We start from the raw sequence: 114,240 nt of genomic DNA, 5'->3' as shown, positions 1-114,240 counted from the left end.
CGAGTGAAACGTTATATTCTTCCAGAAAAAAGAAAACGGCCCAAAAGTAGGACCGTTCGAATTTCAAAAAATCGGTACACCATTAAGTCAAAACATGCTTAACTGAATGGTGTTAGCTAGTTAGCGGCTCTTTTTGTATTTACTATTTAAAGTATAGATTAACCAGCGGTTTGCGCTGTTGGTTGCTGTTTGTTTAGTTGTAAGTAACTTAGTAGCCACATACCCAAACCACCTAAAAATAATGCAGCTGCTACGTAACCTGTTTGATTAGGTGCCGCACCTTGCGCTATTGCAATTCCGCCGACCCACGGGCCTATAGCATTTGCGGTGTTAAATGCGCACTGTACTAATGCACCAATCATAGCGTGACCTTCTGGAGCAACATCCATTAATAGCGTTTGAATAAGCGTTGCCAAACCCACACTACAGCCAATAAAAAAGATAACAGCATAAAGCATCCAAATATTATGGCTTGCTGTTACATAAGCAAAAGCAAATACAATGGTGCATACAAGCGCAAGGCCAGTGGTTTTAATTGCAGATTTATCGGCAGCTTTACCCAGTACATAGTTACCGAGTGTACAACCAATACCAAACATCACCATAGCAATAGAAATAGTATAAGGCGCTGTTTTTGTTACTACTAATATGGTATCGGCAATGTAGGTATAAATACAAAACACGCCGCCAAAGCCAATAATTACAATGCCCAAAATAGACCAAACCAGTTTGTTTTTAAGTACGCCAAACTCACTTAATAAGTTAGATGGTTTAGCATTATCAATATTTGGAACTACTTTATAAACAAAAATAAAAGCAATAAAAGCCAGTACTGCAGCACCAGCTAAACAGTATCGCCAGCTCAGGTTTTGACCAACAAGTGTTACAACTGGTACGCCAACAATGGTGGCCACCGTTAAGCCCATAAACACCTTTGACATAAAGCTAGCACGCTTACCTTCTGGAGCAATATCCGACGCTAACAATATAGCCGCACCAAAATAAGCACCGTGTGGTAAGCCACTTAAAAATCTAAATATTACCAGCTGCTCAAGCGACGTTGCCATCGCACTTAACCCGTTTGAGACAAACATTAAGCTTATAAATATGAGCAATGCTTTTCGCTTCCTCATATTGGCAGTAGTAAGCATTAAAATAGGCGCACCCACTACAACACCAATGGCGTAAGCACTAATTGCATAGCCACTTTGTGATGGCGTTGAGCCAAATGTTTCGCTAATTAGTGGCAGCATAGGCATCATCGAAAATTCAGATAATCCTAAAATAAATGTGCCAAGCGCTAATACGAGTAAAATAGCGGTTCTGTTAAGTTGACTAGATGCCGACGCCACATCTGATGTCATAGATGATCCCTTAAGGTTTAATTTTAAAAATGAAATTGCACAATAAATCCTGAATAGGAAATATCATGTGTATGCTTAAATTTTGGTGTGAGAGGGTAATCTGTGAGGGCGTTATTTTAAGTTAAAAAAAGTACAGAGTCATGCATAAATTAGTGGTTTTGTTAGGTTTTTAAAATGTTAATTAGAATAAAATACTACTTAGCATTTATAAAATAAAAAACTATTTGTAAAGCAAATACCTACAAGGTATTAAATATTAACCGAAAGGCTATTTAAAGCTTATATTTACAGTATAATTACATATTGGTATCACTTTAATTTGCTAATTTTAGGTCAACAACCCTAGTGCTAATTTACTCCTTAAGGTTTTTATATGTTTGGTATTTCTAAAAGAAACGCAAAAATTGAAGAAATGGAGCTTCAATTAATTCAAAAGCAGTCTGTTTTATCTGCAATTAATAAGCATGTTGCTTATATAGAATTTACACCTGAAGGAATAATATTAGACGCAAATCAATTGTTTTTAAAAACTATTGGTTACAGCAAAGAGCAAATAATTGGTAAGCATCATCGTATGTTTTGCGAAAGTGAGTATGCAAGCTCAAACGAATACGGCAAGTTTTGGCAAGAATTAAAGGCAGGTGACTCTAAAGCAGGATCGTTTCTAAGATATAAAGCAAATGGCGATAAACTCTGGCTTGAAGCAACTTATTTCCCGGTAGAAGAGCACGGTGTAGTTACTAAAGCTATTAAAATAGCCTCTGATATTACCGCAACTTACATACAACGAAAGGCGCAAGAAGCTATCGCTAGTGCACTTGATAAAGCATTAGCTACGATAGAGTTTACTCCTGAAGGAAATATTTTAAGCGCAAACCAAAACTTTTTAACAACAATCGGGTATAGCTTAAAAGATATTGTTGGCAAGCATCATAAAATGTTTTGTACTAAAGTGTTTTATGAGAAAAATCCGTACTTTTGGAGTGAATTAGCGCAGGGGCAGTTTAAGTCAGGAAAATTTAAACGTATTGCCGCCGATGGTTCAGAAATTTGGCTTGAGGCTACTTACAATCCAATATTAGATAGCAAAGGTAATGTAATTAAAATAATTAAGTTTGCATCAAATATTACCGATCGAATTAATAATAACAGTGCAGTAACAGAGGCTGCAGCAATAGCGTATGAATCGGCGGTAGCTACTGCGCAAACAGCTAAAAAAGGCTCTGAAATACTACAAAGCTCTGTTGCAAACTCCGATGCCATTGTAAGCCAAGTACTTAAATCGGTAGATTTAATTAAAAACCTTAATGAACAATCAGCTGTAATAGGTTCCATTGTTTCTACAATCAGCAGTATTGCTGATCAAACTAATTTACTGGCACTTAATGCTGCAATAGAAGCTGCACGCGCTGGAGAGTACGGCCGTGGTTTTGCTGTAGTAGCTGATGAAGTAAGGCAGCTCGCAGCCAGCACTAGTCGATCTACTAATGAAATAGCAAGTGTTGTTAAAAATAACCAAGAGCTTACTAACGATATATCCAGGCAAATAACATCTGTTTCAGATTCTTCAGAGCAAGGGCGAGAGCTTATTGCTAACGTGTCAGAGGTCATTAAAGAGATTGAGCGCGGAGCAGATATTGTTTCTCAAACAGTAGCTAAGTTAAATACTTAACGACTGTTTGCATCATTTTTACGTTTTAAGCTGCCAATTAAAGTGCTTAAACACACCTAGGGCGTGTTGATCTTTGTGGATTGAAATTTGTTCAATCTAGGGGCGATTTAATCGCGGCGCGAGGTTTGTAACCTAGTGGGCTAAGTAAAAACCGAGCAACAAAGAGTTAATCGTCCCTAGAAAGAACCCAAAGGGCAGCGCATGTTTGGTCTTTATGCTGCGTTATCGCCTATTTATGGGGAATAACCATACTACATAGGCTCCGCCTTGCCTAAAAACCAAACAGTCTGCTGCAAAATCAATCACGAAAGGTCAACACGCCCTAGCAACATTATAAATTGATAAAGTGCGACAATATGTCGCGCTTTTGCTTTTAGTGCTCATTATATAATTACGCCAATTATTACAGTGGCATAAATTAACAATGGTTTATAAAAGCAAAACTCAAAAAACATATTTACTTACCCCTGTCGCATTTTTTATTAGTGGTGTGCTATCTCCTTTCGCATTTGCCGACGATACCCCTTTAGAGGTGATAGAAGTTCACGGACATGCTCAAAATAAACATTTAGCACTTGGCTCGTCAGAATCGCTATTAAGTGATTTAGGTGTCGATTTTTCGGCGGCGGGCGGCGTATCTAACTTACCTGTTTTAAATGGTTTAATGGGCGATAGAGTAAAAGTGTTAATTGATGGCGCGGATGTAACTGCTGCATGTGCTAATCATATGAATCCGCCGCTGTCGTATATATCGGCTAATCAAATTACGTCTTACAATGTGGTTGCCGGCGTGTCGCCAGTAAGCGCGGGCGGCGATAATATTGCCGGTGTAATAAGCGTTAACTCTATTTCACCACAGTACAGCGATAGCAGTGAATTGGACTGGCACTCGGGTTATGTTTCGGCAAAATACAGCAGTGTTGATAACGGGCGTAAACTTGGCGTGGGCGCTCGTTTAGCAAGTGATACGTTTAGTTTTAACTATCAAGGCTCGTTTAACGATGCAGATAGTTATGAAGATGGTAATGGCGATGTAGTGCTTGATACGTTGTATCGTGCACAAAATCACAGTTTAACCGCAGCTATGCGCGATGATAAACAGCAATTAGTTATAAAGCTAACGCATCAAAAAATTCCGTATCAGGGGTTTGCAAATCAGTATATGGATATGACCGATAACACCAGCTACGGTGCGATTGCTCAATACAAACGCTCTTTTGAGAACAGCGAATTTGAAGGGCAGGTTAACTGGCACAGTGTAAAGCATGAAATGGGTTTTTTCAGTGAAGAAAAAACAGGCATGATGCCAATGAAAACCGATGCACAAGATATAAGTACACAACTTAAGTGGCGTATTGCACTTGATAAAAACAGCAGTATTTTACTCGGCCAAGAATATTTTAATTACAGCATTGATGATTGGTGGCCAGGTATCGAAGGCTCAACCATGATGGGGCCAGACGATTACGTAAATATAAATAACGGCAAACGAGAGCGCATAGCGGCATTTGCTGAATACGAGAGCCAAATAAATACAAAACTGTGGTTAAACGCAGGCGTACGTATTGAAAGTGTTAATACCCAAGTAGGAGAGGTTCAATCTTATAACGACGGTATGAGCATGATGGATATGGACGATATGAGTAGCATGACCAGTATGGAAAGTATGTTTATGAGCGATACGTCTACAGATAACACTATTGCTGCTGAGAATTTTAATGCCAGCGACAGAGATAAAACCGATACCATAGTTGACGCTAATTTATTAATTAACTACCAAATAACAAATTATGATGAGCTACAATTTGGCCTTGCCCGTAAAAACCGCGCCCCTAATTTATATGAGCGATACAGTTGGGGTGTAAGTACTATGGCAACCACCATGATTGGCTGGTACGGCGATGGTAACGGTTATATTGGTAACCCCGATTTAGATGTTGAAACAGCCCATACTATAAGCGCCACGTATATTAAATCGGCTAAAGATGATCGTTGGCGGTTAAGCACCAATGTTTGGTATACAGATGTGAACGATTATATTGATGCTGATAGTGTAAGAAGCTTCAATAGTTATGACTTGGACAATACAGCGCGTAACATTTTGCAGTTTACTAATGTCGATGCGATTTTGTATGGTGCAAAGGTAGACTTAACAGCCAACATTTATGAATCTAAGAATTTAGGCAATTGGCAGTTACACGCTAATGTTACTAATACCAGAGGCAAGCGAGACGATACTAACCAACCGCTTTACCAAATTAAGCCATTGCAAACTCAGCTAGATATTAGCCAGCAAATAGGTCGATTTGAAAATGTATTGTCTTGGCAGTGGGTAGATACAAAAAGCCGTGTAGACAATAATCGTTTTGAAAACCAGACAGGCAGTTATAGCTTGGTAAATTTAAGCTCTAAAGCAACATGGAACGCATTAACGCTAAACGCTGAAATAAGTAATGTGTTTGATGAATATTACCAGCTCCCACTTGGAGGTGTAAGTATTGCAGCGCTTAAACAAGATAGCAGCAACGGGTTTGAACAGCTTGCAGGGCAGGGGCGCTCGTTTAATATAAGTGCTAGCTATGCGTTTTAAATAACCTCATATTCAAATTTCAAATAAAGCGAAAGCCATAACCATGTTATGGCTTTTGCTTTTTTTTATGAAATATTAGTATGCTTAACACGTTCTATTAGGCACTGTTTTATTAATTTTATAACATTAGTTTTAGTAGAATGCAGAAAAAGCAATAACTTGTTCATCACCCAATGGTTAGGAAATACAGTGTTTAAACAATTTAAAAATAAAGTCATGGGTGCGCCAACAGCTATGGCCGGTTTAGCTTTGGGTATTGCCAGTATGGGGTGGACATGGGAAAACGTTTTTAATTTAAATAATTATGGACAATATCTGGGAGCGCTATTAGCTGGCGTATTAGTTCTACTTTTGGCTGCTAAATTTTTACTGCACCCCGATTTATTAAAAGCTGATTTAGCACACCCAGTTGCAGGAAGTGTGATCCCGACATTTGCAATGGCTAACCTGGTTATTTCAAAATCAGTGGGGCAATTTGACCCATTAGCTGGCGACATTATTTGGGTTTTAGCTTTTGTGCTGCACTTTACATTTTTGTTGAGCTTTTTATATCAGCGAGCAAAAAAGTTTAACTTTGAAGATATGGCGCCCAGCTGGTTTGTGCCACCGGTGGGTATTATTATTGCAGACATTACTTTTTCGGGTAATCCTACATTAGCGTGGTTAGCCTATAGTGCGTTGGTTATTGGCATATCAGCGTACAGTACTATACTGCCAATTATGTTTTATCGTTTTTTAATAGCATTAAAAAGTGATTACGAAATACAGCCAACACTTGCCATTTTAGCCGCACCTGCCAGTTTAACATTAGCGGGGTATTTTCATATAGCGGCCAATCCATCACTAACTATAGTGGGAGTATTATTTACATTAGCGATAATAAAAACACTGATTGTTTATGTGTTATTTATAAAGTTATTACGCAGGCCTTTTACGCCTAGCTACGCTGCTTTTACGTTTCCAATGGTTATTGGGTCAACAGCATTATTTAAAATGACAGATTGGATGCAAAGTATAGACCTCGCAATACCATACATAGATGCGGTTAATTACTTAGCTACGTTCGAACTTATAGTTGCCACAGCAGTAGTCGTTTATATAAGTGGTCGGTACTTTTGCCATTTTAAAATATCAAAGCAACAGGTAACGTAAAGTTACTCTTGAATTACCTGTGGCTCATTACCTTCTTGCTCAGCTAGCTTTTCGCGCTCAGCTTTTGACACATAACCAGGTTTGTTGCTTTTGTGTAGTTTAGCGTTAGTGCGTTTATCTTTCTTTTGAAATTTAGTGACGATTTTTTTACGACGATTCACAATTAAATGCCCTGTTAATTTTAAGTCGCGCATTATACAGTCATCCTCATAAAAGCTGCTATATAAATATTTACCTTAAGTAATCTGCGCGTTTGGCGTAAAGAGCTATAAGTAAGTAACTCATAGCGTTATAATTCCCCACTCTTAGTTATTAATTAAATGGGAATTGTTTTGAAAAAGTTAGCTTTAGCCAGTATTGCTTTATTTGCGTTTGGTGCTCATGCGCAGTTAAATAAAAATATTGATAGCGTTGCCGATTACGCAGTAGATACCTACCAAAATGCTCAAATACACACTCTTACCAATTTAGTTGCCTTTCCTACGGTTAATAAAGCGAATATAAAAACGCCACAAAACCAAGATTTTATTGGCTTTAAAGCCCTGTTAAAAATGAAAGCCGCAGAGCTTGGTTTTGACTACCAAGATTTAGGGTACACCGTATTAATTGGTATGGGCGAGCAAAGCGAAAAAGTAACGGTAGTAACGCATGGCGATGTGCAACCTGCAAATGCTAGCAAATGGAAACAAAGCCCGTTTATTATTGATACGTCTGAGCCTGGTAAATTAGTTGGTCGTGGTACAGAGGACGATAAAGGCGCAATAGCAACCGCGCTTTACGCCATGAAAGCAATTAAAGATAAAGGCATAACGCTTAATAATCGTATTGAGTTAATGATTTATCTGGCTGAGGAGTCTGATTGGGGCCCGCTTACTCAATTTATGAAAACGTATGAACAACCAAAATATGCAGTAACGATTGATGCATCATACCCTGTAGTGGTTGCCGAGAAAGGCTGGAGCTTAATTGCTCCTACCTTTAAAGCAACATCACCACAAACGGGTGTGTATGTAAAGGATGTAACTGGCGGTGCGTTTAGAAGCCAAATTCCAGAAGACGCCAGCTTAGTACTTCACAATGCAGACGCTGCACTTATTAATGCATTAAAAGCAAAAGCCAAAACATTAAATAAAGTTGAGTTTAACTTTAGTGAAAAAAGTAATGGTTTAGCAATAAGCGTTAAAGGTATGTCGGCGCATTCATCAGAGCCAGAGTCGGGTATAAATGCGATTGCCTATTTAGCTGAGTTATTTAAAGGCGTAGAGCTTGAAAATAACAGTGACGGCGAGCTAATCGACTTTGTGAATCAGTTAATTGGTTTAGATATTCATGGTAAACAGTTTGGCGAAATAGCTTACAAGCACGACTTTATGGGACCGATGACAGTGGCCCCAACCGTTGTTGAGCGCGATGGTAATGCGCTAACACTTGCTGTAAATGCACGTCGCCCTATGGGTAAAGACGAAGCGGTATTACAAAAGCAAATTGATGATGCACTCGCTAATTGGCAGGCTGCTAATAACGTAACCCTTGCTAATATAGAGACGATTATTGGCACACCGATGCTACTTGATGGCGCGCCACATGCGCAAAAGCTGCTTGATATTTTCAAGCATTTTACGGGCGACGAAAAAGCTGATTTTGTATCAATTGGTGGTGGCACTAATGCAAAGCTGTTTGATAACGCAGTGTCGTTTGGTCCTTCAATGCCAGGTAAACGCTACACGGGTCACTCAGAGCATGAATTTATGACCATTGAGCAACTAGAGCTAAATTTGCGCATGTACACAGCGATGATGATAGAGCTAGGTAATATGTAGTTTAAGCGTACTTAGATTCAATTAGGTTTAATAATAGGTGTTGAATACTAATCAGCACCTATTTCCTCAAAATTTACCTCAGGCAAGTTTTCAAAGCTTGGTTTGGCAAATAAATACCCTTGCATAAGCTCAACACCTGCGTTTTTAAGCCATATATACTCTTCTACGGTTTCAATCCCTTCAGCCAATGGGGTTATGTTTAAATCGCGAAACATATTTAAGCAATGAGTCACTATTAATTGACGCTTTTTATCGTTGTTTATATCGCGTATGAGGGCCATATCAAGCTTAATAATATCCGTTTGAAAGTCAGCCAGTAGATTTAAACCAGAATAACCTGCGCCAAAGTCGTCAGTCGCGGTTTTAAATCCAAGAGACTGATAGTAATCAACAACGCGTTTAATATGTGCGGTGTCTTCTATTTTTTCTACTTCGGTAAATTCAAACATAATATTTTGTATAGGGAAGTTATACTTTTTTGCAGCTTCTAGTGTGGTGCGTATACATCGCTCAGGTTTATAAATAGCATTAGGTAAAAAGTTAATGCTTAGCATTGATGTTATGCCCAGCTTTGCGGCTAATTGAATGGCTTTAATGCGACAAAGCTGATCAAACGCATAGCGGTTGTCTGCATTTACTTTTGAAATAATTGAATAAGCAGACTCGCCATTTAAACCCCTAACTAGTGCCTCATAGCCATAAATAAGGTTAGTTTTACAGTTTATAATGGGTTGAAAAGCCATTGAAAAATCAAATTCGAGTTCGTTAGTATCAGCGCAGTTGTTACATGTCACTTTTTCGAAATCTTTTGATTTTTCGCTCATTTAGCTCATCCTTTAATGTTTATTTGTTTAAGGTTAGTTGAAATTAGAGCCTAACACAAACAGATTAAAGTATTGGATTTTATGTATTGAAGCATGATAAATAACTATATTTTTAGGTGGGGAGTAATGACTAATGTCATGCTATTTAATGACATTTAGCAGCTGTGCACGATGCTTATTAAAACAATAATAGTGGCATACATTATTTGGAGAATAAAAATGAGCAGCACAATTACATTAGGCAAAAAAATTAAAACATATCTACTTATTTTAACTTTGCTCACCGTTATAAATTTACTGACTTCACCTAGTTATATGTGGGTAGTATGGCCTGCGCTTGGGATGGGAATTGGGCTAGTAGTAAATACTTTGAGTTGGAATAAACCTAAAAACACTTCTTCATAATAAGCAAGCCAAGTAATTACTTACTTGGCTTTTTTAGTAAGGGGCTATCTACATAGTTAAATCTACATAGTTAAATCTAAATAGTTAAAATGCTGATTGAAGTTCTGCATCCAGAGATATTTCGGTATTTAAGAGTTTTGATATAGGGCAGTTCTTTTTGGTTTGCTCACATAGAGCCTGAAACTGCTCGTTTTGAATATCATCAATACGCGCTTTTACCTCAAGGGCAATATGCGTTACCGAAAAACCGTCATCTACTTCGTCAAGACTTACAGTCGCTTTAGTATCAATTTTATCTGCGCTAAAGCCAGCATCACCTAATGCAAGTGAAAGCGCCATACTAAAACATGCACTGTGCGCTGCACCTACTAGTTCTTCAGGGTTTGAGCCTGCTTCATCTTCAAAGCGGGTATTAAAACCATAAGGTTGTTTATTAAGCGCGCCACTTTGTGTTGATATGCTACCTTTGCCTGTTTTAATGTCGCCAGACCATGTTGAGCTTGCCGTTTTTTTAATCGTCATCATCTTCTCCTTGCTTGAATGTAAGCTTTTCAGATTAGATAAGCGTTATTTACAAAAAAAGCTTAAATAAAGACTGAAAAAGCACTAATTACAGATGATGTTGCAAAATAGACGCCAGTTAATTGCGATTACTGTTTATTGCGCCTGCAGCGCTCTGAACAATAAATAACGTTATCCCAGTCGCGCAGCCATTTTTTACGCCACGCGAAAGGTTTATTACAAATAGGGCATATTTTTTTAGGCAAGTTTAGTTTTTTGTGCGCCATACTTCCTTAGCCTTACTGTTAGTGTAGTTTTTATTTTTCGCTTGGCTCGTTTTTGGTGTAATTGCTACGTGTTTTCTAAGAATTTTCCCTATGGCGCGTTTAACGTCAGCTCGCTCACGGTATTGCCATAAGCGCTCGCGTGCTTCTTTTGAAGCCGCAGTTAAATCAAGCATGGGTTCAGGGTAATCCTCCCCTAGTTTAAAGTCGTTAAATAGCGCTTCCATCGGAGTTTGCTCCCACGGCTGATGTAAGTATTCAATAGGGAGTTTTTCAAGCTCGGGGCACCACTTTTTAATAAAGGAGCCTGTTGGGTCTTGATCTTCCGACTGCTTAATTGGGTTGTAGTGCCTAATGGTGTTAATGCCTGTTACCGAGGCTTGCATTTGAATTTGCGGGTAGTGAATCCCTGGTTCAAAATCTAAAAAGTAATTAGCTAAAGGAAAACTCGCTTGCTGCCAGCTTATATTTAAATGATGCGTTACAAAGCTTACAAGCATGGCGCGCATTCTAAAGTTTATGTAGCCGGTGGCTTTTAAGCAGCGCATGCAAGCGTCAATAATGGGAACACCTGTTTGACCTTGTGCCCAACGCTCAATATCGGTTTTTACGTTTTTGTCATCACGATACGGAAATACATGATAACCCGAATTAAGGGCTAAAAACTCCATAGAGCATTCACTTTCAAACTTTTGTATAAAGTGGCAATGCCAATGCAAACGCGATACAAACGCTGCAAGCGGGCGCTTCCAACCTCTATTATCAGGGTGTTTTGAATGATATTCATCAATGGCCATTTGATACACTTGCCTAAGGCTAATGTTCCCCCATGCTAAATACGGCGAAAGTCGAGAGCAGTGTGTTTGGCTTAAACTTGGGCTTGATATTCCTTTTTGATAACCTTTGCCACGCTCAGCAAAAAAACTCTGCATTACAGTGCGTGCTTGCAAAGAACCGCCTTGCTGAAAGCTGTCGTGATTTTGCGTGTAGGTAGTTGGTAGCGCTGGTACTTGGTAGTTATTGAGGGTAATTGTTTTTATGTTTTTCCAATTAGGAACAGCAATAGGTGCTTGCATTGTTTGCTGCCAGCGTTCGTTCCAATTATCGCGATTTTTTTTGCCTCGAATAACCGCGCCTGTTTGTGATTCTTGCCAGTTTATGTGGTTATGCTGGCACCATGCTTTTATTGTTTTATCGCGCTCAAAGGTGTTACTTAAGCCAATTTCTTGATGGCTAAAAATGTCCACTATTTCAAACTGAGTTTTTAACGACTCAAGTAAATCACTCATAGCTAAATTAAAGATATAAACGCGTGCATTAAAACGCGCTAGCTGATTATTTAATTCAACTATTGATTGATATACAAATCGCCAATGCCTTTCATTGTAGTGTGCATCTTCGATCAATAATGGCTCAAAATTGTAAAGTAGTAGGGTAGGTAAACCATTACTAAATGCACTTTTTAGAGGTTGATGATCACTAAGACGTAAATCGCGCTTAAACCAGACTATGTTTATTTTTTCATGCATATTTTAAAAATGGCTGCTGCTTTAAAATGTTGTACGTAATAAACTTATTTTAAGATTTGCAGCGTAACTTTTAATAAAGGAAAAATATGTTTTTAGATTTAACCGAAAATACCAACCAAAATGTTTACTCTTACTTAGTAGGCGGTATAAGCCCTCGAGCTATCGCGTGGATAAGCACATTAAATAGTGAAGGTATAGCAAACATCGCCCCTTATTCATTTTTTACTGTTGCTAGCTGCAAGCCACCTGTTTTAAGTGTTACGCAAGTAAACCCTAACGATAAATCAAATAAAGACACCCTCAGTAACTTACTAGCAACTAAAGAGTGTGTGGTTAATATTGTAAGTGAAGAACTAGTTGAAAAAATGAATCAAAGTTGTGCAAATTATCCAAGCGATGTAAGTGAGTTTGATGCTGCAAATATCGCCCAAGCTCCAAGTCAATTAGTGAACGCGCCAAGTGTTGCCGATTCAAAAGTGCGGTTTGAATGTAAGTTACGAGAGGTTATTAGCATTTCCAATGAGCCTGGCGGCGGAAAAATGATGTTGTTGGATGTAGTCGGTATTTGTATAAACGATGGCGTAATGAGTAATGGCTATATCGACCCTGACTTATTAAACGCAGTGGGCAAAATGGGCGGCGATTACTTTAGTACAACCAAAGATAAGTTTTTGCTTAAAAGGCCGCAGTTGTAATCTTAATGGTGATTCTTCCTTAGTTTGTGCACATTGTTTACACTTTTACTTGTTAACTTTATTTTATTAAACGTTAAAGTAAAGGTTCAAGCATTGAAAACACTTCTTAAAATAAAAGCCGCTAATGTAACTAAGTTATTTGCATTAAGTTCACTTTGTATCGCTTTAAGCGCATGTAACAGCGATTCAACAAGCACAACGACTGAAGGCGAAACAGTCAGTAATACAGCTCCAGCAGTTGATGCCGGTATTGATCAAACCGTTAATGCGGGTGATACCGTTTATTTAAGTTCAACGGTTGAAGATGACGGTGAAGTATCGGTTAGTTGGTCACAAACATCAGGCACTACCGTTAGTTTATCTTCAAGTACAGCAACGTCTACAGAGTTTGTTGCACCTGAGGTGTTAACTGATGAAGCGCTCGTGTTTGAAATCAGTGCAGATGACGGTACTAACGATGTTGTTATAGATACAGTTATAGTTAATGTTATTGCTTCATCAGACTCAGATACTGGCACTATTGATAATAGTGCCAAACTTACCAGCTGGTTAATTAACAACGATACAACCTCTACTTATATACAAAACAATGGTGCAGTGGTTGAGGACGTGCAATCGGTTGAGGTTGTTACTGTTGCACAAGACGATGCCGATGTTGAATACATGTATGTGCAAACAACTGACATTCCTAAATATGACGTAACGCTTACACAAGACCAAGTAGATTCACTTAATAATCGTCCACGTGCAGCGACTGACTTTTATAACGGTGTAACTTCAGCAGAAGTTGGGCAAACAATTTCGTTTGGTGAAGATATTGGCTATAACAGCAGTACTGAAAATTGTGATGACACAGGCGGTGCCGGTTATTGGCCTCCAGGGCCAGGTTGCCCGACAGAACAAACAGTTGAGGCGTACTTTCCCATAACACCTAACGACTTATCGGATACCGAAACCTGCGAAACGGGTTTAGGTACAGTGGGCTTAATGGTTAATGGCACCAGTATATTTAACTGGGGCGATGGCATGAGTTACGGTAATAATATTTGGTATACATTAGCGCCCATTGCTGAGCAATACGATGTTGATGTATGTGGTGGTCACGCTGCTAACGGTGAATATCATCACCATTTTTACACGAGCTGTTTAGCTGATTTACTTGAAGATGATGGCGATGCACATTCACCTATTTATGGGTTTGCAGCTGATGGCTATCCGCTTTACGGTCCTTATGAAAGTAACGGTCAACTTGCATTAAGCGGCTGGGAAATGCGTGATTATGGCGCATCAGAAAGTGAAGGTGGCTGTGGCACTGAGGGTGAGCGAAGCTGTACCTTAGTAAATCAATACGATGTTAGCCAAGGTACGCAAATAAGTGATGCAGGTCCTGCTATTGGCGCAGAAGTAACGACGCTTTCTGGTAATACACTAAACGCTGATAACGGTTATTATTTTGAAGATTTTTATTATGCACAAAAAACAGTTACTGGTGCACAACTAGATGAGCATAACGGGCACGATACTAACGATGGCAAGGGTTATCATTACCATATAACACTAACGTTAGACAGCGATGGTAAATTACAGCCTTCTTTCCCTTATCAAATAGGGCCGCGCTTTAAAGGCCAATTAGCCGATAATTCAATTGGTCGCTGTGACACTGGCGAAACAATGGGTCCACCACCGGGAATGTAAGGAGTCACTATGCGTTATTTTAAATACGCACTGATCCTTACTACTGCTGCGCTATTGAGCTTTAAGCTTTTTGCGCAGCAGGAAATAATGGATCATAACCATATGCTTATCGCAGTGCCAAGCGATGCGCCAACTCCGGCATTAAGTCTTAAGTTATTAAAAGATAGTATGTCGGGTTACAACTTGATGTTGGATACGCTGCGTTATGATTTATCAGTACCCCCCGAGGGCGAGATGAACATGCAGCAAATGATGAGCGTTACTACAAACGATGACACGGGCTTTTTACAAGGTCACGCTCATTTATATATAAATGGGATTAAAATACAGCGAATTTACGGACATGCATTGCATTTACCAGCTAACTTATTTAAAAGTGCTATAAATACCGTATCGGTTACTTTAAATAATCATGGTCATATGTATTGGACCGCTCAGGGCAAGAAAATAGTTGCTACATTGTATGTTAACGATCAAACCAAAGAGTTTATAACATACCGATTTGAAAGCTTTCCTAGCAAGGTTGAAAACACACACTAATGAAAATTCATAATAAACTTTTTTTAATACTATTTAGTTTTACCTTTAGTGTTATTGCTGGGCTAGTGGTACTTATACAATGGAGTATTGGTCAAGGCGTGATTGATTTTGTTAATGCAAAAGAAATAAAAGCGCTTGAACCACTTGTTGTGCAACTATCTAAACAATACGAGAAAACACCGTCGTGGAAGCGTGTTGTTGGTGACGGTGAAAATTTTAGAGTACTTATTGAATCTCAATTAGAAAATAGCCAGTTTTTGCCTAGGGCACAAGAAGGTCCTGGTCCGCGTGGGCGAATGATGCGACGACCGCCGCCAGATCATATTCGTTTAGGGGATGGTCGCCGCCTACCACCTGAAAATATTGCTCACTATGCTTTGCTTGACGAAAATAAACAACTAGTAGTGGGTAGATACCTCAGCGACCTGAACTATATAACAACCGAAATTACAGTGGGCGATAAAATAGTGGGTTACTTAGCGGTTTCCAAAAGAGATAGCTTGGTTGATGGCTATGAGCTTGATTTTTTACAACAGCAAACTAACTATTTATGGTTTATTGCATTAGCTGCGGTACTGCTTACGTTACTTGTTACCTTTTTATTATCTCGCCACTTAGTTAGCCCTGTAAAGCAAATTGCAAATGGTATGCATCGCTTAACACAAGGGAATTACGAGACCAAACTTACGCTTGAGCGAAAAGACGAATTAGGCCAATTAAGCGAAGATTTTAATACGCTTGCATTTACACTCGCTAAAGACGAGCAAGTACGTAAACGCTGGCTTGCTAATATTTCTCATGAGCTTAGGACGCCAATGAGCATTTTACTCGGTGAACTTGAAGCTATGCTACTTGGCATACGCGAACCGAATACAAAAAATATAAGTTCGGCTAACGATGAAGCTTTGCATTTAAAACGCTTAATAGACGACTTACATATGCTCAACAGCGCAGAGTTAGGGGGAATGCACTACACTATGCAACCTACTGACATGGCGTTACTATTAAGCACTGTAGAGCAAAAGTATCAGGCTATACTTGAACAACATAATATAAAAATTTATCTACTAAATAGCGCTAAACATATAACTGTACAAGCAGATAAAACGCGCCTTTTACAGCTACTCGATAATATTTTAATGAACGCGGTACATTATGCTCAATGCACAACTATTTCATTAACGGCTAGTAATATAAGCATTAAAGGGCAAACCTACTTAGAGCTTATAATTGAAGATAATGGCGTAGGTGTAGATCAGTCGCATTTATCGCATTTGTTTGAGTATTTATATCGAGTAGATAGCTCGCGTAATCGTCAAGAGGGCGGTTCAGGCTTAGGTTTGTCTATTTGTCAGCATATAGTTAAAGGACACAAAGGTGAAATAGCCGCTGAAAAAGCCAGTTTAGGCGGCCTTGCTATTATTATTAGGCTACCAACTATTTAGCTTTAGTTGATTCACAAAAAATACGTAACTTGAACTTTGTTTGATATGGTATTTTTATCCTAATTTTGGATTACTAATAACAGAGAACTCTATGAGCGAACAAATACTGATTGTAGAAGATGAAGTAAAGCTAGCTAACTTAATGAGTGACTTTTTAAGTAGCCATCATTTTGTTACTCATCAAATACATCACGGAAATGAAGTATTACCTTGGCTTGAAATTAACAGGCCGAGCGTAATTTTGCTCGACATAATGCTACCAGGTCAAAGTGGTATTGAATTGTGTAAAGCAATCAGGCGCTTTTCAAATGTGCCTATTATTATGGTATCGGCAAAAGTAGAAGAAATAGATAGATTACTTGGGCTTGAATTAGGCGCAGATGATTATATTTGTAAGCCGTTTAGTTATGCTGAGCTGGTGGCGCGAGTTAAAGCTATTTTGAGGCGCCTCAATAGCGAAGAGCCAAAAGCAACGGTTATGCAACTTGATGAAAGCACCTACACTGTAAAATTTAAAACCAGTTGTATTGAGCTTACTAACTTTGAGTTTCAGTTATTTAAACCTTTGTTTAATAACCCTAACCGTATTTATTCGCGCGATAGCTTAATGGATACAATGTACGCCGATCAGCGTATTGTAAGCCACCGTACTATTGATAGCCATATTAAAAAGTTGCGTAAAAAACTAGATGAAGTGACACAAACTGAAAGTGTTATTCAGTCTGTTTATGGCGTTGGCTACCGATTTGTGTATCCGTAGTAAGGGGGCTTTAGTAAGCTATGACGATGATCTACTCATCGTCGTCAGCATTTTTAATTCGTTCTAAACGATCAAACTCTTCGTATTCTGCCGCCTGAATTTCATCAAGAATAGAATCTACATCAGCAAGTTCGTCGCTGTCTTCAAATTCACCAGTAAGCGTTGAATTAGGCGTTAAATTTGCCTCTTCAAATAATGCCCACATTTCTTTAGCGTATTGAGTTTTTAGTATGCTTGGCGCAAATTCGCCATAATAGCGACGGATGTTATTTACATCGCGTGCAAACATAGCTTGTGCACTGTTATTTGCAGAAGCGTTAACTGCTTGCGGTAAATCTATAATTACAGGGCCGTTATTATCTACAAGTACATTAAATTCAGATAAGTCACCGTGTATTATACCTGCGCAAAGCATAAGCTTAATGTAATGCATCATGAGTTTATGTTGCTCAATAGCTTGCTCTTCGCTAAAAACTACATGCCCAAGTTGAGGAGCTACATTACCGTCCTCGTCCGACACGAGTTCCATAAGCAGCACGCCATCAATACAAAAGTAAGTATCAGGAACACGTACACCTACGCCAGCTAAACGAGATAAAGCATCTACTTCAGCATTTTGCCAAATTTCTTCTTCTAATTGACGGCCATAGCTAGAACGTTTACCCATGGCACGCGCTTGGCGACCGCCACGTACTTTCCGGCCTTCTTGGTATTGTGCTGCTTTTTTAAAGCTACGCTTAACCGCATCTTTATAAACCTTTGCGCAGCGAATGTGTTCACCACAACGCACAATAAATACATCGGCTTCTTTACCGCTCATTAGTCGGCTTATAACTTCGTCAATAAGGCCATCATCAACAAGGGGTTGTAGGCGTTTAGGTATTTTCACAGATTGCCTGCTAAATAGGGTTGGTTATTAATCATTATTTATGAAAGTGCTCTGTATTTGTTTGTTTAATTGGCTCAAGCAGTATATCAGCTTTGAGAATTAAGGGCAGTAACGCAACTGCTTGAGAGTTATTAATTGTATTTTTTATTAGCTTATATATTGATTGCAAACCAATCAACCGGAACTTTTTTGAATCATCAGTTTTATTAAAAATAATTTATTACTTCCTTATTATTTGCACATTGTTTGCATTTTTAAAGGGTAATATTAATTTAATTCTTAAATACGAGGTTATTACTATGAAGCATTTTTCAACTCTTGCCACAGTGGCAATATTATCTATTGCTTTTTCAGCTAATGTAGCTGCTCGAGGCGGTGACAATCCTCCTGAAAAACCTGACTTTTCAAGTATTGATGCTGATGGTAATGGCGTAATTAGCTTTGAAGAATTTAATGCTAAAAAACCGCCACACGGCGATGCACAAACAATTTTTGATTCTATAGATGCTGATGGCAATGGCGAAATTAGTGAGCAAGAGCTAAGTGAACATAAACCACCTCGTCGTGAACGTTGAAAGGATACTAAAATGATTAACAATATCAGTAGTTCAGCAAGCTATATGCCACAGCAAAATAGCCAAGCTGCAAAACTAACAACAGAGCAAAGCGACTTTGTTAAAGAAACGCTTGCAGAGTTTGATGCAGAAAACTTAACTAGCGACGATGCGCAAAGTATTCAAGCTGCGTTTAAAGAGCAAGGTATTGCACCAACAAAAGAGCTTGCTGATTTAATGGGCGAACTTGAGTTTGATGCTAAAAGTATTGGTGATGCAGGACGTGTAGAAGGTCAAAGACCGCCGCCACCGCCACAAAACTCATTAGAATCAGTAGATACAGACGAAGTAGTGAGCTACTTAGATGAGCTATTAACTGAGTATTCAAGTCAGTTGTCTGATGAAGATAAAGAATCGATTCTTGCATCAGTGCAAGAGAAGTTTGGTTTAAGTGAAGGCGATTCACTGCTAAATGTAACTGCTTAGGTGTTATAGCTTAGAGTAAGCTGATTGTTACTCATAAGTCTTAAGTCCAAAGCCCAACGGTTAATTCTGTTGGGCTTTTTTTATTGGCTTAATTTAAACGTGTTTCTATTTTGCTGGTGCCATCTTCTTCGGTAAATTTAAATACAAAGTCTTTTTTACCATCTTGGTTTATATCAACTAATAGAATATCTTTATTATTTTTAGGTAGTGTTAATTTTAATTTTTTACGTTTTTTATTGAGGAGTGAATCTTGCTCTCCGTAATAAATATACAGTGTTTTTTTACTGTATTTGTAAACCGCGTCAATATAGCTGTCGCCGTTAATATCGCCAAAATAGAGCGCTGGGTCGGAGTCATCGCCGTTCATTCCCACTTCCATTTCTAAATCAAGTTCGATACTCGATTCATTGGCAAATGAACCATCAGGCTGCTGCTTATAAAGGTTCATCTCTACATCTACATCAGTACTGCCGCCGCCCAATGCCATAGAAGCGATAGTACCTAAGCCAATATCTAAATCCATTTTTTGTAAATCGATTAAGCCATCGTTATTAAAATCAGTTTTGAGCAATAATTCACTGGGGCCTTGTGTTTCAAATAAGGGAATGGGCGAATTACTAAAGCCTTTAGCACTTCCTAGGTACAAAGTATGTGCTATTTTTATATCTAACGAATCCATACCTTGCGTTGGCTTAAACTGTCTGGTTGTAAAATCTAGAAATCCGTCATTATTAATATCAATAATTTGCTTTATTTTGCGAGTCTCGCCATTACTTAACTCGCCTAATTCGATGTTAAAATCAATCGAGGTAAGCTTTTGAGCAAAGCCTTCTGAAGTACCAAGCAAAACATCGGCTCCAAAGTCATTTGAAAAAACCAAATCGTTTACGCCGTCGTGGTTAAAATCAATAACGACCGGTTTATTGTTAATATTAACTTCTAGCGAAAGCCCTTTTCTTGAAAAACTACCTTCGTACAAAGGGGTTTGCTTAAATTTGTTAGGTTTAAAGCTCCCATCTTTGCTTTGAATATATAAAGTGCTGCTTGCTAAATCAGGGATGAAAATATCGCTTAGGCCATCATTATTTGCATCGAAAACAAAGTCTATTTTTTCAAGTTTATCTATTTTTAATTGGTTTAGAACCGATTCATAATTAAACAGTAGTGTTGGTTCACCTGTTTGTGCTTTGTATACGCCATCACTCGTTAATATGAGCGCTTGTTTATCGGCTACATTAGCAAGTGTAGCCACATCAAACCCGATGGCACTTTTTGGTAAAGTAAGTTCGCTACTTAGTGATGTGAGTAAATTGATGGCTTCTAGTTGTTTTGATTCTTTATTATATGCAAATAAAATCTCTGAATCGGTTGATACTAATTCATCAGTTGTTTTTATTGTCATTGTTTGAGCTATAACGCTCATGGGGGTAAGTAAAGTGATGAGTGAATAGAAAAGTGGTTTTATCATGCAAATTCCTTTTTTATATTTAGTTATATAATCACGTTTTTATTATTCACTTATTAAAATAACGTAGCGCATAACTTGTTATGTTCAGTGCTGGCTATTGTGCTAATTAGCGTAAGTTTAAACGTAATATACTTATGTAAGTTGGATTATATTTAGCCTACGCTAATTACTATGTACTGGGTGTAAGTAATTGTAAGATTATGTTTAGTTAATTTGAAAGCCAGCACGCGAGCTTATAAATTGAAACTCTGCTGCTTTTTATTCGGGGAATTGTTAATACCAATCTGCTTATATATGGGGTCTATTTAACGTTAAGAAAATTACGCTAGAACTAGGCAAAAGTTTTTGTATCTAGTTGTTCTAAATTAAAAATTTTTAACGACGTTATAGTGCAATTTAATCCGTTAAATTGATCAAATATTTATGCAGGTTGGTATAATTACACAGCTTGTTTTGCCCATGCAGATAAGCGTCTACAAAATCTACTTCCATTGGTTTTGAAAAGTAATAACCCTGAAGGTGAGATACACCAATATCAGTGAGTGTATTTGCTTGCTCAATGGTTTCGACGCCTTCGGCAACAACCATAAAGTCTAAAGATGAGGCCATTTGTACAATTGCATGAATAATACTTAATCCTCTTTTATCCATATTCTGAATAAAGCTTCTATCTATTTTTACTATATCTACACCAATATCAAGCATGCTTGAGAGTGATGAGTAACCAGTACCAAAATCATCAATTGAAATACAAAAACCTTGTTTTTGTAGCGCTTTAACAGCTGTTAAAAATGTGAGTTTATCCTCGGCAAATACTGATTCAGTAATCTCTATATGTAGATTTTTAGGCTCTATTTGGTGGGTATTTACTATTTTTAATACCTTAGTTACAAAATCAGGATCTTGTAGTTGAATAACCGATACGTTCACGCTTATAGCAATTTGGGGTTGTAAATGGCTAAACTTTTTAGCTTGAATACAGGCTTGATCGATTACCCAAAGGCCCAGTTCGGTAATTAAACCGTATTGCTCAGCAATAGTAATAAACTCATCAGGAAAAATGTTTTCACCGTCTAGTTGCCAGCGTAAAAGTGATTCAAACGAGGTTACTTTTGATGTTTTGCTATCAACAATGGGTTGAAATACTAGCCTTAAACCGTTTTCTTCTAAGGCACTGGCTAAACGTTGGCTTAAAAGATATTCCCTTTCTTGTTTTAATTTGAGCGAATCGCTATAAATATTTATATTACCTTTAGCCATGCGTTTTTGGTGATACATTGCGGTATCAGCTGAGCGAATTAAGGTATTTAAATCATCTCCGTGCTCAGGATACATAGCAATTCCAATTGTGGCAGATACCCATTTTTGATATTTATATGTTTTACGTTCGGCGCCAATACTCTGAAGTACTTTATTAGCAAACTCGAAAAGCTCAGCTTTGGTTTGATACGTTGCTAAAATTAAAAACTCATCCCCGCCCCAGCGGCATTTATAAAGCTGTTGGTTGCATACATTGCTAATTCTCAGGGCTATTTCTTTTAATACTTTATCGCCTACTTTATGGCCTAGCGAATCGTTTATTTGTTTAAACCCATCTAAATCTACAAATAATAAAGCAAAGGGATCTTTAGGATTATCTGTGATTTGTTTGTTTGCATTTTTTAAAAATGCGGTCCGGTTTAATAAATTAGTGAGTGGGTCGGTATTGGACAAGCGATAGATCTCTTCAGTACGTTGCTCAACCTTGTTTTCCATTTCATTAAGCAGTTCTCTATTTTGGTTTTTGAGCTGAATTGCGCTATGTGTAAATGTGGCTGATTTGTATGATGAAGCAATCATAATAAATGCAAAAGTTAAGCCTAATAGCCCTAATATGTGCTGGTAATGATCGCTTGAAAGCATTAACAGAAAAGAGTAGGGAGCTAATAAAGTAAAGCTATATAAAACAGCAGTAAAACGGCTACCAGATAGTATGTTGGCAGAGCCACCAGCAAGCGCTGATAAAATAGCTATGGTAGTGGTAACTTCTATAGTAGATGATGTGCTATGAAACCAAAGAGCATAACCACACCAAGACATTGCTGTTAGTACGCAACCAATAGAAAAACGGCTTAGGTAAGAGCTTGTATTATAAGGTTTATTGGACTTTTGAGTTTTCAAGAAAAGCCCTACATCAATAGTGCGCAAAGTAAGCACACTCATTATTATGCCAAACCATACTATTTTATCGTGGTTGATATTCTCGTTACTTATATCAAAAGCAAATACTAAAGCAACGCTTACCAATACAGAAACGGCAATTCCGGCAACCGCATTCGAGTATAAAATTTTGAGCGCTTCTTTTCGCTCATCAGTACTTAAATTATTATATGGCACTAATTAATACCTTTTTCAAAAACAACACCTAGGAAATTAAGTAAACCATTTAGAAAATTACATCACTGGTAATACAAAGAGCTTAACGAACTTTTACACAACTAAATAAATATAGTCTATGAGTGAAATAAAAAAAGTTTAAAAAGTAAAAAGGCTCAAAATAAATATTTATTTTGAGCCTTAAAATTATTAAGCAGGTTAAAGTGTTAGCGACTTTAATTGCTGTTTTATAAAGTTAACCTTCGAAATCACTGTCGTTATGGCGCTCTGCCATTTGCTCTTCCTCGGGTCCCCATGTGCGATTTACACGACGGCCGCGCTTTACAGCAGGGCGATCAGCAACTTGTTTTGCCCAACGTAAAACATGAGTGTATGAGGCAACATCTAAAAACTCTGCAGCATCATATAAGTCACCTAAAACTAACGATCCGTACCACGGCCAAATTGCGATATCGGCAATTGAGTATTCATCGCCCGCCATGTATTCATTTTCGCTTAAATGGCGATTTAACACATCAAGCTGACGCTTTGTTTCCATGGTAAAACGGTCAATAGGGTATTGCATTTTACTTGGTGCGTAGCTATAAAAATGGCCAAATCCACCACCTAAGTATGGCGCTGAGCCCATTTGCCAAAATAACCAGTTACGACACTCTGTTTTAGCTTTTAAATCTTTAGGGATGAGCACATCAAATTTTTCAGCCAAATACTGTAAAATAGAACCTGATTCAAAGATGCGAGTAGGCGGTGTGGTTGAATGATCCATTAACGCTGGAATTTTTGAATTAGGATTAATATCTACAAAGTCAGATCCAAACTGATCGCCATCACCAATGTTTATTAAATATGCGTCGTAATCTGCGTCAGTGCAACCAAGCTGTAAAAGCTCTTCAAACATGATTGTAGCTTTTTGGCCATTAGGTGTAGCAAGAGAGTAAAGCTGAAATGCGTGCTCACCAATAGGTAGAGTTTTGTCATGAGTCGCGCCTGCAATTGGGCGGTTAATACTGGCAAATTTACCGCCACTTTCGCTTTCCCACGTCCATACTTTTGCTGGCGTGTATTCGTTTTGATCACTCATAAATAACCTCTGTTAGATAAAATACATATATAATAAATGTGGCCATTAAAAATTAATTAAAGGCAATGCTAAGCATTTAATTTACCGACCTTTTAATTTATCGGCTTTTGCTAATCTATAACCTAAAAAGAACCCGCTTAAAGCTCCAAATAAATGGCTTTCAAACGATACATGATAGCGCTGGGGTAAAACACCCCATATAAAACCGCTATAAAGTATAGCCACTACAACAGCAATTATAATTGATTTTAATGAGCGTCTGACTAAGCCGTAGCATAGAATAAAGCCCCATAAACCATATATAACACCGCTTAAACCAACATGTATGTTACTGCGCCCAAATGCCCAAACTAACAGTCCACCAACTAGAGCGGTAAAAATAAATACGTTATAAAAACGTTTTACGCTGTACTGACAAATTAGCCAACTTAACACCACAAATGGGATCATATTACTGGCAAAGTGCCACCAGCTACCATGTAAAAATGGCGCACATAATATACCAATTAACCCTTGAATACTGCGTGGATATATACCTAAACCATTTAGGTTTATACCAGGTAGGCTATTGATCACTTGTAGTACAAAGCAAATAGTAACAACACTAAAAATTGCAAAACGTGTGCTGGTTAGTAATGACTGTGTGGTTGGCTTGGTTGCCATATAATCGCCCTAATTGACTTTAAGAGTTGCCAGTATAGGAATTGTATTTACTAATGAAAAGCAATTAAAAAAGCACAGCGCAAAAACGCTGTGCTTTCTTACTAATTAATCCCAATTAACCTAACTTAGTTAATAGTTTTTTAGCTGCTAGTTCAGAGCTTGCTGGGTTTTGACCGGTAATAACTAAACCATCTACTAGTGCTAATACACCCCAATCGTCAGTTTTTTGATAGTCACCACCTTTTTTAATTAGCTCGTCTTCCACTAAAAATGGCACGATATCGGTAAGTTGTACTGCAGCTTCTTCAGAGTTAGTAAAGCCAGTTACTTTTTTACCGGCTACTAGCGCATTGCCATCGGCATCTTTAACATTCAAAAACGCTGCACTTGCATGACATACCGCTGCAACAGGTTTTTGCTCTTTTACAAAGCTTTCGATAAGTGAAATTGAATCGATGTTATCAACCAAATCCCATAATGGACCGTGACCGCCTGGATAAAATACCGCGTCAAAATCGCCAGATTTTACTTCGCTCAACACTTTAGTATTTGCCATTAGTGTTTGTGCTGCGCTATCTGCGTCGTAACGTTTAGTTGCATCTGTTTGAAAATCAGAAAGTGTACTTGTTGGGTCAATCGGTGGTTGACCGCCAGCTGGAGACGCTAATGTTACTTCAACACCTGCATCAACAAATGCATAATAAGGGGCTGCAAATTCTTCTACCCAAAAACCTGTTTTTTCGCCAGTGTTACCAAGTTCTGCGTGAGATGTAAGAACCATAAGTATTTTTTTAGACATAGAATATATTCCTTCTGATGATTTAAATTAGTAAGTCTTGCTTACCAATTACTATATGCACTAACAGCGGTTTAAACAACGATGATAAATTCAACTTTATTGGTTTAATAATTGATACAATAGAAAGGTTGAATTTAAAATATGCTACGGAGCGTTTATGAAGGTGTCGTTTGAGCAGTTAAAAAGTATGGTGGTATTTGCCCAAATAGTAGAGCAGGGCAGTTTAACTGCTGCCGCTAAACAGCTAGGACTTACGCGAGCCGTAGCCAGTTATCATTTAAAAAAGTTAGAAACTCAGCTTGAAGTTACTTTACTAAATCGCTCAACCCGTACCATGGCGCTGACTGAAGCGGGTATTGCTTACTATGAGCGTTGTAGAATAATTACCGAACAAGCTAATGCCGCTAATCAACAAATAGAAAATATAAAAAGTGAGCCGCAAGGGTTACTTAAGATTAGTTGCCCCGTAAATGTGGGAATGCAGCTAATTGTGCCCGCAATAAATACGTTTAAGCGCCAATACCCTAAAATTCAAATAGACTTACAACTTACTGACGATGTGGTTGATATTATTAAAAATGGGTTTGATTTTGCAATTAGAGGCGTGGCACTTAGCGACTCTAATTTACAAGCAACTAAACTTACAACAATGAGCACCTGTATTTGTGGTGCGCCGGATTACTTTACCCATTTTGGCAAACCTAAAACGCCTTTAGAATTAGCAGAGCATCAGTGGGTGGTTTATCAATTAGGAAGCAAAACGTTAACGCTTTCAAAAGATGGCAAAAAATACGATGTTACAATGCAAGGCGGTTTAAGCACCAATAATGCCGCTGCACGTACTGCATTTGTAGAAGCGGGGCATGGCATTGGGCGTATTCCGCTTTATGATGCATGGCCAAAGGTACAAGCTGGGCTGCTTGAAATTATATTAGATGATTATAAAAGTAAAGATATTGAGCTTTACGGGGTATTTCCCCCAGGGGCTGCGGGTTCTAAAAAGCTACGATTGTTTATTGATTACTTAAAAGCATATTTTGTAAAACAGCATACCGCCTTAGGTATGCTGAAAAGTTTTTAATAATATAATGCTTTTATAAAGTTCGATTAAATAATACCACCGCTTGCTGGTACATATTAATGGCAAGGGCTGCATCGTATCGCTCGCCTTCATCGCGCATAAAAGCATGTTGCGCGTTAACTTCTTGCCATTGGTAATTTATCCCCGTGGCAACAGCTTGTTGATAAATTTTAGTACGACTTTCTTGCGGTACGTGCGGGTCTTGTTTACCCCATATAAAGTGAATTTCGCCTTGTATATCAGCCATGCGCTCAAATGAGTTATTGCCAGTTTTTGCTGGTAATGTATTGCTGTGAATGTCAGTAGCGTATAAACAAAGTGCTGCTTTAACTTCAGGGTTTAGTGCTGCTCTATAAGCTAAATGCCCACCAATACATACGCCCATTGCGCCTACTGTACCTGTGCAATAGCTTTGTTGTTTTATAAAGTCGATCATGGCTTGCGTGTCGCTATCATGATGCTCAAGTGGCTTTGCCCACTTATCGGCATTGCCTTTATCTTTACCTGCATCATCGTAAGCAAGCACAGTACCTATAGGATTTAACTCGTGAAACACTTCAGGCACTAATACTACAAAGCCATGGCTTGCTAAAATAGCTGCGCTGCGTGCGATTGGGGCGGTTTGCTGAAAAATCTCAGAATAAAAAATAACAGCAGGAAATTGCCCTTGCACTTGGGGGCGGTAAACAGTGGTTCGCATTAAACCTGTAGGTGTTGGCAAGTCTGCATTATGTTGTTGAATTATCATAAAAGCGCTCAGTTAAACAAAAATATATAATTGATATGGTAACTGAGCGCGATAAAATAAACGACTTTTGTAGTCAGTATTTAAATACTTGCAGGCATTTTATTACAACTAGCGTAATAACTTACGGTAGCCGGCCAATCTGAAAATATAGCCATTACACCCACGTCCTTTGCGAGTACATCAACGACCGTCATCATATCGGCATCGTTATCTATCACATCAGCGATTGATTGATAATAATAGCCACCGCCTTCATTAAGCGGACCTGAGCGCTCTAGACTCCATGCAATAAGCTCTAATCCTGCCGTTTTAGCGTCAATTGCGTATTGCGATGGCACAATATTACTTTCGCTGTCTATTGTTAGCATCATCCAAATTGGAGGTGCTAAAATTTTAACGCCATCGGCAACAAGCTCATCCATACTCGGTTGCCATGTTTGCGGGTTGTTTGGATCAAATCCTGCTTCATTGTCGCGACCATCTAAGTATACGCTTTTATCTGCAAAATCAGGGTTGGTGTTAATCCAGTATTTTACGTCATTAAGATTAAACGATTGCGGATAAACTTTTGAGGCTGGCACACCCATTTGTGTGTATTCGTCTAGCATTTTTTGCGCATATTGCTCTTGGGTCATTCCATTAAATGGCATACTTACTTGCGGTGATTTAAGCTCTGGTGTCATTTTTACGCCCATCTCATTAAACAATGCAATACTTTGCTTATGAGTCATTAATGTCCCTTGGGTCGCATATAAGTCAGTGCGCCAATTGGGTGTACCATCCATGTAATCGGCAACGGTGGTTGCATTTGTGTTTGCACCATCCATTTTACCTTCAAGGGTTAAAAACTCCGCTAAGCTTATATCGCTGGTACAGCATTTAGCTGAAGCGGCAATACCATTAGCAGGGTCGGCTGGTGTAAATGGCACATTGCATTTAGCTGCAAGCTCAGGAATGGCTAAAATATTAGTTGTGGTGTGTAAGTCGCATTGAGAATGGCGACATACTAGTTCTTTATCGTTTGTAAATGTAACATCGCATTCAACAATACCTGCGCCCATTCTAGCTGCTGCAATGTAAGCTTCTTTAGTATGTTCAGGATATTGCATTGACGCACCGCGATGACCAATAGAAAAGTCGGTGCGGTAAAAGGGTCCTTCTTTGCATGACTCTAATTGTGTTTTTAAAGTGCTGTCGCTCATATCATTGACTAAATAATATGGACGAGTGCCTAGTTGAATATCTGGAGCGTTACCATTTGGTACTTCTACAATAACAGGCGTAGGAACTTCAACAATCTCAACTTCGGTGTTGGTAACAACCACTTCTTTTTCTACTATTTTTACATCGTCATCGCAGCCTGCAAGTGTGGCTAACAATATACAGCTTGTAAGTAAGGTAATACGCTTCATTATTTATCCTTAAAAAGTAAAATTTGTACTACCTTAATGATTATTAATGACAATTTAGCTACAAGCTTATTAATTTACTTTTTTATTAATAATTTGATTCACTATTAATGCACCTAACATTATAGCTGCTCCAATACTTAGCCTAACAATGTCAGCGTCTCTATTCCATATAAGGACATTAACTATAATACCAGCTGGGATTAGTAAGTTATTCATTACGGCTAAAGCTCCAACGTTGACGAGTGTTGCGCCTTTATTCCACATAAAGTAACCAAGGCCCGATGCAACAACTCCTAAATAAATCAGTATTCCCCACTGAGTAGAAGTGCTTGGTAATTTGTTTGAATTACCAAATAATGCATAACAAATTGTGGCAATAATAAGTGCGCCTATAAAAAACCATCCAAATACGGTTTTATCATCAAGCTGATTGTTCATCATTAAGCGTTTATAGGTCACTTGACCTACAGCAAAACTGATATTAGCACCTTGAACAAGCAATAATCCGATTATGAAGTTGTTATTTAGGTTTTCGAAACGAATGGTAATTGCACCGATTACGGCAATAAGCGCGACTATAAAAAAGCGTGGGTTAAACCGTTTATTCAATGCATCGTTTAATAAAGTGATGTAAATAGGGGTCATTACTGTAAATAGCAGTACTTCGGGTACGGTTAAAAATAAAAATGAGTGGTAATAAAAGCTGTACATAATACCAAGCTGTACAGCGCCAATCAGCATAAGCTTTAAGGCTAAAGGTTTAGGCGTTGTTTTAAGTTTTAAAAATGGTAAAAATACCAGAGTGGCTAGTGCTATGCGAATTAACACACTAAACCATGCATCAACTTGGCCGGCTAAATACACGCCAATTAAACTAAATGAAAATGCCCAAAGTAAAGTTACTGCAAATAAGTACCGCATAGCTGTCGTCTTTAAATAATTAATGGCAGCAGTTTATCTGTTATAAATTGATGTATAAACAATAAAAGCCCGCAAGCGGGCTTTTATAAAGTCTAAAATTAATGAACTACGTTACTAATTACTCAACTAAGTTATTAATTATTCAACCAAACCACGGCGCTTAAGTAATGCGTCGGTTGTTGGTTTTTGACCTCTAAACTCAATGTAGCTTTGCATTAAGTCGCGGCTGTTACCTTTTGATAGGATTTCTTTACGGAACTTATCACCATTTTTACGTGTTAAGCCGCCGTTATTTTCCATATGCGCAAATGCATCTGCTGCAAACACTTCAGTCCAAAGGTATGCGTAGTAACCCGCTGAATAACCACCTGCAAATGTGTGACTAAAGAAGTTTGATTTGTAACGCGGTGGAACAGGGTAGTAAGCAATGCCGTGTTTTTCTAACGCGTCTTGCTCAAATTTTTGAACGTCAGTAATCTTTTTATCAGAGCCAAATGAATGCCATTCCATATCAAGTAGTGCAGCGGCTAAATATTCAGTAGTGCCGTAACCTTGGTTGAATTTTTGCGATTCTAGTACTTTATCAAGTAAAGCTTGTGGAATTGGCTCACCTGTTTTGTAGTGCTTAGCGTAGTTAGCAAGTACTGTTGGTTCAATCATCCAGTCTTCGTTTGCTTGTGACGGAAATTCAACAAAGTCACGCGCCGTTGCAGTACCCGCTAGGCTTGGGTATTTAACATCTGAGAATAAGCCGTGCGCAGCATGACCAAACTCATGGAACATTGTAGACACTTCGTCAAATGTTAATAATGTAGGCTCGCCTGCAGCTGGCTTTGGAATATTTAACGCGTTGTAAATAACCGGTTTAGTACCTTTTAAGCCGCTTTGACTTACGTATGCACTCATCCATGCACCGCCACGTTTACCTTCACGTGCGTATGGGTCTAAGTAAAATAAACCAATAGCACTGCCATCAGCGTTAAATACTTCGTACGCTGTTACATCTTCATGATAAACAGGTAGGTCTTTACGTTCTTTAAACGTAATACCGTAAAGTTTGTTCATCGCGAAGAATAGACCGTCGTGAATAACCGATTGCATTTCAAAGTATGGTTTAACTAATGCTGGATCTAAGTTGTACTTTTCTGCACGTACTTTTTCAGCATAAAAAGTCCAATCCCACGGTTTAAGCTCAAAGCTCTCGCCTGAATCGTTAATCACTTTTTGAATTGCTGCAGCTTCAATTTTAGCTTTTTCAACTGCTTTTGGTGCTAGGTCATCAAGGATGCCGTAAACGTTTTCAGTTGTTTGTGCCATACGCGACGTCATTACATAAGAAGCCCAATCTTTGTAGCCTAAAAGCTCTGCTTTTTGAGCGCGTAGGTTGGTTTCTTTAATAATGATAGGGCCGTTAGTTTTTGCTGCACGGTTTGCAGAGGCTTTAAAAATACGCTCACGTAGGTCACGGTTTTCAAGGCTTGATAAAATTGGTTGTTGCGTTGTATTTACCAAAGTGATCATGTAGCCGTCTTTGCCCGCTTTTTTAGCCGAAGCTGCAAGGCCTGCAATTTCACCTTCAGAAAGACCCGCTAATTCACTTTTATCTGTAACTACAATAACGTCTTCTTTAAACGATTTTAAAATGTTTTGTGAAAACGCAGTAGATAGCTGAGCTAGCTCTGAGTTAATTTCACGCATTTTAGCTTTTTCAGCGTCGTTTAATTTAGCACCTGCTTTTACAAACTGCTTGTAGTAAAAATCAACTAGGCGTTTGTCTTCTGCGTTTAATTTATCTTGGTTGTCGTAAATTGTTTGTACACGTTTGAATAAAGCACCATTTAGGTAAATATCATCTGAGTGAGCAGATAATACAGGCGCCATTTTTTCATCAATACGCTGGTATTCAGCATCTGAAATTAAACCAGATAAGTTATAAAAAGCAGCCGATACGCGATTTAATAGCTCACCTGACAACTCCATTTTAACTAATGTGTTTTCAAATGTAGCAGGAGCAGGGTTGTTAGCAATCGCTTGTACTTGTGCTGTGTGCTGAGCGATACCTGCATCAAATGCAGCTTCGTAATCTTTTGTACCAAACTTATCAAATTCTGGTGCCATATATTGCAATGGGCTAGGCTTAAATAAAACATTGTTTGCGTTCATGTCTTGCACTTGTGCTGCGCCTTCTTTTGCCATGTTTTGTGTATCGTTAGATGAACAGGCAGATAATATTAAAGCACTAGCAATAGTAGTGGCGATCAGGGTTTTACGCATAATAACTCCATAGAAAGATTAGCCGGAATAGGCTTTGCGAGTCGAAAAACCTAGTTAACTTATCAAATTTTGGGGTTTATACAATAAAGTTTATCGGTATTAAGGGGGATTTTAACGCAAATTAGCTAATATTTAGCTTTAAGGGAGGTAAAAGTAGCTCTAAAAGTAAACACTTGAGCTACTTATATAGGTCTTAGATTCATAATTGCCTAGTTATATCCAAGTACAAATTTTCTCTCAGAGCCAAAACTGCTTGGTTGTTGTTGGCCAAACTCTTTGTTAATAGATGCCAGTGTTTGCTCTTGCTCTGCAAGAAGGCACAAAATTTTATTTCGATAATCTAGGCTGCTCTCAAATAAATGTAAGTCTACCTGTGGCTGCAAAGTTGCCAGCCTTTGATTTAAAGTTAGTTGTGACATAGTGATCTCCAATGCTTGTACACTATTTATATAGCACTCGGTGCAATAAAGAGTTAATAAATTGTTCATAAAAAGCATTTTGAACTTATTAACTTGGCGTTTTAGTTATATTATGACTGCTAAACTTACCCAACACTGAACCGCTTTTACTTTACAGTGATTTAAATTTAAAGCGCTCCTTTGCTTGTTTTGGAAAATAAATGACCTTAGAACACATAAACCAAATTCTTGCCTTTGTTGTATTTAGTTACAGCGATGTACACATTACCGTAGCAAAAATTATTCAAGTGCCTTTAATACTATTCGCTATTTGGTTTCTTGTTACGCGTATTGGCAAGCTAATAACAAAAACATTATTGGCAAAAAAGTTAAGCCAAGATGCCGTGCATTTATTTACGCGTATCTACTTTATTTTAAGTATCGCAATTTTAATTTTTACATCTTTAGAGGTATTAAGCATACCGCTGACTGCATTTGCTTTTGTGTCAGGTGCCATAGCTATTGGCGTAGGCTTTGGTGCGCAAAATATAATTAATAACTTCATTAGTGGCTGGATATTAATGTGGGAGAGACCAATACGTATTGGCGATTTTTTAGAAGTGGGCAATGCAAAAGGCGTGGTAGAGACGATTAATACACGCTCTACACGTATTCGCCGTAACGATGGGGTTCATATGCTTATCCCAAATAGTCAGTTATTGGAGAATACAGTAACAAATTGGACACTGATTGATGGTAATGCACGATCATCGGTAAGTGTAGGCGTTGCATACGGATCAGACGTGCTGCTGGTTAAAAAGTTAATTCAGCAAGTACTTGATGACCATGAGGCTATTTTGGCTAATCCAAAGTCGTCGGTGTTGTTTGATGACTTTGCAGATAGCTCACTGGTATTTAATGCTGTTTTTTGGGTGTGCGCCGAGTCAGAAACCATGCTTAGAAAAGTGCGCAGTGATATTCGATTTAGTATTTACGCTGTATTTGAAGAGCATGATGTTGTTATTGCTTTCCCGCAGCGTGATATTCATATCGACGGTGAAATTGCAATTAAGCGCCCATAATCCAAATACAGTCACTATTGGAAGTCGCTCGCGGGCGACTTTTTATAAAAAAGTAGGTGTTTCTATTTTAGGTTAACATGTAAAACAATCCCTTCTTCCTACTCCATTTTATTAAATTCAATAAAGGACATATGTCCGCATCACTGGGGTTTTGCATCTAAATAGTGGTAAAAACACGTGATTTTGTAGTTAAATGTTGCAAAAAAGTTTCTGATTATGTCTGTATTTATGCAGTAAAATTGTCACACAATGGTATAATCTTCATCGTTCGTTCAGCCTTATAACATCGTTTTTGTACTCTCGGTAATAAGGTCCGCGCGCATGACGCAAGTCGCGAAAAATTGAACGAGCCCGCAATGAATACATTGCGCAACACAAAAAACCGTTGAACAAGAGTGCACAAAAAAGGTTAAACCCAACATGAAAGCAATGAAAAGATCTACGTTAGCTACCCTAATCAATGCAACGTTGTTCTCTGCAGTAGCAGGTACTTCATTTTCTTCTTTAGCTGCTGAAGAAAAAACAGCTAAAAAAAGTAATCAACTAGAAGTTATTCAAGTAACAGCTCGTAAACGTGTAGAAAACGCTCAAGAAGTACCTGTAGCTGTCTCTGCACTTCAAGGTGATAACCTTGATGCGTATAGCTCAGCTGGTATGGACATTCGTTTTTTAAATGCGAAAATTCCAAGTTTATCTATTGAATCTTCATTTGGTCGTTCATTCCCACGCTTTTACGTTCGTGGTTTAGGTAATACCGATTTCGATTTGAATGCATCACAACCAGTATCGCTTGTTGTTGATGAAGTAGTTCAAGAAAATGCAATTTTAAAAGGCTTCCCAGTATTTGATGTTGAACGCGTAGAAGTATTACGTGGACCACAGGGAACTTTATTTGGGCGTAATACGCCAGCTGGACTTGTTAAGTTTGACACTGTTAAACCAAGCCAAGAATTTGATGGTTATGGCTCTGTTTCATACGGTAGCCGTGGCGCTGTAGACACAAGTGGTGCTGTAGGTGGTGCTTTAACTGACCGTTTATCTGCTCGTGTTTCATTATTATGGCAAGACAAAGACGATTACATTGATAACCAAGCTCCAGGCTTTGAAGCTAAAGACGAGCAAGGTGGTTACACTGAAAAAGCGGCACGCGTTCAGTTTTTATATGAAGGCGATGATTTTACTGCTTTATTAAACTATCACACACGTGACTTAGATGGCTCGCCAATTGCTTTTCGTGCAAACGTAATTAAAGCAGGTACTAATGAGCTAGTAGACAACTACGAAAGTGATGTTGTTTATCAAGATGCGGCATCTCGCTCTACTCAACAAGTAGAATCTGAAGGTGCAAGCTTAAAGCTTGAGTGGGAACTTAAAAACCACACAATCACTTCAATTTCTGCATGGGAAAGTGCTGAAATATATTCGCGTGCTGACATCGATGGTGGTTACGGCGCTTCATACACAGATGATATGGGGCCTGGTTTTATCCCTTTCTCTTCAGAAAGTGCTGATGGCATTCCAGATCACGACCAGTTGACGCAAGAACTACGCTTATCTAGTAACTTTGATGGCGATTTAAATTATCAAGTAGGTGTTTTTTACTTCGATGAAGAGCTAACTATTGAAAACTACAGCTACGATACATTCTCAACCCCCGATGCTGGTGTTTTAAATGGCTTTGTTCGTCAGCAACAAGATACAACTGCTTGGGCTGTATTTGGTTCTGTAGATTATACTTTTTCAGATGATTTAAAAGTAACAGCCGGCCTTCGCTATTCTGACGATGATAAAGATTTTGTAGCAGACCGTACACTTAGCCCAATTGGCGGTGGTGCATTACGAGTAGAGCGTGATGTTAGTGACGACCATGTTAGCTGGGACTTATCTGCAAATTATAAAGTAAACGATGATGTTAACTGGTATGGTCGTGTAGCAAATAGCTTCCGCGCTCCGAGTTTACAAGGCCGTATTTTGTTTGGTGATGAGGTAACTACAGCTGAGTCAGAAACGGTAACATCGTACGAAACAGGTATTAAATCAGACGTGCTAGACGGCCAAGGCCGTGTTAACGCTACGGTATTTTACTACACAATGGATGATCAGCAACTTACTGCTGTAGGTGGTGGTGCTAACTTTAACCGTTTAGTTAATGCTGATAAAACGACTGGCTATGGTTTTGAGTTAGATACACAGTGGGTATTAAGCGATGAGTTTAATGCGACATTTAATTTAAGTTATAACAAAACTGAAATTAAAGATAAAAACTTAGCTGTGGCTGTTTGTGCACAGTGTACTGTAACTGACCCAATTAATGGTTCAGGACTTGCTGTGCTTGACGGCAATAGCTTACCGCATGCACCTGAGTGGATCTCTAACTTTACGCTTCGCTACACTAAAGAACTTGCCGATGGTAACTTCTTTGCTAGCGGTGATATTTCTTACCGCAGTAAAATCAATATGTTCCTTTACGAATCAGTAGAGTTTGAAGGTAAAGAGCTTATTGAAACAGGTTTGCGTACAGGTTACACATGGTCTGAAGGCGATTACGAATACGAAGTAGCCGCTTTTGTTCGTAACTTATTTGACGAGCAACAAGTTATTGGAGCTGTAGACTTTAATAACAATACGGGTATTGTTAATGAAGAACGCTATGTTGGTGCTGAATTTAAAGTTAATTTTTTCTAAACGTTAACCTAAATTGTATTAATTTTGAAAGCCTGCCTTGTGCAGGCTTTTATGTTTTTATAAAGCTGGTAAAGTATCGTTAATTAATTTAAAGAGATAAGAAAATGGCTGGATTTTGGAATTACCGTGTAATTTTTTGTGAAGCAACGAAAGACGAAGCAGCACAATATCAAATACACGAAGTAGAATATAACCTAAATGGTAAAGTAACTAATTGGTCAGAAACTGGCGCAGCTCCTTTTGGTACAACACTTGATGAGTTGAAAGATGACTCAGATCGTTTAAAAACAGCATTTGAAAAGCCAGTACTTAAAGTTATTCGTAAAACGCGTGGCTACGAGCTTGTTGATGTTGAAACAGGTGAAGAAGCAACGGGTGAGCCACCAGCAGGTTTGACTCAGTAATAGTATTAATAAAGGCGCTTAGGCGCCTTTTTTATTGTCAAAATTTAGCTTAGGTTAAATAATACCAATCTGCTTATATATGGGGTCTATTTAACGTTAAGAAAATTACGCTAGAACTAGGCAAAAGTTTTTGTATCTAGTTGTTCTAAATAAAAAATTTTTAACGACGTTATAGTGCAATTTAATTCGTTAAATTGATCAAAGATTTATGCAGGTTGGTATAAGGAGTGAGGATGACATTAGAAGCAGTATTATTTGATATGGATGGCACATTAGTTGATTCAGAAAGCATGCACTTTGTATGTTGGAGTAAACTACTTAAGCCTTATGGTGTTAGTTATTTAGAAAGTGATTTTTGTCAGCGCTTTTCAGGACGACCCACTTTAGAAGCTGCAATCGAAATTAAGCAAGAGCATAACTTATCAGTAAGCGCACAGTTTTTAGCGGATGAAAAATACCGTTTATTTGGCGAATATGTAATAACACATTTACCACCACTGATGCCGTTTACTGAGCAAACGTTGAAAGCTGTAAAAGCGAGTGACTTAAAAATGGCGCTAGTAACGGGCAGTGCTAAAAGTGAAGCTATGCCAATACTTAAAGGTTTAGGATTTTATGAGCTGTTTGACACGGTGGTAACAAAAGACGATGTAACTAATCCTAAACCTGCTGGAGACCCATATTTACTGGCACTTAAGCAGATAAATATACAGGCAGGCAATGCAATTGCTGTCGAGGATACATTTACCGGTGTTACGGCGGCCAACAACGCTTTGTTACGTGTTGTAGTCATTGCCAATAGCCATACTAAAGATCACGACTTTAGCCAAGCTACCTATAAAATGAGTAACTTAGATGAGTTTTGGCAATGGGTGCAATCTCAACTATAGTTTAAGCCAACTTTTACTTGCTTGGATGCGCCAATGTTTACTATTAAATACCTGTTTTTAATTGTTGTTGTACTTTTTACGCAATGTATAAGTGCAGCACAACCCTCTATTTTACTGGCTAAAGTATATAACGAAACTAAACATTACGATGTAAGTAAGTATTTAGTCAGTGAGAAATATGATGGCGTAAGAGCTATATGGACCGGCACGCAGTTTGTTACTCGCAAGGGCAATATTATTAATGCGCCGAGTTGGTTTACAGCGCCATTGCCAAATGTATGGCTTGATGGTGAGCTATGGACCAAGCGTGAGCACTTTTCTAAGCTTAGTGGCATAGTAAGAACTAAAAAACCTAATAATCATGATTGGCAAACTATTACTTATAAAGTATTTGATATGCCAGATGAAAATCTGCCTTTTAGCACTCGTTATAAAAACTATAATGAGCTTATTACTAGCCTAAACTCGCCGCACATTAGCGTTGTAGTTCAATATAGCTTTACTAATAATGAGCAGCTCACAGAGTATTTTGAAAACATAACTAAGCAGGGCGGCGAGGGCGTAATGCTTCATTTGGCCAGTGCTAAGCACAGCAATGGTCGAAGCAATGCATTACTAAAATTAAAACCTTACTTAGATGCAGAAGCGGTTGTGATTGCGCATTTACCAGGTAAAGGAAAATACCAAGGTATGTTAGGGGCATTAAGGGTAAAAACAGCACAAGGGCAGGTGTTTTCTATTGGTACTGGGTTTAGTGATGCAGAGCGCTCCACGGCGCCTGAGATAGGTAGCACTGTAACGTACCGATTTCATGGATTAACAAAAAACGGTTTACCGCGTTTTGCTAGTTTTTTACGAGTAAGAGATAGTTTATAACATTTATAATTTTTACAAAGTGTGCTAAATTGCGCGGCCTTTTTGGTAATGTATGGTGAAGTATGTTTGTAGGTTTTGATTACGGTAGTTCTAATTGTGCTATGGGTGTAATGAGCGAGGGTAATGTTCAATTAGTACCGCTAGAGCAAGGAAAACATTACTTACCGTCTACACTTTACACTCATCACAGTGCCTTGGTTGTTGACTTTGTTGCTAAGCACTTACATGGCACAGCCCATGAGCATGACTTTTTAACGCAGCGCCAAGCATTATTAAATACCTTACCTCGTATTAAGTCAGACCTTGATTTACAACCTTCAGATGAAACCCTATTTATTGGTCGTGAAGCGATTAGCGAGTACGTGCAGTTTCCTGAAGAAGGCTACTTTGTTAAGTCCCCTAAATCATTTTTTGGCGCAACAGGTTTAAAGCAAGGTCAAATTAACTTTTTTGAAGATATTGCAACCGCGATGATCTTAAAAATTAAGCAACGCGCTGAGCTCTCTCTAGGAAAAACACTTACACAAACAGTGATTGGTCGCCCAGTAAACTTTCAGGCTGTGGGTGGTGAGCAATCAAATCAACAAGCGGTCGGTATTTTAGAACGCGCTGCTAAACGCGCTGGTTTTAAAGACGTAGAGTTTTTATATGAGCCACTTGCTGCGGGTATCGATTACGAGAGTGATTTAACTCAGGATCAAAAAGTACTCGTTATTGATATTGGTGGTGGTACGAGTGACTGCTCGTTTGTACAAATGGGCCCGAGTTTTAGAGGAAATAGCCAGCGCGATGGCGATTTTTTATCTCACAGTGGTAAACGTGTTGGCGGAAACGATTTAGATATTGCTTTGAGCTTTCATGGTTTAATGCCGTTATTGGGTTTAGGCAGTACGTTTAAATCAGGTCTACCTTTGCCTAATCAAGCGTTTTGGCAAGCGTGTAAAATTAACGATGTAAACTTACAAAGCCAGTTTTATAGTGAAAGCCATACCCGAGAGCTAAATGCACAATTACGTGATGTAAGTGCACCTGAGCTTTATAAGCGTTTAATACATTTACAGCAAAACAAGCAAGGTCATCAGTTAGTACAACAAGGTGAAGCGGCTAAAATAGCACTTTCATCAGCTAGTGCGTTTGATTGTGATTTAAGCTTTTTAGATAGTGGGCTGAATAAAAATGTATCGGTAAGCGATTTAGCTGTTGCCGTTGAGAGTAGTATTAGCCAAATAGTTACTTTAGCAAAACAAGCAATCAGCGACGCTGCAACCACGCCAGATATTATTTACTTAACAGGCGGTAGTGCACAATCACCATTGATTAAAGCGGCTTTAAGTGAGCACTTAGGCAATATAAAAATGGTTAACGGGGACCACTTTGGTAGTGTAACTGCTGGCCTGACTAAATGGGCCAGCATGCTTTATAAATAACCTAGATTACAATTGAGGTTTAAAGATCTATTTGTCGGGTTGCGAGGTATTTTTCGTAATCTGGCAATGTACGTTCAAGCTCTACATCCATAAGCGGTGAGCTTAATAACATATCTGCACTCACTTCATTACACGCCACCGGAATATTCCAAACAGCGGCTAAACGCAGCAGTGCTTTAACATCAGGGTCATGAGGCTGTGATGCTAATGGGTCCCAAAAAAATATTAAAACATGTATCTCATGTTCAGCTATTTTAGCGCCAAGTTGTTGATCGCCGCCCATAGGGCCACTTAATAGCTGAACTACATCAAGTCCCGTGGTTTTTTGAATTAAATGCCCTGTAGTACCTGTGCCATATAAAGTGTGTTTGCTTAATATGTCTTTGTGCTTTTCACACCATATTTTTAATGCTGCTTTTTTACCGTCGTGTGCAACTAATGCAATATTCTTTTGCGCGGGAAGAGATTGTGTTTTTTGTTCCATGCTGATTCTTTTTATTAGTTAACCACTGTTTTGGTTAGTTAAAATAATAGATTGATAGCAAGGGCAATAAAAACAATACCGGTGATCCTATCAATCCAAAGTTGGCTATTTGGGTTACGTCTAAAAAACTGTGCAATTTTGTCGCCAAAATAAATATACGTGCAGTCAATCGGAAAAGCAAAAATAGGGTAAAGCAAACCAAAAAAGGCAAGCTGGAAAGTAGCCGATGAAAGCGTTGGATCTACAAATTGCGGAATAAATGCAATAAAAAATAACGCTACTTTAGGGTTTAGTACTTCAGTCATCATGGCTTGAAACATGACATTACTTTTTTTACTGGTACTTATATGCTGTTTGCTTTCACAGGCGGAGTCGGCTGTAGATTTAGAGTGCTTTAATGTGCTCTTGATCATCATTAAGCCTAGGTAACACAAATAAGCTGCACCTGCATACTGCACGGCGCTATAGGCTGTGGGTGATGCTTTTAATACGGCGCTTAAACCAATCACTGCAAAAAAAGTATGAACAACGCCACCTAATGCAAAACCAAAGGCACTTTTCATACCAGCGCGTCGACCATTTGCAAAGGTTTGTGCCATCAAAAATGCATTTGATGGCCCAGGTGCTACTGCCATTAAAAAACTAGCCAATAAAAAAGAAGCTAAAAAGTCAGGGTTGATCATTGAGTGCTGTTAGTTGGATGCAAAGTATGGGCTTTTTTGCTCATTAAAATAAACCAAAGCGGAGCTAGTAATAATAAGTGAAAAGCAATTAGCCATGGTGTGCTTAGCCCTAAATACTGGGTCAATACTACCAATATGCTAGCGCCACTCATTTGCATTGCACCGAGTAGCGCAGAGGCTGTGCCTGCTTGTTTAGGAAAGCTAGATAGAGCCATACCTGCAGCCGACCCTAAACTTAAAGCAAAGCCTAATGCTGCAATTAAAATAGGTAACATAAGCGCAAATGCCGTTTCTATATTGCTAAGCGCGAGCATTAATAACCCTGAGAAAACCAGTATGCTTACGCCTACACGCAAAGCGCGCTGGCTATTTCGTTTAATGTACGTTGGTAATATAAAACTTGCGACAATACTTATTACGGCATTTAGCGTAAACCAAAAAGTAAAGTCGGCTACTGTGCCGCCTAAATGTGTAATGAGCCAGCCTGGTGCGAGCGTTACGTACACTAATATAGCCGACATGGCGACCATACAAATTAGACTATTAAACAAAAATATTGGTGTTTTAATAATAGGTGTAAAGCGACGTAAATCTAAAATATGCCCCTGGTAATGGCTATCAGCAGGGCGAGTTTCTCTAAAAAAGAATAGGGTAACAATAAGGCCTAAAATGGCAAACGCGGTTAAAAACAAAAAGTTCATACGCCAGCCAAATTGAACGGTAAGCCATGCCCCTAAAATAGGCGCCATTGCCGGAATAAAGCACACAATCCCGTTAAGGTAAGTGATCATTTGTCCGCTTCGTTCGCTCCCATATTTGTCACGCACTATCGCAAATGCAACAACAAATGTGGCACAAGCGCCAAAACCTTGAAGCGCACGTGCAATCATCAATATTTCAAAAGAAGGTGAGTAATAGGCAAGTAATGCTGAGCCTGCATATAAACTTATACCCACTATAGCCACTGGTTTTCGGCCAAATTTATCAGCCAAAGGACCCGCAATTAACTGGCCTAAACCTACTGTTAGCATAAAAATAGCAACGGTTTGCTGTACTTGTTGTTCTGTTACTGCAAATTGTTCTGCAATAGTTGGAAAAGCGGGTAAGTAAATATCGATTGCCATAGGGCAAAATATAACGAGTAACGCTAAGATAAGTAATAAAGTCATATTTGGTTTAGCGGGCTGTGTTTGCATTGAGTCTCCTTTTGCCGAGTATTTTAGGTGGGCACTCGTAAAAAAGAAAGGGCTTATGGCCCCTACATAGATTGTCGTTCTCATTATTTGATTAGATTAAGCTAAAAAGGCAGTATAAATGCGCTTTTTAAAACTGGTCTGATGTGTTAATTTGAAAAAAGTAACTGTTGATGGAAAAAATAATAATGAGTAATAAATCTGCACTTGTAAAAACATGGCATAAATTTAAGCGCCTACCTTTTGGGAATTGGCTTTTTACTAAAGCTGTTTGTTTTAAAGCGCCATACTTTGGCTCTATGAAGCCTTACGTACTTGACCTTCGAGAAGGGCATTGTAGCGCAGTGGTTAAAAATCGTCGTAGCGTTCATAACCATATTGGAACTATTCATGCTATTGCGCAGTGTAACTTAGCGGAGTTGTGTGCGGGCGTAATGGTTGATGCAACAGTGCCAGTTAAAACCCATCGTTGGATCCCAAAAGGAATGACTGTTCGCTACTTAGCAAAAGTAGATACTGATGTGACTGCAATTGCGGAAATTGATTTACCGCATAAGTGGATTGATAAAGAAGATTTAGTAGTACCGGTTAAGCTTTATAATACCCGCAATGAACTTGTTTTCACTGCAGATATTACAATGTACATTACTGAGAAAAAGTAGCGCTTAACTTGATTTGGTTTTATCAGCGGCTTGTTTATTTACAAATGATAAGTCGCTGCCATCTTCTTTCAATAACGCTTTAACTTCTTGTGCGGGTTTAAGCTCTTTCGAAATTAGCTCCGGTTCTTCTTTTTCAAAGCGTTGCTTTAAGCTGCCTTCAATGATTGCGCCTGCATCAATACTCAAGGTATCGTGAAATACATCGCCATGAACATGCGCACCACTTTGTACTTTTACTTCACTGGCATTAATTGAGCCAATAACTTTGCCTTTAACAATGACGCTTTTAGCTTCAACAATACCTTCAACAACACCCGTTGATCCAATAACTAAATGTTGTACTTTTATGTCGCCATCGATTTGGCCATCAAGCTGCACTTCGCCTTGGCTAACTAAAGTGCCTGTAAGGCGTACGTCTTGTGAAATAATAGACGGTGTGTGATTTACTCTTTTTAAATTAGAGCTCACTGTTTTTTGTTTTTTTCTACCAAACACGAGAAAGCGCCTTTGTTATTTTTAGAGGGTTGACTTGTTTACCGTTAAGTAATACTTCGTAGTGTAAATGAGTGCCTGTGCTTCTGCCTGTGCTGCCCATTAAACCAATTATGTCGTGTTTAGTGATCAGCTGACCTTTTTTCACTTTAATTTTATTTAAGTGTCCAAACCGTGTCACTAAGCCATTTTTATGTTCAAGCTCGATAAAGTTACCATAACCACCATTACGACCTGCACGAAGCACTACAGCGTCTGCTGGGGCAAATATTTCGGTTTTATGCCAACCAGCTAAATCAATTCCTTTATGAAAGGCATGATTGCTATTCATTGGATCTTTTCTGAGGCCGAAGTTGCTCGAAATATAATACTTAGCTTTAGCCAAAGGTAGGGTATTTGGTAGCTCAGTTAAAAAGTTTTCTAAATTATTTAATATTAATAGCTTATCAACGATGGCTAAAAAGTGACTTGGTATTTTTGTTTCGTTAAAGGTATCAAGTGGCCCACCTTGTGCGGTTGTTTGGGCACTTAATATTAAATGCTGCTCAAGCGCGGATTCAATGCCTGCGCCTTTAACCATAGCTAAAATAGCTTGGTGACGTTCGCTAATCTGGTTATCTAAAAAGTTAAAGCTTTGTTCATAATGCTTATCCAAATTAGTAATTCTTGCTGCGAATGTGATTGAAGTTATTAACTGAGCCTGTTTATCTTTTAGGTTTTCATCGACTAATGGTTCGTGAAATTCATTGCTGTTTTCATTGATTGGTACGTCAAGTTCTGTATCAAGCTTAATGACATCTTTGCTAATTGAAGCGGGAAGGGATTCTATCATGCTTTGCAGTAGTGCCTGCTTTTGTTCAAGCACTGCAAGTTGTTCTAACTGTGTTGCTTGAAGAGCTTGCTGTTCACTGACTTTTTGTTGCCAAAGTGTTTGCTCGTTTATTTGACTTTGTTCTATGTCAGAAATTTTATTTGTTTGTGTGTAAACACGAAAGCTAGAAATACTCAGCCAAGTGAAAGTGACTAAAATAAGCAATGCTACAAGAAGTTGAAACCAAGAGGCTAAAACAACATGCTTAACTTCGCCATTTTGACGAATAAGTAGCTGTCGAGCTGGGAAAAATTGATGATAAAAAGACTTTATAAATACTGACATGGCATATAAACACTGGCTATTAACCGAATTAAGATAGCAATTTGAGTTAAAAAAGCTAGAAAAAAATTGTAACTGTTCAAAAATTAATAAAAAAGGGCTGCTTTTAACAAGCGGCCCTTTTGTATTTAATTTATGGAAATGTATTACTTTGTAGGTAGTACAGTGCTCTCTACTGAGCCAAAACCTATACGTACATAACCTTCTTTTTCACACCAGCCACGCATAATAACGTTATCGCCATCTTCTAAAAAGCTACGTTGTTCGCCATTGCTTAACGTGATTTTTTCTTTGCCGCCACGAGAAAGCTCAAGTAAAGAGCCTGCTTCTTCGTGCGTTGGACCAGACTGAGTGCCTGAGCCTAACATGTCACCTGGCATAAAGTTACAGCCATTTACTGTGTGGTGAGTAACCATTTGTGCCACAGTCCAGTAAGAGTGCTTAAAGCTAGATGTTGATACGCGTGTAGGGTTATGACCTTCGCTGCGCATTTTTTGCGTTTGAATCTTCACATCCATTTGAATATCAAAAGCCCCTTGGTCGCGATTCGCTTTTGATTCTAAATAGTCCATAGGCTGTGGATCGTTTTCATCACGTGTCCAGCTCGTTCTATAAGGTGCTAACGCTTCGGTTGTTACAATCCAAGGTGATACAGTTGAGGCAAAGTTTTTAGCTAAAAATGGACCAAGCGGTTGGTATTCCCATGCTTGTAAATCGCGTGCTGACCAATCGTTAAATACACAAAAGCCAAATACGTGGTTTTCTGCGTTTTCAATCGCAATTGCATCGCCCAGTGCATTACCTTTACCTAAGTAAATACCTACTTCTAGTTCGTAATCAAGGCGCTTGCACGGACCAAATGACGGTACTTCTGCATCTGGCGCTTTAGTTTGACCTTTAGGGCGATGAAATGTTTGACCCGATACGTCAATTGAAGAAGAACGGCCATGATAACCAATAGGTACCCATTTATAGTTAGGTAGTAATGGGTTATCAGGGCGAAATAAACTGCCCACGGCGGTTGCATGGTAAATAGAGGTGTAAAAGTCGGTGTAATCACCGATGCGACAAGGTAGTGAAAACTCTATATCAGATTGTGCAACAAGTGTATTGCTAAGTGCTTGTTGGTGCTCAGAGCCTGCTCGTAGTGCTTTTGAAAGCGCTAAACGAAGTGCTGACCAATACTGCTCCCCTAAACCCATAAATGTATTTAGGGTTGCTTCACTTGCTGCATCAGCGGCTGTTTTTGCGTCACCTTTTAAAACGTCTAATTTGCTCAGTTTTGCTAAATCAATTACTTGGTCGCCAATTGCAACACCACCACGAAAGGCCTCATCAGACCCTTTACGACGAAACTCTGCAAACGGTAAGTTTTGAATAGGGAAGTCACAATTATCAACATTAGCTGACTCTACCCAGCTGGTTAAATTAATATCATGGGTTTCGTTAATTAGGCTCATTACATTTCCTTTGGATTTTACTGTATGGCGACAAGGTATAGTTTATTTAATCATACTTGTACTCAGCGCAATACTTTTTAAATATTAAAACGACAAAAAGCAGCGAAGTTCGCTGCTTTTAATTTACTCAAATATTTTATAAAACGCCGCGACGCTCTTGGTCGCGTTCGATTGATTCAAATAATGCTTGGAAGTTACCTTCACCAAAGCCACCATCATCAACGCGTTGGATCATTTCTATAAAGATTGGACCGAATAAGTTTTTAGAGAAAATTTGTAATAAGTAGCAATTTTCACTTTGGCTATCTACGAGTATCTGATGCTGACGAATTTTTTCTTTGTCTTCTGCAACCCAAGGTACACGGTCAAAAATAGTGTCGTAGTACTCTGGAATAATATCCAAAGTAGCAATTGTTGATTTATCAAGCTTATCAAGAGAGCTTACTAAATCATCTGTTAAAAATGCTAAATGTTGAACGCCTGGGCCGTTGTATTCGCCAAGGTATTCGTCAATTTGGTTATTATCGTTTCCTTTACCTTCATTAATTGGAATAGAGAAGGTGCCACAAGGGGACTTAAGTGCATACGAAATAAGCGCTGTTTTTTGACCTTTAATGTCAAAGTAGCGTACTTCTGTAAAACCAAATACGTCTTTATAAAAGTTAGCCCATTTTTCCATGGTGCCTTTATAAACGTTATTAGTTAAATGATCGATTCGGATAAAGCCTTTATCTTCTACAACATTTTGCGTTTCTAAATCTTCAAAATCACTTTCGTAAATAGTGCCTTTGTCGCCAAAATTTTCAATAAAGTAAATTAGGCTGTCGCCAATGCCATAAATTGCCGGGTAAGGCATGTTTTTATGTGTTGAATCAGTGGCTGGTTTTGCACCACGCTCTACTGCAGTTTCAAATGCTTTTTGCGCATTCTCAACACGCCAACCCATTGAACAAATAGCAGGGCCATGGCTTTTAGCAAATTCGGCAGAAAAACCTTCACGCTCGTTATTCAGTAAAAAATGAATATCGTTTTGGTTGTAATAAACAATGTCTTTACCTTTGAATTTTTTAAGCTTAGAGAAGCCAAAATCAGTAAATACTTTATCCATATAATCAGCATCAGGTGTTGCGTATTCGGTAAATTCAATACCGACTAAACCTAAATAGTTATTTACTTCACTCATTATTATTACTCCCGCAATTAAGCACTGCGATTATGTGTTGTTGTCATATTGCAGTAGATAATCAACCAGATTTTTGATTTGGGGAAGAGGGGAACACTATTTAGTAAATGTGGTATGTGTAAATTTAATAGGACGGTTATTATAAAGTTACGTATTTGTAATACAGTTATGTAAAATGGAGTTATATGCTATAAATTTGAGTAGTGGTTCATTTTCTTTAACTCATTGTTTTAAATGAATAAAAAGGAGGTTTAAGCTGCGCTAAACCTCCTTTTACAATGAACAAGCCAAAGCCTGCTTGTATTTAATTGTTTACACTTTGAGAGGCGTTACCAAAGAACTTGTTTCGCTGCTCTATCCATAAATTAGTTTTTATTGCTGGAGCTGCTTTGTAGTGACGTTCAATCGTTTGATTTAACACACGCATTGGTTGTTCAAAGGTTAATTTTTGTTGTGCAGCGCCCATACTTTTAATTTCGCCACGGGTCATAGCACGGCCAGCATAGAGTAATGCATTTAAATAACCAGGGACTGTTTCGTAGCCATTATCAGTAAATAAGAGCACTGCTTTGTTGAGAGCCCAACGTTGGTCTATTTCTCCAAACTCTTTTACACCCGCTAACTCACCATCAATATATACTTCAAACACGCCATTTTTTGGCGCTGTGTAAAACACAAACGCTACACGATGCCATGTTTCTGGTTTAGTATCACCAAAATATCCACTTTTCAATGTCGCTTCACCATAACCGCCACTGGGATCAATAAATATATCTGCATCATCTTTTAAATAATCTACTGTTTCAGTTTGTATTATTGCACGATAAGAATCGCTATCTTTTGATGGCCAATATAAATCCATTATTAGAGTGTAGTCAGATACCATACCGTCACTTGCAAAGTCACCATTTGCTGGTGTGTTTAATTCAATTTTAAAACCCTCTGTAGGTGAGTGAGCAGTAAAAGCCATTACACCAGAAGGACCATCAGTTAAATCCGCAATATCAAGAGCAGTGGTTGTCTCATAACGGGTATCTTCTGGGCCCCAACCGTCATTTTCTGGATCAAAGTAGTTTAAAACCGATGGACCAAAGTCTGGGGCCAGTGGGTTTGTTGGATCGTCAAAGTTCCAAATTGTTATATTTGCAACATCTTGGCAAGCATTAAGTTGTGTGTCTGTATCAAGGTGAAGACATTGCGTTGTTCTAAAGCGCGCGTATTGATCAAGTAGCCACCATGCTTCGGCAATTGGTTTTACATCATTAAAAGTAACACTGCTAAAAAATAAATCTGGATTAAGTGCCGCACCTTTAAATAAAGCGACATTATAATTTGTCGTTACTTGAATTTCTTCTGGTTTGAGCACAAACCAATCGGGCTGACTGGCAATCATTGTATTTAAATCAGTGCCCGTAACAGTTACTTGATACAGTGAATTAAAGCCAGGTGTGTTTGAAGGCTGTCTTTCAACATAAAATGCTTTGTGAAAATCTTCTTGTGTAACTGTACCTGGCGTCCATCTTTTTTGCACAAGCTCAGGGTTAAGCAGTGCTGCATTAATTGAGCTTGAATGTTTAGTTGCAAGTGCAGTAATACCCGCAACTTCAAAGTCACTTGGATAGTTTTCTGAAATAGCAATTTCTGTATCTGCATCGGGTGCGTAACGTCCCATTATTTCATCGATAGCTAGCTTGGTTTCTTCGTCGGGCTCTATAGATGATCGTGTATCTACATGTTGATAATTGTAACGACTTAGTGTTTTATTGGCAGTATTAAATACTAAATTTAAATCGGTGACACCGCGTGCATAAAAATCTGGTTGAATGATTAAAGCGTTATTATCAAGCTCTATAAAATCCTCACCACCATGAGTATGCCCGCCAAGTACTAAATCTATACCGGGTACATTGGTTGCTATCTCAACATCAGTTCCTTTGCCCAAGTGGCTTAGCATAATCATGTAATCAACGTCATCGCGGTATTGGCTTACAATACTTTGTGCGATTTGTTGCCATTTCCAACTCATTTTAAATTGTTTTATAAAGTCAGGAATAGGGTCATCTTCAATTGGTTCGTCAAGCTCATCCCATGGTACCGACGTCATCCCAAACACACCCAATGTTATGCAGCCAACCTGTACCTTAGCAAAGTCGACACCACCAAAATTCTGACTGTTTTCTCCCTCAAAGCGGGTATTACTGGCAAGTACAATGGCATTATCGTCTTGTGAAAATTCAAGTAGCTTTTCAGGACCCCACGCATAGTCATGGTTCCCTAAAACACGTAAATCAAAAGCCATTAGCTTTACGGTTTCATCAGAGGCTAACCCTTGTGATATTTGCTCTGCTACAGTTCCTTTTTCGTAGTCATCGCCACCATCGGTGAATAATGTATGCGGTGATTCGCTTAGCGCTTTTTTATAATAAGCTTTAATGCGACTAAAATATTGTTCTTGATACCCAAAGCGAGAATGCATGTCGGCAACATGAACAAACCTTACAGATTGCTCTGTTGCATTAGCATCACATGTAGGGCCAACATCAGAAAACGCGACAGTACGTTGCATTTCTATTGCATAGCTACCTAGTTGGTTTACTTGTGCACTAACAAAGCCTTGCGATACCGTTGAATTAGTAATGCTTGACCAAGAGTCTCCGCTTAAACGAGCAATAGTTAATTGGCCGCCTAATACATAGTCGTCAGGTATTTTTATAGTGACAGTCATTGGGCTAGAAAGTTGAAGTGTATCTGGGGTAAGCGTATGTATATCTGAAATGATATTTTTTGCTTGATTAGTCTCATCAAGAACTAATTTTTCGTAGGTTATTTCAGTATCGCTAGCCACTATTTGCCCAGGTGCATTGATAGCAAAGTTACCTTCATCTAATGACGTTTGTAAGCCATTAGCATTGGTAATAATTAAACCGCTAGGTTCGGGTTCTACAGGATCATTTGGATTTACTGTGACTTCATCACCGCCACCACAGGCAGATAAAAAAATAAGGAGAAATACTATTAGAGTGGCACGTGATAACGTTAATAAATGCATATACTGCTGTCCCTGAGTCTATTCAATAATCAATCAGGGCATAATATCAGTTAACGAGAGTGGGGCAAAGTTGAATAAAAAAATTCCCCCATAGACGCTATGGAGGAATGTTTAGGTTATGTTGTTATATTTAAAATAAACAACAATTAAGAGACTTTCTCTTCTAACCCTTGTTTTTCCCATACTTTAGCTTTAAAAGTCATTAGTACTAAAACAACACCAACACCAATGCTAAATAATGCAATTTGTAAGTATAAGTTAGGAATTTCATCAACATTGTTCGGATCGAAATTACCAGCAAGTAAGCCTGCAATAATATTACCGATTGAGTAAGTTAATACAAACACACCCATCATTTGACCTGTGTAACGTTTAGGCGATAGTTTACTTACCGCACTTAACGCTACAGGGCTTAAACAAAGCTCACCCACAGTATGTAAAAAGTACGTAGTAACAAGCCAGTAAGGCGCTACTTTTAAGCCTTCAGCTGCGTAATGAGCAGCCATAAACATAACTAAAAAGCCTGATGCCATGATAATTAAACCAATTGCACACTTAACGCTGTAGCTAGGTGACACTAGGCTTTTAGATAAATTAATCCAAAGTGCTGCAAAAAATGGCGATAAGGCAATAATAAACAGTGAGTTTAATGATTGAAACCACGTTGTAGGGATTTCAAAAGTACCAATAAGGCGGTCAGTATAATCGCGAGCAAATAAGTTTAATGACGAACCTGCTTGTTCAAAGCCAGACCAAAAACATGCAGATGCAATACATACTAAAAATAGTGCCCACATTCTTTGTTTTTCGGCATCTGTTAATTTACCTGTAAAGTAAATAACACCAAAATAAACAAAAAAGATAATAGTAAATACAACAGCTACGTACCCTGCAACCACTGTTGGATTGATTACAATTGCGCCGGTCATTGCAGCCGTAGTAACTGCAGCCGCTGCAATTACAAACGCAGCAATACCAACCCATGCGCGAGAAGTGCCTTTAGGACCTAATGGATTTGCTGGTAAAGCGCTATGCTCTGGTAAGTTATTAAGTGAGCGCTTATATTGCACCAAACCAATAGCCATACCAACAGCTGCTGCACCAAACGCCCAGTGCCAACCTACGTTTTCCATAAAGTAACCACAAACGTAGTAACCAATTAAAGAACCTAAGTTAATACCCATGTAGTAAATAGCGTAACCGCCATCACGACGCTCATCAGCATCACTGTATAGTTGGCCGACCATTGCGCTGATATTTGGTTTTAGCAAACCAGTACCTGTCGCTACAAATATTAAGCCAATGAAGAAAGAATAATCATGTGGAATAGCCAAAATAATATGACCAATCATAATGATTATACCGCCATACCATACTGCTTTTTGACCACCAAACAATCTATCTGCTAGCCAGCCACCTGGTAAACCTAAAAAGTATACCGCACCTGTGTATAAACCATAAATTGCAGCAGCTGAGGCAACAGTAAAGGCTAAACCTTCTTCTTGTAAGCTTGCTGTCATGAATAATACGAGCATAGCTCGCATACCGTAATAACTCATTCGTTCCCACATTTCAGTGAAGAACAATGTTGAAAGTCCTTTAGGGTGGCCAAACCAGCCACTATCTGGAGCTGAACTCATATTTACTTCCTAACTTTAAGTATTGTTATGATGGCCTTATAATTTTTTGCTTTAGCTATTTTAGAATTTGTAACCACTAAAATGCTCGACCATCAGTATATTATTTGTAGCTAAGATAATGATTTGCTATATGGCAGTAACACCACAAGGTAAGAGACACACCCTTATCCTAGTTACAATTGCGCTCAAGTATACATATACCTTAGTGCTAGGGGAAGTATTCGCGGTATATCACCTTATGCCAAGTTAAAACTCAGCATAAGGAACAATAGGAGTACCCGGGAACTCAAGTGTTCCATAAACAGGATTAAAGTAATAACGTATATAAAGCTGGCCAAAATTTGGTTCGTAAAAGTCAGAACGATCGATGGCTAAGTAACCACCAAAGAACCAATTCGGCGTTATTCTATACTCAAAACTACCTTCAAGATTATATGAAACACCAGAACTTGTTTCACCTTCAAATACAGGATCAACACCTGTTATTGACTCTCTATCATATGCAGCTATTTGCAAATCGCCATCATTAGGGAAGAAATCAATAGATTGAGTTTTTGTTTGCGAATAAGAAACACCTGTTTTTAATCGATAAACAAAATCATCGCCCCAACGCGCGTCATAAGTGAGTGGCACAGATAAGCCTACATAGTTTTGTGGACTGTAATAACCACCATGGCCCCATGTTTCTTCACTTAAATTATACTTGTATGCCCAATGTAATAAGCTAGCGCCTACGGTAAATTCACGATCTTGATTGCTAATTACACGGTAGTAAGTACCGCCCATCATACGGTAGCGTTGGTTGTCTTTTACATTTTGACCTTTATAAAGGGTAAAGTCGGCGCTTGACCAAAAACCCCATTTACCGCCTAAGTCATGCGATACATTAGCAGTTAGACCTGTAGAACGTACGCCACCCCAAACTTTACCTGTTCTTACATCTTTAAGACCTGCATAAGAAAGTACCGAGCTTGTAACTGGGCGTTTTTCAAGTTCTAGGCTGTATCCAAAGTCGCCAAAACTGTCTGCGTAATTTACACCCCATACAATGTCTTCAATTAAAAAGCCAAGTGGGGTCGTTCCTACATCAATACGCCAGTTTTCATTTTGCCAACCAATACCTACATCTACACCACTTTCCTGTGGTGTTACTTCATCAATTGAACAGGTAAAAATACACAGTGCACCTTGTCCATAGCGGCTGCCAGCAAATTGCTCATCGAAGCGCGTTGTTTGTGCGCTAATAGTTGTAGGGTCTACTTTAATAAACCCTTGGCCTTGCCAAAGTGGAAAATAAGCTTCAATCGGGACTAAGCCCGCACCAAGTGTTGCTTCGCTTTCAGTACTTGTTTGTCCACTAAAGTTAACACCAATGGCAATGTAGGCTTGGTTTTTGTTTTGCTCGTTTATTAGCTCTCGTTTAGCACCGTTTACATACCATTCGTCGTTTTCATCTATTTTTGAAAGCGCCCCGTAAAGCTCTTTTTCATTTAATGTACGATTAGGAAACAGGGTTTGCGCGTACCAAGATTGTGCTTGTTCGGTTTCGTTAAATTTGCTGGCTACTTGAGCGCCTAAATAACGTAATTCTTGATCGTTGGGTGACTTTTCAACTAGTTGCTTAGCTAAGTAAAGTGCATCCCCTGAGTAATTAAACTCATTAAGAGATGACATGATTTGGCGTTGTAAATAACCTTCTTGCGACGTGGTTTGCGTTATCGCTTTTTGCGTTACTTCTTTTGCTTGAAAGTCGTCCCCAAGTTCTATGTATGCATTAGCAATAGCGAGTAGTGCTTGAGGCTCTATGGTTTGTTTATTTTGTACTTTTTGTTGATACAAAATAACAGCCGCTTCGCGCTGTTCAAGTACTAAGTTTGCATTAATAAGGGCAGTAGTTGTTGCAGGAGTATTTTTATATTTTTGATCCAGCTGGTTAAGCTTAGCAATTAAATCACTACCATTGTAATACTGAGTAATATAGCTATTTTGTAGCTGTACATATTGAGTTGTTTCGTTTTTAGTTGCGCTCTCTGGTAATACGTAATGTTCAAACCATTGCTTCGTTTTACTCTCATCGCCCTGATCTAAAAGCCATTCACCATAAAGTGTATGCCAATAAGCAGAAAGCGAAGGCTCAGCTTTCAGTGCTTTGTTTATAAGTTTTATAGCGTGCTTTTTTTCGTCGATTCTATACCAGCTTCGTGATAACTCAACCTGCATAGCAGGTGTTAAGCTCTGTGCTTCTAAGTTACTTAAATGATAAATCGCAGTGGCTTTATCTTTAGCGTCAAGGTGGCGCTCACTTTGTGTTAAAGACTCATTAAGTTGCAGCTGTTGTTCAAGCGCAATAATATCTTTATCTCTGGATTTAAATGGAATGTACTGCAAGGTTTTAATAGCACCTTGATAGTCATCAAGAGAGCGTAGAAAAAGCGCGTGGCTGTAACGAATCTGAGGGTTTAACGGAAACTGCCACAGCACATTATTAAATAAAGCACGGGCCTCTTCTGTCAGTCCCTTTTGTTGGTATATAAAGGCTAAGTCGTAGTATAACCAAGGCTGTTCTGGCGCTATTTCAATAGCGTCTTTTAATACTTTTTCGGCTTGCTCTAAATCTCCCGACTGTGCAAACGTATTTGCCTTTGCGCGGTACTGACTGCTTAAAGAGACAGAATAAGATTCTTTAACTAGTTTTTTTTGATTAAACGATAAGCTGTTATAAAAAGAAGTTAAGGCTTGTTCATTTTGTTCTAATTCAGCTATTTCAAGCAGGCCAATTAAAGCGGTGTTATTAAGTGGATCACTTTTTAAAACAATTTGATAAGTAAGAGCTGCTTGTGAATATTGTCCTTGAGCAAATTGTAATAAACCTTTGTTATATATTACTGTATTAGTTTCTTGTTCTAAGGTGGCTGCTAAATCAAGCTTAAGCTTAGCCGTTTTAAACTCTTTATTATTAATAGCATTTTTAGCTTCGCGTATATAAAGCCAAAGCTTAGCTGTTTTTGCTAATTCTTGTAGTGTTTCACGTTCTGCGAACTCAGTTGTGTACTTTTGTGCACGAGTAAAATATTGATACGACTTTTGGTTTTCACCAAGGCGTAAATAGAGTGTGCCAAGGCTTCGCATTATAGCGCCATCTTGCGGGCGGCCTCTTAAAGCTTTTAAAAGTAAAGGCTCTGCGGCAGCAAGTTTATTTTTTTCGAGTAATTTATCGGCTCTTACCCACTGTTGATAAGCAGGGTTTGCAAGCAATGTTTGGCGTTTTTTATAATCTTTTAGAAAATCTTGATATTGTAATTCGCCTTTGCTACTAAAAGGATAAAGCGTGAAATAACGCTGATACTGCTTAACTGTATCATCCGTTAAGGGCATTTCAAGCAAAGCACTAAGCCAAATATATTCTACTTCATTAATAAAAGTAGGGCCCGCGCCATATTTACTTAAAATATCAATCGCTTTTTTATCTGTCAGATTACGCCTAAGTAGGTGGCGTGCATAAGCGACTTCTACCTGCGCAATACTTGGATAGTTTTGAGCTAATTTATCATAGCCTTTCTTAACACTTTCCCATTGGTCGCTGTCTTGTCCGTACCAGCTTAAATGCTCAAGTTCGTAATCTAATGTAGGGTAGACGTTTTTAAAAATTTGATTATAGATTTCGCGAGCTTGTTCATAACGACCGGCACGAGCGAGTAATCTAGCTTGTTGAATTGAAGATTTGTCTTTGCCTTGAGTATGAGAAAGTACTTTTAGCTTTTCAACGCACGGAGCCTGTTTGGTAAGCCCATTATCTATTTTACTTAGTAATTGGTTAGCTTTCGCCGATTCGCCATTAGCAAAATCATAACGTGCTACGGCACACTGTGTTTCCATACGTGCAGGAGCAATCGCAACTAACTTTCGTAAGCTATCTTCAACTAGTTTATTATTTTGCTGTGCTTCACCAATACCTATTTGGCTTAGTAACCAATCAACAGATTGCGTATCAATATCGTTGACTGTGTTAGCGCTTAATCCAGAGCTAAGCGCTAATGTGCACGCTAGGGCAAACCTTAACGGCATTCAGTGCTCCATATCGGTTGTAGCGTCCCATCTGCTGTAATTGAAAAACGTTTATTTAAAGCACTTGCACCAAACAAGTTAAGTACGCTGTCGTAGTAACGAGTCTGGGTAAATGATTTATCAACCATTAGCTTTTGCTGAATTGCCATAACTGTAGAGTTATCGTTATTAGTCGCTAGTAAAGGTAATAGAGCTGAGTTAAAGCCTAAAGGACCTCTTTTTTCAGATTCCCCTGATTTAGCAAAAGTATTTAAAGGCACGTAACCACGTTTATTAATTGTTTTTACAAAAGGATTAAATTGCGCTAATAGCTCTTTTTTATAAGGTGCGTTGTCTGCCATCATGCTTGCCCATAAATATACTCTAATAGCGTTGTAACTGCCCAAGTCGCTCGTTTTTTTATCGTAGTAAAAGCCGTTATTCGCATCATACATTACCCAGTCAGGGCTAACACCTTGCTTTGCGGTATCTAAAATTAACTTTGCTGACCCTTCGTGCAATTGATGCCAAGGCGAGTGTGGATAAAGCTTTTTAAACTGCTGATAAATAAATAGCGGTGAGTAGCTTGGGTTTAACTTAAAACGCTCATTATCAAATTCAAAACCTGTAGGAGCGGGTAGTAATGATAAACCTAGACCCGAAATATAGGCTGTTTCTTCACGCATTATTCGCTGTGCAAGTACGGCTGCTAATATGCTGTAGCGGCGATCATCCCAAAGAATAGCAGCTTGCGATAAGCTATACGCTATCCATAGGTCAGAATCAGACGCTGGATTTGAATCTAAAATACCACCAACATTTTGATTGTTAACACCCCATTGCCATGCAGGTAAACGGGTACTTAAGTCTCCCTCAGATAAATGCTCTTGGGTCCAATCAAGTACTAGGTCAAACATTGCTTTATCGTTTGCTACAACAGCAAAAAATAACGCATAAGATTGGCCTTCAGAGGTTGTGATATTTTGCTCGCTACCTAAATCAATTACGCGACCATCTTGGCTTATAAAATTATTTTTAAACGTTTGCCACGCATCCCATGGCTGACACTGCTCTACCTGTGCACTGACATTAAAGGTGAATAATGCAATCACAGTAAAAAATACATTAATGAGTGACTTCATTACTTATCTCCTTCAGCTAAGCGCTTGTGTGTTAATGCTTGTAGTAATCGCCATATTATAAATGAGATCAGCAGTAGTGTTAAAATAGACAATAGCGCTAGCACAAATGGGTGATCTGACAAATGGAACCAAACTAGGGTATGCACCGGAATATGGCCAACAAAGTATTGCTCATCAGTTTTTATTGTTTTAATGCCTTGAGAGTTTATGACCGCTGCACTGCCTTTAATTTGGGCAAGTGCTTCTGAACTCATTAGCGCATCATCTAGTAGAGTAAAGGCTTTTTGTGATGTTGCACTAAGCGATACAATTGAACGCTCTGAATCAAACGGTGATTGAAACCCTGTAATAACGGCCATATCACCACTACTTTTTATACTAACTTCAACCTTATCTGTTGTTTGCTCATCGTATGCACCATTGTATATAGCTTGTTTTATAGCGCGCTGATTGTTATCAAGCAGGATATTGGTTTGCGCGTCTTCATCTAAGTTATTGGCAATGCTGTTAGGTTTTGCGATAACTAAAATGTCTTTATCATCTAAGTTGGCATCTTCATTTAAATGAGCAACGCTTATTCTGTGGGCTGGATAACCAGTAATTGCACCAAAGTGACCGGTTAAGTTAAGCAGTACAGAAAGCGCTTTAGGTGATGGCACTTCATCTATTAATACTAAAGTTTGTTGTAAATCTGCATATTTTGTAAATGGGAATCCGCTATTTGCAAATACATTTAAATCAGGCAAAGCCATGTAATGGTCAAATCCACTTACATCAATGTTAGAGTTTCCATCAATTACACCGTACTCGCCACCAGGAGGGGCAACTGGGCAGTCGCCTTTTATAGATATTGCAAACCTAAAGTCAAAATTTAGTTCATTGCGGTTGGCAAGGTTAATACCCTCTAATGAAAAATCTTCTGCGCTTTGTGTTGTGTCTGTATTAGCTATTAAAGGCAACAATGTTTTAGCGGTCGTTAAAGATGTATCTTTTTTATCAAGTAAATAACCAGTTATGAACTCTTGATTTATTAACATGTTCAAACGTGAATTTAAGGTTTCGCTATCTGGTGTATTACGGTATTGCAGGGTTATTGGAATCCCTTTTTCACGCCAAGTAAATAAATCAGGAGCAAAACGAACGTTTAGTTTTATAGGCCCGTTGTTAAGACCTTCAGCTTGTAGCTGAGTTGGGTAGTCAATAAGTTCGTCAAAGTGCACAGGGCGATCGCTTCTGAGCCATCGCGGTGCATCGTATGCTTTACGCAGTGGTAGCTTATTAATTGCTTCGATGCTCGCACTTCTGCCAGTCATAATTTTATGACCAAATACAAGACCCGTTACGGCTGTTTTTAAGTCTTTTTCATCACGGCCTAGAATTAACAGCATTTTATTGTATCTGTGAATAGGGCTTGAGATCAGCTCAACAGTTGGCTTTTCAACATCTGGATAATCTTTTAAAAAATCAGGTTTTGAGTCATTAGTAATAAACACCACGCTATGCTGCTCAGGTGCTTTATTTACGACTACTGGAAAGTTAGCTCCACGCCAGTCAGCTTGTGCGCCAAACCAACTTGATAAAGTGGCTGCGGCTTCTATTGCTTGTGTATTGGGCGTGTTTGCAAATACAAAAGGTAGGTTTAATTTGTTGTAATCTTTAGCATCAAAAAATGGTTCTGGTAAATACTCAAGGCGGCTATCAATTGCTAACTGTTTTTGATCAAGGGTAATGTTGCTTGATTTATTTATTTCAGTCCAAATTGAACGGCTAAAATAATCTTGGCATTGTAAGTCGTAGTAACCAACTAACTCAAAGCGAATTTGGTTGTAGTCTTGAATGTATTTAGCATTTAGATCTAGGTTATGACTTACTGTGTTTTTTACAACACTTAGTTTTTCATTAATAGGTAAAACAGTGACTAAGTTATCGTTAAAGTAAACTTTTAAATGCGATACATTAGCTAGTAATGAAGGTGAGTTGGTATACGAAAAGTTAAGCTTTAAGTTAGTGCTTAATTTATCAATCCTATTTGTGAAATCAACCCTGGAATTGTTATTAACGCCGTCGAGTTTATAGTCGTTGAATCCTAACTTTTCAAAGCTAAGGCGTAAACTAGATATTTGAGCGCTCTCAGGGTAGCCATTTACAAACATAGTTTTGTCGTGCATAGGCTCGATAGCGAGCACTTGATATGCGCTACTAATAAGCAACAATGTTAGAAATGTATTAAGTAACTTTTTAATCATAATTATTATGCACTATCGGTTTTTTTGGAGTAAATGAATTTATGTAAATGACGGTATTAGTCATAAACTTAATTATTGGTTGTAACGCTCTTGGAGCATGAAATAGTAAATTACTAAAGCCCCGTAAACTTGTTTTTTGCACTTCTTTAAAGCTATACGATGGACGGTCATGTCTAAAGTTATTTTGCCAATCTAGCCATGCATCTGCTCTTGAAAAAGTACATTGTATAAAAGCTCTTTGTTTTTCTAGCGATAAATCTTTAAGTGTAAGGCCAATTTGTTTTTTACGGGTATTACATACATAAGTTGTAAACGAAAATTGCTTGTTACCGCGACTCATTAATAATTCAATTTTATCGTTAACGCGGCATAAATGTGCGTGTTCAGTCTCTATACCTACACCGTTATCTGAATAATCCGTTATTTTTACTTTTAAAGTATGACCATTTGCTAAACGAACGCCGGCAGGGAAGTTTGCTTTGATACGATGCGAGTGCCTAACTTGGCGTGCTTCGGCAGCAACCGCAACCGCAGCGCCTAAAATAATAATATTATAAAAAGCCCAACCCATACTTATTATCAGTACGCCAATCTGGCTTGAGTCACCTAAAAACAGACGTAATATACCGACTATTATGCCTAGTAAATTAATAAGTAAGAGAATTAAATACGGTTTAGAAATACCCCAGTCGTAATGCTCTTCATCATTTAAACCGCCTTTTTCGGTTACGTTAAATTTACCCTTATTAGGATTAAATAAAGCAACGGTTGTTGGTTTTAATATGTACCAAGCAAGTACTGATTCATATACCTCACCCCAGAAGGAGTAACGGTATTTACCTTGAATGCGTGAGTTAGTTGCTTTTATTTGAATTAGTGTCGGTACCACATAGATAAAAATAGCGATAAAAGGGGCATAAATTATGTAGGCATTAAAATATATCAACGCTAAAGGAGCGGTTAAAAATACAATACGAGGAATACCCGATAGGAAATGCAGCATTGCATTTATATAACATAATCGTTGAGGAATACTTAAACCTTTACCCATTAACGGATTATCAAGTCTAAATATTTGCGCCATACCACGCGCCCAGCGGATACGTTGACCTATATGCGCTGATAAACTGTCGGTAGCAAGGCCTGCGGCTTGTGGAATGTTTATATAAGCTGTTTTATAACCAGCGCGTTGCATACGAAGAGCCGTATGTGCATCCTCAGTTACTGTTTCAAACGCAAAGCCGCCAATATCATCAAGTGCTGCTCGTTTTAATACGGCGCAAGAACCACAAAAGAAGGTTGCATCCCACATGTCGTTACCGTCTTGAATAAGTCCATAAAACAGCATGTTTTCGTTAGGAATTTGGCTGTGGTTATTAAGGTTTCGCTCAAATGGATCGGCTGAGAAAAAGTGATGCGGTGTTTGCACTAAACACACTTTACTGTCTTTTAAAAACTGCCCCATTGTCATTTGTAAAAATGAGCGAGCAGGAACGTGGTCACAGTCAAAAATTGCGATATATTCGCCATCGGTATAGCGCATAGCGCTATTCATATTACCGGCTTTAGCATGATTGTTATCCGAACGCGCTAAATAACCCACTCCAATTTCGGCTGCAAAATCTTTAAACTCTGAGCGCTTACCATCATCTAATATGTAAACATTTAGTTTATCGGCTGGCCAATCGATACTTAAAGCCGCGAGCGTAGTGGGCCTTACAATGCTTAACGGCTCGTTATAAGTTGGAATATATACATCAACTGTTGGCCACAAGTCAGTGTCTTTAGGCAAAGGAACTGGTTTTCGTTCAAGTGGATTAATTGTTTGAAAAAAACCTAAAATAAGCACAAGCCAGGCATACGTTTCAGCAAGTAATAAGCCCCCACCTAGCGCAAGTGCAAGCGGGTCATCCCAGTTTAAAGTTTCAGTGTAACGCCACCATAAATAACGAGAAGACGTAGTTACTGACAAGGTGATCATGACAATGGTTGCCATTTGGCCTTTTACTCGCTTAAGTGCATACGCAACTAATAAAATAAAACTTATAAAAACGGCTTGAGCTTCCAAGCTAAAAGGAATTGTAATGAATATTGCTAATAAAAATAAAATAAACGCGAGGATGACGTATTTAACTAATTTATTTTGCCATACACGTGCATCAGCCATCGCTTTAAAAGCACTCTTTTTAGGACCTTTTTTGTTTTTTGATAGTAGGCGCTTTAATAGTTTACCTAACTTTAAATCAAACCAACGTAATTGCCTTAAAAGGTAACTAACGCCATCATAAAAATAATTAACCGCATCTTCTTTTACAGAACTCGGTTTAAGCTGGTTTTTAAAAAATACTAAAAAAATACTTTGGATAACAAAGCGTAATATATTTGAGTAAATATAGGTTCGATAAGGCAACCTTAAATGAGGGTAGTAGTCATAAAGGGTAAACTCAAAGCTGATTTTATGCTGTTTAATGTTTATAAATAGCGAGCTTAAAAGTGTAATAAAAGGCATTAAGAAAGCTTCAATTACATTTACTTTATGTTGATTAAAGTAGCTGTGAAACTTAAATAATATGTACCGAACTAACTTATCAGTAAATAAAATGCTCAGCAGCAAGTATAAAGTACAGTGGATAGGGCGCTGATAAAATAATGTAATACTCATTTTATAAGGCTACTTTACTAACTAGCCAACCAGCTAGCGTTTCAAAGTCATCATTTGCGACACTATATGGCGCGCAGTTAAGCGCTACATTTCTGTATGCGGTTGACTCTTTAATAACTTCGTCACTGTTAATAAAAAAAGGAGCCATAAGCGGAAGCGTTGATTGCCATAGAGAAAACAAGTCAAATTCTAGCGTAGATGCAGAGTTATATCGGTTAACTAAAAAGTAATGCTTCCAGTCGGTATCTGAATTTTTGAGTGTTTGTAGGCGCCTATAAATTAAGCTGTGACAAATAGCATCACAATTTACCAGTTCAATAACAATATCTTTTTTTTCTAACGGATAATGAGAAATATTAATATGTGAAGGGCAGTCAAAAAGCACCCAAGCTTCGTCACTATAATTTAGGTTTTTGCATTTATCGACCATTTTAGTGATGCTATTGGTGCTCGTGTCATCACTATCACCAAATGGTAAAAATACAATGCCATCGTTATCTTGGTGAAAATGCGCAATTGCATCTTCAAAGCTTGCTTCATTACTCCAGCCTTTGGTGTATTTCCATGGCAAACCAAAATGTAAACCTAAGTCACTTTTTGCATCTAGATCGATTGCAATAACATCAACGTCAGATTTTTTTAGTACGCACGCTAGGTTTGCAACCACAGAGGTACTGCCTAAACCGCCTTTGACACCTTTAATGAAAACTCTTTGCAACTGATGTTTTACCTATTGTTAATTGAACTAGCTTACATGTTTAGTTCGTTGTTTATTTCTTTAAGTAATGCGTACTTATTAATTGTATTATTATTTTGCTGCTTGTTTACAATTTCTATGTAGTCATCACTTTTACCACCAAAACGCAGTGCAAGGTTTTCTATGTCGCTTGATGTTAACGTTTGTGAGTTTTTATACGTTAAGTTGTTCATCTTTACCTTAACAGTTACGTTAATTATTTTGATTAAATGTGGACAATATTTGGCTATTATATATAGAATAACGGTTAAAACTAGTAAAAAAGTATTTTTTATAGGGCGTTTTAAATGCATAACTTTAACATAACGGGATTAGAGCCTGCTGCAAAAGAGTTAAAATGGGCTTCAAGTTACGCTGTTTTAGCCCCTTTAGACAATTTTTCAATCGAATTGGCGTTACATTCAATTAACCAAAGCTTGGCTAATGATATATATATAGTTTCCCAAGAGATTGAGTCATTTTTTGATTCTTCTTTTTCTGCACCGTTAAACTATGCTTATAAACATAATCGAGTTCACCCTTTTTCGTTGGCCCCACAAACACAGCATTATTCAATTGAGAAAATTAATTCAGCTATTATAAAAGAAATCAGTGCTTATAAACGTCTAAACACGGCACTTGTTTTTGTTCACTTTAGTACAACACAGCTAAACAGTGCTAGCGAAAAAAGCTTAGAGCTGATGATGAAAGAGTATAGAGATTTCACTCAAAAGACGGGTGCTACATTATTACTCTTAATATCTGGACCTGATATTGCTAATTATCGTTTTTTAGTTAGACGATTAAACAATGTATTTGATGGACTAGTTTTTGTTGATAACGATGCTGCGGTGCGAGTACTTGAATATGACTACTGGCGTCATAGTACCGGTGTTATCGCTGGTGAACATTATCAGTTATTGCTAAGTAAAAACCAGTTTGTTGTTCAAAAGGGAATAATAAGCGAGAGTAAAACGGCTAAAAGTTCAGATTTTTCTGATGAAGATGATGTATGGCTAGTGCAAGGTGCGGTGCCCGAAGGTACTAAACTACCGATGCACTATAAAAGTGTGAAAGATAATAATGACTTATTTAATAAAGGCCCAAAGGTAGAGGCAGCTACATTAATTTTTGCAGTAACGCGTTATACCGATTTAGCGTTATTAGGTAAGCAGTGTTTTGAGCTTAGAAAAAACTGTGGACGCTGGTTAAAACTTGTTATTCAAAATGTAGACGGTGTAATTCGTCATCAAGATGAATGCTTATTTTTAACCTTGGGTGTAAACCTTATTTTATATAGTTTTTCAGAGCCTTCTCGGTTGCTCTCACAAGTTCAATCTATTCAAGGTTTTCAGTTTTCAAGACCTTTACCTCCCTCTGTTGAAGATGTGTTAAAATACACTGAAAATACCTTTTCAAAGGGGTATTTACCTTTCATTGAGTTTACAAAACAAGTAGAAATTCATAGTGACTCAGCCGTTAATCTAGGTGTGAGTGGTGTGCTAGTGAAGCTTGAACTACTGCCAAGAATAGACCCTATTCACCCTTTGCATTTATTTCATATTAAGCGCGAAGGTGATGTATTTAGTATTGCAGATAATACAGTTTATTTATATCTGCATGCTTGTAGAGAGAATGACGTTGATAATGCAATTAAGCATTTGTTTAAATTAAAAACGAGTGATTTTTTTGTGCAGCAAAATGTAATTTCTGATCACTTTTACATTCAACAAGAATGTAAGCAATTAAGGCGTTTTTATAAAGGTAAGAGTGTTGTAGATTTCTCACAAAAACTTGCTGAGAATGATAGCTATAAATTTGCACCTGATATAGCAAACAGTATTACTGAAAACATTAAAACGCCAGAATTCTCTAGCAAAAGTCGTCCAGATGCTAAGCCCTTTATAATGAAATTAAGAGATAACTTATGAGTATGAATCAGCTCTTAATTACCGTGTTTTTTGCAATGCTGCTTGGCGCGGTGCTTTGTGTACTAGGCAAATACATTTTATCTCAAATAACAAAATATTATTATAAGCTTACTTTTAAACATGAAGTACTAGAGCCTTATACACCAAATACAGTAAAAAAGGATAAGCAGTGAAATTATCAGGTTTAGGGGTTTGGAACCTTTATTTTTTAGTTAAGTTTGCTCTGTTTTATTATGGTGCAATTGATTTTAACGTACTTAGCAATGCGGCTTTTGCTGCGTTGCTTGCGATTAAATTTAAACAGCCATTAATAGAGAAGGCAAAACATATAGTAGGTGCTGTGTTTGCTGTGGTATTACTTTACCAAGACTCATGGTTGCCACCAATAAACAGGTTGACTAAACAAGCGGGTAACGTTCAAGATTTTAGTTTTGGTTATTTTATTGAGTTATTAACCCGTGTTATTAACATTGATATGTTATTGGCTTTGTTCGTAATTAGTGTGTGTTTTTGGTATACATCGCAATGGATACGCTTTACAACAGTCACTATCGTTGGGCTGTTAGTTGTAGGGTGGCAAGGGGGTAACTCTCAATCACAATTCGTTAATAATGTGGCTAACCCTGAGCCGGTTACACAGAGTCAAAGTAATCCTCAAACACAAGTGATCACTCAGGCAGCACAATCTCCTGATCAAAAATTAGCTGATTTTTATCAACAACAAAGTTTATTAATGAGTCACTTTCCGACTCAAGTAAATGGTGAACTGTTTGATGTGATTATTTTGAACATATGTTCAATGGCTGTTGCTGATTTAAATGCCATTGGCGTAAGCATTACTGACATGTATAAAGATTTTGATGTGGTGTTTTCAGACTTTAACTCGGCTACCTCATACAGCGGGCCTGCTGCGGTAAGATTGCTGCGCGCAAGTTGTGGGCAAACTAGCCAAACCGCATTATTTAAAGAGGCACCTGAACGGTGTCACTTGTTTAAAAACCTAGAAAAACTAGGTTATCAAAATAATGTTGTGATGAATCACGACGGACATTTTGATGAGTTTAAAGGTTTAATAAATAAGTACGGTGGCCTAGATAGCACGCCATTTAATATCGATTCAATGCCAGTGGCGCTTCGAGGTTTTGATAATAGCCCTATTTACTCAGATGAAGCTGTGCTGGATGGTTGGTTAGAGCAAGCTGATGATTGTAAGCCGTGTGCGATGTACTACAACACCACAAGTTTGCATGACGGTAATCAGCTAGAGAATCAACCAAGGGTGAATAGTAAAGATACATACCCAATCAGGCATAAAAACTTGTTTGCTGATATTAACCAGTTTGTAAAAAAATTAGAAAAGCGTGGTCGCAACGTTATGTTGATGATAGTGCCTGAGCATGGCGCTAATTTAAAAGGTGATAAAGTACAATTTGCAGGTTTACGTGAAATTCCGAGCCCTGCTATTGTGTCTGTACCTGTTGCGATTAAATTTATAGGCCCAGACGTGCAAAATCACTCGCAAATTGTGGTTAATAATTCTACAAGTTACTTTGCGCTTTCGGAGCTAGTAAGTAAGACGCTGCAAACTGATGTGTTTGGTGGCAATAACAGTGTTGCTAATTTACTCGAAAACTTACCTATAGCGCCTAAAGTGGCTGAAAATGAAGGCACTATAATGATGTATGTTAATCAACGACCATTTATACAGTTAGATGGCGGTGATTGGTCAGCTTACCCACAAGGTAAGTAGTCTCATAATAAGATTTAATAAACAGCACTGGTATAGTTAAATATAAATATCAGTGCTGTTTTTCTTCGTTTAATTACATCCCACCCTTTGGCTCTAAAAGCTATTTTGTCCAAAAATGTTTACAATAAACTACCTTCTCAAAGCGACTTAGCGTATTATTCGGCTAATATAGTTTTTCCTTCTTTGAGGATGTATGCGTCTAGATATTCACTGTGCTGATCGAATTGGTATTGCTCAAGAAATCCTTAATATATTAGTTAACTACAGCGTTGATTTAAAAGGAATTGAAGTCGATTCCGTTAATTGTCGAATGTACGTTAGTTTTCCCGAAATTGAATTTGAACAATTCCAAAAAATTATGCCATCGATACGTTTAATCGACGGTGTACATGACGTGCGTACTACTGCATTTTTACCCTCTGAGCGTGAACACAACGAATTAAATACTTTACTACGTGCATTGCCTGATGGAGTCATCTCTATTGATGCTAAAGGCTGGGTACGTTTATGTAATGATGCAGCATGTAAAGACTTACAATTAATTGAAAAAGACGTTATTGGTGCAAATATTAATAACTTACTTAAAGGCTTTAACTTTACACGTTGGTTAGAGGGTAAAGAAGTGCTTGGGCAAACCACACGCGTTGAAGTAGCGGGTGAGGATTTTATTGCAGACATTTTGCCAATTGCAGTGCCTCAAGGTAGTGAAGGTGATGTGCTTGCGGGTGCGGTTATTAATATTAAATCGCAAAGCCGCTTAGGGCAGCAAGTCAGTGCATTTAGACGTTACGGGCAAGAAAGCTTTGCTACTATTCATAACTTTAGTACGGCAATGCGCCGAGTGGTGCGTGAAGCACGCAAAATGGCGCAGCTAGAAGCCCCTATTTTGATTACCGGTGAAACTGGTACAGGTAAAGAACTACTCGCGCGTGCGTGTCATTACGCATCTAATCGTTCTGTTAAACCTTTTATTGCGCTGTCGTGTGCTTCGCTTCCCGATGATGTTGCTGAATCTGAGTTATTTGGTTATGCCGGATACGAAGAAAATGCAGCACCAAAACGTGGCGTATTAGAGCAAGCCGATGGTGGAACTGTGTTTTTAGATGAAGTTGGCGAAATGTCGACTCAGCTACAAACAAAGTTACTGCGCTTCTTACAAGATGGCACATTTAGAAAAGTAGGCGATGAGAACGAAGTTAAAGTAAATGTACGTATTATTGCAGCTACTCAAAAAGACTTGCCTGCAATGGTACAAGAAGGAGTTTTTAGAGAAGATTTATATTACCGTATAAACGTACTTACTTTAGAAATAGCCCCACTAAGAGATAGAAAAGCAGATGTAGGGCCGTTGGCTGAGCACTTTATTCAAAAGTACGCGCAACAAAATGGTCATGCAATTCCTGTTTTATCACAAGAGTGTTTAAGCTTTTTACAAGCGTATCCGTGGCCTGGAAATGTTCGTCAGCTTGAAAATGCAATTTACCGTGCAGTGTCCTTATTAGATGACAGTGAACTTCGCGTAGAGCATTTACAGTTACCCACTTTTACCCATGATTTAGGGTATTTAGAGTCTGATTTTGAAGGCTCACTAGATCAAGCGGTTAAACGTTTTGAAGCTACTTTACTTCGTAAGCTTTATCCAGCTTATCCAAGTTCACGCCAGTTAGCTAAACGATTAGGCCTAAGCCACACGGCTGTAGCTAACAAGCTACGTGATTACGGTATTAATCGAAAAACAGTAAAAGTGTAATTGACATAAAGTAATTAAAATATGGGGGCTAATTTTTAGTGCCCATATTTTTTGTTACTCCATCAATAGCAATCGTCTCGATACCTTCTTCGTTAAAGCTCATTACAATGCTGGCGTTATTACGAGTGAAAAAATAGCTTCGGCCATTAAGCTCAATCACATAATCGCCTTTTACGGGGTCGCTAAATTGCTGCTTTTTTAAAGTGACTTTATGCCCACCAATTTGCCATTCAAACTCTTTAATAAATCCATTGTTAAATTCTTGCACCCATACTTGTCTGTCATCTTTTGAAAGGGTGATAGCGACTGAATATGAGCTAGGAATTTGCTCCATGTTGTAACTCTTAGAGCCAATAGTGAATTTTTCAGCTTTTTGTTGCCACTCAAAACCAAATTTAAACTCTTTTACCACACCGGTAGGGTAAGTAACAGAGCCTTTACCTGGTAGTGAAAAGTCGGCAAATGCACTGTAACTAGGTATTAATAAAACTAGCGCAGTGATAATTTTTAGTTTTGATTTCATGAGTTATCTTTTTATTATAATAATGATTTAAGATTAAAGTAGAATATTCGTCTTAGCAAGGGGCTATGCTACACTCGAATAAATTTAACTGGTAAGACCTTTTTTGTGAACTTATATATTCGACTTTTATTACTGTTTTTTAAAATCAAACGAAACACGCAATATCAAAATTTACTTGATACGGTGGACATTGATTACAAAGCTTTACCTACTGATTGCGACATTAATCTACATTTAACTAATTCACGTTATCTCGCGATGATGGATTTATCTCGCACGTGGATGACTGAACGAGTTGGCTTACTAAAGCAAATAATGAAGCGTCGTTGGTTTCCGATTGTTAATGCGACTGCCATTACTTATATCCGCGATATTAAACCTATGCAGCGATATACAATAAGTACTAAGTTAGTTGGCTGGGATCATAAATACTTTTATATTGAGCAAAAGTTTCACTCAGAACGAGGCTTACATGCTATTGCTTATGTACGCGGTGTATTTAAAAGTAAAAAAGGTATTATAAGTATTGAAGAAATGCTTGAAGTTGCTGGTTTTGATGGACAAACACCTATATTGCCAAGTGAAGTTATGCACTGGAAAGAAATGCTAGAGCAGAAAAAGTTAAGTAACTTACCCAAGTAACTTATAGTTTTTACAAATGAAAAAAAAGGCCTTTCGGCCTTTCAACACACATTATAAGCTGGTTAACTACGCATGGCTTTGTTACATGCTTTAAAAGCTGTATCTAACACCGAACATAGCAACAACAGGGTCAAGCTCAACCGTTGATGTGAGGGCTTTTGCACCATTAGCATAAACGGTGGCATCGGTATCAATATCCATAATTGATACCATGGCGTGTAGACCCCAATTTTTATCAATCTTATAGTTAGCACCTACCTGAGCCATAAAGCCAAACGAATCATCTAATTTTACTTCTACATCGTCTGTACCTAGCGTCGCTTTAAGTGCTTGAGAAGGTTGCTCATCAAAAAATGCGGTGTAGTTTATGCCTACGCCTATAAAAGGTCTTAGCGCATAACTTGTATCTAAAAAGTGGTATTGCGCAACTAATGAAGGAGGAAGTTGTTTTATATCAGCAATTTTGTTGCCGGCTAAACCGCCAGTGCCATTCACATCGTGTGAAAACGGTGTTGCTGCTATCAACTCTAGCACCCATTGATCGTTAAATGCATAATCTACGGTGATACCCAGTTGAGTATCAGAATCACCTTTAAGGCCCAACGTAGGTGCTTCATTAATAGCTGAGCTACTGTTATCAGGGTTTACGTTAATGGCGCCAACATTTACGCTAAAGTTAGCGTGTGCAGCTGGAGAGAGTGCTAATAAAGAGGTTAATAATGCGATGCTAATTTGAGTTTTCATGTTGTTCTCCAAGAACTACTGTTTGATTGGCGCTATTATTACCGAGGAATAAATATGAAAACCTGTTCTAGATCAAAGTTTCAAAAATGTTTGAACCTTGTGAAGTGTTTTATTGATTTAGATTAATTTTAGTGTCGTTCTGCTTTTGTAAAGATTGACATATGTATTTGATTAACAGTCACATGAATAAATTAAGGCAGGCATTGCTTAGTCATAAACTCGCGTTTTAACAAAGGCTCTTGAATAAACAACAAAGTGTTTTTTATCAGAATTTTAAAAGCACTAAAAGTACTAAAAGCGATGGATACTTAAAAAGCTTTAGAAGATTAAAAATGCTATTAAGCAGGTGTTTATACCAATCTGCAATAATATCTAATCAATTTTAGGAATTAAATAGCCCCTAATTTGAACAAATTTTAATCCGCAAAGATCAACAGACCCTAAATATAAACCGAGTACTTTATCAGTTATGAAAGTACTCGGTGAATTGGCCATTACTTATTAATAGTTATTCTAAATAACGTTTAGCTTTGTTTTCTTTTATATTTTCAAGATCGACTAATACTAATCCATCAATACAGTTATTAAAATCGGGATCAATACTAAAACTTAAAAATTGCACTCCACCTGGTTTACAAAGTTCAGTGTATTGCTTAAATAAAGTAGGCACTTGAGCACTCATATTTGCTAACACATGTTTTAACTCTACAAAATCCTCTTTAACGTCATCTCCGTTAAAAAGAGCATGGCACTGGGTTAGCTGTTGCTCAGTTAACTTAAACTCATTATTAGGTGTTGCTAATTCAATACCACTTTTATAGTAATGCTGATAGTAATAAACGAGCATGGCTTTTGCTTGCTCGGGCAGAGCATTTGATACACTTACAGCGCCAAACAAGTATCTGTACTGTGGATAGCTTTTTATAAAAGCCCCAATGCCATACCATAAATAGTCGAGGCTCTTACGTCCCCAGTATTTAGGTTGTAAAAAGCTTCTACCAAGCTCAATTCCTTGTTTTAGATAGGGCGTCATAGCATCGGTGTAAGTAAATAAGCTGTCGGTATATAAGCCTTCGCGGCCATGTTTTTTTATAATGTCTTGTGCACAGGCTAATCGGTAAGCACCAACTAGTTCTAGTTGCATAGGATCCCACAATACAAGATGCTGATAATTCATATCGTACTTATCTATGTCACGGCGTTTACCGCTACCTTCGCCTACTGCTCTAAATGCAATTTCTCTAAGGCGGCCAAGCTCTCTAAAAATAGGGGAGCTTCCTGTATATTGATAGAGATGAATATGCATACCGTCTTGTGTTTTGCCAAGAAGTTTGCATTGCTCAATTGCTTTTTTTAGCTCTTTTCTGCACTCAGGAACCGCAATAGGGGTTTGTGTTTTAAGCGGCAAGGCTTTTTTAGTGGTAAGCCTATAAAGCTGTTTACGGATGAGGTTTACAACTTCTTTATCTTTAAGGTTTTCTATTAAGTAAGATTCAGGAGGGATAGAAGCACCAATTTCAAACTCTAAAGATTTTTGGCGCTGCTTAAACATTTCAGCCACCAATAGTAAACTTGCTAGCGGCTTATAAATCATTGATGTGCCATAAAAAAGCGGACTGTTTTTGGCTTTAATATAAATAGGTAAAATAGGGCAATTGGCTTTTTTTGCCATACGTAAAAAGCCACTATTCCATTTGCAGTCTTTAATGCCCATTGGCCCTAATCGTGACACTTCTCCTGCTGGAAATATAAGTAATACCCCATCATTTTTTAAATGGTTTTGTATATTACTAAGCTCTTGTTTTTTACTCATGCCCGATAAGTTATCTACCGGGAGTAAAAGTGAGTGCATTGCGGTAACCGACATTAACATGCGGTTTGCCACTACTTTTAAATCTTGCCTTATCGTTGAAATTACTTTAATGAGTGCTAAAGCATCTAATGATCCAATAGGGTGATTAGCAACGATAACAAGTTTACCTTCGTTAGGAATATGCTCTATTTGTTTAGGTTTATAGCGTGTATCAAAATTGAGTTCATCAAGTACTTGTTCAACAAATTCTAATCCTTGTAGATGAGGGTAGGCATCACCAAAGGCAACAAATTCTCGTTCGTGCAATAAGTAGCCTAGGCCTTTTTTTACTAAACCTTTTACTTTTGGAGAGTTCTCTAGTTGTGGTAAGTTTGCAGCAATTACTTTATCAACACTTATCATATAAACCTCATATTCCGTTTGGCCTATTCGCCATACATGTAGTTTAAAAAAAGGGTGTGACAGTTACTTTGCAGTAGTGTGACTTTTTAAAGTGCTAACTTATAAACTGTTTATTGCTAGGAGAATTTATGTCGGTATTGGTGGCTATAACGGGGCGTGACAACACAAAACTAATAACGAAGTTACAAGAGCGATTACCAAATACACTGCTAGAGCAGTGGCCTAATTGTAAAAATGCAAATAATGTGGATTTTGTACTTGCATGGAAAGCGCCAGAGTCTATGTGGCCGCAGCTACCTAACTTAAAGGCTGTGTCGTCATTTGGTGCAGGTGTAGATAGTATAGATTTAACATTACTCGACGAAAGTGTTGAAGTAGTACGTATTGTTGACGACCAACTAGCTGAAGATATGGCGGAATATGTACTTACACATATACTAGCGCAAAAGTTACGTTTAAAAGAGTATTACATTAAACAAACGCAGCAAACATGGAAGCCAAAACGAGCATACAGTAATAAACATGTTGGAATACTTGGGTTTGGAGAACTAGGTAAAGCATGCGCACAAAAGCTTATAAATAATGGCTTTAAGGTAAGTGCCTGGGCGCAAAGTAATAAAAACACCACTAATGTCGATATTTTTTATGGTGATGAAGGACTTAATTGCATGCTTCCTGTGGTTGATTACCTTGTATGCCTATTACCGCTTACAAAAGCAACGACAGGCATTATTAATCATTCAATGCTCACAAAGTTACCTTCACATGCTGTTGTTATTAATGTGGCACGCGGCGCTCATGTTGTTGAGCAAGATTTACTAAATGCATTAAATAACGAGAGCTTACGCGCTGCAACACTCGATGTATTTGATGAGGAACCATTGCCACAGACCCACTCTTACTGGACGAACCCAAAAATAACACTTACACCACATTGCGCGGCACTTTCTGATTTAAATAGCGTTATAGATCAAATAGCCGATAATATTGAACGCTTAAATAAGGGCTTAGTACTTAATAATCGAGTAGATAGAACTAAAGGTTATTAGCTGATAGCTAATTGGTTTAAAAAACAGCTTGTTAACATTTGTAATTTTTATTAGTGTGAATGGTATTCTCACTAATAAAAAATATAAAGAGTGTGTTATGAAATCGAGTCAAAGTGGCGCTAAATTAAGTCTAGTTATTATTTCAATTATTGTACTAGGTGTTTCTGCTTGGTTTAATCAGGCTAACGCTGAAGATAGTCCTTCTAAAATACAAACCCAAAGTGAGTTAACAATAACGGATTAACTTCGCTTATTATGTATTTCTTGATGTTTTTGTTTCTTCTTATTATTTTTAACAGTCAATAAATAGCATCAACCCAGCTGTGGTGCTTTAGTGCTATTTTAAATTCTACTTGTTATCTAGCTCAAAGTGCTTTCCAGAATTTTTAAATTATTAACAAAAAAGCCCAGCATTGCTGGGCTATTAAAAATTCTAGGGAAAAGTTGTTAACTTTGGGTTACGTTAAATTGCCCAAATGTATAAACTTTAAACAAGTAAAAAGTATTGATCAATACCAAACTCATATTTGAAATAACACTCGACGACATAAGATCTAAGCTAAATGATAGGAATAGTAAACCACATGCACTAATAGCGGCAACTCGCAGCAGTGTTATCTGGTTAATAAAGAATGCACCTAAACCTAGTGCAAGTAGTATCGTGTTTAAAAGCCAATCTAGCTCGTTTAGCATGGTCGTTTCAATAGTTCAGTTGTTGAAAAAAGGAGCGCCATTATGTTGATCTTTTGCACACCTTTCAACCAAGTAATTTTAAATTTTCAGATTAGTTTTTTTAATGCTAAAAGTAGCTGCCTATTGCTGAAAATAAACCATTATCAGCAATTACTTGATACTTTTGGCAGCTCTCTGGTTTTTGTAAATCACTGCATAAATAAAGGGAATTACGGCTAGAGTTATAGGTTGGATGTAAATTTGAATCAATTAAAGTAGCCCCTTTACCAAAGAGTCCAGGCCAGTAAACACTTTCACTTACCATCCCTAATTTTTTATAGGTGAGCAAGGTTGGTTTTGGAAAGGCTAAAATTATTACAGCAACGACAGCGAGTGATATAAATAATCCCTTTTTTGACTTTGATTTTTGGTTTGTATCATTCTTTTTTTTGGTATTTAGCTCTGTAGCTACAGGACGCTGAGTAGGGCGCTGTGGTTTTCTTTTTTGCGCTGTTTTTTTTCTTGCGGGTGTTTTACCTAGCAACGACTGTTTATTTGGTGTTTTAGACATAAAGCAAATCTGGCCTTTTTTCCGTAGGTCTCTATAATTAAATGAGTAAATTTATATACTAAGCTAATTAATATGATAACTTAAAGTTAGCTTATAGCCTACGAGGAATAAAGATGAATACGCAGCTATCAATTTTAATTGTAGATGACGTTAGCACAGTGCGTAGCTTTTTGAGCCAAACGCTCATGCACTTAGGGATAGAGAACGTAAAGGAAGCATCTACTGCCTCACAATGTATTAGTGAGTGCCAAGCTGCAAATTATAATATTATTTTTTTAGACATTGAATTGCCGGACGGCGATGGTAAAGATTTGATTGCACAAATCAATGAATTAAGTCCAGAAACAAACGTGGTGATGGTATCGGCACACTCAGGTATTGAAAATGTTAAGGATGCAATTGATAAAGGCGCTAAGGGGTTTGTAGTAAAGCCATTTACACCTAAAAAGATAGCAGCAATGCTTAAGAAATTTTATCCAAATCTAGAAAATGTCTAATAGAGTTTAAAATATATAATTAAATTTAGAGTAAAAAAAAACCGGCAAAAGCCGGTTTTTTATATTCTATCAAAAACAAATTATAGAGCTTTAATCTTAGCTGCTATACGGCTCTTATGACGAGCTGCTTTGTTTTTGTGAATTAGACCCTTAGTTGCGTAACGGTCTAGGATAGGTGTAGCAACAGAAAAAGCTTGCTGTGCAGCTTCTTTATCGCCCGCTTCAATAGCAACAATTACTTTTTTGAAGTAAGTGCGCATCATTGAACGACGGCTTGCGTTGTGCTGACGGTTTTTTTCGCTTGTGATAGCGCGTTTTTTTGCAGACTTGATGTTAGCCAAGGTTTGCTCCTAACAATCTTAAAATAAAGCTTAAATTAAAGGCCGTGGAATATGCCTGTTTCTATCATGGATGTCAATTTAAATTTAACAATCCAAGAAAAACTGCACCATATAACGAGCATCAATTTGCCGCTTTAGCAGTTAATACCGACATTGTAACAAAGCACAGACCCTCAGCCTAGTGCTTTAAAGCGATTTATAAAAAAGACTGTGGCATAATTGCCTATCTTGAGGATTTTTGAGTAGGTTTAAGGTGTCAAAAGGTTTATTTCGCTCCGGTATGATTGTTAGTTGTATGACTATGATATCGCGTATTTTAGGGCTCGTTCGAGATGCTGTTGTTGCTAATTTATTAGGTGCAAGTGCTGCGGCTGATGTTTTTTTGTTTGCTAACCGTATTCCTAATTTTTTACGTCGTTTATTTGCAGAAGGTGCCTTCGCGCAAGCATTTGTCCCTGTACTGAGTGAAATTAAAGAGCAGGAAGGTGACGACAAAGTCAGGCTTTTTGTTGCACAGGCTGCAGGTACATTAGGCACTATTTTATTAATAGTCACTATAATAGGTGTTGTTGCATCTCCCGTTATTGCAGCGTTGTTTGGTACAGGTTGGTTTATAGATTGGTGGCAGGGCGGGCCTAATGCCGAAAAATTTGAACTTGCAAGCTCACTGCTTAAATTTACATTCCCTTATTTGTTTTTTGTAAGCCTAGTGGCACTTAGTGGTGCGGTAATGAACGTGTATAACCGTTTTGCTGTTGCTGCATTTACACCTGTTTTACTCAATGTTTCTATTATTACATGTGCAATTTTTTTACATGATAGATTTAGTGTGGGTGCTTATTCTCTCGCAATTGGGGTGTTTATTGGTGGCGTTGTACAGTTGTTGTTTCAACTTCCATTCTTATATCGTGCAAAAATGTTGGCGCGTCCGCGCTGGGCATGGCAAGACGAAAACGTGAAAAAAGTACGCAAACTTATGCTACCAGCTTTATTTGGCGTATCTATCAGCCAAATTAACTTATTGCTTGATACCATGATTGCATCACTATTGATGACGGGCTCAATCGCATGGCTTTATTATTCAGACCGTTTAATAGAATTTCCGTTGGGTTTATTTGGTATTGGTATTGCGACAGTTATTTTACCGGCGCTCTCTAAGTTACATAGCAGTAAAAAAAGTAGCGACTTTCAGCATACTCTCGATTGGGGGGTGCGTTTTGTAATATTCTTAGGTCTGCCGGCGATGATTGGTTTAATGATCATCAGCCCGCTTATTATTACCGTGTTGTTTGACCACGGTGCGTTTAAAGAAGACAGTGTTGATCATGTTAAAGCAGTTAGTTTAGGCGTAGTTGCATATTCGGTAGGCCTTGTGAGCTTTATGCTCATTAAAGTACTCGCTCCTGGCTTTTATGCTCGTCAAGACACAAAAACGCCTGTGCGTATTGGTATTATTACCTTAGTGTTAAATATGGTGTTTAACATTATGCTTGCGCCTTTTATAGGTTATTTAGGATTAGCACTCGCTACTTCACTATCGGCTAGTTGTAATGCGTTTTTATTATACAGGCAGCTTAAAAAAGAAAATGTATACCAGTTTTCATCAATGAGCATGCGCTTTACACTTAAATGTGTTGTTGCAAGTATCGTTATGGGAGCTGTTACATGGTTTGTGAGTAGTTACTACTATTGGGCTACATGGGCCTTTACACAGCAAGTAATATTATTAATAGCATTAGTCGCTTTGGCAGGTATTAGTTACTTTGCAATGCTATTTTTGATGGGTGTTAGACTAAATACGATAAAAAGTGTAGCAATTACTGAATCAAACTAAAAAAAAGATTATAATCGGCAACTCTGCGGCTTTAATAAAATTTTAGTCGTAATTAATAGCTCGCTAAACAAGGCATTAGGTGGCATGGAGTTAATTAGAGGTATACACAATATTCGCCCACACCATTTTGGTTGTGTGTTAACTATTGGTAATTTTGACGGTGTTCATTTAGGCCACGCAGAAGTATTAAAAGGTTTACTTATTGATGCTAAAGCACATAGTTTGCCTAGCACTGTAATGCTGTTTGAACCCCAGCCACAAGAGTTTTTTGCTAAGGATAATGCCCCTGCACGATTAACGCGCTTACGAGATAAGTTACGTTTATTAAGTGATGTAGGTATTGAGCGAGTTATTTGCATTAGCTTTAATCAGCAATTTGCAAACATGCATGCTGAGCAATTCGTTAATGAGATTTTGATTAAAAAGTTAGGTGTTAAAGCACTCACCGTTGGCGATGATTTTAAGTTTGGAAGGCAGCGCCAAGGTAACTTTGACTTACTTGCTAGCATGGGCAAGCAAGCGGGCATGGATGTAAAAAGCACCGCGAGTTTTCGTCAATTAAATGCTAGAGTAAGCAGCACTTTAATACGAGATGCTTTGGCATCTGGTGACTTGGCAAGTGCTAAAATAATGCTTGGTCACGATTATGCTATTTCTGGGCGTGTTATACATGGCTGGAAAAGAGGGCGTGAACTCGGTTTTAGAACGGCAAATATTGCCCTAAAACGCCAAGTGTGTCCTGTTAACGGAGTGTTTGCAGTGCAAGCAACGATTGCAGGAAAACAGATTTTTGGAGTTGCAAATGTAGGTAATAAGCCGACATTTAATGGAACTCGTGCATTGTTAGAAGTTCATCTTTTTGATTTTGCACAGGATATTTACGGACAATTTATGCATGTGGAGTTAATAAAAAAACTTCGCAATGAGAAAAAATTCGAGACATTAACACAATTAACGGCGCAAATAGCAACCGATGTTGCTGCCGCTAAGCAGTGTTTTGGTTTAAATCAGGTAGCCGATAGAGACGGAATGTAGGATAAATGAGCGACTATAAACATACTTTGAACTTACCGGAAACACCGTTTCCAATGCGTGGCAATTTGGCACAACGTGAACCAAAAATGCTTAAAGCATGGTATGAGGACGACCTGTACGGTCAAATTCGCAGCGCTAAGAAAGGTAAAAAGACCTTTATTTTGCATGACGGCCCTCCGTATGCAAATGGCGATATCCATTTAGGCCACTCAGTTAATAAAATATTAAAAGACATTATTGTTAAGTCTAAAACATTATCTGACTTTGATTCACCATTAGTGCCTGGTTGGGACTGTCATGGTTTACCAATTGAGTTAATGGTTGAGAAAAAAGTAGGTAAGCCGGGTGTAAAAGTAACGGCAGCAGAATTCCGCGAAAAGTGTCGTGCGTATGCTAAAAAGCAAGTTGAAGGCCAAAAAGTTGACTTTAAACGTTTAGGCGTATTTGCAGATTGGGATAAGCCTTACTTAACAATGAACTTTGACTTTGAAGCGAATGCAATTCGTGTGCTTGGTCGTATTATTGAAAAAGGTCACTTGCATAAAGGTGCTAAGCCTGTGCATTGGTGTACAGATTGTGGCTCTGCACTAGCAGAAGCTGAAGTTGAATACCAAGATAAGCAATCTCCAGCCATTGACGTACGTTTTATTTTTGATGATCAAGATGCTGTTGTGAGTGCATTTGATTTGGCAGATGGCCATAAAGGTAAAGGCAGTGTTGGTACTGTTATTTGGACAACGACACCATGGACGCTTCCAGCAAACCGTGCTGTTGCAGTACACGCTGATTTAGAATATGCACTAGTACAAGTTGAAGATAAAGGCGCAGAGCAACGTTTAATTTTAGGCTCTGAACTTGTTAAAGATGCAATGGACCGTTTTGGCTTTAATCATTTCCATGTATTAGGTTATGTAAAAGGTGCGGCACTTGAAAATTTACAAGTAGCCCATCCTTTTTACGACTTTAGCGTACCTGTTATTGTTGCAGAGCATGTAACAACTGATTCAGGTACTGGTGTTGTACATACAGCGCCAGGGCATGGTCAAGAAGATTTCGTGGCTGGTTTAAACTATAACCTTGAAGTAGCTAATCCTGTTGGTGCAAATGGTGTTTATTTACCAGATACCGAACTTTTTGCAGGTCAGCATGTATTTAAGGCGAATGCGAGCGTAATTGAAGTATTAAAAGAGCGCGGTGCACTTATGCATCATCATGCACTTACGCACAGTTACCCACATTGTTGGCGCCATAAAACACCAATTATTTTCCGTGCTACACCGCAATGGTTTGTAAGTATGGATCAGGCTAACTTGCGTCAAGATTCTTTAAAAGAAATTAAAAATACGCAGTGGTTACCTGAGTGGGGCGAAAGCCGCATTTCTAACATGGTTGAAAGCCGCCCAGATTGGTGTATTTCTCGCCAGCGTACTTGGGGTGTTCCAATTGCATTGTTTGCTGATAAAGACATTGGTGCGCTTCATCCAAATACTCAAGAACTCATTGAGCAAGCTGCACAGCTTGTTGAAAAATCAGGTATTCAGGCATGGTACGATTTAGACCCTGCTACATTACTTGGTGAAGAAGATGCCAAGCAATACATGAAAGTGCAAGATACGCTAGATGTATGGTTTGACTCAGGTGTTTCGCACGCGTGTGTTGTAGACGCACGTGAAGACTTGGTTGGTCCAGCTGATTTATACCTTGAAGGTTCTGATCAACACCGTGGTTGGTTTATGTCATCAATGATGACGTCAGTGGCTATTAATGGTCATGCACCATACCGCCAAGTATTGACGCATGGTTTTACTGTTGATGAAAACGGTCGGAAAATGTCTAAGTCACTAGGCAATGTTATTTCTCCACAAAATGTGATGAATAAACTAGGCGCCGACATTCTTCGTTTATGGGTTGCTTCTACCGATTACACAGCAGAAATGACTGTATCGGATGAGATATTTAAACGCTCTGCTGATCGTTACCGCCGAATTCGTAACACTAGCCGTTACTTACTAGCTAACCTAAATGGTTTTGATCCAAAAACTGATCAAGTTGCTGTTGATGATATGGTTGAGCTTGATAAGTGGATTGTGGGTCGTGCTGCTCAGTTGCAAGACGAAATTTTAGCCGCTTACGATAGCTACCAAATGCTATTAGTAACGCAAAAGCTAATGAACTTCTGTACGGGTGAGCTTGGTTCGTTTTACTTAGACGTAATTAAAGATCGTCAGTACACAGCTAAGAGCGACAGTCATGCACGTCGTTCTTGTCAAACAGCGCTTTATCATATTGCTGAAGCAATGACGCGCTGGATGGCTCCAATTATGAGCTTTACCGCACAAGAAATTTGGGAAGCGTTACCGGGCGAGCGTAGTGACTACGTATTTACGTCTGTTTGGTACGATGGCTTACAAGCGCCAACAAATAGCCAATTTAGCAACGATGACTGGTTAGAAATTTTAACAGTGCGCGACGAAGTAAACCGTTTATTAGAAGCCGCACGTAAAGAAGAAGTTATTGGTGCAACGCTTCAAGCTACGGTTAATTTATTTACGGGCAAAGAGCTTGCCGCTAAATTAAATGCGCTTGGTGATGAGCTACGTTTTGTATTATTAACATCAGCTGTAAATGTTACTGAAGTTGATAGTCAGCCAGCTGATACACAAGCTACCGAAATTGAAGGTTTGTTCATTAGTGTTGCTGCAACAGATGCTGCTAAATGTGAGCGTTGTTGGCATTACAGTGAAGATGTAGGTGTTAACCCTGCTCATCCTGAAATTTGTGGTCGTTGTGTAAGTAATGTTGATGGCGAAGGCGAAAAGCGTCAATTCGCTTAGGAGTTATTCTTAGTGAGCAAACTAGCCCAAAAAAGTGGTTTAGTGTGGCTTTGGTTGAGTCTATTACTTTTAGTAATAGACTTTGCCAGTAAAACACTTGTTGTAGGGACTATGGCTTATCAAGATTCGATAAACTTACTCCCTGTTTTTAGTATTACTTATGTGCATAACTATGGTGCTGCTTATAGCTTCTTAAGTGAAGCGGGTGGTTGGCAGCGCTGGTTTTTAAGCTTTATAGCCATTGCTATTAGTGCTTTGCTTGTGTGGTGGCTAAAACGCTTACCTGCAACAAATAAAGTATTATGCGGTGCTTATGCACTGGTACTTGCAGGCGCTATTGGTAATTTATACGATCGTATTGCGTATGGTTATGTAATCGACTTTATTCACGTATTTTATAAAGACTCACATTTTCCTGTGTTCAATATTGCCGATTGCGCTATTTGTATTGGCGCAGCATTATTGTTATTTGACGCCTTTACCGGCGAGAGTCCGAAGGAGCATAAAGCATGAGCCAAGCTGTAATTGGTGAAAACTCGCAAGTTATCTTCCATTTTTCTATTAAATTAGAAGATGGCTCTGCCGCTGATTCTACCAAGGTGCATAATAAGCCTGCTAAATTAACAATGGGCGATGGTAGCTTAACGGCAAACTTCGAAAAATGTTTATTAGGGCTAACTGCAGGCGAAAGTAAAACATTTGAACTTGCGCCTGAAGATGCGTTTGGTCAGCCAAATCCAGATAATATTTACTACGTTGACCGCAGTAAATTCGGCCCAGAAACACCAGCTAAAGTAGGTGCAATAATTGCGTTTACTCAACCTGATGGCACTGAGCTTCCTGGTTTAGTTCGCGAAGTGCAAGGTGAGTCGGTAACGATTGATTTTAACCATCCTTTATCTGGTCAGCGCTTAACGTTTGAAGTGGATATTATTGAGGTGGAAGGTTAATGGAAATATTACTAGCTAACCCACGAGGCTTTTGCGCTGGTGTTGACCGTGCTATTAGTATTGTTGAGCGCGCTTTAGATATTTTTGAAAAGCCAATTTATGTTCGCCACGAAGTAGTACATAACCGCTATGTAGTTGATGGACTTAAAAGTCGTGGTGCGGTTTTTGTAGAAGAGCTTGATCAGGTCCCTGACGACAGCATTGTTATTTTTAGTGCACATGGTGTTTCGCAAGCTGTTCGCAGTGAAGCAAAACGTCGTGATTTAAAAGTATTTGATGCAACGTGTCCGCTTGTAACTAAAGTACATATGGAAGTCACACGTGCGAGTCGTAAAGGTATTGAGTGTATTTTAATTGGTCATCATGGTCACCCTGAAGTAGAGGGAACAATGGGACAATATGATAACTCAGCCGGTGGCATTTACCTTGTTGAAACTGTTGATGATGTAATTGCACTTGATGTAAAAAATGCTGAAAACCTTTTTTACTGCAGCCAAACAACACTCTCTGTTGATGACACTGCTGATGTTATAGATGAACTGCGCAACAAGTTTCCATCAATTGATGGACCTCGCAAAGATGATATTTGTTATGCAACGCAAAATCGTCAGGACGCTGTTCGTGACCTAGCTGATAAAGTTGATGTGCTATTAGTTGTAGGGGCTAAAAACAGCTCTAATTCTAATCGCCTACGTGAACTTGCAGATAAAATGGGTACTGTAGCTTATTTAATTGATGACGCAACTGATGTGCAAGAGCAGTGGGTTTCAGGTTCTAAGTCAGTAGGTGTAACTGCGGGGGCATCTGCGCCAGAAGTACTTGTACAACAAGTTATAAGCCGATTAAAAGAGCTTGGTGGTACGCAGGTTGTTGAGAACCCGGGCGAAGCAGAAAATATAGTATTTGCTGTTCCAGTAGAGCTACGTTAATTTAAATTTAGATTATAGGAGAGTCGTTATGAGCAAGTCACTTAAAAATGATGGTTTGCTTTTTTCGGCTCTTTTTAATGAGCGAGGCGTATTAGCCACGCTTATCGTTTCTCAAGTAGTTGCTATTGTTTTAGCTTTTGCACCCAATGTAGAAGGAGATATTTGGTTACGACTTGGGATCATTAGTTTATTTTTACATTTAATTGTTTTAGTCGGCACCTCTTCTTTATATTTTTGTAGATCCTTTTTACAAAACCGTACTCAAGCTTTTCAGTTAAGTCTGTTTTTTTCCTCCTTTCTATTATCTACATGCATTTTTAGTATTCTATTTTCTCATTTTGCCTTTGATATAGATGATACAGATAACTTAATTTATTTTACACTTCGTAATTGTATTATAGTGGCTTTACTGGCGGCTTTATTCGTTCAATTTTTATTAATTCATTTTGAAAAAGAGCAGCAAACTAAAGCGCTTTCTCGAGCTGAACTTGATGCCCTACAAGCTAGAATACGTCCTCATTTTTTATATAATAGTTTAAACACTGCTGCAGAGCTTACTCATCATGATGCTGATGCGGCAGAGCAAGCCATTTTAGCATTAGCCGCCTTATCGCAGGCTGCAATGCACTCAGGAAAAAGCGTATTACTTGCGGATGAAATAACGCTGAGTAAGCAATATATCGCACTTGAAACGTGGCGTTTTGGTTATCGCTTAAGAGTTGATTGGCAAATCCCCAATGAGCTGCCAGCACTAAGTATTCCTTGCTTAACCCTGCAGCCATTAATTGAAAATGCGGTATGCCATGGCGTTGAAACAAGTGAGCATGGTGCTGAAATAAAAGTAGAGCTACATATCACTACCGGCTATATAACTATGATTGTTTCTAACCCTATAACAATTACTAATACTCAAACTAGGCCTAATAACGGAATGGCGCTTGAAAATATTCGCCAGCGATTAAATATTTACTATAAAAATAAAGCACAACTAACAATTACTACTAAGAATGATGTGTTTAGAGTTAAGGTCGTTATTCCTAAACTAATAGGGGGCAGTGTATGAATGTACTCATTGTTGATGACGAACCTCTGGCGAGATCTCGCTTAATCCGTTTGTTAGCACATGATAAAAGTATAGTTGTGCAAGGTGAGGCAAGTAATGGTAATGAAGCCTTAGCACTTGCTAAAAAGCAAACGCCCGATTTGATTTTTTTAGATGTTGATATGCCCGGTATGAATGGTTTACAAGTTGCTAATGAACTCAATAGTTTAACCCTACCGCCTGCAGTTGTTTTTATAACAGCGCACCCTGAGCATGCCTTCGATGCTTTACAGTTAAGTGCTGCAGGTTATTTAGTTAAACCTATTACAGAGCAATCATTACAAAAGGTACTTAAGCAAGTAGGGCGATTAAATAAAGTACATATTCAAAAGCAACAAAATGTAAAAGTATCTTATCAGTTAGCGGGTACTCTACGTAGTGTTGATATAAATGATGTTTTGTACTTTAGTGCAGAAGAAAAATACACCAAAATGATATTCTCGGGTGGAGAAGCTTTACTGGAGCAAAGCCTAAAACAATTAGAGTTACAATTTCCTACACATATTTTGCGAATTCATCGCAATACATTGGTTAATAAACAAAAAGTAATTGCTTTGCATTCAAAAGGGAATGGCAATCATATGATTGAGCTACAAGGGTGCAGTGAGTTATTGCCAGTGAGCCGCCGCGAGCTTAAATTAGTTAAAAATACGCTTTAGACTTATTTTGCAATTAGGTTGCCTTTGACTTAAATACATTTATGCTTAATTATTATGATTTTATTGAATGAACAGATTTAATTAACCGTTTATCAACAAATATAACCGCTCATCTTAGTCCTCATTGATTCCTCAAATAAATAGCATAAACTTAAAATCAGATAATTTTTATTTGGTTTTACTATGCAATCATCTCAAACAAAAATGCAAAGAGGCTTCACTCTGATTGAAGTGTTAATTGCATTTATTATTCTTAGTTTTGGCCTTTTAGGCGCAGTTGCCCTGCAAGCAAAAGCAAAGCAAGCAAGCTTTGATTCTATGCAGCGTGCTGCTGCAGTTGCACTTGGTAATGATATTGTGCAGCGTATCCGTGCTAACGATACCCCTCAAATAGCGGGACTGTACACACAAACATTTGATAGTGAAACTGCAACGACAACCTCGCAAACGTGCTTTACAAATACTTGTAGCGCAGCGCAAGTTGCGGCCTTAGATCTTGAGCAGTGGAAAAGAGCTATAAGAGCTCGAGAAAATACGGGATCTTTAGATGGTGCTACCGTATGTATTGCACCTACAGCAGTTGCTGGCTCGGGTGGTAAGGCATTTAATTTAGAAGTAATTGTTTCGTGGCAAGGTCGACAAGAGTTTAATGCAAATGATGCTACTGGCGCAATAAAGTGTGGAACGGCTGACAAAAATCGTCGCTTAGTTGTTTTAACTAGTTACATTTACCTTAGGAGCTAACATGAAGCAAAAAGGTTTTACACTTGTAGAAATGATGATTTCATTATTTATTGGTGGATTAATACTAGGTGGCGTTATGTTTACCTATATAGGAATGAAAGTAACCACTAAAGATACGATGACTATTGGTGAACTTCAAGAATCAGGGCGCCTTGCAATTAACATAATGCAACGTGATATTGAACAAATTGGCTTTTGGGGAACTTATTATGACGATTCGTTCACTGCAGTAAATACAGATACATTAGCAAACCCTGGAACAGACTGCTTTGAAGGGTTAAATAATGGGAGTTTTCCTGATTTTGCTACAGCTAGTAATTTTAGAACTATTTACGCAAAGGTTGCTGGAGAATCAAAAGAGCTTAACTGCCTAAATAATCCGATTAAAAGCACTGACATTATTCAATTAAAATTTTTACAAGGTAAGAGTTTAACAGTTAATACAGTAACTAATGAGACTCAAGCAGATGAAAATTACTTCATAGCTGAGCAAGAAAAAGCTCAGTTTTTTCGTGGAAAAGTTAACGCTGCGACTCTTAATGTTAATGCAACTGTTTGGCCTTACAGCCATCATGTTTATTATCTATCAGAACAAACTTATAAAGTTAATAATAAAAACTTAACTGTACCAGCATTAATGAGAAAGCGCCTGGTTGGTGGAAGCATCAACACAGAAACTATTATGGAAGGTGTTGAGAACATGCGGTTTGTTTTTGGTCTTGATACTAACAGTGATAATCGTGTAGATACCTACCGAAGTATTCAAGATATGAAGTATACAGATTGGGAAAATCGTAAAGGTATTTTAACTGTTCAGGTATTTTTATTAATACGCGCATTGCAGCCAGACCCAGGAGTTAAAATTAAAAACCAAACTTATACATTAGGCGAAGATGAAGATAAGCGTGTATTAACATTTACCGATAATTTCAGACGTACTGTATTTACTACTACTATTCGATTAAATAATGTTGGATCAAATTTATGGCGTATTTAAAAAAATCACAAAAAAAACAGCAAGGTGTAGTTCTAATTACAGCTTTAATAATGGTTATTGCTGTGACTGGTATTGCTGTGACACTTATGAGCAGTAGTAGTATTGATATTAAAATTACCAATGCAGCACAAGAGCGCGAAGTAGCCGAAAATGAACTCATTGGTGAAGTGCAGCGCATGATCTCTGATGAGGCAAATAAAGGGGCTAACAATCAGTTCTTCCTGACTCCAGATGAAGTAACTGCAATTGCGGATGGTGATGACAAAGGTATGGTGATTGCAAATCACGCAGATATGCAAAGCAAAATGACTAACCTTAACAAGGGGGCGTTAGATTTAGAGTGCCCTCGTCGTTTTAATTTTACGGCGGGTATATCGTGCAACATGCTACAAGTTGCTACAACTATAGAATATGGCTCTAAGAGTAAGCATGAACTAACTATTGTTACAGGTATAGCACAAGAAATGGCCAGCGTAAGCAAGGGGATTTAAGATGAAATTTAAATTAAATAAAACGTGTGCTGCATTATTTGGCCTAACAATAAGTGCTTCAGTTTATGCCGAAGATATAGAGCTGTATGTAAATCACGATGTAGAAACTGATGAAAAACCACGTGTAATGATGATTTTTGATACTTCTGGAAGTATGGCTTGGGATGTTATAGATGGAAAACAGTGTTATCAATGGGATGGAAACTCAGCAAATAATCCTCGGTTTTATCAAAGCACATGTTTTGAGAGCTCAGGCTCTCGCGATACAAAAGATTGCTTCAAAAAAGTTAACTCAGGCACCAAGCTAGGTCGATTTTATAATGGAACGACAACAAATGGGTACAATTACAGTAACAATTACTATGACAATACATGTAATGATAGTCGGCTAAACGTTGCACAGAATGCGATTAAACAGCTGGTCGATGATAATGATGATATTGACTTTGGATTAATGCGATTTAATGGTGGCTCAGGTGGATATGTTCTAGCAGGCGTTGGTGCAGGTAAAGCTGATATATTACAAAAAATTAATGATTTACCTGCAAATGGCGCTACACCTATAACGGAGACGTTATGGGAAGCCTACCGTTACATTACCGGACAGAATCTTGATTTTGCCAGTGGGAATGACGATCGTGATAAAAGTATAGATAACAACAAAACTTATGAATCACCGTTTAAGCAAAAGGATGGTGAACCATTACGTTGTGATAATTCAATCAATGTTATTGTGATGACTGATGGTGATCCTACTAGCGATAGTGGAAGAAATAGCCAAATTGCAGATGTCCATAATGACCTATTTACTGACAATATACCTTTTGACGATGGGTACTACAGCAATAGTTATTTAGTTGCAATGGCGAAAATTTTACATGGAACGTCAGATACAAAAATCGATTTATATACACCAACAAGTGATGTGTTAGATACAGGGCGCCTTTACACCATTGGTTTTGGTACTGGTATGAGTCAAGGAGGGATTGATTTACTCGATAAAGCGGCAAGTGTAGGTGGTGGGCAGTATATAGAAGCAAAAACCGCTGAAGCACTTTCAGAAGCTTTAAAAAATACAATTTCAAGAATTAGAGAAGTAAATGATAGCTTTTCATCGCCGTCAGTAGCTAGTAATAATGTAGATCAAACACGTAGCCGCGATGCTATTTATTTCGCGATGTTTTATCCAGAAACCGGTGCTCGCTGGCGTGGCAACCTAAAAAAGCTGAAAGTATCAGGGAGTCAGATTGTTGACTCAAAAGGACTATCAGCACTTGATGAAAATGGTTTAATTGATGAAAATGCGAAAACATTCTGGTTGCCAGATAACGAGCCAGCAGATGGTAATTTAGTTGCTCAAGGCGGTGTGAACCTTCATTTAACGACATTAGATTCAGATAGCCGTAATTTATACACTGATAACCAGGGAGCTATAGTAGATTTTAATACTTCTGTTGTGAGTGATATTCTCAACTTAGTTGATAACAACCCGCTCAGCTTATCGAGTAATGATATCAAATGGGCAATGGGTATAGACGTTGATGATGAAGATGGCGATGGGTCTAAGGTTGACCAGCGCAAAGATATTTTTGGTGACCCTCTGCATTCTAAACCTGTTGCAATCGATTATGGTAATGATGATATTCGAGTTTTGATAGGAACTAATGCTGGCTTTTTACATATGTTTAAGGATTCAGATGATAGTGTAAGTGAAAGTTGGGCATTTATACCGTCTGCTTTATACAACATTATTGAACCTCTACGTGAAAATCAAGCCGATACGAAAGTATATGGTATGGATGGTCCTATTAGTATTTATTTTGATAATAAAAACTTAAATAGTGATGGTTTAAATGACGGTATTATTGATGCGAGTGGCGACGATAAAGTGTGGGCTTTTGCGGGGATGCGTCGCGGTGGTAAAAATTACTACGGACTTGATATAACAAACCCGAACATACCGAAAAAATTATGGGACGCTCCAATCGAAGGTGGTAAAGGTGATTTTAAAGAGCTTGCACAAACCTGGTCAAAGCCACAAATAGCCTACATTAAAGCATTTGGGGATAAACCCTTATTAGTTTTTGGTGCTGGTTATGATACTAATAAAGACGCAGCTATCCGTAGTGAAGATGGTACAGGGCGAGGTATCTATATTGTTGAAGCCGAAACAGGTAAAAGAGTATGGGCATTAACACCCGATATTAATGGCTTTAAAGGTAAGCATAGTATTGCTGCAGATATAACCACGCTTGACTCAGATTATGATGGATATATAGACCGAATTTATGCGGCAGATACAGGTGGAGATATTTGGCGTATAGATATGCCTGGTAGTAATACTAGTGAGTTTAGCCACTTTAAATTAGCTGAGCTTGGTAGTAATAAAGCAACTGAGGACCGACGCTTTTTCTATAAACCACTCGTAGCACGTACAATTTATAGTAAAGTAAGCGAGTCAACAGTTAATGGTAGTACCGTTATAACACGCTTAGATACACCGTATGATGCCATAGTTATCGGCAGTGGTAATCGCTCAAAACCAACCGGCACCAATGAAAAAGATCAATTGTTTATGATCAGAGATGAAAATACGGTTACTAAATCGTATAAAACGAATGCACCAGATACTATTGTGCCTGCTGATTTGATGCAAATGAATTCAGACCCATTTGGCAATGCTCTAGATGACGTTGATGATTTTGTTGACTTAGAAGTGGGCTTGGCTAAATTTAATGGCTGGAGATATGAGTTAGGAACGGGTGAAAAGTCGCTAGCTGCTGCTACAGTTGTTGGAGGTGTTGCCTATTTTACAAGCTTCACTCCTGCATCAGATACATCGACTGAAAATCAATGTTCGCTAAGTGGTGGTGGTGGTTCTTTATACGCTTTTCACTTACATTACGGTACTAAAGTGTATGACGACCTTAAATTTACAACCAGCTATGATGTACCAGACACACCTCAGTTATACTTTGGTGAAAGCCCTTCATGTGTAGATGGTAATGGCGATGGTAAATGTGATGACGACCCAACAGTTGACGTAATACAAGAAAGTCAGTTTTATTTAATTGGGCCTGGTATTAAAGGTGAAAATGCGGAAAATCCAATGAAACCTGTAGAAATAAAAGGTCCTGGTTTAACTGTTGTTGATGGTAAAGTTGTGTTGGTTAATGACAATGCAGTAGGGTTTGGCTTTAAAACCCAACAAACATATATCTATAAACGTGAAGAAAATGACGAAGTTAATAATTAAGGAAATTAGATGAAAAAACAACACGGGTTTACCTTAATTGAGCTGATGATAGCCGTTGCTATCGTCGGCATACTCGCTTCAATTGCGCTGCCTAACTATACTGAATATGTAAAGCGTGCTTCGCGCGCTGAAGCTGCTGCAGCATTGTTAGATGCTGCAAACAAGGAGGAGCAGTATTTTGTCGATAATAGGGAATATACAGAGACATTTACTGATTTAGGATTGCAAAGTAAGACCGAAAATGGCCATTTTGAGCTATCCATAAAGGTAGTCGATAGCAATACTTTCACTATTACAGCTAAGCCTATAGCCGGTGCTGTAAAGGGGGATAACGATTGTAAAGAGCTTACAATTACTGACACAGGCCTCAAAGGTGCAAAAGGAAGTAAAGGTAACTCTGATATTGATTATTGTTGGGGTCGATAGCCTAGATTACTTCTTCTGACACTTATCAGTTGATTTGATGCGAATTCTACCCGTTTGACTTACAGATAAAGCCAATCCTTCGAGATTGGCTTTATTGCTATTGGGGCAATATATAAAAGTCCCATTTTGAAAACCATTTAAAGAACCATCTGGACGAAATGTAATGGCGTTGCGCGGATACTCTAAAGTATCAGCATCATGGACATCCTCGAAAGTGCTTAAGAGTAACTCATCATCATCTAGAGTCGTTGATTTATCTTTATCGATAAATAGTGACATTTGACCATCCCACTCGTCCTTTGTACATTGACTGCCTTTTAGTGCGCAAAGCGTGACGTAAGTACCATTTTCAATTGCGTAAAGGCGGCCATAATTTATATTTCGATGTAGTAGATTCACATGGTTATCTAATCGGTTTTTAGCCAAGAAGTCTGGATAAAACCACATCGATAATTGACTGATTACAATGACAACAGCCATTGAAACCATTAATTCAAGAAGTGTCACTCCCTTGTTTTTTGATATTGATAATCTCATCCTTGAAGACCTGAGTTAATAAATGATTAACTCAGTCTAGTAAATGATACAAATATGACAAGATGAATTTGTATGTTTTTTAACCGCAAGTCTGAGCTGTATCACCGGTATAAAAAGAAGTACCAGATTGAGATACTGTTAAAGCTTTATTATTTTCACTGCCATTATTAGGACAAAATACAAAATCACCGGGGTTCGTTGTTATTCGACCACTGGTATTAAACCGTAATCTCCTATCATTACCAGTATATTTTATTTTGTCATTAAGGCTTATTTTTTCCATAACTCGTAGTAAAGAGTCTGTAGAGCTGTTGTATTGACCGCTATTATCACCATCAATGAATACAATGATAATTTTATTTCTGTCCCATCGATTACGACATTGCATTGTGTCATTTTGATTTTTTACTTCACCGTGCTGCGCGGCACATATAACGACTATTTCATCTGTACTTGCTGCTTGAGAGCGTGCATAGCTAATATTTCTTTTTAACTCCAACAAAAAATTCTCAGCTCTATTTTCTTCTAGCATATCGCTGCTATTCCAAATCGCAATTGATGCAATGATCCCAACGATAGCAACGGTTACCATGAGTTCTAAAAGAGTGAATCCGTTTTGTTTGTTTTTCATATTAATCTCATTTACTGCTAGTCATTTAAGTATAGCTATTTTTATACAATAAATTATACCATGATCGGTTGTTTTATCACCGTAATTCAATCGCTTTGTTTGCTATGAACATCATGATTGTCTAAAATCGAGGCAACTGGAGCTTTCAAAAGTAATTAATATGAAAAAAATAGAAGCAATTATCAAACCTTTTAAGTTAGACGATGTGCGTGAAGCGTTGTCGGATGTAGGTATTACAGGTATGACGGTAAGCGAAGTTAAAGGCTTTGGACGTCAAAAAGGTCACACTGAGTTATATCGTGGCGCAGAGTATATGGTTGATTTTTTACCTAAAGTAAAACTTGATATTGTATTGACTGATGAAGATGTAGACCGTGCAATTGAAGTTATTGTAAAAACGGCACAAACAGGAAAAATCGGTGACGGTAAAATATTTGTCACTGATGTTGAGCGTGTAATACGTATTCGTACTGCTGAGGAAGATGAAGAAGCGATTTAAGATTTTCTTCTACGCAGTAAAAAGGCGCTTACTAAGCGCCTTTTTGTTTATTTAGTTCTTTTATTTAGTCTTCGTGTTTGCTTTGCGTGCTCACTAAGCTCAGTTAAACCTAATTGGTCGTAACTTTTTTCCATCATTTCAAGAGCTGGATCCAAGTAACTGCTTTGTGAATAATGCTCAACAACAAACTTGCCTCTATTAGCTGCCGCTAAATAAGCTTCACGTTCGTAATAGTAAGTTGCTACTTTTAACTCATAACGTGCCATGCGGTTTAAAAGCCATACTAGACGGCGTTTCGCTTCAGGTGCGTAATCACTTTTTGGAAAGCGTTTTACTAGTGTCGATAAATCGGTAAATGCAACACGTGTACGGTTAGCATCACGATCGGCTCTATCTACACCAAAATACTCTTGAAACGCGTTTTTATCAGCTTTAATATTTACTAAACCACGCATGTAATACATGTAATCAAGGTCTTTATGATTTGGGTTTAAGCGAATAAAGCGGTCAATAGTTGCAAGTGCTTGTTCAGTATTACCTGATTGGTAATGTGCATACACTAAGTCCATTTGTACTTGTTTAGAGAATGGGCCAAATGGGTAGCGTGAGTCTATTGCACTTAAAAGTTCAATTGCGCGAGCATATAAACCAGAATCTAGCGTTTCTTTTGCATCTTCATATAAAGCGTGTGCAGACTTATTAGGTACACGTTGAATATCTTCTTGGTCTGGAGCAGACGAACAAGCGCCTAAACTAAGTACAGAAACTGAAAAAACAATGGCAAATGCACGTTTCCCTATTTTATTTATCATTTTATTTGTTACCTTCGATGTCTTCGGCTAGGCCAAGTCGGTAAAACCGAGTAAACTATGCGTATTATATTATGCTTTTATTAAAAGCGATTCTAACCCAGTCGAGCAAAGCTTGCACTGGTAAATTGGGTAAAGTTACTAATGTCAGAGCAAATTTCTCTTCAAGCCGACGTTCCAACCGAATTAGGTGGTAAACGTCTAGACCAAGTATTAGCACAATTGTTCCCTGATTATTCACGTTCTCGTATAAAAACGTGGATATTGGATGATAAAATCACCGTAGACGGTGAAATTTTCAACACTCCACGCGAAAAGCTACTAGGTGGCGAAGTTGTAAGTGTTGAAACAACAATTGAAGCACCACGCGAATACGAAGCACAAGATATCAAATTAAACATTGTTTATGAAGACGATGATATTTTGGTAATTAATAAACCAATGGGCCTAGTGGTTCACCCTGGTGCAGGTAATCCTAATGGAACAGTGCTAAACGCATTACTACATTACTACCCTGAAATAATTAACGTGCCACGCGCAGGTATTGTGCATCGTTTAGATAAAGACACGACCGGTTTAATGGTTGTAGCTAAAACGATTCCAGCACAAACGCATTTAGTGACAGCGCTGCAAAAGCGTGAAAACTTTACGCGTGAATATGAAGCACTGTGTAATGGCACTATGACCGCAGGTGGTATGGTTGAAAAAGCGATTGGCCGTCATCCTACTCAGCGTACTCATATGGCAGTACATGAACTGGGTAAACCGGCTATCACGCACTATCGTGTTGCTGAAAAATTCCGTGCTCATACTCGTTTACGTCTGCGTTTAGAAACAGGTCGTACGCATCAAATTCGTGTGCATATGGCGCATTTGAATCATCCGCTAATTGGCGATCAATCTTACGGCGGCCGTCCGCGTCCACCTAAAGGTGCAACACCTGAGTTATTTGAGTTACTTCGTAGCTTTAGACGCCAAGCATTGCATGCTGTAAAATTGAGTATTGCGCATCCAATCACGGGTGAAATGATGACATGGCAAGCACCTATCCCAGATGATATGGTTGCTATGACACTTGCATTACGTGAAGATACTAAAGCTAATCCTGATATCGATAGATAATGCACTTATTGTCAGCGACATGGCAAAACCTTCATAAAGTAGCAACGTTAAGTACTACTTGTGGAGGTGGTGTTTCAAAAGTCCCCTTTAAAAGTTTTAATTTGGGATTCCATGTTGGTGATAATAAAAGTGATGTAGCAAAAAACCGCTCACTATTAACCGAACTCCTACCTAAACCTGCCGTGTGGCTAAATCAAGTTCATAGTTCTGATGTTGTTATTGTTGATGAACATTTTGATTTTGATGAGTTACATAATGCTGATGCGCTTTATACTCGGTTATTAAACCAACCTTTGGCTATAATGACCGCCGATTGCTTACCTATTTTATTAGTGAGTGATGATGAAAAAGAAATCGCAGCTATACATGGTGGCTGGCGAGGGCTCGAGCAGGGAATTATTAAAAACACATTAGAGTGCTTTAGTACAAAATATGAAAATATAAGTGCGTGGCTAGGGCCTGCAATTGGACCAAACCGATTTGAAGTGGGTGCTGAAGTATTTGAGTTATTTCAAAAAAGATCCCCTTCATTTACTCAAGCTTTTAAACTACAAGCAAATGGTAAATATCTAGCTGACATTTATAGTATTGCTCGCATATTACTTATCCAGTCAGGGGTTAAAAATATTACGGGCGGCGACTATTGTACAGTCTCTCAAAGTGACTTGTTTTTTTCATATCGACGAGATGGACAAACTGGACGTATGGGAAGTTTGATCTGGCTCAAATAATTCACATTTTTCAACATTATATTTCCCTCCACACCTTGAACAAATACCTAAACAGACCCATTAATTAAGCAACTATATTATTTAATAGGTAATACCATGCGTTTAGATAGATTTACAAGTAAATTTCAATCTGCGCTCTCTGATGCGCAATCGTTAGCTCTTGGCCGTGATCATCAATTTATTGAACCAGTACATTTAATGTATTCATTGCTTAAGCAGAGCGGCTCTAGTGTGCGTGCATTACTTGCGCAAACAGGTGTCAGTGCGGACGAACTTAATACTAAGCTTTCTCAAGAAATAGAAAAGTTATTTAAGGTTGAAGGCGTAGGCGGCGACGTGCAGCTATCAAATAATATGGCTTCACTTATAAACCTGTGCGACAAATACGCACAAAAACGCAAAGACAAATACATTTCAAGTGAGTTATTTGTACTCGCTGCATGCGACGATAAAGGTCCACTTGGCGATATATTCAGGTCGTTAAATATTACCGCAACTAAAATTGAAACCGCGATTAAAGCTATTCGTGGTGGTCAAAAGGTTGATGATCCAAATGCCGAAGAAACACGCCAAGCGCTTGAAAAATTCACAATTGATTTAACTGAGCGGGCTGAGCAAGGTAAGCTTGACCCGGTTATTGGTCGCGATGACGAAATTCGCCGTACGATTCAAGTATTACAACGTCGTACTAAAAATAACCCTGTGTTAATAGGTGAACCAGGTGTTGGTAAAACAGCAATCGCAGAGGGATTAGCACAGCGTATTATTAATGGTGAAGTGCCTGAAGGATTAAAAAACAAACGCGTACTATCACTTGATTTAGGTGCGTTGGTTGCAGGTGCAAAATACCGTGGCGAATTTGAAGAGCGTTTAAAATCGGTATTAAACGAGTTGGCTAAAGAAGAAGGCCAAGTCATTTTATTTATTGATGAAATACATACTATTGTGGGTGCAGGTAAAAGTGACGGCGCAATGGATGCGGGTAATATGCTAAAACCAGCATTAGCGCGCGGAGAATTGCATTGCGTAGGTGCAACCACGCTTGATGAATATCGTAAATATATAGAAAAAGACGCAGCCCTTGAGCGTCGATTCCAAAAGGTACTTATTGAAGAGCCGTCGGTTGAAGATACCATCGCAATATTACGAGGCTTAAAAGAGCGTTACGAGCTACATCATTCAGTAGAAATAACTGATCCCGCTATTGTTGCTGCAGCTCAGTTATCTCATCGTTATATCAGCGATCGTCAGTTACCTGATAAGGCGATTGATTTAATAGACGAAGCGGGTTCTTCAATTCGATTACAAATTGATTCAAAACCAGAGTCGTTAGATAAGCTTGAACGCCGCATTATCCAATTAAAGCTAGAAGATAACGCGCTCGCTAAAGAAAAAGACGAAGCAAGTCTAAAACGCCGCAGTGAAATGCAAGAGCTAATCACAGATCTTGATGCACAATACCGCGAGTTGGACGAAATATGGAATGCTGAAAAAGCATCGCTTCAAGGCACGCAAGTAATTAAAGCTGAGCTTGAACAAGCAAGATTAGACTTAGACGTAGCGCGAAGAGCAAGCGACTTACAGCGCATGTCAGAGCTTCAATATGGGCGAATCCCAGAGCTTGAACGTAAACTCGATTTAGCCTCACAAGCCGAAATGCAAGAAATGACATTGCTTAAAAACCAAGTTGGTGAGGATGAAATTGCTGAAATACTCTCGCGTTGGACAGGTATTCCTGTGGCAAGAATGCTACAAGGTGAGCGTGAAAAGCTACTACAAATGGAAGATAAGCTACACAGCAAAGTAATAGGGCAAGATGAAGCGGTTGTGGCTGTTTCTAACGCAATACGCCGCTCACGTGCTGGGCTTGCAGATCCTAATCGTCCTATTGGTTCATTTTTGTTTTTAGGCCCAACAGGTGTGGGTAAAACAGAGCTGACAAAAGCACTCGCTGGTTTTATGTTTGATACCGAAGATGCCATGGTGCGTATCGACATGTCTGAGTTTATGGAAAAACATTCAGTTGCACGTTTAGTCGGGGCACCTCCAGGTTACGTGGGTTACGAAGAGGGCGGTTATTTAACCGAGGCAGTACGCCGTAAACCTTACTCAGTAATACTGCTTGATGAAATAGAAAAAGCACATCCTGATGTATTTAATATTCTACTGCAAGTATTAGATGATGGCCGGTTAACCGACGGGCAAGGTAGAACGGTTGATTTTAAAAATACCGTTATTATTATGACCTCTAATCTAGGCTCAGACATTATCCAAGAGCAAGCGGGTAATAATGACTACACGACCCTTAAAGCTAAAGTAATGGAAGTATTAATTAATGAGTTTAGGCCTGAGTTCATTAACCGTATAGACGAGACTGTTGTATTTCATCCGTTAGCTAACGAGCACATAAAAGAAATAGCTGATATTCAGTTAATGAAATTACGTGAGCGTTTAACTGAAATGGGATATTTACTTGAAATAAGCGATACGGCTCTTGAGCGAATTGCAGAAAGTGGTTTTGACCCTGTGTATGGTGCACGTCCACTTAAACGCGCTATTCAACAAACGATAGAAAACCCACTAGCACAAAAGCTACTTAATGGGGACTACATACCTGGTTGCGTTATTGTTATCGACGCAAATGACGAAGGCTTGGTATTTACTAAGCGTTAATTGTAAATAATTAAAGTCAAAAGCCGCTCATAAAGTAGCGGCTTTTTTATGTCTACTATATTGCTAGGTCTAAACTTTAAACGTAAGTAATAAATCGTTCACCCTACGCGAACCTTCAACAAGCTCAGCTGCTCCCGTAGCCACATTAAAGCTTAAGCTTAAGTTTTCATCACCAAAGTCTTTAATTTGCGAAACATTATTACTAATGTCGTTACTAACCATTTGTTGCTCTTCTGCAGCCGATGATATTTGTATTGCCAAATCAGATATTTCACTTATTTGTATAAAAATACCCTCAAGTTCAACTTGGGTTTTATCGGTTGTCAGCACACAGTTATCGGCTTGTGCTTTAGTGCTTTGCATTACTTTAGACCAGCTAAATAACGTATCTTGTATTTCTTTAATAGAACTGTGGATTTGTGTTGTCGCATTTTGAGTACGAGACGAAAGAGTCCTTACTTCATCGGCGACTACAGCAAAGCCTCGGCCATGTTCTCCCGCTCTAGCTGCTTCTATTGCTGCATTTAGGGCAAGTAAGTTAGTTTGATCGGCAATTCCCTCTATTTCACTCATTACCTTACCAATTTTATCGGCTTCAGAGGCTAAGCTGGTGGCTGTGGTTGCAGCCTCTTCTACTTGAAAAGCTAAATCAGATACCATTTTACTATTATCGGCAATATGCTCTTTTATTTCAGAGCAGCTTTGATGGGTGTTATTTACTTTATCAGCTGTTTGAGAAGTATTTACTGATATTTCCCCAATGGTAGAACTCATTTGAGTCATCGCTGATGCAATTTGCTCTAAACGTTCACCTTGTGAAGAAATACCTTTTTCAGTAAGCGTTGATTGTTTATCTAGATTAGTGGCGATCTCATTAAAGTTTAATGTGGAATCCTTCATACGGCCAAGAACAGTACGCAATTTTGCACTTAGCATTTGCTCTCTATAATCACTTACACTGTGGGGTGTGTGGCCGCTGTAAATATAACGAGAGACTGAATCAGCTGTTGCTTTTTGATCGCGCAATATCTTGGGAGTAACAATGAGTTCGTCATAATTTAGCACAATAACCAAAGCGCAAATAAATAGGCTAACTGCAGCTATTGTAATTGAGCCCGCAACAGCGATAAAAATTAGCCAAAGTAATAGGCATATAAAAGTAATACTTTGTCTTATTGTGGTGTGTTCTCGCAGATTAAATAATGATTTGTTAGTATTTATTTTGCTGTAAAGAGTTTGTGCGCGTTGTTTAAGCTGTGAGCTCGCTTTGGTTCTTACTGATTGATAACCAATGAGCTGACCATGTTCAAATATAGGGGTTACAAAGGCATCTACCCAGTAATAGCGACCATCTTTACATCGGTTTTTAACCATACCGCGCCAAGAGTGTTCTTGCTTTAGTGTTGCCCACATTTCTTTAAAAGCAGCTTTTGGCATATCAGGGTGACGAACAATATTATGATGCTGACCGATAAGCTCTTGTGCACTATATCCGGCTACAGAGCAAAACTCTTGATTAACGTACGTTATTACACCTTTAAGGTCGGTAGTAGAAACAAGCTCTTGTGACTCATCAAAGTATACTTCTTCATTTTTTAAGCTTTTATCATTGCGCATTATATTTGCTATCACCCTTTATTGTTGGAGCCATTATATTGGTTACAACATACAAAGCAAAAAATAGCGTATGTCCTTTTGTACTCATAAGGTAAATAATTGCTTTTATTGATCTAGATCAATTTTCAATATCGGGTAGCTAAGTTGAACTCATTTTGAATAAGTTCCGGTCTGTTAGTTTAGGCTTGTTTTTTATGTATTTAATTTATACTTAAATACGCATTTAAAGCATTTGTATAATGCCCCGAGCAATGGCAATATTACTACTTTATATACTGACGTTGGTCATATCAAGCTCATATAAAGTGGGTAATAATTATTAATTTTGAAAAATTATATTGTTCTTAGCAATTTATACCAATTGCATTAAATAAGTGATCTATTACATCGCTAATAAAATAGCACAATAACAAGGCGAAAATTATGACATGTAGTTGTTCTATATGAATAATTTTTAACGCAGTGAGTGCGCTATTAAATAGGATAGAATGATCATATTTTCAATAAAATTGGTATTAATCTTGAGTCTAAGTAATTAGCCCCCATAACCTTATGATTAAGCCACTTGGCCCGAGGAAAGATTTTTTGACAACACATGATTTAGCTAACGCACTTGAAGCGTTATCAGTAAATGAGCACCAACATGCAGTTAAAGGCATTAAACGTGGCATAGAGCGAGAGTCGCTAAGAATACAAGATAATGGTGCAATATCACCTCAAGGTCACCCAAAAGGGGTGGGCAGTGCGTTAACTAACGGCCATATCACAACTGATTTTTCTGAGTCTTTACTTGAATTTATTACTCCAGTTAGTGAATCGTCAACGCAAACGCTTAAGCAATTAAAAGACCTTCAAAAGTTCACTCTAGAAAAAATGGGCGATGAACTACTTTGGCCCATTAGCATGCCGTGCTTTATTGAACATCAAGACGATATAGTGCTAGCTCAATTTGGTAGTTCAAATACAGGAAAAATGAAAACACTATACCGTGAAGGATTAAAAAATCGCTACGGTAGTATGATGCAAGCAATTGCAGGTGTTCACTTTAATATTTCATTCCCGGATACGCTTTGGCAGTCACTTCATTCTTTACAAAAAAGCAATGCAAGCCTTCAAGATTTTATTTCAGAAAGTTACTTATCGCTTATTCGTAATTTTAAACGCGAATTATGGCTAATAAGCTATATGTTTGGTGCATCACCAGCATTATGTAACTCATTTTTACAAGGTCGAAAAACAGACTTACCATTTAAAAAACTAGGTAAAGGCACGCTTTACTTAGAAGTCGGTACTGCATTACGACTAGGTAATTTAGGTTATACAAACAGCGCTCAGTCGTCATTACGCGTAATGTATAACTCGTTAGATGAATATGTAGCGGGCCTTAAAAAAGCAATCAACACACCATCAGAAATTTATGGTGATCTTGATGACTACACGAGTAAAAACCCTAAACAGTTAAATAAAAATATTCTGCAGATTGAAAACGAATTTTACTCGCCAATTCGTCCTAAGCGCAATGCGAAAAGTGGCGAAACGCCAACGGATGCATTGCTTCGCGCAGGTATTGAATACGTAGAAATTCGTGCATTAGATGTTAACCCGTTTAGTGAAGTCGGTATTGATATTGAGCAAATTCACTTTTTAGATGTGTTTTTAACGTATTGTTTATTGAAAGATTCAGCTCCAATGGATTGGAAAGAACAAGCACGTAGTACTGAAAACCTCGACACAGTAGTAAACCAAGGTCGAGAAAAAGGGCTTATGCTTAATTTTAATAACACAGAGCGTAGTCTTCAATCGTGGGGTGATGAAATATTTACACAACTTACTGATGTCGCTAAATGGATGGATAATGCTTATGGTGTTAACTATTACTCAGAGACTATAAAGCGTATGGCGACGTGGATACATAACCCAGAGCTTACTTACTCTGGACGATACGTGTCGCAATTAAAAGAGTCTGGTTTAGACAACGGCCACTTTGCACTAGCATTGGCTAGTAAATATAAGCAAAGCCATGTAGATACTGACTACAGTGAGTTTTTAAAGCCTTGGCTTGAACAGCAAGTAGCAGATTCTAATGAGGCACGTGCTGCTATCGAGCAAGCAGATACCCAGTCATTCACCGCATTTTTAGATGCGTATTTTGACGGTAAATAACCTTGGTATTTAGTAAAATTTAAGCAAAAAAAACGCAGCCCATGTTGGCTGCGTAAATATATTCAGGGATGAACTAATGCTGTACTGCTGCATTCATTGAGTCAGACCCACACTTTTTAAAAAAGTTCTGTGAGATCTTAGAAAAATGAAAAAAAATGCAATTATTTTATCTCTCGCCATTACTTTAGCTGGCTGTGCTACGGCTCCTCCAAAGCAACCTAACGATCTATGTAAAATTTTTGAAGAAAAGCCTGATTGGTATTTTGACGCAAAAGACGCGCAAGAAAAGTGGGGTTCTCCAAAGCATGTGCTCATGAGTATGATGTACCAAGAAAGCTCATTTAGACATGATGCAGCTCCACCTATGGAGTACTTTTTATGGATAATTCCAACTGGTCGCGCAAGTGATGCTTATGGCTATTCGCAAGCTAAAACCCCAACGTGGTCTGATTATATTCGTGAAACAGGCAATAATGGTGCTGATAGAGACGACTTTGACGATGCAATCGACTTTATGGCGTGGTTTGTTTATAAAACCCATAAGGTAAATAAAATCTCTAAATGGGATGCTTACGCACAGTACCTTAATTACCATGAAGGCTGGGGTGGATATAAGCGTGGCACGTACAAAAAGAAAAAGTGGTTAATGGGTGTCGCAAACAAAGTTAAACACAGAGCGAGTCGTTATGGAGCGCAATTAAAGCGCTGTGAAGACGAGCTTGATAAAGGTTGGTTTGAACGTCTTATATTTGGCTAGATAGTTATTAATGGATATTAAAAAGGAGCCAATTGGCTCCTTTTTACTTAGCGAGAACGCTTATTAGGCTGAATCTTCACTTGTTTTATCATATTCTCTTTTACTTCGAGTACTTCAATAGGGTATCCCGCAATACGTAAACTAATATTTGCATCGGGAATATCTTCTAAGTATTCAACAATTAAACCGCTGAGAGTTTTAGGGCCGTCTAACGGAAAATCCCAACCCATTTCTTTATTTAAATCGCGTACGTTAGCGCCGCCATCCACAATACATGAGCCATCAGTTTGTGTTTCTACTTCTTCGCTTGGTGTACGAGTTTGCGTAGTTGTGAAATCGCCAACAACTTCTTCTAAAATATCTTCAAGCGTTACTAAGCCTTGAATATCACCGTACTCATCAACTACTAAACCAATACGCTCTTTAGATTGCTGAAATTTTAACAGCTGAGTATTTAGTGATGTACCTTCAGGGATAAAGTAAATTTCGCGAACAGCGCGCAGCAAAGAGGGTTTATCAAATTGCTCTTTTGTAAGCAAACGAAGTGCATCACGAGAGTGAATAAAGCCTACTGCATCATCTATATTATCACGATACAACAACACTCGAGTATGCTGAGCATGGGTAAGCTGGCGACTAATTAGTTTCCAGTCGTCGTTAATATCAATCGCCACAATTTCGTTTCGTGGGATCATAATATCTTCAACAGTTACCTGCTCTAAATCTAAAATGGAGGTCAGCATGCTTTGATGGCGAGCAGGAATAAGTGCACCTGACTCATTGAGCACTGTTTTTAATTCTTCTTTACTCATGCTGTGTTCGTCGATTTGTGCGGCACTAATACCAAATAATCGTAGTATTCCGTTGGTCATCCAGTTAATAACAACCACTAAAGGGAACATTATTTTAAGTAGCCCTTTTAAAATAATAGAGCTTGGAAAGGCAACTTTTTCAGGGTAAAGAGCGGCAAGGGTTTTAGGGGTTACTTCAGCAAATATAAGCACGACTAAAGTTAACACACCTGTTGCTATTGCAATACCGAGGTCACCATAAAGACGAATACCTATAATGGTTGCAACTTGGGCTGCTGCAATATTAACAAGGTTATTACCGATTAAGATTAAACCGATGAGCCTATCTGGACGGCTAAGTAATTTACTGACTCGTTTAGCTGCACGATGATCCTCTTTAGCGAGGTGTCGCAGGCGTATACGATTGATTGACATAATTCCGGTTTCTGAACCAGAAAAATAAGCAGAAAAAAGCACCAAAAAACCTAAAATGATAAATAGGGTACTTGTCGATATGTCGTCCAACGATGGATCCTTTTCTTATAAATCAATGCGTATTAAGCTAGAGTGAGCAAGCAGAGTCAAGTTAAAACTTATTTAGTATCACTTCTTGTATGAAACGGCTGCCAAAATAAGCGAGTGTGAGGACAAATGCAGCGACCATGATTGTAATAACCACCGGTTTACCGCGCCAACCCTTTTTCATATGACCAATAGCAACAACGGCAAAAATAGCCCACGCAACTAACGACAATATTGTTTTATGAATAAACTCTTTAGCAAACATACCATCAAGAAATACAAATCCTGAAAGTAATGCAAACGTGAGTAATATAGTGCCCAAATTAAGAAGTTGGTAAAGCTGGCGCTCAACAACCATTAAAGGCGGAAGGTGACTGTGTACAATGGCTAAATCTTTACGTTTTAAACGTTTATCAATAAAGTAAAACTGTACACCGTATAAAGTAGCGATAATTAAAATACAGTAGGCTAACAAAGAAAGAGAGATGTGCGTTACCAAGCCAACGTCAATATTAATACTTTGCAATAAAATATGATGAGGAATAAATAAACTGGCAATTGTTAATAAAGCACCAAAGCCATAAACAACGGGTAATAATAAGGTCGCAGGAAATTTTAGCGAAACAGCAGTTACCGAAACGACAATAACCCAGCAGGTTAGTAAAGCGACATTTACAATACTTAAGTCTTGGCCATCAGCCCTAAAAACAGAGTTAACCAATAGAAGCATATGCGCCACTATAGCAACTGTGCTCAAAATAACGGTTACTTTTTGGCTAGGGCCTTGTTGATGAAACAGGCGTGAAAGCACGTGAGACGTTGCTAACACATAAAATAAACTGGCAATAATAGTTAAACTAATAATCAGCATTGTGCTTGGGCCACTTAATTTGAGACAAAATAATCCTTGTTGTTATATGGTCATTGTATTTTATAGCAAAGCAAATGCATAGACCTTAAAAAAAGAAACTCAACAAGGTGCACTTGAACACTATATTGTAAGACGCCATATACGGTATACTACTTTTAATTGAAACTTAATAAGTCAATCTAGGTTAATTGTAAATCAAATTAACCGTAAATTTAAATGGATTGATATAAACGTCTTATCGGAACCGTTACATGTTTGAGAACCTCCAAGAACGATTAGGTAAAACCTTAAAAAATATCAGTGGCCGTGGCCGTCTGACTGAAGACAACATAAAAGATACACTTCGCGAAGTGCGTATGGCATTTTTAGAAGCCGATGTGGCATTGCCTGTTGTTCGCGAGTTTGTAAAACAAGTTAAAGAACGTGCAGTTGGGGTTGAAGTTACAAAAAGCTTAAGCCCAGGCCAAGTATTTATAAAGATAGTGCGTGAAGAACTAGAAAAAGCAATGGGTGAAGCTAATGAAGAGCTAAGCCTTAATGCGCAACCGCCAGCCGTTGTAATGGTAGCGGGTCTACAAGGTGCGGGTAAAACCACCAGTGTAGCTAAGCTTGCTAAGTTTTTAAAAGAGCGAAAAAAGAAATCAGTACTAGTAGTAAGTGCCGATGTTTATCGCCCTGCGGCTATTAAACAGCTAGAAACGCTTGCAGCAGAAGTTGATGTTAATTTCTTCCCAAGTGATATTTCACAAAAGCCAGTTGATATTGCAACCGCTGCAATTTCTCATGCTAAAAAGAAATTTATAGATGTAGTGCTAGTTGATACTGCTGGTCGTCTACATGTTGATAGCAACATGATGGATGAAATTAAAGATCTTCATAAAGCAATTAACCCAATCGAAACTTTGTTCGTTGTTGATGCAATGACAGGTCAAGATGCGGCGAATACAGCCAAAGCATTCGACGAAGCGTTACCACTTACCGGTGTTATATTAACAAAAACCGATGGTGATGCACGTGGTGGTGCTGCTTTATCTATTCGTCATATCACTGGCAAGCCTATTAAGTTTATGGGTGTGGGCGAGCGTACTGATGCACTTGAACCTTTCCACCCAGACCGTATAGCGTCGCGTATTTTAGGCATGGGTGACGTACTTTCATTAATCGAAGAAGTCGAGATGAAAGTAGATAAAGAGCAAGCTGCTAGAGTTGCTGAAAAAGTATTTAAAGGCGCAGGTTTTACTCTTGATGACTTTGCTGATCAATTAAAGCAAATGAAAAGCATGGGTGGCATGATGTCAATGCTCGATAAACTGCCTGGTATGTCTAACTTACCAGATGCTGTTAAAGGTCAAATGGGTGATAAAACATTTATCCAAATGGAAGCTATTATTAGCTCAATGACCAAAAAAGAGCGCGCACGCCCAGAAATCATTAAAGGTTCGCGTAAAAAACGCATCGCAGCAGGCTCTGGTACACAAGTACAAGAGATTAATAAGTTGCTTAAGCAGTTTACGCAAATGCAAAAAATGATGAAAAAAATGAAAGGTAAAGGCGGCATGACTAAAATGATGCGCGGTATGAAAGGCATGTTACCACCTGGAATGATGGGCGGCGGCGGTCCTAAATTTTAAAAAGTACCATTAAGTTATTTTTTAAAATAATAGCGAATCATATTTAAAGGAGCAAATTGCTCCTTTTTTGTTGAATAAATTATGCATGTAATGCACCTTTAACTCTGATTTGTCGTTGAGATCACGGTTTAACCTACTAAACTACCTTTTTGCTTCACTTCTTACTTGCGTTATTGCCAAAAACTCGTACAATTCCCCAGCTCCCCATTCTGGGGAGTAAATCTTATTAATGAAAACAGTCAATCTTTATAGAGGACGGTATGGTAACTATTCGTTTGCAACGTGGTGGCGCTAAAAAACGCCCTTTCTATCAAATTGTGGTTGCGGATAGCCGTTTCTCGCGTGACGGTCGCTTCATCGAGAAAGTAGGCTTTTTTAACCCAATTGCTTCAGGTCAAGAAGAAAAAATTCGTTTAGATTTACCACGTGTTGAACACTGGGTAGGTCAGGGCGCATCTCTTTCAGATCGCGTAGCTAAGTTAGTAAAAGACGCTCGTAAAGCGGCTTAATAGGCGTAAGTGTAACCATGAGTCAAGAGAACACCTCATCAATAATTGTCGTAGGAAAGCTCGGTGCCCCATATGGTATAAAGGGCTGGCTTAAGGTACATTCATTTACTGATGATCCCGTAGGGATCTTCGATTTCAGCCCGTGGTTGATAGGGCAACAAGGTAAATGGCAGTCCTTAGAAGTGGTCGATTGGCGTCGCCACAACAAAGGCTTTATCGCTAAATTTGCGCAGGTAAACGACCGAGACGAAGCAATGGCTTATACCCATGCTGAAATCTCAATGGATTCAGCGCATTTACCAGAACTCCCGCAAGGTGAGTTTTATTGGCGAGATCTCATTGGCATGTCTGTTGTAACCGATAAAGGTTATAGCTTAGGCATTGTTGATGACCTGATGGAGACAGGATCAAATGACGTACTGGTTGTGAAAGCAAACAGTAAAGATGCATTTGGTCAAGCTGAGCGTTTAATTCCTTTTTTAACTGATTCAGTTATTAAAGACGTTAAATACGACGCAAGAGAAATTACCGTAGACTGGGATCCTGGTTTTTAATGACGCAAACTAGTTCATTATGGGTAGGGGTGATAAGCCTTTTTCCAGACATGTTTGACGCTATTACAGACCAAGGTGTTACCGGTCGCGCAGTAAAAAGTGGCTTAATTGATTTTAACTGCTGGAATCCGCGAGACTACGCTTTAGATAAGCATAGAACCGTAGATGACCGTCCTTACGGGGGCGGACCGGGTATGTTAATGATGGTTGAGCCATTAAAAAAAGCGATTGCCGAAGCTAAAAAAGCAGCTGGTGATGGTGCTAAAGTAATTTATATGTCCCCGCAAGGGCGCAAACTTGATCAGCAAGGCGCTAGCGAACTCGCTAGTTCTAAAAAACTGATTTTGATTGCCGGTCGCTATGAAGGTATAGATGAGAGAATAATAGAATCATACGTTGACGAAGAATGGTCAATTGGTGATTTTATTTTGAGTGGTGGTGAACTACCTGCCATGACATTAATTGACGCAGTAGCGCGATTAGTGCCGGGTGTGTTAGGTCATAATCAGTCAGCAGAACAAGATTCATTTTCGGATGGCTTGTTAGATTGTCCACACTATACACGACCAGAAACATTGGACGACAAACAGGTTCCTGCTGTATTACTCAGTGGTAACCACCAAGAGATAGCAAAATGGCGGCTTATGCAGTCATTAGGCAGAACTTGGTTACGACGTCCTGACTTGTTGCATAACCTAGCTCTGACTGAGGAGCAAGCGGTATTACTCGCGAAATTTCAGCAAGAGTACCAAAAAGCTTGTGGCTAGAAGACAGTTACACCTAGGAAAGTGAGAAACATAATGGCAAAAGTAAACCAAAATATTATTAAAGCGCTTGAAGATGAGCAGCTTAAAACAGACGTACCTGCATTCGGCCCTGGTGATACAGTGGTTGTACAGGTAAAAGTAAAAGAAGGTGCTAAAGAGCGTCTACAGGCCTTTGAAGGTGTTGTAATCGCTAAGCGTAATCGTGGTCTTCACTCAGCATTCACAGTTCGTAAAATCTCGAACGGTGAAGGCGTTGAGCGTGTATTCCAAACGCACAGCCCTCTTATTGATAGCGTAACAGTTAAGCGTCGCGGTGCAGTTCGCCGTGCTAAGCTTTACTATCTACGTGAGCGTTCTGGTAAATCTGCACGTATTAGAGAAAAACTTAACTAATACGCGCTGTTTATCAACGCAAAAAACGGGTTGCATCCTTCGGGTTGCAACCCGTTTTGGTTTTAGAATATTATTTTCTCAAATCTCAAATCTCAAATCTCAAATCTCAAATCTCAAATCTCAAATCTCAAATCTCAAATCTCAAATCTCAATTCTCAACCCCTCATCAGTAAAATTTCCGCTTTAACCTTTTCTCAGTTAGCCGATCCTGTTAGTATTTATCGTATTGATTAGTTTACTTTTATGTAAATTTATATTTACGTTATTTGGTTTTTTAAGGTGGTATGAACGTGGCTGACATAAATGATTTAGCACAGCTAAGAGAAGGTATAGATGAATGTGACGCGCAACTTGTTGCCTTACTCGCTAAGCGTAATAGTATTACGCAAAAAATTGGTGAGATAAAACAACAAACAGGCGCGCCTTTACATGCACCTAATCGTGAAGCAGAGCTATTAGCAGCAAGACGACAAGAAGCAATAAATCAAAATGTAAGCCCAGATCTCGTTGAAGATATACTTAGACGTATGATGCGAGAAGCATATCAAAACCAACAAGCAAAACTTGCATGCGCAGCGCCAGAGCTTTCGCCAATTGTGATTGTAGGTGGGCAAGGTGCCATGGGGCAATTATTTGCTCAGCAGTTTATTCGCTCAGGCTACGAAGTTAAAATTTTAGATAAAGATCAGCAAAGCGAAGCGAAAAATATTTTAAAAGGTGCCAAGCTAGTAATGATCAGTGTGCCAATTAACGCATTAGGCATAGTGGTTGCTAAACTACCTAAACTAGATGATGACTGTTTACTCGTCGACATTACATCGGTAAAGCAATCACCTATTAAAGCACTAAAAGCTGCGCATAGCGGCCCTGTTGTTGGTTTACACCCTATGTTTGGGCCTGATATATCACACTGGGTAAAACAAACAGTTGTTGTATGTGAAGGGCGAGAGCACCAAGCAGCAAAAGGCTTATTACAGCAGTTACAAGTATGGGGTTGCCAGCTTGTTGAGCTTGATGCTAAAAAGCACGATGAGGCAATGCAAATTATTCAGGTAATGCGTCACTTAACAACATTTGTATACGGGCAGTTTTTAGCTAAGCAAAGCCATACGTTAGAAGAGCTGCGTAGTTGCTCTTCGCCAATATACCAATTAGAGCTGATGATGGTGGGGCGCTTATTTGCACAGTCGCCAGAGTTGTATTCTGACATTATGCTCGCACAATTTGATGATGTAGAGAACCTACTTGCACAATACCAAGATACCTTTGCAAGTACATTAGCTAAATTAAAAGCGGGAGATAAAGCCGCGCTAATTGATTCTTTTGCTGATGCTAAAATGTATTTTTCTGACTCTACAGAACACTTCTTAACGCAAAGTAGAAGCTTATTAAACAAAGCCAATGATTCAAAGGTTTTAGACTAATTAGTTGCTAAATAACTAAAAAAGGGCCGATATCGGCCCTTTTTTAGTTATAAAATCTTTATTAAGTATTAACGCTTACAGCCTGTAATGATTCGCTTTGGTAGCATCCTAAAATACGTACATATTGAGTGTGCTCTTTGAGTTCTTCTAACGCTTCTTTTACCTGTTTATCAGCTAAGTTTGCTTCAAGATCTACATAAAACACTTCTTCCCACGGATTACCCGGAGTTGGGCGCGACTCAAGTTTTACTAAATTAATCTTATGCTGTTTAAAAATCATTAACGCATCGGCTAGTGAGCCCGCTTGCTGTTTTGTCGACATGATCAAACTAGTTTTAGTTGGAATTTGGTTAGACACTTGTAGAGGCTTACGTGCAACGACAATAAAGCGACTATGGTTTTCGCTTTGATTAGCTAGGTTTGATTTAATAACCTCAAGCCCTACGTTCTTTCCTGCTTGTGCAGAGCCAATTGCTGCACTATTTGGTGTGCTTAATGCCGATTGTAGTGCACTTGACGTTGAGTCACATGTTTCGTGTTGTAAGTCACCTAAGCCTTGTAAGAAACGGCTACACTGTGCAAATGGTTGTGGGTGTGCAAATATTTTTGTTAGTTGGCTAAGTTCCGTTTCAGGGTTTGCGAGTAAACAATGCTCTACACTGTGAGTCACTTCTCCAACAATAGACACTTGCGCGTGCTGTAATAAGTCAAACACCTCGTTAATACTACCAGAGCTAGTATTTTCAATTGGGAGTAAACCAAAGTCAGCTTGTCCGTTTTCTACTTTACCTGTTATTTCGTCAAACGATGTACAGCCAATTTCAACTAATTTACCCGGGCGGCGGCTAAAATATTTATGGCATGCTAGTTGGCTATAAGAACCCTGACCACCTAAGTAAGTTACACGGTGTGTTTCACTAAGGGCATCTGGATTCAGGTTTTTTTGTAGCATTGCTTGTTGGTGTAAAACAGAGTCTTCCAAAATAGTTTGAAAAACATTATTCACGTAGTAAGCATCTAAACCTAGTGATTTACCATAACCAATCAGTTTCTCTAAAAGTGCGAGTTCACGTGCTTCATCGCGAATTGGCTTGTTGTTAGCAATTTTATATTCAACAACACCGTGGCTAATGCGACGGCGTTTAGCTAATAATACCAGTAAGTCTGAATCTATTTCATTTATGTCGTGTCTTAGGGCATTTAATACATCATTTGTCATTTTGGTATCCTCATTCCAAAAGTAAGCTGTTATTACACAGCAAAAACAAAAAAGCCTCCCGGTTGGGAGGCTTTACTATTCGATTGATTTTATCTCACAAACAGGGAAGCCTCTTCTATATAAAGAAGCTAAAAAACGAAAAAAAAGTGCGAGAGATAAATATGTTCATGCGGTTAATGTATGGAGAGTTGCTAACAATGTCAATAACGATACGGCGCTAAATAAGTCCAGAGCGCTATTTATTTGATCATAATTAGTTTTTAGTGATATTTAACAAATAATTTATATATATGAAGTCAGATCTGATATATTTCGTTAACTGGTTCAAATAATAACAATTATTAATAATTAAGGTTGACCCGTGGTTTACAGACGCCCTCCATCGCGTTTTGGATTAAATTCTTTAAGTGTAAAACTTTCACTGCTTATATCTGCTATTTGTTTAATAGCAGGGGTATGTGCGGCTGCCTTAATGCTTAAATCTGAAGAAAAACAACTTGTTTTTGAAGAGCACGAAGTGTTAAAAAGCTCGACAGATTTATTAGTAAAACAATTTAATGAGCGTATTAAAACAAAAATAAATATTGCCCAGCAAGCTAATAACGTAGTGACAGAGCAGCTTTTTCAATCAAATTCACCAATTAATTTAAACAATAAATCACAGTTACAGTTTAATAGCGACGGCACAATTCGAAGTGCCTCTGCCGACGGATTATCTGCCGCATTTTTACCACAGCAAAATTACTCTCCTTTTTACAAACGCCTGTTTAATGATTCTGAAATGTTGTGGCGTATAATTTCTCCGACTCTGGTACATGACTTTTTTAATTTTTATTTAATAACTGATGATGATTTTATTCGTGTTTCTCCACCAAATTGGGCATTAAATGCACCTGCTGGCTTTAGAGTAACGAATGGGTCAACTTATAAATCTATTAAAAGTACATTAAGGTCAGAGCGAGAGCCTGCATGGTCAAAAGTTTATTACGATACAGTATGGCGCAAGTGGGTTATAAGCTTACTTGTGCCTGTTTATGTTGATAACGAGTTTTTAGGTGTGACGGGGAGCGATATTTCTCTCAATAAACTTATTTCGTTTTTACCTGTTGGCGATAAAGAAAAACACCTACTTGTGTTTGATAGCAAAGGGCAATTGTTAGCGCATCCGAGTCTAAACCCAGCTTTGTTAGCTGACTATGGGAGTGATAATAAAGCGCTTGCCACTAACGAATTTGTAAACTCAGAACTGCAGTCGATTATTGACGATGTAATTACGGTTAAGTTACCTGAATATGCAAATTCATTTGAACAAAATGATGAAGCTCATATTATTAATATTCGTAAGATTGATGATTTAGATTGGTATATAGGGGTTTATAAAAAACGTTCATCTACGTTATCTGCGTTACAAGATTTAAAACTGAAGTTTTTTGGACTCTTTATTTTATACGCAATATTAGTTGCCTTATTGCTGCATCAGGCACTTTATCAACTAGTGCTTCGCCGTTTACATACTTTGGTTTATGCAGTAACAAGCTTTGGTAAAGGTCAATTAACCACAGAGTTTCCGCCAGAAAATAAAGACGAGATTGGCACGCTCAACGGCTCATTTAGAGACATGACGGTAGAAATTCGTAAACTTATTGATGGCTTAAACCAAAGGATTACAGAAAAAGAAATTGCTGAAAAAGCAGCAAATCGTTTATCTAAAGCGGTCGCGTTCTCGGGTACCGGTGTTGTGATCACCGATGAAAACTTTATCATTGAGTACGTAAACCCCAAAATGCTCGAAATGACAGGTTACCCAGAAAGTCATTTTAACCGAGCGCCATTACTTAATATTATTGCCTCAGAAATGTCTATTTTAGTTGAAGATATAGACATAGATTTACGCAGCCGTAATTACTGGCGAGGCGACACGTTAATTCAAGGTTTGAATAAAGAGCCAATTTGGGTGTCTTTAAGTGTTTCGCCAATTCGTGAAGAGGGCGGTGAAATAACCAGTTATGTAGCATCGGCGCAAGATATTTCGTTTGTTAAAGAAAGCCAACGTAAAATGGAACAACTCGCTTATTTTGACACACTTACTGGCCTAGCAAACAGAACGTTTTTCAGAATGCAATTACGTAAATCAATGGCATTAGCTGAACGCGGGCATTATGCGTTTGCATTGTTTTATTTTGACTTGGACGAATTTAAACGTATTAACGACACACTAGGCCACGATGCTGGCGATCAATTATTAATTGAAGTGGCAAACAGGCTTAAAAAGCGTTTAAGAGCAGAAGATACCATTGCACGCTTAGGTGGCGATGAGTTTGCAGTGTTACTTAGTGGTATAGAAAGCCAAGAGCATGCGGCAGATGTTGCTAATACTATTCAAAAAACCTTGAATGTGCCTATAAAGCTAGGTAGCAATGAAGTCATTGTGAGCGCAAGTATTGGTATAACTATGGCTCCATACGATAGCCTAGAGGAAGATCAGTTACTCAAACATGCTGATTTGGCAATGTATGAAGCTAAAGCAAAAGGGCGTAATACATTCCATTTTTATAGCCAAGAATTGAACGCCGCCGCAAATGAGCGTTTATTTATTGAAAATGAGCTGCGTATAGGGCTCAAAGAAAAGCAGTTTGTAGTTTACTACCAACCTCAAGTCGACAGTCGTACTCATCAGGTCGTTGGCTACGAAGCGTTATTAAGATGGTTCCACCCAACTGAAGGCGCAATACCTCCAGATAAGTTTATCCCTATTGCAGAGGCAACAGGCCTTATAGTTGAGTTAGGTGAATGGGTGCTGCAAGAGTCTTGTGATTTTGCCGTAAGATTAACAAAGCAAGGTCTAGAAAATAATATATCGATAAACTTATCGGCTCGCCAGTTTAAAGACTCAAACTTAGTTTCAACGCTGAGCAAAATGATAATTAGGTCGGGTGTTTCGGCTAAACGACTTCATTTAGAGCTGACCGAGAGCATGCTAATGGGGAATGTAGAAGCTGCTATTACTCAACTTCATGAACTTAAAGCGTTAGGTATATCAATTTCGATTGATGACTTTGGTACAGGCTACTCGTCACTTAGTTACCTAAAACGATTCCCGGTCGATATATTGAAAATTGACCGGTCATTTGTCAAAGATATCCCCGATGATACAAATGATATGGAAATCACTGCCGCTATTATTGCCATGGCGCAAAAGTTAAAGCTCGATGTGGTCGCTGAAGGGGTTGAGACAATAGAACAAATGCAATTTTTACAAAATAATAATTGCTTCATTGTACAAGGCTATTACTTTAGTAAGCCAATTGCTGAACACGACTTACCAAAACTGTATGAAAGGTTAAGTGAGCTTTCAAATAGCGAAGTAAGCAGTTAATAAAATTGCGGGTTAACCACCCGCAATTTTCACTTTAAACTTCAACGCTTCTAAAATGGCTTTTAATTTATCTCGGTCATCGC

At 38.4% G+C, this 114,240-nt stretch carries 99 protein-coding genes and 1 other annotated feature (1 of these 100 running past the window's edge); of the genes, 53 read left to right on the top strand and 46 right to left on the bottom strand.

Going from position 1 to position 114,240, the window contains the following annotated elements:
• Positions 1 to 158: 158 nt before the first annotated feature.
• Positions 159 to 1,364, bottom strand: a complete 1,206-nt coding sequence (locus I6F49_RS03380; protein ID WP_197178413.1) for an MFS transporter — start codon at positions 1,362 to 1,364, stop codon at positions 159 to 161.
• 373 nt (positions 1,365 to 1,737) lie between these two features.
• On the opposite strand from I6F49_RS03380, the gene I6F49_RS03375 reads away from it, so the two are divergent.
• The 3 genes from I6F49_RS03375 (at position 1,738) to I6F49_RS03365 (ending at position 6,778) form a co-directional block, all read left to right on the top strand.
• A complete protein-coding gene (locus I6F49_RS03375) occupies positions 1,738 to 3,036 on the top strand; it encodes a methyl-accepting chemotaxis protein (protein ID WP_197178411.1) in 1,299 nt (432 codons plus the stop codon).
• A 424-nt stretch (positions 3,037 to 3,460) separates the two neighbouring features.
• Complete coding sequence (locus I6F49_RS03370; protein ID WP_197178409.1) at positions 3,461 to 5,626, top strand: TonB-dependent receptor; 2,166 nt, start codon at positions 3,461 to 3,463, stop codon at positions 5,624 to 5,626.
• Between the two features lie 189 nt (positions 5,627 to 5,815).
• Positions 5,816 to 6,778 (top strand): TDT family transporter, encoded by a 963-nt coding sequence (locus I6F49_RS03365; protein ID WP_197178407.1) that lies wholly within the window; start codon positions 5,816 to 5,818, stop codon positions 6,776 to 6,778.
• 2 nt (positions 6,779 to 6,780) lie between these two features.
• On the opposite strand, the gene I6F49_RS03360 is transcribed toward I6F49_RS03365, so the two are convergent.
• Positions 6,781 to 6,972, bottom strand: a complete 192-nt coding sequence (locus I6F49_RS03360; RefSeq protein WP_197178405.1) for a DUF2986 domain-containing protein — start codon at positions 6,970 to 6,972, stop codon at positions 6,781 to 6,783.
• A 138-nt stretch (positions 6,973 to 7,110) separates the two neighbouring features.
• Between I6F49_RS03360 and I6F49_RS03355 the strand changes: the two genes are divergently transcribed.
• A complete protein-coding gene (locus I6F49_RS03355) occupies positions 7,111 to 8,598 on the top strand; it encodes a dipeptidase (protein WP_197178403.1) in 1,488 nt (495 codons plus the stop codon).
• A 47-nt stretch (positions 8,599 to 8,645) separates the two neighbouring features.
• On the opposite strand, the gene I6F49_RS03350 is transcribed toward I6F49_RS03355, so the two are convergent.
• The gene (locus tag I6F49_RS03350; protein ID WP_197178401.1) at positions 8,646 to 9,422 is read right to left on the bottom strand and encodes an EAL domain-containing protein; all 777 of its coding nucleotides are present in this window, start codon (positions 9,420 to 9,422) and stop codon (positions 8,646 to 8,648) included.
• Positions 9,423 to 9,593: 171 nt separating this feature from the next.
• On the opposite strand from I6F49_RS03350, the gene I6F49_RS03345 reads away from it, so the two are divergent.
• On the top strand, positions 9,594 to 9,827 hold the full coding sequence (locus I6F49_RS03345) for a 2TM domain-containing protein (protein WP_331461439.1): 234 nt from the start codon (positions 9,594 to 9,596) through the stop codon (positions 9,825 to 9,827).
• 84 nt (positions 9,828 to 9,911) lie between these two features.
• Here the strand turns inward: I6F49_RS03345 and I6F49_RS03340 are convergent, their stop codons facing one another.
• From I6F49_RS03340 to I6F49_RS03330, 3 genes are all read right to left on the bottom strand, one after another.
• A complete protein-coding gene (locus tag I6F49_RS03340) occupies positions 9,912 to 10,349 on the bottom strand; it encodes an OsmC family protein (RefSeq protein ID WP_197178419.1) in 438 nt (145 codons plus the stop codon).
• Positions 10,350 to 10,477: 128 nt separating this feature from the next.
• Positions 10,478 to 10,615 carry a DUF2256 domain-containing protein gene (locus tag I6F49_RS03335; RefSeq protein ID WP_197178397.1) on the bottom strand — a complete coding sequence of 46 codons (138 nt, stop codon included), beginning with the start codon at positions 10,613 to 10,615 and terminating at the stop codon, positions 10,478 to 10,480.
• Positions 10,597 to 12,141, bottom strand: coding sequence for a cryptochrome/deoxyribodipyrimidine photo-lyase family protein (locus tag I6F49_RS03330; protein ID WP_197178395.1), 1,545 nt, complete (start codon positions 12,139 to 12,141; stop codon positions 10,597 to 10,599). The genes I6F49_RS03335 and I6F49_RS03330 overlap by 19 nt, the downstream gene beginning before the upstream one ends.
• Before the next feature lie 86 nt (positions 12,142 to 12,227).
• Between I6F49_RS03330 and I6F49_RS03325 the strand changes: the two genes are divergently transcribed.
• The 5 genes from I6F49_RS03325 to I6F49_RS03305 all read left to right on the top strand — a co-directional run bounded on the left by I6F49_RS03325 (position 12,228) and on the right by I6F49_RS03305 (position 17,276).
• Positions 12,228 to 12,836: a flavin reductase family protein gene (locus tag I6F49_RS03325; RefSeq protein WP_197178393.1), complete on the top strand. Its 609-nt coding sequence runs from the start codon at positions 12,228 to 12,230 to the stop codon at positions 12,834 to 12,836.
• Positions 12,837 to 12,869: 33 nt separating this feature from the next.
• Positions 12,870 to 14,531: a YHYH protein gene (locus I6F49_RS03320; RefSeq protein ID WP_197178391.1), complete on the top strand. Its 1,662-nt coding sequence runs from the start codon at positions 12,870 to 12,872 to the stop codon at positions 14,529 to 14,531.
• 9 nt (positions 14,532 to 14,540) lie between these two features.
• The gene (locus I6F49_RS03315; protein WP_197178389.1) at positions 14,541 to 15,071 is read left to right on the top strand and encodes a hypothetical protein; all 531 of its coding nucleotides are present in this window, start codon (positions 14,541 to 14,543) and stop codon (positions 15,069 to 15,071) included.
• On the top strand, positions 15,071 to 16,516 hold the full coding sequence (locus I6F49_RS03310; protein ID WP_197178387.1) for an ATP-binding protein: 1,446 nt from the start codon (positions 15,071 to 15,073) through the stop codon (positions 16,514 to 16,516). Before I6F49_RS03315 ends, I6F49_RS03310 begins: the two co-directional genes overlap by 1 nt.
• Before the next feature lie 91 nt (positions 16,517 to 16,607).
• A complete protein-coding gene (locus tag I6F49_RS03305) occupies positions 16,608 to 17,276 on the top strand; it encodes a response regulator (protein ID WP_197178384.1) in 669 nt (222 codons plus the stop codon).
• Between the two features lie 31 nt (positions 17,277 to 17,307).
• On the opposite strand, the gene I6F49_RS03300 is transcribed toward I6F49_RS03305, so the two are convergent.
• Complete coding sequence (locus tag I6F49_RS03300; protein WP_007376869.1) at positions 17,308 to 18,165, bottom strand: PA4780 family RIO1-like protein kinase; 858 nt, start codon at positions 18,163 to 18,165, stop codon at positions 17,308 to 17,310.
• Positions 18,166 to 18,464: 299 nt separating this feature from the next.
• On the opposite strand from I6F49_RS03300, the gene I6F49_RS03295 reads away from it, so the two are divergent.
• On the top strand, positions 18,465 to 18,740 hold the full coding sequence (locus I6F49_RS03295; protein WP_197178382.1) for an EF-hand domain-containing protein: 276 nt from the start codon (positions 18,465 to 18,467) through the stop codon (positions 18,738 to 18,740).
• A 12-nt stretch (positions 18,741 to 18,752) separates the two neighbouring features.
• Positions 18,753 to 19,205, top strand: coding sequence for a hypothetical protein (locus I6F49_RS03290; protein WP_197178380.1), 453 nt, complete (start codon positions 18,753 to 18,755; stop codon positions 19,203 to 19,205).
• 88 nt (positions 19,206 to 19,293) lie between these two features.
• On the opposite strand, the gene I6F49_RS03285 is transcribed toward I6F49_RS03290, so the two are convergent.
• From I6F49_RS03285 to I6F49_RS03265, 5 genes are all read right to left on the bottom strand, one after another.
• On the bottom strand, positions 19,294 to 20,673 hold the full coding sequence (locus tag I6F49_RS03285) for an FG-GAP repeat domain-containing protein (RefSeq protein WP_197178378.1): 1,380 nt from the start codon (positions 20,671 to 20,673) through the stop codon (positions 19,294 to 19,296).
• Between the two features lie 396 nt (positions 20,674 to 21,069).
• Positions 21,070 to 23,049, bottom strand: coding sequence for a putative bifunctional diguanylate cyclase/phosphodiesterase (locus I6F49_RS03280; RefSeq protein ID WP_197178376.1), 1,980 nt, complete (start codon positions 23,047 to 23,049; stop codon positions 21,070 to 21,072).
• Positions 23,050 to 23,284: 235 nt separating this feature from the next.
• On the bottom strand, positions 23,285 to 24,130 hold the full coding sequence (gene yghU, locus I6F49_RS03275; RefSeq protein ID WP_197178374.1) for a glutathione-dependent disulfide-bond oxidoreductase: 846 nt from the start codon (positions 24,128 to 24,130) through the stop codon (positions 23,285 to 23,287).
• A gap of 81 nt (positions 24,131 to 24,211) precedes the next feature.
• On the bottom strand, positions 24,212 to 24,793 hold the full coding sequence (locus I6F49_RS03270) for a rhomboid family intramembrane serine protease (protein WP_166419960.1): 582 nt from the start codon (positions 24,791 to 24,793) through the stop codon (positions 24,212 to 24,214).
• Between the two features lie 115 nt (positions 24,794 to 24,908).
• Positions 24,909 to 25,592: a type 1 glutamine amidotransferase domain-containing protein gene (locus I6F49_RS03265; RefSeq protein WP_197178372.1), complete on the bottom strand. Its 684-nt coding sequence runs from the start codon at positions 25,590 to 25,592 to the stop codon at positions 24,909 to 24,911.
• A 157-nt stretch (positions 25,593 to 25,749) separates the two neighbouring features.
• On the opposite strand from I6F49_RS03265, the gene I6F49_RS03260 reads away from it, so the two are divergent.
• The gene (locus I6F49_RS03260; protein ID WP_197178370.1) at positions 25,750 to 26,673 is read left to right on the top strand and encodes a LysR family transcriptional regulator; all 924 of its coding nucleotides are present in this window, start codon (positions 25,750 to 25,752) and stop codon (positions 26,671 to 26,673) included.
• A gap of 13 nt (positions 26,674 to 26,686) precedes the next feature.
• Here the strand turns inward: I6F49_RS03260 and I6F49_RS03255 are convergent, their stop codons facing one another.
• The 5 genes from I6F49_RS03255 to I6F49_RS03235 all read right to left on the bottom strand — a co-directional run bounded on the left by I6F49_RS03255 (position 26,687) and on the right by I6F49_RS03235 (position 32,447).
• Positions 26,687 to 27,421 (bottom strand): dienelactone hydrolase family protein, encoded by a 735-nt coding sequence (locus I6F49_RS03255; protein WP_197178368.1) that lies wholly within the window; start codon positions 27,419 to 27,421, stop codon positions 26,687 to 26,689.
• Between the two features lie 80 nt (positions 27,422 to 27,501).
• Positions 27,502 to 28,833 (bottom strand): glycerophosphodiester phosphodiesterase family protein, encoded by a 1,332-nt coding sequence (locus tag I6F49_RS03250; protein ID WP_197178366.1) that lies wholly within the window; start codon positions 28,831 to 28,833, stop codon positions 27,502 to 27,504.
• A 69-nt stretch (positions 28,834 to 28,902) separates the two neighbouring features.
• The gene (locus tag I6F49_RS03245) at positions 28,903 to 29,754 is read right to left on the bottom strand and encodes a carboxylate/amino acid/amine transporter (protein WP_197119108.1); all 852 of its coding nucleotides are present in this window, start codon (positions 29,752 to 29,754) and stop codon (positions 28,903 to 28,905) included.
• Positions 29,755 to 29,892: 138 nt separating this feature from the next.
• Positions 29,893 to 32,028 carry a M3 family metallopeptidase gene (locus tag I6F49_RS03240; protein ID WP_166419965.1) on the bottom strand — a complete coding sequence of 712 codons (2,136 nt, stop codon included), beginning with the start codon at positions 32,026 to 32,028 and terminating at the stop codon, positions 29,893 to 29,895.
• Between the two features lie 209 nt (positions 32,029 to 32,237).
• On the bottom strand, positions 32,238 to 32,447 hold the full coding sequence (locus tag I6F49_RS03235; protein WP_165740494.1) for a hypothetical protein: 210 nt from the start codon (positions 32,445 to 32,447) through the stop codon (positions 32,238 to 32,240).
• A 200-nt stretch (positions 32,448 to 32,647) separates the two neighbouring features.
• Between I6F49_RS03235 and I6F49_RS03230 the strand changes: the two genes are divergently transcribed.
• The 6 genes from I6F49_RS03230 (at position 32,648) to yegD (ending at position 39,790) form a co-directional block, all read left to right on the top strand.
• Complete coding sequence (locus I6F49_RS03230) at positions 32,648 to 33,508, top strand: mechanosensitive ion channel family protein (protein ID WP_197178364.1); 861 nt, start codon at positions 32,648 to 32,650, stop codon at positions 33,506 to 33,508.
• Between the two features lie 420 nt (positions 33,509 to 33,928).
• Complete coding sequence (locus tag I6F49_RS03225) at positions 33,929 to 36,193, top strand: TonB-dependent receptor (RefSeq protein WP_197178362.1); 2,265 nt, start codon at positions 33,929 to 33,931, stop codon at positions 36,191 to 36,193.
• 104 nt (positions 36,194 to 36,297) lie between these two features.
• On the top strand, positions 36,298 to 36,597 hold the full coding sequence (locus tag I6F49_RS03220; protein ID WP_197178354.1) for a hypothetical protein: 300 nt from the start codon (positions 36,298 to 36,300) through the stop codon (positions 36,595 to 36,597).
• A gap of 233 nt (positions 36,598 to 36,830) precedes the next feature.
• Positions 36,831 to 37,487 carry an HAD family hydrolase gene (locus I6F49_RS03215; RefSeq protein WP_197178352.1) on the top strand — a complete coding sequence of 219 codons (657 nt, stop codon included), beginning with the start codon at positions 36,831 to 36,833 and terminating at the stop codon, positions 37,485 to 37,487.
• Positions 37,488 to 37,520: 33 nt separating this feature from the next.
• A complete protein-coding gene (locus I6F49_RS03210; RefSeq protein WP_197178350.1) occupies positions 37,521 to 38,363 on the top strand; it encodes a DNA ligase in 843 nt (280 codons plus the stop codon).
• Between the two features lie 62 nt (positions 38,364 to 38,425).
• Entirely contained in the window at positions 38,426 to 39,790 is a 1,365-nt protein-coding gene (yegD, locus tag I6F49_RS03205) for a molecular chaperone (RefSeq protein ID WP_007581315.1), read from the top strand.
• Between the two features lie 19 nt (positions 39,791 to 39,809).
• Here yegD and I6F49_RS03200 read toward each other — a convergent pair whose 3' ends face one another.
• The 3 genes from I6F49_RS03200 to I6F49_RS03190 are packed head-to-tail and all read right to left on the bottom strand — an operon-like array spanning position 39,810 to position 42,153.
• Positions 39,810 to 40,274, bottom strand: coding sequence for a methylglyoxal synthase (locus tag I6F49_RS03200; protein ID WP_166419970.1), 465 nt, complete (start codon positions 40,272 to 40,274; stop codon positions 39,810 to 39,812).
• A 38-nt stretch (positions 40,275 to 40,312) separates the two neighbouring features.
• On the bottom strand, positions 40,313 to 40,957 hold the full coding sequence (locus I6F49_RS03195; protein ID WP_197178348.1) for a LysE family translocator: 645 nt from the start codon (positions 40,955 to 40,957) through the stop codon (positions 40,313 to 40,315).
• On the bottom strand, positions 40,954 to 42,153 hold the full coding sequence (locus I6F49_RS03190) for a multidrug effflux MFS transporter (RefSeq protein WP_197178347.1): 1,200 nt from the start codon (positions 42,151 to 42,153) through the stop codon (positions 40,954 to 40,956). Before I6F49_RS03190 ends, I6F49_RS03195 begins: the two co-directional genes overlap by 4 nt.
• A 185-nt stretch (positions 42,154 to 42,338) precedes the next feature.
• On the opposite strand from I6F49_RS03190, the gene I6F49_RS03185 reads away from it, so the two are divergent.
• Positions 42,339 to 42,812, top strand: a complete 474-nt coding sequence (locus I6F49_RS03185) for a hotdog fold domain-containing protein (RefSeq protein WP_166419973.1) — start codon at positions 42,339 to 42,341, stop codon at positions 42,810 to 42,812.
• 3 nt (positions 42,813 to 42,815) lie between these two features.
• On the opposite strand, the gene I6F49_RS03180 is transcribed toward I6F49_RS03185, so the two are convergent.
• From I6F49_RS03180 to bcsR, 12 genes are all read right to left on the bottom strand, one after another.
• The gene (locus I6F49_RS03180; RefSeq protein ID WP_197178345.1) at positions 42,816 to 43,307 is read right to left on the bottom strand and encodes a bactofilin family protein; all 492 of its coding nucleotides are present in this window, start codon (positions 43,305 to 43,307) and stop codon (positions 42,816 to 42,818) included.
• A complete protein-coding gene (locus I6F49_RS03175) occupies positions 43,297 to 44,460 on the bottom strand; it encodes a M23 family metallopeptidase (protein ID WP_197178343.1) in 1,164 nt (387 codons plus the stop codon). The genes I6F49_RS03180 and I6F49_RS03175 overlap by 11 nt, the downstream gene beginning before the upstream one ends.
• A gap of 143 nt (positions 44,461 to 44,603) precedes the next feature.
• Positions 44,604 to 45,917, bottom strand: a complete 1,314-nt coding sequence (gene fahA / locus I6F49_RS03170; protein ID WP_197178341.1) for a fumarylacetoacetase — start codon at positions 45,915 to 45,917, stop codon at positions 44,604 to 44,606.
• A gap of 136 nt (positions 45,918 to 46,053) precedes the next feature.
• Positions 46,054 to 47,100, bottom strand: a complete 1,047-nt coding sequence (gene hppD, locus I6F49_RS03165; RefSeq protein WP_024589439.1) for a 4-hydroxyphenylpyruvate dioxygenase — start codon at positions 47,098 to 47,100, stop codon at positions 46,054 to 46,056.
• Between the two features lie 304 nt (positions 47,101 to 47,404).
• The gene (locus tag I6F49_RS03160; protein ID WP_197178339.1) at positions 47,405 to 50,149 is read right to left on the bottom strand and encodes a metallophosphoesterase; all 2,745 of its coding nucleotides are present in this window, start codon (positions 50,147 to 50,149) and stop codon (positions 47,405 to 47,407) included.
• Between the two features lie 146 nt (positions 50,150 to 50,295).
• Positions 50,296 to 51,789 carry a peptide MFS transporter gene (locus I6F49_RS03155; protein WP_165729042.1) on the bottom strand — a complete coding sequence of 498 codons (1,494 nt, stop codon included), beginning with the start codon at positions 51,787 to 51,789 and terminating at the stop codon, positions 50,296 to 50,298.
• Between the two features lie 246 nt (positions 51,790 to 52,035).
• Complete coding sequence (locus I6F49_RS03150) at positions 52,036 to 55,854, bottom strand: cellulose synthase subunit BcsC-related outer membrane protein (RefSeq protein WP_197178337.1); 3,819 nt, start codon at positions 55,852 to 55,854, stop codon at positions 52,036 to 52,038.
• A complete protein-coding gene (gene bcsZ / locus I6F49_RS03145) occupies positions 55,845 to 56,975 on the bottom strand; it encodes a cellulose synthase complex periplasmic endoglucanase BcsZ (protein ID WP_197178335.1) in 1,131 nt (376 codons plus the stop codon). The genes I6F49_RS03150 and bcsZ overlap by 10 nt, the downstream gene beginning before the upstream one ends.
• A complete protein-coding gene (gene bcsB, locus I6F49_RS03140) occupies positions 56,975 to 59,221 on the bottom strand; it encodes a cellulose biosynthesis cyclic di-GMP-binding regulatory protein BcsB (RefSeq protein ID WP_197178333.1) in 2,247 nt (748 codons plus the stop codon). The genes bcsZ and bcsB overlap by 1 nt, the downstream gene beginning before the upstream one ends.
• Positions 59,214 to 61,883, bottom strand: coding sequence for a UDP-forming cellulose synthase catalytic subunit (gene bcsA / locus I6F49_RS03135; protein WP_197178331.1), 2,670 nt, complete (start codon positions 61,881 to 61,883; stop codon positions 59,214 to 59,216). Before bcsA ends, bcsB begins: the two co-directional genes overlap by 8 nt.
• A 1-nt stretch (position 61,884) precedes the next feature.
• Positions 61,885 to 62,601, bottom strand: coding sequence for a cellulose biosynthesis protein BcsQ (gene bcsQ / locus I6F49_RS03130; protein WP_197141090.1), 717 nt, complete (start codon positions 62,599 to 62,601; stop codon positions 61,885 to 61,887).
• A gap of 32 nt (positions 62,602 to 62,633) precedes the next feature.
• Positions 62,634 to 62,813: a BcsR/BcsP family cellulose biosynthesis protein gene (gene bcsR, locus I6F49_RS03125; RefSeq protein WP_166419984.1), complete on the bottom strand. Its 180-nt coding sequence runs from the start codon at positions 62,811 to 62,813 to the stop codon at positions 62,634 to 62,636.
• Between the two features lie 114 nt (positions 62,814 to 62,927).
• Here bcsR and bcsE point away from each other — a divergent pair, with 114 nt between their 5' ends.
• The 3 genes from bcsE (at position 62,928) to tyrR (ending at position 68,050) form a co-directional block, all read left to right on the top strand.
• Positions 62,928 to 64,550, top strand: coding sequence for a cellulose biosynthesis protein BcsE (gene bcsE / locus I6F49_RS03120; protein ID WP_197119125.1), 1,623 nt, complete (start codon positions 62,928 to 62,930; stop codon positions 64,548 to 64,550).
• 169 nt (positions 64,551 to 64,719) lie between these two features.
• Positions 64,720 to 66,300 (top strand): cellulose biosynthesis protein BcsG, encoded by a 1,581-nt coding sequence (bcsG, locus tag I6F49_RS03115; protein WP_197178329.1) that lies wholly within the window; start codon positions 64,720 to 64,722, stop codon positions 66,298 to 66,300.
• Positions 66,301 to 66,493: 193 nt separating this feature from the next.
• Positions 66,494 to 68,050, top strand: coding sequence for a transcriptional regulator TyrR (tyrR, locus tag I6F49_RS03110; protein ID WP_197178318.1), 1,557 nt, complete (start codon positions 66,494 to 66,496; stop codon positions 68,048 to 68,050).
• A gap of 28 nt (positions 68,051 to 68,078) precedes the next feature.
• Here the strand turns inward: tyrR and I6F49_RS03105 are convergent, their stop codons facing one another.
• The gene (locus tag I6F49_RS03105; protein ID WP_197178316.1) at positions 68,079 to 68,573 is read right to left on the bottom strand and encodes a hypothetical protein; all 495 of its coding nucleotides are present in this window, start codon (positions 68,571 to 68,573) and stop codon (positions 68,079 to 68,081) included.
• A gap of 105 nt (positions 68,574 to 68,678) precedes the next feature.
• Between I6F49_RS03105 and I6F49_RS03100 the strand changes: the two genes are divergently transcribed.
• Positions 68,679 to 69,215 (top strand): thioesterase family protein, encoded by a 537-nt coding sequence (locus I6F49_RS03100; RefSeq protein WP_166419989.1) that lies wholly within the window; start codon positions 68,679 to 68,681, stop codon positions 69,213 to 69,215.
• A 90-nt stretch (positions 69,216 to 69,305) separates the two neighbouring features.
• Here the strand turns inward: I6F49_RS03100 and I6F49_RS03095 are convergent, their stop codons facing one another.
• A complete protein-coding gene (locus tag I6F49_RS03095) occupies positions 69,306 to 69,959 on the bottom strand; it encodes an OmpW/AlkL family protein (protein WP_166419990.1) in 654 nt (217 codons plus the stop codon).
• A 508-nt stretch (positions 69,960 to 70,467) separates the two neighbouring features.
• Positions 70,468 to 72,174, bottom strand: coding sequence for a lysophospholipid acyltransferase family protein (locus I6F49_RS03090; protein WP_197178314.1), 1,707 nt, complete (start codon positions 72,172 to 72,174; stop codon positions 70,468 to 70,470).
• 128 nt (positions 72,175 to 72,302) lie between these two features.
• Between I6F49_RS03090 and I6F49_RS03085 the strand changes: the two genes are divergently transcribed.
• Positions 72,303 to 73,223, top strand: coding sequence for a 2-hydroxyacid dehydrogenase (locus tag I6F49_RS03085; protein WP_197178312.1), 921 nt, complete (start codon positions 72,303 to 72,305; stop codon positions 73,221 to 73,223).
• A gap of 97 nt (positions 73,224 to 73,320) precedes the next feature.
• Positions 73,321 to 73,467 (top strand): hypothetical protein, encoded by a 147-nt coding sequence (locus I6F49_RS03080; protein WP_166419993.1) that lies wholly within the window; start codon positions 73,321 to 73,323, stop codon positions 73,465 to 73,467.
• A gap of 203 nt (positions 73,468 to 73,670) precedes the next feature.
• Here I6F49_RS03080 and I6F49_RS03075 read toward each other — a convergent pair whose 3' ends face one another.
• Positions 73,671 to 73,916: a hypothetical protein gene (locus tag I6F49_RS03075; RefSeq protein ID WP_007376914.1), complete on the bottom strand. Its 246-nt coding sequence runs from the start codon at positions 73,914 to 73,916 to the stop codon at positions 73,671 to 73,673.
• Positions 73,917 to 74,022: 106 nt separating this feature from the next.
• Entirely contained in the window at positions 74,023 to 74,466 is a 444-nt protein-coding gene (locus I6F49_RS03070) for a hypothetical protein (RefSeq protein WP_197178310.1), read from the bottom strand.
• A 113-nt stretch (positions 74,467 to 74,579) separates the two neighbouring features.
• Between I6F49_RS03070 and I6F49_RS03065 the strand changes: the two genes are divergently transcribed.
• The gene (locus I6F49_RS03065; protein ID WP_166419995.1) at positions 74,580 to 74,963 is read left to right on the top strand and encodes a response regulator; all 384 of its coding nucleotides are present in this window, start codon (positions 74,580 to 74,582) and stop codon (positions 74,961 to 74,963) included.
• An 80-nt stretch (positions 74,964 to 75,043) separates the two neighbouring features.
• Here the strand turns inward: I6F49_RS03065 and rpsT are convergent, their stop codons facing one another.
• The gene (rpsT, locus tag I6F49_RS03060; RefSeq protein WP_002958225.1) at positions 75,044 to 75,304 is read right to left on the bottom strand and encodes a 30S ribosomal protein S20; all 261 of its coding nucleotides are present in this window, start codon (positions 75,302 to 75,304) and stop codon (positions 75,044 to 75,046) included.
• A 295-nt stretch (positions 75,305 to 75,599) separates the two neighbouring features.
• Here rpsT and murJ point away from each other — a divergent pair, with 295 nt between their 5' ends.
• From murJ to I6F49_RS02995, 13 genes are all read left to right on the top strand, one after another.
• Positions 75,600 to 77,138 (top strand): murein biosynthesis integral membrane protein MurJ, encoded by a 1,539-nt coding sequence (murJ, locus tag I6F49_RS03055; protein WP_442961241.1) that lies wholly within the window; start codon positions 75,600 to 75,602, stop codon positions 77,136 to 77,138.
• An 84-nt stretch (positions 77,139 to 77,222) separates the two neighbouring features.
• On the top strand, positions 77,223 to 78,173 hold the full coding sequence (gene ribF, locus I6F49_RS03050; protein ID WP_197178309.1) for a bifunctional riboflavin kinase/FAD synthetase: 951 nt from the start codon (positions 77,223 to 77,225) through the stop codon (positions 78,171 to 78,173).
• Between the two features lie 5 nt (positions 78,174 to 78,178).
• Positions 78,179 to 81,007 (top strand): isoleucine--tRNA ligase, encoded by a 2,829-nt coding sequence (ileS, locus tag I6F49_RS03045; RefSeq protein ID WP_197178307.1) that lies wholly within the window; start codon positions 78,179 to 78,181, stop codon positions 81,005 to 81,007.
• A gap of 12 nt (positions 81,008 to 81,019) precedes the next feature.
• Positions 81,020 to 81,520 (top strand): signal peptidase II, encoded by a 501-nt coding sequence (lspA, locus tag I6F49_RS03040; protein ID WP_197178298.1) that lies wholly within the window; start codon positions 81,020 to 81,022, stop codon positions 81,518 to 81,520.
• Complete coding sequence (gene fkpB / locus I6F49_RS03035; RefSeq protein ID WP_197178297.1) at positions 81,517 to 81,957, top strand: FKBP-type peptidyl-prolyl cis-trans isomerase; 441 nt, start codon at positions 81,517 to 81,519, stop codon at positions 81,955 to 81,957. Before lspA ends, fkpB begins: the two co-directional genes overlap by 4 nt.
• Complete coding sequence (ispH, locus tag I6F49_RS03030) at positions 81,957 to 82,886, top strand: 4-hydroxy-3-methylbut-2-enyl diphosphate reductase (protein ID WP_197178295.1); 930 nt, start codon at positions 81,957 to 81,959, stop codon at positions 82,884 to 82,886. The genes fkpB and ispH overlap by 1 nt, the downstream gene beginning before the upstream one ends.
• Positions 82,887 to 82,914: 28 nt before the next feature.
• Positions 82,915 to 83,949: a sensor histidine kinase gene (locus I6F49_RS03025; RefSeq protein ID WP_197178293.1), complete on the top strand. Its 1,035-nt coding sequence runs from the start codon at positions 82,915 to 82,917 to the stop codon at positions 83,947 to 83,949.
• On the top strand, positions 83,946 to 84,647 hold the full coding sequence (locus I6F49_RS03020) for a LytR/AlgR family response regulator transcription factor (RefSeq protein ID WP_197178291.1): 702 nt from the start codon (positions 83,946 to 83,948) through the stop codon (positions 84,645 to 84,647). The genes I6F49_RS03025 and I6F49_RS03020 overlap by 4 nt, the downstream gene beginning before the upstream one ends.
• Positions 84,648 to 84,830: 183 nt before the next feature.
• The gene (gene pilV / locus I6F49_RS03015) at positions 84,831 to 85,391 is read left to right on the top strand and encodes a type IV pilus modification protein PilV (protein ID WP_197178288.1); all 561 of its coding nucleotides are present in this window, start codon (positions 84,831 to 84,833) and stop codon (positions 85,389 to 85,391) included.
• Position 85,392: 1 nt separating this feature from the next.
• The gene (locus tag I6F49_RS03010; protein WP_197178286.1) at positions 85,393 to 86,388 is read left to right on the top strand and encodes a PilW family protein; all 996 of its coding nucleotides are present in this window, start codon (positions 85,393 to 85,395) and stop codon (positions 86,386 to 86,388) included.
• Positions 86,376 to 86,879 (top strand): pilus assembly protein PilX, encoded by a 504-nt coding sequence (locus I6F49_RS03005; protein WP_197178284.1) that lies wholly within the window; start codon positions 86,376 to 86,378, stop codon positions 86,877 to 86,879. The genes I6F49_RS03010 and I6F49_RS03005 overlap by 13 nt, the downstream gene beginning before the upstream one ends.
• A 1-nt stretch (position 86,880) precedes the next feature.
• Positions 86,881 to 90,135 (top strand): pilus assembly protein, encoded by a 3,255-nt coding sequence (locus tag I6F49_RS03000; protein ID WP_197178282.1) that lies wholly within the window; start codon positions 86,881 to 86,883, stop codon positions 90,133 to 90,135.
• Between the two features lie 9 nt (positions 90,136 to 90,144).
• Positions 90,145 to 90,561, top strand: coding sequence for a type IV pilin protein (locus tag I6F49_RS02995; RefSeq protein ID WP_024589416.1), 417 nt, complete (start codon positions 90,145 to 90,147; stop codon positions 90,559 to 90,561).
• A 6-nt stretch (positions 90,562 to 90,567) separates the two neighbouring features.
• Here I6F49_RS02995 and I6F49_RS02990 read toward each other — a convergent pair whose 3' ends face one another.
• On the bottom strand, positions 90,568 to 91,098 hold the full coding sequence (locus I6F49_RS02990) for a GspH/FimT family pseudopilin (RefSeq protein ID WP_165729057.1): 531 nt from the start codon (positions 91,096 to 91,098) through the stop codon (positions 90,568 to 90,570).
• A gap of 79 nt (positions 91,099 to 91,177) precedes the next feature.
• Positions 91,178 to 91,729 carry a GspH/FimT family pseudopilin gene (locus I6F49_RS02985; RefSeq protein WP_007581379.1) on the bottom strand — a complete coding sequence of 184 codons (552 nt, stop codon included), beginning with the start codon at positions 91,727 to 91,729 and terminating at the stop codon, positions 91,178 to 91,180.
• A gap of 160 nt (positions 91,730 to 91,889) precedes the next feature.
• Between I6F49_RS02985 and glnB the strand changes: the two genes are divergently transcribed.
• Positions 91,890 to 92,228: a nitrogen regulatory protein P-II gene (gene glnB / locus I6F49_RS02980; RefSeq protein ID WP_002962211.1), complete on the top strand. Its 339-nt coding sequence runs from the start codon at positions 91,890 to 91,892 to the stop codon at positions 92,226 to 92,228.
• A 47-nt stretch (positions 92,229 to 92,275) separates the two neighbouring features.
• Here the strand turns inward: glnB and I6F49_RS02975 are convergent, their stop codons facing one another.
• Positions 92,276 to 93,040 carry an outer membrane protein assembly factor BamD gene (locus tag I6F49_RS02975; RefSeq protein WP_007581382.1) on the bottom strand — a complete coding sequence of 255 codons (765 nt, stop codon included), beginning with the start codon at positions 93,038 to 93,040 and terminating at the stop codon, positions 92,276 to 92,278.
• A 141-nt stretch (positions 93,041 to 93,181) separates the two neighbouring features.
• Between I6F49_RS02975 and rluD the strand changes: the two genes are divergently transcribed.
• From rluD to clpB, 3 genes are all read left to right on the top strand, one after another.
• Positions 93,182 to 94,159 (top strand): 23S rRNA pseudouridine(1911/1915/1917) synthase RluD, encoded by a 978-nt coding sequence (rluD, locus tag I6F49_RS02970; RefSeq protein ID WP_007581384.1) that lies wholly within the window; start codon positions 93,182 to 93,184, stop codon positions 94,157 to 94,159.
• A complete protein-coding gene (gene pgeF, locus I6F49_RS02965; RefSeq protein ID WP_197178280.1) occupies positions 94,159 to 94,890 on the top strand; it encodes a peptidoglycan editing factor PgeF in 732 nt (243 codons plus the stop codon). The genes rluD and pgeF overlap by 1 nt, the downstream gene beginning before the upstream one ends.
• A 96-nt stretch (positions 94,891 to 94,986) precedes the next feature.
• Entirely contained in the window at positions 94,987 to 97,563 is a 2,577-nt protein-coding gene (gene clpB / locus I6F49_RS02960; RefSeq protein WP_197160053.1) for an ATP-dependent chaperone ClpB, read from the top strand.
• A gap of 69 nt (positions 97,564 to 97,632) precedes the next feature.
• Here clpB and I6F49_RS02955 read toward each other — a convergent pair whose 3' ends face one another.
• Entirely contained in the window at positions 97,633 to 99,180 is a 1,548-nt protein-coding gene (locus I6F49_RS02955; RefSeq protein WP_197178278.1) for a methyl-accepting chemotaxis protein, read from the bottom strand.
• Positions 99,181 to 99,765: 585 nt separating this feature from the next.
• Between I6F49_RS02955 and gshA the strand changes: the two genes are divergently transcribed.
• Both gshA and I6F49_RS02945 read left to right on the top strand, forming a co-directional pair.
• On the top strand, positions 99,766 to 101,343 hold the full coding sequence (gene gshA, locus I6F49_RS02950; protein ID WP_197178276.1) for a glutamate--cysteine ligase: 1,578 nt from the start codon (positions 99,766 to 99,768) through the stop codon (positions 101,341 to 101,343).
• 145 nt (positions 101,344 to 101,488) lie between these two features.
• A complete protein-coding gene (locus tag I6F49_RS02945; protein ID WP_166419225.1) occupies positions 101,489 to 102,100 on the top strand; it encodes a transglycosylase SLT domain-containing protein in 612 nt (203 codons plus the stop codon).
• A 47-nt stretch (positions 102,101 to 102,147) separates the two neighbouring features.
• Here I6F49_RS02945 and I6F49_RS02940 read toward each other — a convergent pair whose 3' ends face one another.
• Together I6F49_RS02940 and I6F49_RS02935 are read right to left on the bottom strand one after the other, a co-directional pair.
• Complete coding sequence (locus I6F49_RS02940) at positions 102,148 to 103,416, bottom strand: HlyC/CorC family transporter (RefSeq protein ID WP_197178274.1); 1,269 nt, start codon at positions 103,414 to 103,416, stop codon at positions 102,148 to 102,150.
• A 61-nt stretch (positions 103,417 to 103,477) separates the two neighbouring features.
• Positions 103,478 to 104,284 carry a cytochrome C assembly family protein gene (locus tag I6F49_RS02935; protein WP_197178265.1) on the bottom strand — a complete coding sequence of 269 codons (807 nt, stop codon included), beginning with the start codon at positions 104,282 to 104,284 and terminating at the stop codon, positions 103,478 to 103,480.
• Positions 104,285 to 104,535: 251 nt separating this feature from the next.
• Here I6F49_RS02935 and ffh point away from each other — a divergent pair, with 251 nt between their 5' ends.
• The 6 genes from ffh to tyrA all read left to right on the top strand — a co-directional run bounded on the left by ffh (position 104,536) and on the right by tyrA (position 109,562).
• A complete protein-coding gene (gene ffh / locus I6F49_RS02930) occupies positions 104,536 to 105,915 on the top strand; it encodes a signal recognition particle protein (RefSeq protein ID WP_166419222.1) in 1,380 nt (459 codons plus the stop codon).
• A 260-nt stretch (positions 105,916 to 106,175) separates the two neighbouring features.
• Positions 106,176 to 106,424, top strand: a complete 249-nt coding sequence (gene rpsP, locus I6F49_RS02925; protein ID WP_002962192.1) for a 30S ribosomal protein S16 — start codon at positions 106,176 to 106,178, stop codon at positions 106,422 to 106,424.
• A gap of 17 nt (positions 106,425 to 106,441) precedes the next feature.
• Positions 106,442 to 106,978 (top strand): ribosome maturation factor RimM, encoded by a 537-nt coding sequence (gene rimM, locus I6F49_RS02920; RefSeq protein ID WP_166419221.1) that lies wholly within the window; start codon positions 106,442 to 106,444, stop codon positions 106,976 to 106,978.
• Positions 106,978 to 107,745: a tRNA (guanosine(37)-N1)-methyltransferase TrmD gene (gene trmD / locus I6F49_RS02915; protein ID WP_011327635.1), complete on the top strand. Its 768-nt coding sequence runs from the start codon at positions 106,978 to 106,980 to the stop codon at positions 107,743 to 107,745. The genes rimM and trmD overlap by 1 nt, the downstream gene beginning before the upstream one ends.
• A 33-nt stretch (positions 107,746 to 107,778) precedes the next feature.
• Positions 107,779 to 108,138 carry a 50S ribosomal protein L19 gene (gene rplS / locus I6F49_RS02910; RefSeq protein WP_007581406.1) on the top strand — a complete coding sequence of 120 codons (360 nt, stop codon included), beginning with the start codon at positions 107,779 to 107,781 and terminating at the stop codon, positions 108,136 to 108,138.
• A gap of 290 nt (positions 108,139 to 108,428) precedes the next feature.
• Positions 108,429 to 109,562, top strand: coding sequence for a bifunctional chorismate mutase/prephenate dehydrogenase (gene tyrA / locus I6F49_RS02905; RefSeq protein ID WP_197178257.1), 1,134 nt, complete (start codon positions 108,429 to 108,431; stop codon positions 109,560 to 109,562).
• Positions 109,563 to 109,623: 61 nt separating this feature from the next.
• Here the strand turns inward: tyrA and I6F49_RS02900 are convergent, their stop codons facing one another.
• The gene (locus I6F49_RS02900) at positions 109,624 to 110,781 is read right to left on the bottom strand and encodes a chorismate mutase (protein WP_166419218.1); all 1,158 of its coding nucleotides are present in this window, start codon (positions 110,779 to 110,781) and stop codon (positions 109,624 to 109,626) included.
• Positions 110,782 to 110,825: 44 nt separating this feature from the next.
• Positions 110,826 to 110,943 (bottom strand) — a sequence feature (Phe leader region).
• Between the two features lie 199 nt (positions 110,944 to 111,142).
• On the opposite strand from I6F49_RS02900, the gene I6F49_RS02895 reads away from it, so the two are divergent.
• Positions 111,143 to 114,157 (top strand): bifunctional diguanylate cyclase/phosphodiesterase, encoded by a 3,015-nt coding sequence (locus I6F49_RS02895; RefSeq protein WP_197178248.1) that lies wholly within the window; start codon positions 111,143 to 111,145, stop codon positions 114,155 to 114,157.
• A gap of 12 nt (positions 114,158 to 114,169) precedes the next feature.
• On the opposite strand, the gene I6F49_RS02890 is transcribed toward I6F49_RS02895, so the two are convergent.
• A protein-coding gene (locus tag I6F49_RS02890; RefSeq protein WP_197178240.1) for a stress response translation initiation inhibitor YciH crosses the window boundary here: on the bottom strand, positions 114,170 to 114,240 show its 3' end. Its footprint extends 259 nt past the window's final position; the window shows 71 of its 330 coding nt (coding positions 260–330); its start codon lies off the right edge, out of view; its stop codon occupies positions 114,170 to 114,172.

This window comes from Pseudoalteromonas sp. SWN166, from assembly GCF_015864485.1.
Lineage (GTDB): Bacteria > Pseudomonadota > Gammaproteobacteria > Enterobacterales > Alteromonadaceae > Pseudoalteromonas.
This window is presented reverse-complemented; position numbering and strand designations above follow the sequence as displayed.

Excerpts from the sequence above, each read along its gene's own strand:
- I6F49_RS03380 (WP_197178413.1), bottom strand. The coding sequence starts at position 1,364 with ATGACATCAGATGTGGCGTCGGCATCTAGTCAACTTAACAGAACCGCT.
- I6F49_RS03375 (WP_197178411.1), top strand. The coding sequence starts at position 1,738 with ATGTTTGGTATTTCTAAAAGAAACGCAAAAATTGAAGAAATGGAGCTT.
- I6F49_RS03370 (WP_197178409.1), top strand. The coding sequence starts at position 3,461 with ATGGTTTATAAAAGCAAAACTCAAAAAACATATTTACTTACCCCTGTC.
- I6F49_RS03360 (WP_197178405.1), bottom strand. The coding sequence starts at position 6,972 with ATGCGCGACTTAAAATTAACAGGGCATTTAATTGTGAATCGTCGTAAA.
- I6F49_RS03350 (WP_197178401.1), bottom strand. The coding sequence starts at position 9,422 with ATGAGCGAAAAATCAAAAGATTTCGAAAAAGTGACATGTAACAACTGC.
- I6F49_RS03345 (WP_331461439.1), top strand. The coding sequence starts at position 9,594 with ATGCTTATTAAAACAATAATAGTGGCATACATTATTTGGAGAATAAAA.
- I6F49_RS03340 (WP_197178419.1), bottom strand. The coding sequence starts at position 10,349 with ATGACGATTAAAAAAACGGCAAGCTCAACATGGTCTGGCGACATTAAA.
- I6F49_RS03335 (WP_197178397.1), bottom strand. The coding sequence starts at position 10,615 with ATGGCGCACAAAAAACTAAACTTGCCTAAAAAAATATGCCCTATTTGT.
- I6F49_RS03330 (WP_197178395.1), bottom strand. The coding sequence starts at position 12,141 with ATGCATGAAAAAATAAACATAGTCTGGTTTAAGCGCGATTTACGTCTT.
- I6F49_RS03325 (WP_197178393.1), top strand. The coding sequence starts at position 12,228 with ATGTTTTTAGATTTAACCGAAAATACCAACCAAAATGTTTACTCTTAC.
- I6F49_RS03315 (WP_197178389.1), top strand. The coding sequence starts at position 14,541 with ATGCGTTATTTTAAATACGCACTGATCCTTACTACTGCTGCGCTATTG.
- I6F49_RS03310 (WP_197178387.1), top strand. The coding sequence starts at position 15,071 with ATGAAAATTCATAATAAACTTTTTTTAATACTATTTAGTTTTACCTTT.
- I6F49_RS03305 (WP_197178384.1), top strand. The coding sequence starts at position 16,608 with ATGAGCGAACAAATACTGATTGTAGAAGATGAAGTAAAGCTAGCTAAC.
- I6F49_RS03295 (WP_197178382.1), top strand. The coding sequence starts at position 18,465 with ATGAAGCATTTTTCAACTCTTGCCACAGTGGCAATATTATCTATTGCT.
- I6F49_RS03290 (WP_197178380.1), top strand. The coding sequence starts at position 18,753 with ATGATTAACAATATCAGTAGTTCAGCAAGCTATATGCCACAGCAAAAT.
- I6F49_RS03285 (WP_197178378.1), bottom strand. The coding sequence starts at position 20,673 with ATGATAAAACCACTTTTCTATTCACTCATCACTTTACTTACCCCCATG.
- yghU (WP_197178374.1), bottom strand. The coding sequence starts at position 24,130 with ATGAGTGATCAAAACGAATACACGCCAGCAAAAGTATGGACGTGGGAA.
- I6F49_RS03270 (WP_166419960.1), bottom strand. The coding sequence starts at position 24,793 with ATGGCAACCAAGCCAACCACACAGTCATTACTAACCAGCACACGTTTT.
- I6F49_RS03265 (WP_197178372.1), bottom strand. The coding sequence starts at position 25,592 with ATGTCTAAAAAAATACTTATGGTTCTTACATCTCACGCAGAACTTGGT.
- I6F49_RS03260 (WP_197178370.1), top strand. The coding sequence starts at position 25,750 with ATGAAGGTGTCGTTTGAGCAGTTAAAAAGTATGGTGGTATTTGCCCAA.
- I6F49_RS03255 (WP_197178368.1), bottom strand. The coding sequence starts at position 27,421 with ATGATAATTCAACAACATAATGCAGACTTGCCAACACCTACAGGTTTA.
- I6F49_RS03250 (WP_197178366.1), bottom strand. The coding sequence starts at position 28,833 with ATGAAGCGTATTACCTTACTTACAAGCTGTATATTGTTAGCCACACTT.
- I6F49_RS03245 (WP_197119108.1), bottom strand. The coding sequence starts at position 29,754 with ATGCGGTACTTATTTGCAGTAACTTTACTTTGGGCATTTTCATTTAGT.
- I6F49_RS03240 (WP_166419965.1), bottom strand. The coding sequence starts at position 32,028 with ATGCGTAAAACCCTGATCGCCACTACTATTGCTAGTGCTTTAATATTA.
- I6F49_RS03235 (WP_165740494.1), bottom strand. The coding sequence starts at position 32,447 with ATGTCACAACTAACTTTAAATCAAAGGCTGGCAACTTTGCAGCCACAG.
- I6F49_RS03230 (WP_197178364.1), top strand. The coding sequence starts at position 32,648 with ATGACCTTAGAACACATAAACCAAATTCTTGCCTTTGTTGTATTTAGT.
- I6F49_RS03225 (WP_197178362.1), top strand. The coding sequence starts at position 33,929 with ATGAAAGCAATGAAAAGATCTACGTTAGCTACCCTAATCAATGCAACG.
- I6F49_RS03220 (WP_197178354.1), top strand. The coding sequence starts at position 36,298 with ATGGCTGGATTTTGGAATTACCGTGTAATTTTTTGTGAAGCAACGAAA.
- I6F49_RS03215 (WP_197178352.1), top strand. The coding sequence starts at position 36,831 with ATGACATTAGAAGCAGTATTATTTGATATGGATGGCACATTAGTTGAT.
- I6F49_RS03210 (WP_197178350.1), top strand. The coding sequence starts at position 37,521 with ATGTTTACTATTAAATACCTGTTTTTAATTGTTGTTGTACTTTTTACG.
- yegD (WP_007581315.1), top strand. The coding sequence starts at position 38,426 with ATGTTTGTAGGTTTTGATTACGGTAGTTCTAATTGTGCTATGGGTGTA.
- I6F49_RS03200 (WP_166419970.1), bottom strand. The coding sequence starts at position 40,274 with ATGGAACAAAAAACACAATCTCTTCCCGCGCAAAAGAATATTGCATTA.
- I6F49_RS03195 (WP_197178348.1), bottom strand. The coding sequence starts at position 40,957 with ATGATCAACCCTGACTTTTTAGCTTCTTTTTTATTGGCTAGTTTTTTA.
- I6F49_RS03190 (WP_197178347.1), bottom strand. The coding sequence starts at position 42,153 with ATGCAAACACAGCCCGCTAAACCAAATATGACTTTATTACTTATCTTA.
- I6F49_RS03185 (WP_166419973.1), top strand. The coding sequence starts at position 42,339 with ATGAGTAATAAATCTGCACTTGTAAAAACATGGCATAAATTTAAGCGC.
- I6F49_RS03175 (WP_197178343.1), bottom strand. The coding sequence starts at position 44,460 with ATGTCAGTATTTATAAAGTCTTTTTATCATCAATTTTTCCCAGCTCGA.
- fahA (WP_197178341.1), bottom strand. The coding sequence starts at position 45,917 with ATGAGCCTAATTAACGAAACCCATGATATTAATTTAACCAGCTGGGTA.
- hppD (WP_024589439.1), bottom strand. The coding sequence starts at position 47,100 with ATGAGTGAAGTAAATAACTATTTAGGTTTAGTCGGTATTGAATTTACC.
- I6F49_RS03160 (WP_197178339.1), bottom strand. The coding sequence starts at position 50,149 with ATGCATTTATTAACGTTATCACGTGCCACTCTAATAGTATTTCTCCTT.
- I6F49_RS03155 (WP_165729042.1), bottom strand. The coding sequence starts at position 51,789 with ATGAGTTCAGCTCCAGATAGTGGCTGGTTTGGCCACCCTAAAGGACTT.
- I6F49_RS03150 (WP_197178337.1), bottom strand. The coding sequence starts at position 55,854 with ATGCCGTTAAGGTTTGCCCTAGCGTGCACATTAGCGCTTAGCTCTGGA.
- bcsZ (WP_197178335.1), bottom strand. The coding sequence starts at position 56,975 with ATGAAGTCACTCATTAATGTATTTTTTACTGTGATTGCATTATTCACC.
- bcsB (WP_197178333.1), bottom strand. The coding sequence starts at position 59,221 with ATGATTAAAAAGTTACTTAATACATTTCTAACATTGTTGCTTATTAGT.
- bcsA (WP_197178331.1), bottom strand. The coding sequence starts at position 61,883 with ATGAGTATTACATTATTTTATCAGCGCCCTATCCACTGTACTTTATAC.
- bcsR (WP_166419984.1), bottom strand. The coding sequence starts at position 62,813 with ATGAACAACTTAACGTATAAAAACTCACAAACGTTAACATCAAGCGAC.
- bcsE (WP_197119125.1), top strand. The coding sequence starts at position 62,928 with ATGCATAACTTTAACATAACGGGATTAGAGCCTGCTGCAAAAGAGTTA.
- tyrR (WP_197178318.1), top strand. The coding sequence starts at position 66,494 with ATGCGTCTAGATATTCACTGTGCTGATCGAATTGGTATTGCTCAAGAA.
- I6F49_RS03105 (WP_197178316.1), bottom strand. The coding sequence starts at position 68,573 with ATGAAATCAAAACTAAAAATTATCACTGCGCTAGTTTTATTAATACCT.
- I6F49_RS03095 (WP_166419990.1), bottom strand. The coding sequence starts at position 69,959 with ATGAAAACTCAAATTAGCATCGCATTATTAACCTCTTTATTAGCACTC.
- I6F49_RS03090 (WP_197178314.1), bottom strand. The coding sequence starts at position 72,174 with ATGATAAGTGTTGATAAAGTAATTGCTGCAAACTTACCACAACTAGAG.
- I6F49_RS03085 (WP_197178312.1), top strand. The coding sequence starts at position 72,303 with ATGTCGGTATTGGTGGCTATAACGGGGCGTGACAACACAAAACTAATA.
- I6F49_RS03080 (WP_166419993.1), top strand. The coding sequence starts at position 73,321 with ATGAAATCGAGTCAAAGTGGCGCTAAATTAAGTCTAGTTATTATTTCA.
- I6F49_RS03075 (WP_007376914.1), bottom strand. The coding sequence starts at position 73,916 with ATGCTAAACGAGCTAGATTGGCTTTTAAACACGATACTACTTGCACTA.
- I6F49_RS03070 (WP_197178310.1), bottom strand. The coding sequence starts at position 74,466 with ATGTCTAAAACACCAAATAAACAGTCGTTGCTAGGTAAAACACCCGCA.
- I6F49_RS03065 (WP_166419995.1), top strand. The coding sequence starts at position 74,580 with ATGAATACGCAGCTATCAATTTTAATTGTAGATGACGTTAGCACAGTG.
- murJ (WP_442961241.1), top strand. The coding sequence starts at position 75,600 with ATGACTATGATATCGCGTATTTTAGGGCTCGTTCGAGATGCTGTTGTT.
- ribF (WP_197178309.1), top strand. The coding sequence starts at position 77,223 with ATGGAGTTAATTAGAGGTATACACAATATTCGCCCACACCATTTTGGT.
- ileS (WP_197178307.1), top strand. The coding sequence starts at position 78,179 with ATGAGCGACTATAAACATACTTTGAACTTACCGGAAACACCGTTTCCA.
- fkpB (WP_197178297.1), top strand. The coding sequence starts at position 81,517 with ATGAGCCAAGCTGTAATTGGTGAAAACTCGCAAGTTATCTTCCATTTT.
- ispH (WP_197178295.1), top strand. The coding sequence starts at position 81,957 with ATGGAAATATTACTAGCTAACCCACGAGGCTTTTGCGCTGGTGTTGAC.
- I6F49_RS03025 (WP_197178293.1), top strand. The coding sequence starts at position 82,915 with ATGAGCAAGTCACTTAAAAATGATGGTTTGCTTTTTTCGGCTCTTTTT.
- I6F49_RS03020 (WP_197178291.1), top strand. The coding sequence starts at position 83,946 with ATGAATGTACTCATTGTTGATGACGAACCTCTGGCGAGATCTCGCTTA.
- pilV (WP_197178288.1), top strand. The coding sequence starts at position 84,831 with ATGCAATCATCTCAAACAAAAATGCAAAGAGGCTTCACTCTGATTGAA.
- I6F49_RS03010 (WP_197178286.1), top strand. The coding sequence starts at position 85,393 with ATGAAGCAAAAAGGTTTTACACTTGTAGAAATGATGATTTCATTATTT.
- I6F49_RS03005 (WP_197178284.1), top strand. The coding sequence starts at position 86,376 with ATGGCGTATTTAAAAAAATCACAAAAAAAACAGCAAGGTGTAGTTCTA.
- I6F49_RS03000 (WP_197178282.1), top strand. The coding sequence starts at position 86,881 with ATGAAATTTAAATTAAATAAAACGTGTGCTGCATTATTTGGCCTAACA.
- I6F49_RS02995 (WP_024589416.1), top strand. The coding sequence starts at position 90,145 with ATGAAAAAACAACACGGGTTTACCTTAATTGAGCTGATGATAGCCGTT.
- I6F49_RS02990 (WP_165729057.1), bottom strand. The coding sequence starts at position 91,098 with ATGAGATTATCAATATCAAAAAACAAGGGAGTGACACTTCTTGAATTA.
- I6F49_RS02985 (WP_007581379.1), bottom strand. The coding sequence starts at position 91,729 with ATGAAAAACAAACAAAACGGATTCACTCTTTTAGAACTCATGGTAACC.
- glnB (WP_002962211.1), top strand. The coding sequence starts at position 91,890 with ATGAAAAAAATAGAAGCAATTATCAAACCTTTTAAGTTAGACGATGTG.
- I6F49_RS02975 (WP_007581382.1), bottom strand. The coding sequence starts at position 93,040 with ATGATAAATAAAATAGGGAAACGTGCATTTGCCATTGTTTTTTCAGTT.
- rluD (WP_007581384.1), top strand. The coding sequence starts at position 93,182 with ATGTCAGAGCAAATTTCTCTTCAAGCCGACGTTCCAACCGAATTAGGT.
- pgeF (WP_197178280.1), top strand. The coding sequence starts at position 94,159 with ATGCACTTATTGTCAGCGACATGGCAAAACCTTCATAAAGTAGCAACG.
- clpB (WP_197160053.1), top strand. The coding sequence starts at position 94,987 with ATGCGTTTAGATAGATTTACAAGTAAATTTCAATCTGCGCTCTCTGAT.
- I6F49_RS02955 (WP_197178278.1), bottom strand. The coding sequence starts at position 99,180 with ATGCGCAATGATAAAAGCTTAAAAAATGAAGAAGTATACTTTGATGAG.
- I6F49_RS02945 (WP_166419225.1), top strand. The coding sequence starts at position 101,489 with ATGAAAAAAAATGCAATTATTTTATCTCTCGCCATTACTTTAGCTGGC.
- I6F49_RS02935 (WP_197178265.1), bottom strand. The coding sequence starts at position 104,284 with ATGCTGATTATTAGTTTAACTATTATTGCCAGTTTATTTTATGTGTTA.
- ffh (WP_166419222.1), top strand. The coding sequence starts at position 104,536 with ATGTTTGAGAACCTCCAAGAACGATTAGGTAAAACCTTAAAAAATATC.
- rpsP (WP_002962192.1), top strand. The coding sequence starts at position 106,176 with ATGGTAACTATTCGTTTGCAACGTGGTGGCGCTAAAAAACGCCCTTTC.
- rimM (WP_166419221.1), top strand. The coding sequence starts at position 106,442 with ATGAGTCAAGAGAACACCTCATCAATAATTGTCGTAGGAAAGCTCGGT.
- trmD (WP_011327635.1), top strand. The coding sequence starts at position 106,978 with ATGACGCAAACTAGTTCATTATGGGTAGGGGTGATAAGCCTTTTTCCA.
- rplS (WP_007581406.1), top strand. The coding sequence starts at position 107,779 with ATGGCAAAAGTAAACCAAAATATTATTAAAGCGCTTGAAGATGAGCAG.
- I6F49_RS02900 (WP_166419218.1), bottom strand. The coding sequence starts at position 110,781 with ATGACAAATGATGTATTAAATGCCCTAAGACACGACATAAATGAAATA.